90 protein-coding genes and 1 pseudogene (2 of these 91 running past the window's edge) are annotated in these 115343 nt (G+C 60.0%); 35 read left to right on the top strand and 56 right to left on the bottom strand.

All coding sequences use genetic code 11. The annotated features are described in order from the left end of the window. On the top strand, window positions 1–624 hold the 3' portion of the coding sequence (locus JFT66_RS04700) for an aldose 1-epimerase family protein (RefSeq protein ID WP_034119582.1). 423 nt of this gene lie to the left of the window's left edge; only the last 624 of its 1047 coding nucleotides appear in the window; its start codon lies beyond the left edge, outside the window; it ends in the stop codon at window positions 622–624. Here JFT66_RS04700 and deoR read toward each other — a convergent pair. Next, complete coding sequence (gene deoR / locus JFT66_RS04705) at window positions 621–1379, bottom strand: DNA-binding transcriptional repressor DeoR (RefSeq protein ID WP_034119581.1); 759 nt, start codon at window positions 1377–1379, stop codon at window positions 621–623. The two genes, JFT66_RS04700 and deoR, sit on opposite strands and share 4 nt — an antisense overlap. Window positions 1380–1508: 129 nt before the next feature. Between deoR and deoC the strand changes: the two genes are divergently transcribed. The 5 genes from deoC (at window position 1509) to JFT66_RS04730 (ending at window position 7478) form a co-directional block, all read left to right on the top strand. Next, window positions 1509–2192: a deoxyribose-phosphate aldolase gene (deoC, locus tag JFT66_RS04710; RefSeq protein ID WP_153871973.1), complete on the top strand. Its 684-nt coding sequence runs from the start codon at window positions 1509–1511 to the stop codon at window positions 2190–2192. Window positions 2193–2380: 188 nt separating this feature from the next. Continuing rightward, the gene (locus JFT66_RS04715; RefSeq protein ID WP_198858867.1) at window positions 2381–2809 is read left to right on the top strand and encodes a hypothetical protein; all 429 of its coding nucleotides are present in this window, start codon (window positions 2381–2383) and stop codon (window positions 2807–2809) included. Window positions 2810–3471: 662 nt separating this feature from the next. After that, window positions 3472–3993: a sigma-70 family RNA polymerase sigma factor gene (locus JFT66_RS04720; RefSeq protein WP_034119577.1), complete on the top strand. Its 522-nt coding sequence runs from the start codon at window positions 3472–3474 to the stop codon at window positions 3991–3993. Further along, entirely contained in the window at window positions 3990–4964 is a 975-nt protein-coding gene (locus JFT66_RS04725) for a FecR domain-containing protein (RefSeq protein ID WP_332875112.1), read from the top strand. Before JFT66_RS04720 ends, JFT66_RS04725 begins: the two co-directional genes overlap by 4 nt. A gap of 174 nt (window positions 4965–5138) precedes the next feature. Beyond that, window positions 5139–7478 (top strand): TonB-dependent receptor, encoded by a 2340-nt coding sequence (locus tag JFT66_RS04730; protein WP_198858944.1) that lies wholly within the window; start codon window positions 5139–5141, stop codon window positions 7476–7478. A gap of 180 nt (window positions 7479–7658) precedes the next feature. Here JFT66_RS04730 and JFT66_RS04735 read toward each other — a convergent pair whose 3' ends face one another. Beyond that, complete coding sequence (locus JFT66_RS04735; protein WP_153839717.1) at window positions 7659–8759, bottom strand: polyamine ABC transporter substrate-binding protein; 1101 nt, start codon at window positions 8757–8759, stop codon at window positions 7659–7661. A 39-nt stretch (window positions 8760–8798) separates the two neighbouring features. After that, on the bottom strand, window positions 8799–9614 hold the full coding sequence (locus JFT66_RS04740) for a carbon-nitrogen hydrolase family protein (RefSeq protein WP_034119575.1): 816 nt from the start codon (window positions 9612–9614) through the stop codon (window positions 8799–8801). A gap of 124 nt (window positions 9615–9738) precedes the next feature. Here JFT66_RS04740 and JFT66_RS04745 point away from each other — a divergent pair, with 124 nt between their 5' ends. Further along, the gene (locus JFT66_RS04745; protein WP_153839718.1) at window positions 9739–10521 is read left to right on the top strand and encodes a helix-turn-helix transcriptional regulator; all 783 of its coding nucleotides are present in this window, start codon (window positions 9739–9741) and stop codon (window positions 10519–10521) included. Between the two features lie 4 nt (window positions 10522–10525). Here JFT66_RS04745 and JFT66_RS04750 read toward each other — a convergent pair whose 3' ends face one another. Continuing rightward, window positions 10526–11629, bottom strand: coding sequence for a DmpA family aminopeptidase (locus JFT66_RS04750; RefSeq protein ID WP_198858868.1), 1104 nt, complete (start codon window positions 11627–11629; stop codon window positions 10526–10528). Between the two features lie 239 nt (window positions 11630–11868). Between JFT66_RS04750 and JFT66_RS04755 the strand changes: the two genes are divergently transcribed. Beyond that, window positions 11869–12789 carry an AraC family transcriptional regulator gene (locus JFT66_RS04755; protein ID WP_034119572.1) on the top strand — a complete coding sequence of 307 codons (921 nt, stop codon included), beginning with the start codon at window positions 11869–11871 and terminating at the stop codon, window positions 12787–12789. Here the strand turns inward: JFT66_RS04755 and JFT66_RS04760 are convergent. Further along, window positions 12786–13535, bottom strand: coding sequence for an SDR family NAD(P)-dependent oxidoreductase (locus JFT66_RS04760; RefSeq protein WP_034119571.1), 750 nt, complete (start codon window positions 13533–13535; stop codon window positions 12786–12788). The genes JFT66_RS04755 and JFT66_RS04760 overlap by 4 nt on opposite strands. Before the next feature lie 320 nt (window positions 13536–13855). On the opposite strand from JFT66_RS04760, the gene JFT66_RS04765 reads away from it, so the two are divergent. From JFT66_RS04765 to JFT66_RS04780, 4 genes are all read left to right on the top strand, one after another. Then, a complete protein-coding gene (locus JFT66_RS04765) occupies window positions 13856–15064 on the top strand; it encodes an MFS transporter (protein WP_198858869.1) in 1209 nt (402 codons plus the stop codon). Between the two features lie 71 nt (window positions 15065–15135). Further along, the gene (locus JFT66_RS04770) at window positions 15136–16251 is read left to right on the top strand and encodes an efflux RND transporter periplasmic adaptor subunit (protein WP_153839720.1); all 1116 of its coding nucleotides are present in this window, start codon (window positions 15136–15138) and stop codon (window positions 16249–16251) included. An 18-nt stretch (window positions 16252–16269) separates the two neighbouring features. Next, on the top strand, window positions 16270–19371 hold the full coding sequence (locus tag JFT66_RS04775; RefSeq protein WP_198858870.1) for a MexW/MexI family multidrug efflux RND transporter permease subunit: 3102 nt from the start codon (window positions 16270–16272) through the stop codon (window positions 19369–19371). A gap of 10 nt (window positions 19372–19381) precedes the next feature. After that, entirely contained in the window at window positions 19382–20821 is a 1440-nt protein-coding gene (locus JFT66_RS04780; protein ID WP_198858871.1) for an efflux transporter outer membrane subunit, read from the top strand. 52 nt (window positions 20822–20873) lie between these two features. Here JFT66_RS04780 and JFT66_RS04785 read toward each other — a convergent pair whose 3' ends face one another. Further along, a complete protein-coding gene (locus tag JFT66_RS04785; RefSeq protein ID WP_198858872.1) occupies window positions 20874–21122 on the bottom strand; it encodes a CsbD family protein in 249 nt (82 codons plus the stop codon). A gap of 137 nt (window positions 21123–21259) precedes the next feature. Further along, window positions 21260–22996 carry a hydrogenase maturation protein gene (locus JFT66_RS04790; RefSeq protein WP_198858873.1) on the bottom strand — a complete coding sequence of 579 codons (1737 nt, stop codon included), beginning with the start codon at window positions 22994–22996 and terminating at the stop codon, window positions 21260–21262. Window positions 22997–23188: 192 nt separating this feature from the next. Between JFT66_RS04790 and JFT66_RS04795 the strand changes: the two genes are divergently transcribed. Further along, window positions 23189–24094: a LysR family transcriptional regulator gene (locus tag JFT66_RS04795; RefSeq protein WP_034119565.1), complete on the top strand. Its 906-nt coding sequence runs from the start codon at window positions 23189–23191 to the stop codon at window positions 24092–24094. A 1-nt stretch (window position 24095) separates the two neighbouring features. Here the strand turns inward: JFT66_RS04795 and JFT66_RS04800 are convergent, their stop codons facing one another. From JFT66_RS04800 to JFT66_RS04840, 9 genes are all read right to left on the bottom strand, one after another. Continuing rightward, window positions 24096–25028: a cupin gene (locus JFT66_RS04800; RefSeq protein ID WP_034119564.1), complete on the bottom strand. Its 933-nt coding sequence runs from the start codon at window positions 25026–25028 to the stop codon at window positions 24096–24098. Window positions 25029–25157: 129 nt separating this feature from the next. Then, the gene (locus tag JFT66_RS04805; RefSeq protein ID WP_198858874.1) at window positions 25158–26648 is read right to left on the bottom strand and encodes an aldehyde dehydrogenase; all 1491 of its coding nucleotides are present in this window, start codon (window positions 26646–26648) and stop codon (window positions 25158–25160) included. A 55-nt stretch (window positions 26649–26703) separates the two neighbouring features. After that, the gene (locus JFT66_RS04810) at window positions 26704–28083 is read right to left on the bottom strand and encodes an APC family permease (protein ID WP_198858875.1); all 1380 of its coding nucleotides are present in this window, start codon (window positions 28081–28083) and stop codon (window positions 26704–26706) included. A gap of 160 nt (window positions 28084–28243) precedes the next feature. After that, the gene (locus JFT66_RS04815; protein ID WP_153871989.1) at window positions 28244–29626 is read right to left on the bottom strand and encodes an aspartate aminotransferase family protein; all 1383 of its coding nucleotides are present in this window, start codon (window positions 29624–29626) and stop codon (window positions 28244–28246) included. Window positions 29627–29674: 48 nt separating this feature from the next. Next, window positions 29675–30472, bottom strand: coding sequence for a helix-turn-helix transcriptional regulator (locus JFT66_RS04820; protein ID WP_198858945.1), 798 nt, complete (start codon window positions 30470–30472; stop codon window positions 29675–29677). 143 nt (window positions 30473–30615) lie between these two features. Further along, the gene (locus JFT66_RS04825; RefSeq protein WP_198858876.1) at window positions 30616–31947 is read right to left on the bottom strand and encodes an LLM class flavin-dependent oxidoreductase; all 1332 of its coding nucleotides are present in this window, start codon (window positions 31945–31947) and stop codon (window positions 30616–30618) included. Between the two features lie 23 nt (window positions 31948–31970). Further along, a complete protein-coding gene (locus JFT66_RS04830; RefSeq protein WP_198858877.1) occupies window positions 31971–32927 on the bottom strand; it encodes an ABC transporter substrate-binding protein in 957 nt (318 codons plus the stop codon). A gap of 157 nt (window positions 32928–33084) precedes the next feature. After that, the gene (locus JFT66_RS04835; RefSeq protein ID WP_198858878.1) at window positions 33085–34416 is read right to left on the bottom strand and encodes an ATP-binding protein; all 1332 of its coding nucleotides are present in this window, start codon (window positions 34414–34416) and stop codon (window positions 33085–33087) included. Continuing rightward, on the bottom strand, window positions 34413–35156 hold the full coding sequence (locus JFT66_RS04840) for a response regulator (protein WP_198858879.1): 744 nt from the start codon (window positions 35154–35156) through the stop codon (window positions 34413–34415). The genes JFT66_RS04835 and JFT66_RS04840 overlap by 4 nt, the downstream gene beginning before the upstream one ends. A 129-nt stretch (window positions 35157–35285) precedes the next feature. On the opposite strand from JFT66_RS04840, the gene JFT66_RS04845 reads away from it, so the two are divergent. The 3 genes from JFT66_RS04845 to JFT66_RS04855 all read left to right on the top strand — a co-directional run bounded on the left by JFT66_RS04845 (window position 35286) and on the right by JFT66_RS04855 (window position 37265). Further along, on the top strand, window positions 35286–35597 hold the full coding sequence (locus tag JFT66_RS04845; protein ID WP_034119555.1) for a hypothetical protein: 312 nt from the start codon (window positions 35286–35288) through the stop codon (window positions 35595–35597). Beyond that, on the top strand, window positions 35597–36265 hold the full coding sequence (locus tag JFT66_RS04850; RefSeq protein ID WP_034119554.1) for a DUF3313 domain-containing protein: 669 nt from the start codon (window positions 35597–35599) through the stop codon (window positions 36263–36265). The genes JFT66_RS04845 and JFT66_RS04850 overlap by 1 nt, the downstream gene beginning before the upstream one ends. Window positions 36266–36395: 130 nt before the next feature. Then, complete coding sequence (locus JFT66_RS04855) at window positions 36396–37265, top strand: isocitrate lyase/PEP mutase family protein (RefSeq protein ID WP_153839734.1); 870 nt, start codon at window positions 36396–36398, stop codon at window positions 37263–37265. A 100-nt stretch (window positions 37266–37365) separates the two neighbouring features. On the opposite strand, the gene JFT66_RS04860 is transcribed toward JFT66_RS04855, so the two are convergent. Both JFT66_RS04860 and JFT66_RS04865 read right to left on the bottom strand, forming a co-directional pair. Continuing rightward, the gene (locus JFT66_RS04860; RefSeq protein ID WP_080752977.1) at window positions 37366–38055 is read right to left on the bottom strand and encodes an HNH endonuclease; all 690 of its coding nucleotides are present in this window, start codon (window positions 38053–38055) and stop codon (window positions 37366–37368) included. Beyond that, window positions 38045–39148, bottom strand: a complete 1104-nt coding sequence (locus tag JFT66_RS04865; RefSeq protein WP_034119551.1) for an AAA family ATPase — start codon at window positions 39146–39148, stop codon at window positions 38045–38047. Before JFT66_RS04865 ends, JFT66_RS04860 begins: the two co-directional genes overlap by 11 nt. Before the next feature lie 177 nt (window positions 39149–39325). Here JFT66_RS04865 and JFT66_RS04870 point away from each other — a divergent pair, with 177 nt between their 5' ends. Continuing rightward, the gene (locus tag JFT66_RS04870) at window positions 39326–39706 is read left to right on the top strand and encodes a RidA family protein (RefSeq protein ID WP_034119550.1); all 381 of its coding nucleotides are present in this window, start codon (window positions 39326–39328) and stop codon (window positions 39704–39706) included. A gap of 1074 nt (window positions 39707–40780) precedes the next feature. Beyond that, entirely contained in the window at window positions 40781–42760 is a 1980-nt protein-coding gene (locus JFT66_RS04875; protein WP_153839867.1) for a peptidase U32 family protein, read from the top strand. On the opposite strand, the gene JFT66_RS04880 is transcribed toward JFT66_RS04875, so the two are convergent. Continuing rightward, window positions 42738–43640 (bottom strand): DMT family transporter, encoded by a 903-nt coding sequence (locus JFT66_RS04880; protein ID WP_153839866.1) that lies wholly within the window; start codon window positions 43638–43640, stop codon window positions 42738–42740. The two genes, JFT66_RS04875 and JFT66_RS04880, sit on opposite strands and share 23 nt — an antisense overlap. A gap of 108 nt (window positions 43641–43748) precedes the next feature. Here JFT66_RS04880 and JFT66_RS04885 point away from each other — a divergent pair, with 108 nt between their 5' ends. Then, complete coding sequence (locus JFT66_RS04885; RefSeq protein ID WP_034119698.1) at window positions 43749–44189, top strand: Lrp/AsnC family transcriptional regulator; 441 nt, start codon at window positions 43749–43751, stop codon at window positions 44187–44189. Here JFT66_RS04885 and JFT66_RS04890 read toward each other — a convergent pair. Further along, a pseudogene (locus tag JFT66_RS04890) lies at window positions 44161–45348 on the bottom strand (pyridoxal phosphate-dependent aminotransferase); the annotation flags it as partial. The gene JFT66_RS04885 and the pseudogene JFT66_RS04890 sit on opposite strands and share 29 nt — an antisense overlap. Before the next feature lie 195 nt (window positions 45349–45543). Here JFT66_RS04890 and JFT66_RS04895 point away from each other — a divergent pair. Next, window positions 45544–46896, top strand: coding sequence for a cation:proton antiporter (locus JFT66_RS04895; RefSeq protein WP_198858881.1), 1353 nt, complete (start codon window positions 45544–45546; stop codon window positions 46894–46896). Here the strand turns inward: JFT66_RS04895 and JFT66_RS30010 are convergent. The 5 genes from JFT66_RS30010 to JFT66_RS04915 all read right to left on the bottom strand — a co-directional run bounded on the left by JFT66_RS30010 (window position 46887) and on the right by JFT66_RS04915 (window position 51887). After that, on the bottom strand, window positions 46887–47021 hold the full coding sequence (locus JFT66_RS30010; RefSeq protein ID WP_269836372.1) for a hypothetical protein: 135 nt from the start codon (window positions 47019–47021) through the stop codon (window positions 46887–46889). The genes JFT66_RS04895 and JFT66_RS30010 overlap by 10 nt on opposite strands. Before the next feature lie 11 nt (window positions 47022–47032). After that, on the bottom strand, window positions 47033–47245 hold the full coding sequence (locus JFT66_RS04900; RefSeq protein WP_034119694.1) for a hypothetical protein: 213 nt from the start codon (window positions 47243–47245) through the stop codon (window positions 47033–47035). Window positions 47246–47329: 84 nt separating this feature from the next. Continuing rightward, window positions 47330–47875, bottom strand: a complete 546-nt coding sequence (locus JFT66_RS04905) for a hypothetical protein (protein ID WP_034119693.1) — start codon at window positions 47873–47875, stop codon at window positions 47330–47332. A 110-nt stretch (window positions 47876–47985) separates the two neighbouring features. Further along, the gene (locus tag JFT66_RS04910; RefSeq protein WP_198858882.1) at window positions 47986–50244 is read right to left on the bottom strand and encodes an ATP-dependent DNA helicase; all 2259 of its coding nucleotides are present in this window, start codon (window positions 50242–50244) and stop codon (window positions 47986–47988) included. Beyond that, window positions 50241–51887, bottom strand: a complete 1647-nt coding sequence (locus tag JFT66_RS04915) for a VRR-NUC domain-containing protein (RefSeq protein ID WP_034119691.1) — start codon at window positions 51885–51887, stop codon at window positions 50241–50243. Before JFT66_RS04915 ends, JFT66_RS04910 begins: the two co-directional genes overlap by 4 nt. A gap of 188 nt (window positions 51888–52075) precedes the next feature. Here JFT66_RS04915 and JFT66_RS04920 point away from each other — a divergent pair, with 188 nt between their 5' ends. After that, entirely contained in the window at window positions 52076–52300 is a 225-nt protein-coding gene (locus JFT66_RS04920; protein WP_034119690.1) for a YgdI/YgdR family lipoprotein, read from the top strand. Between the two features lie 74 nt (window positions 52301–52374). On the opposite strand, the gene JFT66_RS04925 is transcribed toward JFT66_RS04920, so the two are convergent. From JFT66_RS04925 to JFT66_RS04970, 10 genes are all read right to left on the bottom strand, one after another. Further along, window positions 52375–53799, bottom strand: coding sequence for a polyurethane esterase (locus tag JFT66_RS04925; protein WP_034119688.1), 1425 nt, complete (start codon window positions 53797–53799; stop codon window positions 52375–52377). A gap of 104 nt (window positions 53800–53903) precedes the next feature. Next, entirely contained in the window at window positions 53904–57011 is a 3108-nt protein-coding gene (locus tag JFT66_RS04930) for an autotransporter outer membrane beta-barrel domain-containing protein (RefSeq protein WP_198858883.1), read from the bottom strand. Window positions 57012–57184: 173 nt separating this feature from the next. Continuing rightward, entirely contained in the window at window positions 57185–60142 is a 2958-nt protein-coding gene (gene eprS / locus JFT66_RS04935; protein WP_034119684.1) for an autotransporter serine peptidase EprS, read from the bottom strand. Between the two features lie 31 nt (window positions 60143–60173). Further along, on the bottom strand, window positions 60174–61508 hold the full coding sequence (locus tag JFT66_RS04940; RefSeq protein WP_034119683.1) for a TolC family outer membrane protein: 1335 nt from the start codon (window positions 61506–61508) through the stop codon (window positions 60174–60176). Window positions 61509–61510: 2 nt separating this feature from the next. Beyond that, window positions 61511–62824, bottom strand: coding sequence for an HlyD family type I secretion periplasmic adaptor subunit (locus JFT66_RS04945; protein ID WP_198858884.1), 1314 nt, complete (start codon window positions 62822–62824; stop codon window positions 61511–61513). Continuing rightward, window positions 62821–64572, bottom strand: a complete 1752-nt coding sequence (locus JFT66_RS04950) for a type I secretion system permease/ATPase (protein WP_198858885.1) — start codon at window positions 64570–64572, stop codon at window positions 62821–62823. Before JFT66_RS04950 ends, JFT66_RS04945 begins: the two co-directional genes overlap by 4 nt. A 103-nt stretch (window positions 64573–64675) precedes the next feature. Next, window positions 64676–65044 (bottom strand): protease inhibitor Inh/omp19 family protein, encoded by a 369-nt coding sequence (locus tag JFT66_RS04955; protein ID WP_153839855.1) that lies wholly within the window; start codon window positions 65042–65044, stop codon window positions 64676–64678. Window positions 65045–65090: 46 nt separating this feature from the next. Beyond that, complete coding sequence (locus tag JFT66_RS04960; protein WP_153839854.1) at window positions 65091–66539, bottom strand: serralysin family metalloprotease; 1449 nt, start codon at window positions 66537–66539, stop codon at window positions 65091–65093. A 367-nt stretch (window positions 66540–66906) separates the two neighbouring features. After that, window positions 66907–68010: a DmpA family aminopeptidase gene (locus JFT66_RS04965; RefSeq protein ID WP_034119536.1), complete on the bottom strand. Its 1104-nt coding sequence runs from the start codon at window positions 68008–68010 to the stop codon at window positions 66907–66909. A 9-nt stretch (window positions 68011–68019) separates the two neighbouring features. Further along, window positions 68020–69384, bottom strand: coding sequence for an APC family permease (locus tag JFT66_RS04970; RefSeq protein WP_034119535.1), 1365 nt, complete (start codon window positions 69382–69384; stop codon window positions 68020–68022). A 199-nt stretch (window positions 69385–69583) separates the two neighbouring features. Here JFT66_RS04970 and JFT66_RS04975 point away from each other — a divergent pair, with 199 nt between their 5' ends. Then, window positions 69584–70369, top strand: coding sequence for a helix-turn-helix transcriptional regulator (locus JFT66_RS04975; protein ID WP_153839851.1), 786 nt, complete (start codon window positions 69584–69586; stop codon window positions 70367–70369). Window positions 70370–70371: 2 nt separating this feature from the next. On the opposite strand, the gene JFT66_RS04980 is transcribed toward JFT66_RS04975, so the two are convergent. The 5 genes from JFT66_RS04980 to JFT66_RS05000 all read right to left on the bottom strand — a co-directional run bounded on the left by JFT66_RS04980 (window position 70372) and on the right by JFT66_RS05000 (window position 74837). After that, window positions 70372–70839 carry a M10 family metallopeptidase C-terminal domain-containing protein gene (locus JFT66_RS04980; RefSeq protein ID WP_153872006.1) on the bottom strand — a complete coding sequence of 156 codons (468 nt, stop codon included), beginning with the start codon at window positions 70837–70839 and terminating at the stop codon, window positions 70372–70374. A 224-nt stretch (window positions 70840–71063) separates the two neighbouring features. Then, window positions 71064–72143, bottom strand: a complete 1080-nt coding sequence (locus JFT66_RS04985; protein WP_198858886.1) for a polyamine ABC transporter substrate-binding protein — start codon at window positions 72141–72143, stop codon at window positions 71064–71066. Between the two features lie 60 nt (window positions 72144–72203). After that, on the bottom strand, window positions 72204–72545 hold the full coding sequence (locus JFT66_RS04990; protein WP_198858887.1) for a cupin domain-containing protein: 342 nt from the start codon (window positions 72543–72545) through the stop codon (window positions 72204–72206). A 26-nt stretch (window positions 72546–72571) separates the two neighbouring features. Beyond that, entirely contained in the window at window positions 72572–73978 is a 1407-nt protein-coding gene (locus JFT66_RS04995; RefSeq protein ID WP_198858888.1) for an NAD(P)/FAD-dependent oxidoreductase, read from the bottom strand. A 49-nt stretch (window positions 73979–74027) separates the two neighbouring features. Continuing rightward, on the bottom strand, window positions 74028–74837 hold the full coding sequence (locus tag JFT66_RS05000) for a helix-turn-helix transcriptional regulator (RefSeq protein WP_198858889.1): 810 nt from the start codon (window positions 74835–74837) through the stop codon (window positions 74028–74030). A 257-nt stretch (window positions 74838–75094) separates the two neighbouring features. Between JFT66_RS05000 and JFT66_RS05005 the strand changes: the two genes are divergently transcribed. Continuing rightward, entirely contained in the window at window positions 75095–75367 is a 273-nt protein-coding gene (locus tag JFT66_RS05005) for a DUF1652 domain-containing protein (RefSeq protein ID WP_198858890.1), read from the top strand. Window positions 75368–75436: 69 nt separating this feature from the next. On the opposite strand, the gene JFT66_RS05010 is transcribed toward JFT66_RS05005, so the two are convergent. Then, window positions 75437–77893, bottom strand: coding sequence for a UvrD-helicase domain-containing protein (locus JFT66_RS05010; RefSeq protein ID WP_198858891.1), 2457 nt, complete (start codon window positions 77891–77893; stop codon window positions 75437–75439). A gap of 218 nt (window positions 77894–78111) precedes the next feature. Between JFT66_RS05010 and JFT66_RS05015 the strand changes: the two genes are divergently transcribed. After that, entirely contained in the window at window positions 78112–78807 is a 696-nt protein-coding gene (locus JFT66_RS05015; RefSeq protein ID WP_198858892.1) for a pirin family protein, read from the top strand. A gap of 66 nt (window positions 78808–78873) precedes the next feature. Here JFT66_RS05015 and pgm read toward each other — a convergent pair whose 3' ends face one another. From pgm to JFT66_RS05035, 4 genes are all read right to left on the bottom strand, one after another. Next, window positions 78874–80517: a phosphoglucomutase (alpha-D-glucose-1,6-bisphosphate-dependent) gene (pgm, locus tag JFT66_RS05020; protein ID WP_034119525.1), complete on the bottom strand. Its 1644-nt coding sequence runs from the start codon at window positions 80515–80517 to the stop codon at window positions 78874–78876. Between the two features lie 104 nt (window positions 80518–80621). Then, window positions 80622–82028: an aminotransferase-like domain-containing protein gene (locus JFT66_RS05025; RefSeq protein WP_198858893.1), complete on the bottom strand. Its 1407-nt coding sequence runs from the start codon at window positions 82026–82028 to the stop codon at window positions 80622–80624. Window positions 82029–82064: 36 nt separating this feature from the next. Further along, entirely contained in the window at window positions 82065–83489 is a 1425-nt protein-coding gene (locus JFT66_RS05030) for a hypothetical protein (protein WP_198858894.1), read from the bottom strand. Window positions 83490–84196: 707 nt separating this feature from the next. Then, on the bottom strand, window positions 84197–85219 hold the full coding sequence (locus tag JFT66_RS05035; RefSeq protein WP_153872010.1) for a zinc-dependent alcohol dehydrogenase family protein: 1023 nt from the start codon (window positions 85217–85219) through the stop codon (window positions 84197–84199). Between the two features lie 268 nt (window positions 85220–85487). Between JFT66_RS05035 and JFT66_RS05040 the strand changes: the two genes are divergently transcribed. From JFT66_RS05040 to hxsA, 5 genes are all read left to right on the top strand, one after another. Beyond that, window positions 85488–86402: a LysR family transcriptional regulator gene (locus JFT66_RS05040; RefSeq protein ID WP_034119522.1), complete on the top strand. Its 915-nt coding sequence runs from the start codon at window positions 85488–85490 to the stop codon at window positions 86400–86402. A 345-nt stretch (window positions 86403–86747) separates the two neighbouring features. Beyond that, on the top strand, window positions 86748–87047 hold the full coding sequence (hxsD, locus tag JFT66_RS05045) for a His-Xaa-Ser system protein HxsD (protein ID WP_034119521.1): 300 nt from the start codon (window positions 86748–86750) through the stop codon (window positions 87045–87047). Beyond that, window positions 87044–88531 carry a His-Xaa-Ser system radical SAM maturase HxsB gene (hxsB, locus tag JFT66_RS05050; protein ID WP_162524993.1) on the top strand — a complete coding sequence of 496 codons (1488 nt, stop codon included), beginning with the start codon at window positions 87044–87046 and terminating at the stop codon, window positions 88529–88531. Before hxsD ends, hxsB begins: the two co-directional genes overlap by 4 nt. Next, window positions 88531–89766: a His-Xaa-Ser system radical SAM maturase HxsC gene (gene hxsC, locus JFT66_RS05055; protein WP_034119519.1), complete on the top strand. Its 1236-nt coding sequence runs from the start codon at window positions 88531–88533 to the stop codon at window positions 89764–89766. Before hxsB ends, hxsC begins: the two co-directional genes overlap by 1 nt. Beyond that, a complete protein-coding gene (hxsA, locus tag JFT66_RS05060) occupies window positions 89763–90371 on the top strand; it encodes a His-Xaa-Ser repeat protein HxsA (protein WP_198858895.1) in 609 nt (202 codons plus the stop codon). Before hxsC ends, hxsA begins: the two co-directional genes overlap by 4 nt. Window positions 90372–90518: 147 nt before the next feature. On the opposite strand, the gene JFT66_RS05065 is transcribed toward hxsA, so the two are convergent. Further along, window positions 90519–91502 (bottom strand): 5'-nucleotidase, encoded by a 984-nt coding sequence (locus JFT66_RS05065; protein WP_034119517.1) that lies wholly within the window; start codon window positions 91500–91502, stop codon window positions 90519–90521. Between the two features lie 301 nt (window positions 91503–91803). On the opposite strand from JFT66_RS05065, the gene JFT66_RS05070 reads away from it, so the two are divergent. From JFT66_RS05070 to JFT66_RS05080, 3 genes are all read left to right on the top strand, one after another. After that, window positions 91804–92094, top strand: a complete 291-nt coding sequence (locus tag JFT66_RS05070; protein WP_034119516.1) for a type II toxin-antitoxin system ParD family antitoxin — start codon at window positions 91804–91806, stop codon at window positions 92092–92094. A gap of 2 nt (window positions 92095–92096) precedes the next feature. Next, entirely contained in the window at window positions 92097–92453 is a 357-nt protein-coding gene (locus tag JFT66_RS05075) for a type II toxin-antitoxin system RelE/ParE family toxin (RefSeq protein ID WP_153839843.1), read from the top strand. 346 nt (window positions 92454–92799) lie between these two features. Next, entirely contained in the window at window positions 92800–95217 is a 2418-nt protein-coding gene (locus JFT66_RS05080; RefSeq protein WP_198858896.1) for a DUF3772 domain-containing protein, read from the top strand. A gap of 67 nt (window positions 95218–95284) precedes the next feature. On the opposite strand, the gene JFT66_RS05085 is transcribed toward JFT66_RS05080, so the two are convergent. The 8 genes from JFT66_RS05085 to JFT66_RS05120 all read right to left on the bottom strand — a co-directional run bounded on the left by JFT66_RS05085 (window position 95285) and on the right by JFT66_RS05120 (window position 105549). Continuing rightward, on the bottom strand, window positions 95285–97528 hold the full coding sequence (locus JFT66_RS05085) for a TonB-dependent receptor (RefSeq protein ID WP_198858897.1): 2244 nt from the start codon (window positions 97526–97528) through the stop codon (window positions 95285–95287). 150 nt (window positions 97529–97678) lie between these two features. Beyond that, window positions 97679–98662, bottom strand: a complete 984-nt coding sequence (locus JFT66_RS05090; protein WP_153872022.1) for a siderophore ABC transporter substrate-binding protein — start codon at window positions 98660–98662, stop codon at window positions 97679–97681. Continuing rightward, window positions 98659–99441, bottom strand: a complete 783-nt coding sequence (locus JFT66_RS05095; RefSeq protein WP_153872023.1) for an iron ABC transporter ATP-binding protein — start codon at window positions 99439–99441, stop codon at window positions 98659–98661. Before JFT66_RS05095 ends, JFT66_RS05090 begins: the two co-directional genes overlap by 4 nt. Then, on the bottom strand, window positions 99438–100388 hold the full coding sequence (locus JFT66_RS05100) for an iron chelate uptake ABC transporter family permease subunit (RefSeq protein WP_198858898.1): 951 nt from the start codon (window positions 100386–100388) through the stop codon (window positions 99438–99440). The genes JFT66_RS05095 and JFT66_RS05100 overlap by 4 nt, the downstream gene beginning before the upstream one ends. Beyond that, the gene (locus JFT66_RS05105) at window positions 100385–101329 is read right to left on the bottom strand and encodes an ABC transporter permease (protein WP_153839838.1); all 945 of its coding nucleotides are present in this window, start codon (window positions 101327–101329) and stop codon (window positions 100385–100387) included. The genes JFT66_RS05100 and JFT66_RS05105 overlap by 4 nt, the downstream gene beginning before the upstream one ends. Further along, the gene (locus JFT66_RS05110; protein ID WP_198858899.1) at window positions 101326–103095 is read right to left on the bottom strand and encodes an ABC transporter ATP-binding protein; all 1770 of its coding nucleotides are present in this window, start codon (window positions 103093–103095) and stop codon (window positions 101326–101328) included. Before JFT66_RS05110 ends, JFT66_RS05105 begins: the two co-directional genes overlap by 4 nt. Beyond that, window positions 103089–104894 (bottom strand): ABC transporter ATP-binding protein, encoded by a 1806-nt coding sequence (locus JFT66_RS05115; protein WP_198858900.1) that lies wholly within the window; start codon window positions 104892–104894, stop codon window positions 103089–103091. Before JFT66_RS05115 ends, JFT66_RS05110 begins: the two co-directional genes overlap by 7 nt. 142 nt (window positions 104895–105036) lie before the next feature. After that, complete coding sequence (locus JFT66_RS05120; RefSeq protein ID WP_034119507.1) at window positions 105037–105549, bottom strand: sigma-70 family RNA polymerase sigma factor; 513 nt, start codon at window positions 105547–105549, stop codon at window positions 105037–105039. 228 nt (window positions 105550–105777) lie between these two features. On the opposite strand from JFT66_RS05120, the gene JFT66_RS05125 reads away from it, so the two are divergent. Next, window positions 105778–107934: a condensation domain-containing protein gene (locus tag JFT66_RS05125; protein WP_198858901.1), complete on the top strand. Its 2157-nt coding sequence runs from the start codon at window positions 105778–105780 to the stop codon at window positions 107932–107934. Window positions 107935–107977: 43 nt separating this feature from the next. On the opposite strand, the gene basC is transcribed toward JFT66_RS05125, so the two are convergent. Then, entirely contained in the window at window positions 107978–109294 is a 1317-nt protein-coding gene (gene basC / locus JFT66_RS05130; RefSeq protein ID WP_034119546.1) for a putative histamine N-monooxygenase, read from the bottom strand. A gap of 85 nt (window positions 109295–109379) precedes the next feature. Then, window positions 109380–113726: an amino acid adenylation domain-containing protein gene (locus tag JFT66_RS05135; protein WP_198858902.1), complete on the bottom strand. Its 4347-nt coding sequence runs from the start codon at window positions 113724–113726 to the stop codon at window positions 109380–109382. 115 nt (window positions 113727–113841) lie between these two features. Here JFT66_RS05135 and JFT66_RS05140 point away from each other — a divergent pair, with 115 nt between their 5' ends. After that, window positions 113842–115017 (top strand): isochorismate synthase, encoded by a 1176-nt coding sequence (locus JFT66_RS05140; RefSeq protein ID WP_198858903.1) that lies wholly within the window; start codon window positions 113842–113844, stop codon window positions 115015–115017. 26 nt (window positions 115018–115043) lie between these two features. Further along, window positions 115044–115343, top strand: the start of a protein-coding gene (locus tag JFT66_RS05145; RefSeq protein WP_153839833.1) for a (2,3-dihydroxybenzoyl)adenylate synthase. The gene runs 1536 nt beyond the window's last position; the window shows 300 of its 1836 coding nt (coding positions 1–300); it begins with the start codon at window positions 115044–115046; the stop codon falls past the right edge of the window.

A 115343-nucleotide genomic window follows, 5' to 3' on the forward strand; every position in this document is an offset into this window, starting at 1 on the left:
GGCTTTGGCGATCGCTACCGGGCATGCCCCAGCGTGACGCTGCGCGCCGATTCGGGGTTGTTCGATATTGACATGGACGTCACGAACCTCGCCGGCAAGCCCATGGAGCTGATGTACATGGCCCACATGAACTACGCCTATGTGGCGGGTGCGCGGTTTGTCGAGCCGCTGGGCATGCAGCGCCTGCGGCTGCGCACCAGCGTGCCAGATCATGTGAAACCGACACCTGACTGGCGCGCCTACATGGCGCAACTGGCCGAGCATCCCGCCCAGTTGGCCAGCCTCGACACGCCGACATTGTACGACCCCGAAATTGTGTTTTTCTTCGACAACGTGGCCACAGACGCGACAGGCCACGCACACTTTCTGCTGGATCATCCGGAGGGCGCGGCGTTCTACACCCGTTATCGCCCGGAACAGTTCGAGCATGCCGTGCGTTGGATCCTGCATACGCCGGACCAGCAGGTCGCGGCGTTCGTGCTGCCGTCGACGTGCGAGCCCGAAGGCTATCTCGCCGAAAAAGCCAAAGGCCACGTGCGGGTACTGGCGGCCGGGGCCAGTGCTGCCTTCAGCGTGACCACCGGCTACTTGAATGCGCGGGAACGGCAGCGGTTGCTGGGTTAAACCAGCAATTGCGCGCCGCTGGCCTGGATGGCCTCTTTGTAGGCCCGGGGGATTTTCTTGTCGCTGACCACGTACTGAAAATCTTCCAGGCTGGCGAAGTGCGCGGTGCGCACCGTATCGAACTTGCTGAAGTCGGCCAGCAATACGCGCTGCTGTGCCTGGCGCAGGACCTTTTGCTTGACCTCGACTTCATTGAAGTTAAAGCAGGTCACACCGAACGCCTGACTGACGCCGGCAGCCGTCACGAAGGCCCACGTCAGACGCACGCTGTCGAGAATGCCGCTTTCAGCGCTGCTTTCGAACACCTGGTTCTTGCGGTGAAAGGTGCCGCCACACAACACGATATGGCAGTTGGGCTTGTTCTGCAGCTTGAGCAGCACGTTCAACGAGCTGCACACGGCAGTGAACTCCAACTCGTCGGGGATGAAGTCGATGACAAACGGCGAGGTGGTGCCGCAGTCGAAAAAGACGGTGTCGCCGGGCTGTATCAACCGGGCGGCGAGTTTGCCGATGCGGCGTTTCTCTTCGACGTGACGCGTGCCCTGGTCGGCAACCCGGTAATCACCGGCCTCACTGCCGACCCGGGTGATATAGCCACCCAACAGGCGCAAGTGCTCGGTGAAGTGGTTGAGATCGCGGCGCAGGGTCATCTCGGAAACGTCCAGCAGCGCAGCCATTTCCCGCAGGTGAATGGCGCTCTGGTCCTGCAAGGCTTGCTGGATAAGCTTGAGTCGCTCGGTTTTTCTACTGTCCACGGGTATTCCAGGGCTTGATTGTTTGTGTTAATTAAGTAACATTAAATGTGAGTATTGCAACATCTTAATGTGTGCGCCGTGGCAAGTGGCCACACGATCATTGGCAACATACAGGCAAGGGCACGTTAAATGAATACGCTTCAACCCGCAGCATTGGCCAAGTACATCGATCACACCTTGCTGGCGCCTGACGCCTCCCGTGAACAGATTCGCACGTTGTGCGAAGAAGCCCAGGAACACGGCTTTTATTCGGTGTGCCTGAACTCGGCGCAGGTGCCTTACGCCGCCTCATGCCTGACTGACGATAGCGTGGTGATTTGTGCCGTGGTGGGCTTCCCATTGGGCGCCGGCCTGAGCGAGACCAAGGCGTTTGAAGCCGAACGAGCGATTGCCGCCGGGGCAGGGGAGATCGACATGGTGCTCAATATCGGCTGGTTGAAAGAGGGCCTGCTCGAGGCGGTACGCGACGACATCGCCATGGTGCACACAGCCTGCGGCCCTGTACCGCTGAAGGTCATCCTGGAAACCTGCCTGCTCAACGACGAACAAAAAGTCCAGGCGTGCGAAATCTGCCGAGACTTGGGCGTGGCATTCGTCAAGACATCCACAGGGTTCAGCCGAAGTGGCGCCACGCTGGAAGACGTTGCACTGATGCGCAAAACCGTGGGCAACGGCGTTGGGGTCAAAGCCTCAGGTGGCGTGCGTGATTATCCAACGGCGGTGAAGATGATTGAGGCAGGGGCTACACGCTTGGGCAGCAGTTCGGGGGTCGCGATCGTGGGTGGAGCGGTGACAGCGGCGAGTGGTTACTGAGGCTCCTTGATATAACTCAACTAAATAGTCATTTAGTTTAGTTATATCAATAGGTTATACCGCAAGAGCAGAGCTGACTCATCCTTTACGCTAGTGTGAGTGCATGCGCGATACTCCACATTTGGCATCATAAAGGGACGGTCTATATGCAGGGAAGGCTTGCGTCAGGTCTGTGGGTGGCATGTTTGGTGACCAGTGCTACGGCGCTGGCGGATGAACTACCGCGTAGCGAGCAGTTAAAAGCATTCCGCGCTGCTGGATTTAACCAACAGACGTCGGAGTGCGAAATCGAGACAACAGGTAGCTACACGCCGGCAACCATGGAGCTGGTTGAGGACCTGAACGGTGACGGCCGGCCGGATGCGTTGATTACCGAAGGCAGCACTGACTGTTATGGGCAAGCGGGCACTGGATTTTATCTAGTCAGTCAGCAGTCTGACGGTCACTGGAAACTCATGCTCGAAGAAAGCGGTGTCGCTGAGTTTCTCGCTAGCAAAGGCAGTAATGGTTGGCCTGATGTCGAGGTCGGCGGCCCGGGCATTTGTTTCCCAGTACTTCGTTACGACGGGCAGCGTTATCGATTTCACCACAGTGTTGGTGAACGGTGTGCTGACTAGCGGTAAACGTCCGATGGCCCAAAGCTCAAACGAATGGCTGCTTTTGAATCTGGCGCGCGGTGGTTCTAGGGTGCTTAGTGAAAAGCAGCCTCCAGAGCCCCTCAGGCCCGTATAGGACTGTTCGCATAATGTATATTATGTTAAACGACAGGTCATGTCATAGATGTTCATGAGCTGCCCAAGCCACTGATTCGACAAACCCGCTTCTGGCGTCCACTCTCTCAACGGGCCATGTACTTCGTGTTCATGGCAAGTCATTGGATGAGGTGGCTGCCGATGAAGCTGTTTCAGTGCCGTTTCTCTTCAGGTCAGCGTGTACCGCTGCTCGTGCAAGCTGGTAATGCAGCGCCGTTGCCCATACTCGTTCCGTTCATCTACGTCCAACTCAAACTCAGGCACCGCGCTTACAACACAGCTACGGCGCATCTGAGCGCGATCGACCGACTCTGTTAAACCAGGTGCTATGGAAGCCGATTTTGCGGCCGATCATTTGCCCTGAGCGCATCGAGTAACGCTGCCTCTCGCCACTGCCAACCTCATCTGTCGGCAGTGGCAACGCCGAGTTCGAAAATCCCCTTACACACTTCTTGCAGCCTAGCCCCGCCGATATATATGATAAGTATTATCATTTGTGATAATTACTCATCCGGCGCCTGCACACCATGCTCTCAAATTCCGAACCGCGCTCCTGCGATGTGGCCGTGCTTTACCGTCAACAGCACAGCTGGCTGCAGAACTGGCTAAGGCGCCGGCTGAACTGCTCGCAAAGCGCGGCAGACCTGGCGCAGGACACATTCATGCGCCTGCTGGCCAAGGAGCAGGTTCCGCAATTGCACGCCCCACGTACCTTCCTGGCGAAAGTGGCGCAGAGCGTTCTGTCCAATCATTACCGTCGGCAAAAACTCGAACGCGCCTACGTTGAGGCGCTCGCTGCGATGCCAGAGCAGGTGGCACCGAGCCTAGAAACCCAGGCGATTTTGCTGGAAACCCTGATTGCCCTGGATGCCGCCCTGGAAGGTCTGGAGCGTCCGGTGCGCGAAGCGTTTCTCTGGTCGCAGGTTGACGGTTTGAGCCACGGCGAAATTGCCGAGCGACTCGACGTGTCGATCACCACGGTCAAGCGTTACATCGTCAAAGCCGGGGCGATGTGCATCATGCTCGATGACAGCCTGGACCTGCTGTGAACGACAACGACAGGCCTTCGATTTCCGGGGACATGGCCGAGCAGGCCATGCATTGGTACCTGGAGCTGCAGGAGCACGACGTCAGCGAAGCGACTCGAGCTGCCTGGATGAACTGGCGTCAGGCGCATCCTTTGCACGAACGCGCCTGGCAGCGGGCCGAGGTTTTCACCCAACGCATGAGTGAGGTCCGCAGCCCGGGCCAACGTGCGCTTGCCCAGGCAACGCTGCGGCCGACGCTGTCACGGCGCGCGGCCATGAAGCAACTCAGCGTATTACTGGCTGCTGGCGCAGGTGCCTGGAGTTTGAAAGACACCACTCTCCTGCAAGACATGACCGCCGATTACCACACTCGGATCGGCGAGCAACGCCGCATCCTGCTCCCCGACAACACACAGGTGCAACTCAACACCGACAGCGCCATCAACGTGGTGTTCGAGCGCGAGAGCCATCGTGTCAAACTGCTGCGTGGCGAGATGCTGATCACCCGCGACAACATTGCCGATGGCCGACTGCTGTCGATCGAGACCGCTGACGGACGACTCGAAGCGACGTTGGCGCGGTTCAGCGTCCGGCAGCGTGCGGGGTTCACTCAGGTGAGCGTTTATCAGGGCACGCTGGTGATCAGCCCTCCCCTGCAACGCCGAGCGCCGGTTGCGCTGAAAGCTGGCGAGCAGGTCAGCTTCAATGATCAGGGCTTGATGTTCCGGCAAACCGTCGCGCTGACTGCCCCTGCGTGGACCCAAGGCATGCTGGTTGCCCAAGGCCTGCGTCTGGCAGATTTCCTCGAGGACGTGAGCCGCTACCGACGCGGGCATCTGGCTTGCGATCCGGCGATTGCGGATATCCGGGTTTCCGGGACATTCCCCTTGGCCAATACCGAGCGAATCATCCTTGCCGTTGCCGACACCCTGCAACTCGACGTCCAGCAATTCACCCGCTACTGGGTCACGCTCAAACCCCGAATGGCCTGACGCTCACATTATTTTGCGCTTGGGTGGTCCGTTTTCGATTCTCGCGAGACTTAAACCCCAGACACTCAATTGAATGGGGAACAACTCGTGGACTTCACCGCACGCAAACGCCAGGGCTGGCACTTTTCACTCAAGCAAAACCTGGCTGGCGCAGTGGTGCAAGGCATCGCCTGCATGACTGCAACCACTCCGATGCTGATGTTGCCGAATTGGGCTGCCGCCGCCGAGCAGACGCAGCAGGACTTCGACATCCCCGCCGGGCCGCTCGCATCGGCATTGAGCCGCTTTGGCCAGACTGCGCACATCCTGCTGTCCTATCCCGCCTCATTGACCGAAGGGCGAACCACGTCTGGACTCAAGGGGCGTTACGATGCGGACCAGGGTTTGGCGATCCTGCTCGCAGGAACCGGCATTGAGAGCAGTCGCGGCAGCAATGACAACTACTCACTGCAAGCCAGTACGGGCGATGCCTTGCAACTGGGTGCGGTGTCGATTTCCGGCAAGGCACCGGGTTCGACCACCGAAGGCACCGGACTCTACACCACCTACTCGTCCAGTAGCTCGACACGCCTGAACCTCACCCCGCGGGAAACCCCGCAATCGCTGACGGTCATGACTCGCCAACGTCTGGACGACCAGCGCCTGACCAACCTTACCGATGCCATGGAAGCCACGCCCGGCATCACGGTCGTGCGCGATGGCCTGGGGTCGGAGACTGACGCCTACTGGTCGCGCGGCTTTGCGATTCAGAACTATGAGATCGATGGCGTTCCCACCAACACCCGCCTCGATAACTATGCGCAAAGCATGGCGATGTACGACCGTATCGAAATCGTGCGTGGCGCCACCGGTTTGATCAGCGGCATGGGCAACCCCAGCGCGACCATCAACCTGATCCGCAAACGCCCCACCGCCGAAGCCCAGGCCAGCGTGACCGGTGAGGCCGGCAACTGGGATCGCTATGGCACCGGTTTCGACGTATCCGGGCCGCTGACCGAAACGGGCAATGTTCGTGGGCGATTCGTCGCCGACTACAAAACCGAAAAAGCCTGGATCGACCGCTATAACCTGCAATCGCAACTGATCTACGGCATCACCGAGTTCGACCTGACCGAAGACACGTTGCTGACCATGGGCTTCAGCTATCAGCGCACCGACGTCAACTCGCCGCTGCGCTCCGGCCTGCCGACCCGCTTCAGCACCGGTGAGCGCACCAGCCTCAAACGCTCGATCAACGCCGCACCGGACTGGTCGTATAACGATCACGAGCAGACCAGTTTCTTCACCTCCATTGAGCAGCAAATGGGCAATGGCTGGAGCGGCAAGATCGAACTCACCCACGCCGAAAACCAATTCGACGAGCTGTTCAACTTCGCCATGGGCGATCTCAACAAAGATGGCAGCGGTCTTTCGCAGTTGCCGGTGCGCTTCTCCGGCACACCGCGCCAGGACAACCTCGACCTCTACGTCACCGGCCCGTTCGGCCTGTTCGGGCGAGATCACGAACTGATCACCGGCATGACTTTGTCCAAGTACAAAGAGAACGTACCGGGCTGGGGTGGCTGGCGTCACGACTACGCCGGGTCACCGGCGGGCGCCATCGACAACCTGTACAACTGGGAGGGTAACTCTGCCAAACCGGAGTTCACCGAGAGCGGCAAGTCGTCGATCGACGAACACCAATACGCCGCTTACCTGACCTCGCGATTCAGCGTCATGGATGATCTGAGCCTGATCCTCGGCAGCCGCGTGATCAACTGGAAGCGCGACACCTCGGACCGACCTTACGGTGGTGAAGAAACTGAGGTCAACCGGGAAGAAAACGGAGTGTTTATTCCCTACGCTGGCGTGGTCTATGACCTCAACGACACTTGGTCGGTGTACGCCAGCTACACCAAGATTTTCAACCCGCAAGCGTCATGGGTGACCGACGAACGCAACAAGCCTCTGGACCCAATGGAAGGCAAAGGCTATGAGATCGGCATCAAGGGCACGCATCTGGACGGCAAGCTCAATTCCAGTCTGGCGCTGTTCAAACTGGAGCAGGACAACCTGGCGATCTGGCAACACGATAACGTCTACAGCGCCGAGCAGGACACTACTTCCAAAGGTATCGAACTGGAGCTGAACGGCGAGCTGGCCGAGGGCTGGCAAGCATCTGCCGGGTATGCCTACTCGGTGACCACCGATGCCGACGACCAGCGCATCAGCACCAACCTGCCACGCAATAGCCTCAAGACGTTCACCACCTACCGCTTGCAAGGGCCACTGGACAAAATCACGGTGGGCGGCGGCGTGAACTGGCAGAGCAAAGTGGGCGCCGACCTGCACACCTTCAGCCAGGGCAGCTATGCAGTCACCAACCTGTTGGCGCGGTACGACATCAGCCACAACCTAAGTGCGTCGGTGAACCTGAACAACCTGTTCGACCGCGAGTACTACAGCCAGTCCGGCCTGTACGGTGTCTACGGTGCCCCGCGCAACGTCATGACCAGTTTCAAGTACACCTTCTGACATCGGGTGGATTTCAATGGGTGGATGCAGCGCTGCATGCCTGCATCACCCATCCGCCGACAATCGCTGTCCGCGGCTACGCCTGTCTATCACTGGAGCGATCATAAGGATGTAGCTGCCGAAGGTCGGATCGACCAGACGAGCGGAAAACCTAGTCCCTGAACATTACTTGCCGTTGACTCAAGTACCACTTTTGACCTTACTCCAAACCCGCGTACGCACCCGCTCCAACTTCAGCGGCAACGGCTCTAAAGGAAACAGCGTATCCAGCACCGCTTTCGAAGGATAGACACCGGGATTCTCCCTGACCTTCTCATCCACCAAACTGCGGGCATCCTTATTGGCGTTGGCGTAACTGAGGTAGTTGGAAGACTGCGCGATCACTTCCGGGCGTAGCATATAGTCGATGAATGCAAGCCCTTGCTGAGGGTTCGGCGCGTCGCTGAGCAGTACCAGGCTTTCGACCCAGACCGGCGCGCCTTCTTTGGGGATGCTGTACTGAATCTTCCGGCCACTGCCGGCGGCGTCGGCAGCTTTCCTGGCGTCCATCACCCCGCCGGCCCAGCCCACTACGGCGCAGATGTTGCCGTTGGCCAGATCGGTAATAAACCGTGAAGAATCGAAATAGCGAATGTGCGGGCGCAGCTTGAGCAGCAACGCCTGGGCTTTCACATAGTCATCGGGGTTTTGGCTGTTGTAAGGCAAGCCCAGGTAATGCAAGGCGATGGGGATGATCTCGCCTGGCGCATCGAGCATGGCCACGCCGCATTCGCTTAATTTGGCGAGGTTCTCTTCCTTGAAAATCAAATCCCAGGAGTTGACCGGTGCCTCGGCGCCCAGGATCGCCCGGACTTTATCCACGTCATAACCGATTCCCGTGGTGCCCCACAGGTAAGGCACGGCGTAGCGATTGCCAGGGTCGTTGGTTTGCACCTTCGCCAGAATATCCGGATCAAGGTGAGACAGGTTGGCCAGCTGCGTGCGGTCCAGCTCCTTGAGCACACCGGCTTTGATCAGGTTCGGCAACAGGTCGCCGGTGGCCACTACCACGTCATAGCCGCTGCGCCCAGCCATGAGTTTGCTCTGCATGACCTCGCTGTTATCGAACACGTCATACGCGGCCTGGGTGCCAGTCTGCGCCTGGAAGTTCTTCAGCGTGTCCGGGGCAATAAAGTCGTACCAGTTGTAAATATTGACCTTCGGTTCGGCGGCCTGAGTACACAGCACCACGCTGCTGAAAAACACAGCCAGACTCCATTGCATGCATCGAATGACGATCATGAGAACTCCCGATTATTGTTATGAGGGGGTAAAGCGCGATCAGCGAATCAGCCATTCACGGCGGCCGTCGGCATGTTCCACGGTCTCACCGGGGAGCGTCAGGCGGCGGTCATTGAGGTAGTGATAATCCACGCGGGCGGCGTGGACGTGCGTCAAGTCCAGGCTGATGGTTTGCCGTGTTTCCTCGCGCCCGGCCTCGAACAGCACACGGCCGAACGGGTCGATCACGGCGCTGCCGCCGGCAAACACCAAGCCGTCATCGCCCTGCCCCACGCGATTGACCATCACCGCAAACACCTGGTTTTCCTGGGCCCGCGCCATGATCGCAGTGCGGTGCACCGAGCCGTAAGGGTCCATGTTGCCGTTGGTGACGATGATCAACTCGGCGCCCAGTTGGGCGAGTGCGCGTGCGGTTTCCGGCAGTTCGATGTCGTAGCAGATCAGAATGCCGATACGCACACCTTTGAAAACGACAGTGCCGAAACGGTCGCCGGGCGTGATGTCGCCCCGCTCTGAAGGCCACAGGTGGGTCTTGCGGTAAGCCAATGAAAGCCCATCAGGTGTGATCAATACTGAAGTGTTGTAGAAGACGCCTGCGTCGTTCTCCACCAGGCCGATGACCACCGCAACATTCCGTTCGCGTACGGCCTGTTGCACAGCTTGCAGCGACGGGCCTTCAAGGGTTTCTGCAACCTGCGCCAACTGCTCGCCGGCGACGAAGCCCATCAAGTGGGTTTCAGGGAACACCAGCAGGTCGGTATCTGCGTCGCAATGGGCGATGGCTTCTAAGGCGCGCCTCAAGTTATAAGCGGTATCGCCATCGCGACCGGCTAACTGCATGAGTTCAATCTTCATGGCTGATCCTTGCGTATAGTTGAGGCCGTGCTGACACCGTGTGTACGCAGGCCTGAAACGAGTATGGGCTGTACCCAGGTGGCAAAAAATCACTTCGATGGGGTACCCCCGAATGGGTAGTGAGATGAATCTGACGCTGCAGGATGTGGCTTGGCATGACGCGGTCGGCCGGTTGATCGAGACCCTGGACCGCCCGCATTTCTGGCGATCAATGGCCCGCCTGCTCGGCAGATATGTGCCGATGGACAACTGGGTGGTGCTGATCTTCGGCGCTGGCAGGCCCCAGGTGCTGGCTGAATCCCAAGATGAGGATGGCGGCAGCGATTCGCTGTTCCAGGACTACCTCAAGGGGCTCTACCTGCTTGATCCCTTTTACCTGGCCAATCGGGAGTCGCCCAAAAGTGGACTGTTCCAGCTCGATGATGTCGCTCCCGAATGTTTTGAGCAGACCGATTATTACCAACGCTACTTTCGCCTGAACGTGGTAGCCGACGAGATCCATATAAACGTACAACTGGACCTTGATCGGACCCTGAGCCTTTCACTGGGCAGCCACTGCCGATTCAGCCAGGAGCAAGTCGCCTTACTGCGGCTGATCCAACCATGGGTGGCCGGGTTGATGCGCCAGCGTTGTGTGTTTGAACAGGAAATCAAGCGCATACCGGAGCCGGCACCGGACTGGCAGGAGCGCCTGCAGTCACCCGCGCTGCAAATCAGCGCCGCGTTGTCGACCCGCGAAGCAGAGGTCGCTCAGTTAATGCTCAGTGGCTGCTCGAATAAAGAGATCGCGCGCAAGTTGGCGATCTCGGCCGAGACCGTGAAGGTGCATCGCCGGCATATGTACAACAAGCTGGGGATCAAGTCCCAGTCTGAGCTGTTCCTGTTGTTTCTTCAGGCTCAGGACTAGGCCCTCAAGGCTGCGGTGCCCAACCGACTTTCGCCATCGCCGCCAACAACTGGTCGGGCTTGAGTGCCAGGGCTTTTCTGCCGCGACCTTGCACGTCGTTGGCGGCCAACATCGCGTTGAGGATCGCTTCTTCGACAGCATCTGCGGCGGCCACGAACAAGGCCGTCATGTAGTCGTTGTTGACCATTTTCAATGGTGTCGTCGCGGGGCCCGGATGTCCCAGGTTGGCAACCGGCAGGCCGCTATTGCCGACCGAGAACGCAATGAAAATATCCCCACTGTCGTCTTCCGTGCCGCCGCCGACCCGCGCCAATCCGATACTCGCTCGCTGGGCCAGGCGCGTGCACTGGTGAGGCAGTAACGGTGCATCAGTAGCAATGGTGATCACGATGGAACCCATGCCGGGCACACCGACGTTCACCGGGCCGTCGTAAGGCGAAGGAATGTCTTTCAACACACTGCCCACGGGGTAACCCGCAACGCGTAATGTAGCGCGTACACCATAGTTGGCCTGCACCAGTGCGCCGACGGTCCAACCGCCCTCCTCGCTGCTCAGTACCCGCGATGAGGTGCCAATGCCGCCTTTGAACTCATGGCAGATCATGCCAGTGCCACCGCCGACGCAACCTTCCTGCACCGGACCGCTGCGGGCATCTTCCAGGGCGGCCTGAACATGTTCGGTAATGACGTGTTGGTCCCAGATATCGCTGAGGATGCCGTCGTAGGTTTCGAGCACCACCGGCATGCACCAGTAGGTGTGCTGCTTGCCCATCTCACGCTCGGCGGCCACCAACGCATCACGCACCACGCCGACGCTGTGAGTGTTGGTGTAGGCGATCGGCGTGGTCAGCAGCCCTGCCTCGCGAATCCATTCCAGGCCGGTGGCGTCACCGTTGCCGTTCAATACGTGAACGCCCGCAAAACACGGAGCCAGATGCGCCGCAACCGGACGCGGCTCGATAATGGTCACACCGGTATGCATCGAGCCATCAGCGCTTTCAGCATTGAGGGTGTGGTGGCCGACGCGTACGCCAGGCACGTCGGTGATGGCGTTGAACGCCCCAGGTGTGCCTGAACCGATTGTGATGCCAAGGTCTCGTAAGCGCATGTTTTAACTCTCATTAGTCGAGTGAAGAACGTGCAGGGAGTCTAGGTTGGAGGCTGGCCATTGGCGATAACCCCCTGTTGTTACCCCTGGGGTGTTAGCCAGCCATCGCTGCGGCAATGGCGCGTGGATCTTGGTGCCTAATGCCGCTGATAGGGTGAACCGCCTATTCAAGCGTGAAACCTGGATTAGCTATGGTATAAACTGCTGATTACTTTATTTTCCGTCCAGCCAGGTGATGCATGGATCCTCTGTCCGACGTCCTCTCATTGTTGAGAGTCCGTAATTACCACTCCGCCACACTCTCCTTGGGCGGCGATTGGGCCTTCACCTTTCCCGAGCGCGAAGGCATCAAGTTCACGGCGGTGGTCAAGGGCAACTGCTGGCTGCAAGTGGAGGGCGAACAGCAGCCGCAGCGCCTGCAACAGGGCGATTGTTTTCTCATGACCCGCGGCATGCCTTTTTCTCTGTACAGCGATATGTCCCAACCGGTGATGGACTCCGACGGTCACTTTCAAACCCTGGCGGCGGACGAATTGGCCCTGCATTACGGCGGCGACGACATCCAGTTGGTCGGTGGCCGCTTTGACTTCAGCGGTGTCCCCACCCAGTTGTTGCTCAGCAGCCTGCCCTCACTGGTTCACGTGCAGGCCAATGATCCGCAGGCATCGCTCCTGCGCTGGGCGCTGGAGCGGTTCACTTCGGAGCTACAACAGAAGCGCCCGGGCCGGTCGCTGATGAATGAACACTTGGCGCACCTGATGCTGGTCGAAGTCCTGCGGACCCACCTGGCGACCCTGGACAGCACTGGCATCGGTTGGTTTTACGGCTTGGCCGACCGCAACCTCAGCGTCGCCCTGAGCGCAATCCATGCTGACCCGGCCCATCGCTGGAGCGTCCAGGAACTGGCGCAGTTGGCAACCATGTCGCGCTCGGCATTCGCGTTGCGCTTCAAGCAGGTGGTCGGCGCAGCACCGATGGAGTACCTGACGCACTGGCGCATGTTGCTGGCCAGCGACCGATTGAAAAACTCCGATGACGCCGTTTCTACCATCGCGTTTTCATTGGGCTATGAGTCCGAGAGCGCATTCAGCACGGCGTTCAAACGCGTTATGTCGCAGTCGCCCCGCCACTATGTGCGCGAGCACACCGCCCAGGCTTAATGCAGGCCGCCGCCGATTATCAGGGTTTCACCGGTAATCCAGCTTGCATCCGACGACGCCAGGAACGCGACGGCGGGTGCAATATCCTCGGGCTGTCCGATGCGACCCAGCGGCGTAATGGCTTCGATCTTCTGGCGGAATGCGTCTTCGAAGAAACCGCTGGCATGCACGCCCTCGGTGACCACCAACCCTGGGTTGACCGAGTTGACCCGGATATTCCTGGGCCCCAACTCATTGGCCAGGGTGCGGGTAATGGCGTCGACCGCCGCCTTGGAGGCGGTGTACACCGTCGAGTTGGCCGGTGTAAACGAGGTAACGCTAGAGCTGATGTTGACGATGCTGCCGCCTTCCACATTGAAGACCTCGACCGCGGCCTGAGTACATTGGATCAGCCCCAGGACATTGAGGTTGAATTGGCGGTGGAACTCCTCCTGCGTAATGTCAGCCAACGGGTTGGTCGAATAGACGCCCGCATTGTTGACCAGGATGTCGAGGTGGCCATGCTCATGCACAATGGTTTTGAACAGCGCCTTAAGGTCGGCACTGTTAGAGACATCGGCCTGCACTGCGTAGGCCCTGGCGCCGGTCTGCAGAATCTGTTCGACGACGCGGTCGGCATCCTCACGACTGCTGGCGTAGTTAACAATCACAGTGGCGCCATCCTGGGCCAATTGCTTGGCAATGGCCGCGCCAATGCCCTTGGACGCGCCGGTCACCAGCGCGACTTTCTTGTGTAGCTTTTTCATGTTCACACCCTTCTGTTGCTGGCTGAAAATCAGTGAAACCAGCTTAGGAGCAACTCCCAGGCGGGTTAATAGCCAGTCCTCCAAAAAAGCTTCGTGATCGTCCAGCCGACAACGTCCAGATTGCTTCCCCCCGTTCATTTCGCTTGAGCCGCTTATCCCCATCCCTGGACGATGACGAATAAAGCCTGGGGTTTCGGGCATGGGTGCCAATCGCCCTGGCCCGTATCATTTGCCAATGGGCCAAGCCCACGAAAACCCATCTACATCCCTCTTGCAAACATTCACTCGGCAAAAGCCCTGAGCGCTGGGCTGGGAGACTCATGTCCGTCGATATCACGCAACACAGCTCAAAAGGCCTGTTGTTTTTTCTTGCGCTGTCGCTGACCGCAGCGCTCATGAACAGCAGCGCACCGACGCCGCTGTACCCGTTTTACCAAGACCATCTGCGGCTCAATGCCGTGGACTTGACGTTTATATTCGGTGCCTATGGCGTCGGTGTTTTGCTGGCTTTGATGACCCTGGCGCGCATCGCCGGCCATGTCAAAGACCAGCGTTTTCTGCTGCTTGCGGCCATTGTGCTGGTACTGATCGGCGCTTGGCTGTGCGCTGCATGTGATTCGCTGTGGGCCCTGTGTGCAGCCCGTGCTATTTCCGGGCTCGGTGCGGGGATCATGACCACCGCGGTGAACGTGACGCTGGTCAGGTTCGGCCCACTCGACAACGGCAAGCTGGCGGCGACGCTGGCCACATTGGCAATGATCATCGGACTGGCTCTCGGCCCGGTGCTCAGCGGCGCCGCGTTGCAACTGAACCTGTACCCGGCCAGCCTGCCCTTCTGGTTGATCATGGCCCTGGTGACTGTCGCCGCCCTCGGCGTATTAATGCTCTGGCCGCGCAACGCGACCCAGGCGGACACCCTCGTGCGCCACGAACAGTCGTCGGTACGTGAAGGCTTGCGCGGTATCGGTCGGCCTTTCCACTTGTGTGCGTGGTCGGTGTTTTTCAGCTGGTCGTTCACGGCCTGCATCTTCGTGATCGGCCCCAGCGCTGCCGAACAGCAACTGGGCCTGAGTGATCGCGGAATCTTTGGCTACAGCATGGCCGTTTACCTACTGATTGCTGGCACCAGCCAGTTGTATTGCAAACGTCTGGATGCTGCCCGGGCGCTGCGTTCAGGACTGCTCGCCCAGTGTGCAGCCTTCCTGCTGTTGCTGGCTGCCTTGTCGATCCATTCGCTGACGCTCGCCGCGCTGGCCCTGGTGATCGGCGGCTATGCCTATGGCGCCATCTTTGTCGGCAGTGCGCGGCTGATCAATCAGCTGGCACCTGCCCACTGCCACGCCAAGTTGGTGGCGTATTTCTATATGACGATCTACCTGTTCAACGCGGTGCCCATTCCGCTTGGGCTGCTGGTGGACGCGATCGGGCTTGCCCCGAGCGTCCTCGCCGCCTTGATCTTTTTTCTGGGGCTCGGTGCCGTGTTGGCGGTTCTTGCCACACGGGTCCGACTGCCTCACGCGCATCAATAACCTCGTTGAATGCTCGCCACCGTTGAGCCCTTCGGGCTCTTAATTTGTTGTCTTACGTCAGTACCGGAATCATGAATAAAAAACTCACAGTGTGCGTCACGATTGCCGCAGTGTTCGTCATTGGCGGCGCCGTCGGCCTGTACCGGCAGTCCACCTCCGCTCGACCTACCGAAGTGGCGCCGGCCGCAGCGGTACCGGCCATCCAGGTGGCCGTCGCCACCGCGACCCAGGCCGATATGCCCTACCTGTTGGCAGGCATCGGCGAACTGGAAGCCACCCGGCAAGTGATGGTCACCGCCGAAACCGGAGGCCTGGTGCGTGCCATTCACTTTCAACCCGGCGAGCGGGTAAACGCCGGGCAAACCCTGGTACAGCTTAACGACGCGCCGGAACAAGGCGAGTTGATCCGGCTGCAGGCCCAGGCCACCAACGCCAAGACCCAACTGCAACGCACGCAGCGCTTGCTGCCGCAGCAGGCCGCCACGCAGGAGGAACTGGACCAGGTGCAGTCCACCTATTCCCAGGCGCTGGGCGAAATAATGCGGGTCAAGGCGCTGATCGATCAGAAACGCATCAAGGCCCCCTTCACTGGCGTGCTGGGCGTGCGCAAGGTCAACCTGGGCCAGTTTGTGCAGGCCGGCGATGCGATGGTGTCGCTGACCGACGCGCAGACGCTGTACGCCAATATCACCTTGCCCGAACGTGCATTAGCGCAGCTTAAACCCGGCCAGGAAATGAACGTGAGTGTCGATGCACACCCGCAACGCGTGTTCAAAGGCCGGGTCAGCACCCTTGAGCCGCGCATCGACCCGGGAACCCGCACGGTGCTGGTCCAGGCCACGGTTCCAAACCCAGACAACCTGTTGACACCGGGCATGTACGCCCGTGGTGACGTCCGCCTGCCGGACAAACACGACGTTATCAGCGTGCCTGAAACGGCCGTGAGCTACAGCGCCTACGGTGACTTCGTTTACGCGCTCGAGGGCGCCGACACCCAACTGACCAGCACGGTGCGCCAGGTCTACGTGAAGACCGGTGAACGCTGGGCGGGTCGAGTCGTATTGCTCGACGGCGTGAAAGCCGGTGAGCGCGTGGTCACCTCCGGGCAACTGCGCCTGCGCAGCGGTGCATCGGTACAGGTCGCGTCCCAGGACACCCTCGCGCTCGATCAGGCACCGAACCGCTGATACACCAAGGAACTCAACATGAAATTCACTGACTTGTTCGTACGGCGCCCGGTGTTGGCGCTGGTGGTCAGCACCCTGATTTTACTGATGGGGCTGCTGGCCATAAACAACCTGCCGATTCGTCAGTACCCCCTGACGCAAAGCTCGACGCTGACCATCACCACGCAATACCCCGGTGCTTCACCGCAACTGATGCAAGGCTTCGTCACCCAGGCCATCGCGCAATCTGTTGCCACCGTGGAAGACGTCGACTACATGAGCTCCACGTCGACCCAGGGCAAAAGCGTAATCACCGTGCGCATGAAGCTCAACGCCGACTCCAACAAGGCCATGACCCAGGTGATGGCCAAGGTCAACGAGGTCAAATACCGCTTGCCGGAGCAGGCCTACGACCCCGTCATCGTGAAATCCTCCGGCGAAGCCACGGCGGTGGCCTACGTCGGTTTTTCCAGCCCTACCCTGTCAACCGCGGCCCTCTCGGACTACTTGCAGCGCGTGGTGCAACCGCAGTTGTCGTCCATTGAGGGGGTTGGCAGCATTGACCTCAACGGCGGGCAGAAAATGGCTATGCGCATCTGGCTGGATGCCAATCGCATGGCCGCCCATGGCATTTCCGGCAGCGACGTGGCCCAGGCACTGTTGAACAACAACGTGCAGGCCGCGCCGGGCCAGGCCAAGGGTTTGTATGTGGTATCGGATATCCAGATCAACACCGATCTGGTGGATGTCGCCGAGTTTCGCCAGTTGGTGGTCAAGTCCACTGCTGCCGGTGTGGTGCACCTGAGCGATATCGCCACCGTGGAACTGGGCGCGGCGTCCACCGACACCAGCGCCACCATGGACGGCGTGCAGGCAGTGTTTTTCGGCTTGAATGCTGCGCCCAATGCCAACCCACTGGTGATCGTCAAGAAGCTCAACGAACTGCTGCCGGGGATCCGCGCTAACCTGCCGCCGGACGTAAAAGTCGCCGTGCCGTTTGAGCTGGCGCGCTTTATCAGCGCATCGATCGATGAAGTGGTTGGCACGTTGGGCGAAGCCATCGCCATTGTGGTGCTGGTGATTTTCTTGAGCCTGGGTTCGGCGCGGGCGGTGATTATTCCGGTGGTGACCATTCCCCTGTCGATGCTGGGCGCGGCCGCGTTCATGTCGATGTTCGGGTTCAGCATCAACTTGCTGACCCTGTTGGCCATGGTATTGGCCATCGGCTTGGTGGTGGATGACGCGATCATTGTGGTGGAGAACGTCCACCGTCATATCGAAGAAGGCAAGTCACCCACCCACGCTGCGCTATTGGGTGCGCGCGAAGTGGCGGCGCCCGTGATTGCGATGACCCTGACACTGGCTGCGGTGTATGCGCCCATCGGCCTGATGGGCGGGCTGACCGGGTCGCTGTTCAAGGAGTTCGCCTTTACCCTGGCCGGCTCGGTGGTGGTCTCCGGCATTATCGCGCTGACGCTGTCGCCGGTCATGAGCTCGCTGCTGCTCAACAGCCAGATGAACGAAGGCTGGATGGCGCGTAAGGCCGAGGGCTTCTTCCATCGCCTCGGCAGCGCTTATGGCCGCGTGTTGGATCTGTCGCTGCATCACCGTTGGGTCACGTTCACGATTGCGATCATCGTGCTGATCAGCGTGCCGTGGCTGTACAGCCGCGCCCAGACCGAACTGGCGCCGACCGAAGACCAGTCCACCGTCCTGACGGCCATCAAGTCACCACAGAACGCCAACATCGACTACGTCGAGAAGTTCGGCAAGCAGTGGAACGACGTCATGGTGACCTTGCCGGAACAGAGCAACCTGTGGCTGATCAATGGCAGCAATGGCGTATCCAACAGCATTGGCGGGGTGAATTTCGTCGACTGGGAACAGCGCAAGCGCAATGCCGACCAGATCCAGGGCGACATGCAAAACCGCGCCAACACCATCGAGGGCAGCAACGTCTTTGCCTTCCAGCTGCCGTCTTTGCCCGGATCTACCGGTGGCTTGCCGGTGCAGATGGTGATCAAAAGTGCCGGCGACTACAGCGTGGTCTATGAAGCGATGGAAGCACTCAAGCACGCCGCACGCGAAAGCGGCCTGTTCATGGTGGTGGACAGCGACCTGGACTACAACAACTCGGTGATCAAGATCAAAGTCGATCGCACCAAGGCTAACAGCCTGGGCGTGACCATGAAGGACCTGGGTGACACCCTGGCGGTGCTGGTGGGCGAAAACTACGTCAACCGCTTTGCCATGGACGGCCGGTCCTACGATGTGATCCCGCAGAGTTTGCGCGGCGAGCGGCTGACGCCCGAAGCGCTGTCACGTTTTTATGTGACCAGCGCCACGGGCGGGCAAGTACCGCTTTCCAACCTGGTCAGCGTCTCGACAGGCGTCGAGCCCAATCAACTGACCCAGTTCGACCAGCTCAATTCGGCGATCTTCCAGGCGATTCCTGCCCCGGGCGTTGCCATGGGCGACGCGGTGACGTTCCTCGAAGCGCGAGCCAAACTCCTCCCTCCCGGTTTCACCTACGACTGGCTTTCGGATGCGCGCCAGTATCATCAGGAAAGCGGCGCGCTGGTCATGGCGTTCCTGTTCGCGATCATCGTGATCTACCTGGTACTCGCCGCGCAGTATGAAAGCCTGCGCGACCCGTTGATCATCCTGATCAGCGTGCCGATGTCGATTTGCGGTGCCCTGATTCCGTTAGCCCTGGGCATGGCGACCATCAATATCTACACGCAGATCGGCCTGGTCACGCTGATCGGCCTGATCAGCAAGCACGGCATCCTGATGGTGGAGTTCGCCAATGAAATGCAGGTCAAGCAAGGCCTGGATCGTCGCGAGGCGATTTTGCATTCGGCGAAGATGCGCCTGCGGCCGATCCTGATGACCACGGCGGCGATGGTGGCGGGCTTGATTCCCCTACTGTTTGCGTCCGGTGCTGGCGCCCATAGCCGTTATGACCTGGGCCTGGTGATCGTCGTGGGCATGTTGGTGGGCACGCTGTTTACCTTGCTGGTTTTACCGACCATGTATTCGTTCATTGCCGTCGACCATCGTATGGCGGCCACCACACCCCGCGCCCGTGCGCTGGCCGCTGCCGATGCAGCCGACGCCGCCACGGCCCACCCGGTGTAAGGAGACACACATGCATCCCTTCAATACCTTCGTGCTTCGCCCGCTGGCGCTGCTGGCCTGCTTGGCCTGGATAAGCGGCTGCACCGTCGGCCCGGACTACCGGGCCAGCAACGAGCCTGCGGTACAACTGACTCAAAGCCCCGACGCGGCGTTGTATAGCAACACACGCCTGCAACAGGACTGGTGGCGACAATTCCAGGACCCGCAACTGGATGCGTTGATCGATCAAGCGCTGGCGCGCAACCACGAGCTGCGCATCGCCCAGGCCCGGTTGCTGGAGGCGCGTGCGGTGCTAAACCAGCGTCAGCTGGACCAACTGCCCACGGTGACCGCGAGCGGGGCTTATTCCCGTAGACTGTCCCAGGCCAACCCCGGCCCGAGCGGTGAACGCAACCTTGCCAAGACCTATCAAGCCGGACTGGATGCCCAGTGGGAACTGGACTTGTTCGGCAGGCTGCAGCGCCTGTCGCAAGCGTCTTCGGCACGCGCCGAGGCCGTCGCGGCTGACTTGGCACAAACCCGCATCGTAGTGACCGCCGACATCGCCCGTCACTACTTCGAACTGCGCGGCGCGCAACGCCAACTGGCGGTGGCCCGCGCCAACCTGCACAACCAGGAGCGGACAGTCGAACTGGTCCAGGGCCGAGTAGATGCCGGACGCGGCACGGCCGACGAGCTGGCCAGCGCCATGGCCGAGCGCGCACGGGTGCAGGCCACATTGCCGGGCCTGGAAACCCGTCAAGCACTCAGCCGTTATCGACTCGCCGTATTGACCGGATCGCGGCCCAGCGACCTGCAAGCGTTGACCAAACTGGAAACCTTGCCGGCTCTGGTCACACGCTTGCCGATCGGCCAGGTCAGCGACTTACTGCGCCAGCGTCCCGATGTTGCCAGCGCCGAACGCGCGTTGGCGGCCTCGAACGCGGACATTGGTGCAGTGACTGCCGAGCTATACCCACGGATCGACCTGGGTGGTTTCCTCGGTTTTGTGGCCTTGCGCGGTGGGGATCTGGGTGACAGCGGCAGCCGCGCGTTCAGCGTGATGCCCTCGGTCAGTTGGCCGGCCTTGCACCTGGCCAGCGTCAAGGCCCGGCAGCGCGAAGCCCAGGCGCGAGAAGTGGGCAGTCGGGCGCGTTATGAGCAAGTGGTGCTGAATGCGATTGAGGAAGTCGAGGGCGCGCTGACGACCTATAGCTTGTCGCAGCAACGGGTTCGTAGCCTGGCTGAAGCAGCCGCGCAGAGTGAACGCGCAGCGCGCTTAGCACATGCGCGATATGAGGCCGGCGGCGCGACGTATCTGGTAGAGCTGGACGCACAGCGCACGCAGTTGAACGCGCAGGATGCGCTGGCACAGGCTGAAACTGCGTCGTATCTCAATGTAGTGCTGGTTTATAAGGCACTGGGTGGCGGCTGGCGTGCGCCCTCGTACTCTCTAGATAAACAACCCTAGGGAGCACGAGGGAAAGTTACGGGAGAACCCATTCAAGGTTTTCCCTCCCGGCTCAGCGGCGCAGGAGACGGTCCAGCACCAGCAAAGCCACTGCACCGATCGCGATCGCGGCAACTGGCTTCTCTTTAACGAACGTAGATACGCTGTCCAGTGCGTCGCCGTAAGCTTGGGTCAGTTGACCAGCAGCTTGGCGACCGGCGCCTTCAGCTTCCAGCTTCGAATCGCCAAACAGTTTCCCAACGGCGCTCTGCGCCTTGCCGGCGACCTTTTCTGCAACACCTTCCACTTGTTCACTCTTCATAATTCACCAGACCTTAGCGTGTGATTGGATAGCTCAGGTTCGACCTGAGATTGGGCTATCTGCGCAGCGTTAGGGGGTTGGGCATTATGATTAGTTCAAACTTGTTTAGGCGCAGCAGCTGTCTGCATGACGACTGATCACAGGTTCAGCACCCGGCTTTGCGACAGGACAGTCTCGTGCATCAATGCCCACGGCGCCATCAATCGCTGCGGACTTTGGCAGGTTTTGCGCTTGAACACGAAGTTGCTGCACTTCTCGGCAAACTGTTGGCGGTTGTGCACCATGTCCAGCTGCATCTGCGCCAGTTCGTGTTCGCGGCAGCGTTCAATCTCTTGAATATCCAGCGTGGCTTTACGTGTGCGTGCTGCACGGTATTTGTCATCGGTCAGCGCACATTCGGCCTGCTGTAAGAGCCACAGGCTGAACGTGTGTGGACAGCGTGGGCCGATGGCCTGAACCATCCCGTATTGCTCGGCTTGAATGGCACTGATCGGCAGGCACTCTTCGGTGAGTTTATGCGCGATTTCACTGCCAACGGCCCGTGGCAGGCTGTAGGTCCAGTATTCTGAGCCATAGAGCCCCATGGTTTTGTAATGCGGGTTGAGCACGACACCCTCCCGGGCCAATACAATGTCGGCAGCCAGCGCCAGCATCACGCCGCCTGCGCCCGCGCTGCCGGTCAGGCCGCTGACCACCAACTGCGTGGCGGTGAGCAGCTCCTGGCACACGTCGTCGATGGCCTGGATGTTGGCCCAGGCTTCCAGCCCTGGCTCTTTGGCGGCCTGGATGACGTTGAGATGCACGCCATTGGAAAAGCTGCCGCGCCCGCCCTTGATCAATAACACTTGGGTGTCTTGGGCCTTGGCCCAGCGTAATGCCGCCACAAGCCGTCGGCATTGTTCGGTGCTCATGGCGCCGTTGTAGAACTCGAAGGTCAGTTCGCCGACGTGACCGCTTTCCCGGTAGCGAATCGGTTGATAGGCGAATTCGTTGAACGTTTGCCGAGCGATCGAGCTATCCAGCACCGGCACGCCGGCCAGACTTTCAGCCAAGACATGCCGTGCCGGCAGCTTGAAGGTGCCCTCCCCTGGCTGGGCTTTGCGCTTGAGCGAGCCGATCCACAGGCTGCAATCGCCGGCCGCAACCAGCACGGCGTCGTCCTGTACCGCGAGGATTTCTCCCGGCGTGCCCTGGCGTGAATCCAGGTGTGCGTCATACAGGTAATACTGCCCGCCCTGCAGGCTTGCCAATACACCGGGCTGGCCATCGGCGGCGTCGATACTGCGTTTGATGAAGCTTGCGCAATCGAACCAACTGAAGGTGCGGTCGGCCTGGGTCATGTTCGGCTGCAAACGCCCGATAACACTGGGTTGTGTGTAGTCGAGCGGTACAGGGACGAAACCCTGGGTGAATTTTTCCACCACGTCGCGGATGCAAACGAGCGCGGCGTCACTCACCGGCCCGTTATACAACTCGGATTTACGCACATCGGCGGGCATGTCGAATTCACAGGTGGACCAGATCGGCCCGGCATCCATTTCCTCCACCGCCTGCAGGGCCGTGACACCCCAGCGGCGGGCCTGCTGGGTGATGGCCCAGTCCAGAGCACTGGCGCCACGGTCGCCGACGATGCCCGGATGGATGATCACCACCGGGCGCAGCGGGTTGCTCCACAGCTGCTGTGGCACACGGTCCTTCAGAAAGGGGCAGATCACCAGGTCGGCGCCGGAGTCCTCGATCTGCCGGCACACCGTGGCTTCATCCGTGAACACCACCACGCTGGGTTCGTGACCCGCCTGGCGCAAATCCAGCCAGGCGCGCTGGGTCAAACCGTTGAATGCCGAGGATAACAATAGGATCTTCAATGACCGCATGGTTGACTCTTCCTTGAGAATGCGCGGCCGGAGGCGCTCCTTGAGCCGTCCCTGGCCTTTGATGGAAGCTCAAGGTTATAGGGCCTGGCAACAAGGTCACCTGATCAGGATCAATCCCGCGCAAGTTGACAGTCCCAAGCAAATAACAACAACCTGCAGGCGATTTCGCCATGCCCCCTGATGAGGCTGCCCTTGGACTACTTCACCGCCCTCACCGCCTTCGTCGAAGCCGCCGAAGGCAATAACTTCTCCCGCGCCGCCGAGCGCCTGGGGATCAAGGCGTCCACGGTTTCGCGCTACGTGAAGGACCTTGAACAGGACCTGGGCATCGCATTGTTCAACCGCTCCACACGCACGCTGCACCTGACTGAAGGCGGCCAGACGTTCCTGATGCACGCGCGCAGGGTGTTGGACGAACTGGAATACGCCAAGGCGGCCACCTCTGCACTGAACCAGCAGCCTCGGGGCGTATTGAAACTCAACCTGCCGCCGGCATTTGCCCGTCATCACATCCTCCCGGCCTTGAACGATTTCCGCGTGCAGTACCCGCAAATCAGCGTGGAACTGGTGCTGGATAACGCCCAGGTCAACCTGATTCATGCCGGCGTCGACCTAGCCATTCGTATTGGCGCACTGGCCGATTCCACGCTCAAGGCACGCAAAATCAGTGACGGCCAGTACCGTGTGGTGGTCAGCCCGGCGTTCGCGATGCAGCACCCGCCGCCGTCAACGCCCACCGATCTGGGCGGTATACCTGCGGTAGTGGGTACGACGACTCCGAGTGCTATCACCTTCGTGAACGGTGACCGGGCATTACCTTTGATGCACGATGGCTGTATCCGCATAAACGATCTCGACGCGCAGCTGATTGCTGCGCACCAAGGCTTGGGCTTTGCGCTGTTGCCGGATTGGCTGGTGGCCCGCAGTATCGAGGCCGGCGAGTTAGTGGTGTGGTTGCCAGAGTGGCGCATCCGCGATGTCGAGCGGGCATTTGCCGTGTGGTTTGTCTACCCGCCCAAGCGCATCGTGTCGTCCAAGGTCAGGTGTTTTATCGACTTTATCGTCGAGCGACTGGGCGAAACACCTGACTGGAAATGACTCAACTGAAGCGAATATCCAAGGCGCGCAGATAGGTTTGCAGCCCGGCATCCTGAATCGGGATCAGGAACGCCTCGGTGTCTGACTCATTGAAGTGCGCATGCCAATACCCCGGCGGCGTGACAAAAGCCAGGCCGGGCGACCAGTCCACCCGCTGCGCATTGCGGATCTGCCCGTCCGCGTCCAACTCGGTGCCCACCAGGGAATAACACCCCACCGGGCAATCAATGATGAAATCCAGCGCAATCGACTGATGCCGGTGGGGTTTCTGCACCGATCCCGCCGGCAAAATCCCGTACATCGCCCACAGCACATGGGTCACCGTACGGGTCTGTGGAAAGTTGCGATTGCCCAGCAGGATACTAATGCGGCTGCGGTCCTGCGCACGGGGATCATCCGCGGCTTCACGCAGCTTCGCGTTGGCCAGTGCTGCGGGGTACAGCGTCGGTGCAAAGCGATCTGTGCTGCGTGTCACGCCCAGGTAACGCAACAGCGGTTCATCGTGCACATAGTAAAGACGCGCATCCTGGCTGGCGCTGAAGTGCGCCGCCTGCAAGCCTGGCAAGGCGATAAAGCAGCCCTTGGACCATTGAAGCTCATACGCTCCCTGAACCACGCTGCCCTCCCCGGCAATCACATAAAACACCTGGGACGTCGCGTTAGGTTGCAGGCTGAGGGTGTCGCCACGGTTAAGGCGCATGAAGTTCGCACACAACCCAGGCCCGGTCGCCGGGCCTTCACAGCCCAAGGCTTCGCTGAGGTCCAGCGGTACCACGCGCGAGGGGCCGCTGGCACACAGCGAGGCGGGAAAGCTGTGGTAGGGAATGCGCGAGATGAGATTGGCACTGATGGGGTTGGCCGCCTTGCTGTACTCAAAATACTCGGCGTCCAGTTGGTTGATGTCGGCCAGTGCAGGGTTGAATTCACGGTTCATCAGGCTCACCTCAGTCTTGGGCTGGATACCGCAGCGCTTTTTCGCGCTGCGCAGGTGAATGAACTATAGGCAGTGAGCGCCAGGGGATTAATCCCTGGCGCTGCACAGCAGTTGTGCGCAATGGGGCAGTTAACGCAACTGAAACCAGGTGCTTTTCAACTGCGTGTACTTATCAAACGAATGCAGCGACAGATCACGCCCAAAACCCGACTGTTTGCCGCCACCGAACGGCACCGTCACATCCAGCGCATCAATGGTGTTGACCGACACGGTACCGGCATTCAAGGCGCGAGCCACGCGGTGCGCCCGGTTCAGGTCGTCGCTCCAGACCGAGGCCGCCAGGCCGTAGACGCTGGCGTTGGCTTGCTGCACAGCCTGCTCTTCGGTGTCGAAAGCGCTCACCGCCAGTACAGGGCCAAACACTTCATCACGGGCAAGGCTCATGTCGTGGGTGACGTTGCAGAATATCGTCGGCTGGATGAAGTTTGAAGAGCCATTGATGGTCAGCTGTTCACCACCGACCAACAGCGTAGCGCCGTCGGCGCGCGCCTGGCCGATGGCTTTCATGATGTGCGCGGTTTGCCCGCTGTCGACAATCGCACCGGCGGCGCTGCCGGGGTTCAGCGGATTACCCGGCATCCAGGCATGGGATTTGTCGATCAGACGCTCGATGAACTCGTCATGGATCGAGCGTTGCACATATAGGCGCGAGTTGGCCGAGCACACTTCGCCCTGGTTGAAGAAAATCCCGAAGGCGGCCTTCTCGGCTGCCAGGTCTAGGTCCTGGCAGTCCGCAAACACCAGGTTCGGGCTCTTGCCCCCACATTCCAGCCAGACCTGCTTGAGGTTGGACTGGGCGGAATACTGCATGAAGTACTTGCCCACTTGCGTGGAGCCGGTAAACACCAGGCAATCGACATCCGGGTGCAACCCCAGGGCTTTGCCAGCGCTCTCGCCCAAGCCCGGCACCACGTTCAATACGCCCTGCGGGACACCGGCCTCAAGGGCCAGTTGCGCCAGGCGCAGTGCGGAAAATGGCGATTGTTCGGCAGGCTTGAGCACTACGCTATTGCCCGCCGCCAATGCGGGGGCCAGCTTCCAGGCGGCCATGTCCAGCGGAAAGTTCCACGGCACCACCGCCGCAATCACCCCCAATGCTTCGCGGGTAATAGTCGCCAATGCATTGGCCGCAGTCGGTGCGACTTGATCGTAGATTTTGTCCAGGGCTTCGCCGTACCACGCAAAGACGTGCGCAGCACCAGGGACGTCGACGTTATAAGCGTCCATTACCGGCTTGCCCATGTTCAGTGAGTCCAGCAGCGCCAGCTCTTCGCGGTGGGACATCAACAGTTCGGAGAGCTTGAGCAGGATTTTCTTGCGCTCGCCCGGTGGCATGCGCCGCCAAGGGCCGTGGTCGAAGGCGCGGCGCGCGGAACACACCGCCAGGTCGACCTCGGCCTCACCGCAGGCGGCGACATGCGCCAGCAGTTGGTTGGTCGCCGGATTAATCGCATCGAAGGTCGCCCCGGACAACGCACTGACCGGCTGGCCGTCAATCAAAGCCGTGTTGATGAAGGTTTGGCCGGCAGCGCGTTGCTGCCAGTAGTCGAGGTTGAACATGCTGTACTCCTGATTGAACCGAGGTGTGTCAGTTGCCAAATTGGGTAGAATTTTCTTATTCGGCGATCTGCAACTCCGGCATCCCCACCCGAAACCCACGCGTGACGCAGAACAAACAAACCAGCCCCAGCCCCATCCAGCACAAGCCAATGGCGAACGACATGCCAGACAAACTCGTCCACAACCACAGAGTGCTGAGAAACCCCAGGCCCGGCAGTACGGCGTAAAGCAGATAGTTGCGAGTACCGCGCAGCTTCTGGTCACCCAGGTAATGCTTGATCACCGCCAGATTCACCGCCGAAAACGCAAACAGCGCGCCAAAGCTGATCATGTTGGCCACCGTGTCCAACGTGATAAACAGGGCAATCAGCGAGAACAGGCTGACCAGCAGGATCGCGTTGGCCGGCACACGTTTGTTTGTCACCAGCTTGCCGAGCCTCCTGGGCAGTGCGCCGTCGCGCCCCATCGCAAACAGCACGCGGGAAACACTGGCCTGGGAGACCATCGCCGACGCGAAACACCCGGCCACGTAAGTCGCGGTAAATGCACTCACCAGCAGTTCACCACCGACGCGCCGCATCACATCTACCGACGCCGAGTCAGGGTCAGCGAAGCTGTTCCATTCCGGAAACACCATCTGGGCGCAATACGAAACCACCAGGAACAACAGCCCGCCGATCAACGACACCGCCATGATCGCCAACGGGATAGTGCGTCGCGGGTTGGGCGTCTCTTCGGCCATGGTCGACACCGCATCAAAGCCCAGGAACGACAGGCACAGCACCGCCGCGCCGGTCATGATCAGCGGCATGCTGAAGCCTTCATGGTGGAACGGTTTGAGCAACGAGACCGGCTCGGCCTGCCCGCTCAGGTTGTGGATCGATAACGCCACGAACACCACGATGAACACCAGTTGCGCGACGATAAGCACCCAATTGACCCGAGTGATGGACTCGATGCCCACCAGGTTGAGGGCCGTCACCAGGGCAATCGAGCCCAGCACCCACACGGCGGTCGGCACGCCGGGAAAGTATTCGGACAGGTAGATGCCAATCAGCAAGTAGCTGAGCAGCGGCAAGAAGATGTAGTCCAGCAGCAAGGTCCAGCCGGCGATAAAGCCAAAACAGGCACCAAACGCTTTGCGCGTATAGGTGTAGACCGAGCCTGAATAAGGGTGCGCCTGGACCATGCGCCCATAGCTGTAGGCGGTCAGCAGCATGGCCGCCAGGGTCAACAGGTAAGCGGTGGGCAGGTGCCCCTTGGTCATCTGGGTCACCAGCCCGTAGGTGGTGAACACCGCCAGCGGCACCATGTAGGCCAGGCCGAACAGCACCAGCCCGACCAGGCCCAGGGGTTGTCGAAAGCGGCGCGGTGAAGAGCCTTGGGGTGGGACTTGAGGGGCGGGAGTATCGGCTGCGTTTGTTATTGTATTCATTGCTGACTCCTGGGAATTGGAATGCAGGGCGCCGCGGCGTTCGATGAAATCGACACCGTTAATGAGTCATCCATTGGGAGCGGTGGGCCGTCCGTTATCCGGCGCCCACCCTGTTCAATCGACCGGCATGCAGGGCGATAGAGCGATGTCGCTCAGCCCTTCACAGCTTTCCCGCGATCCGTGCGGTGTGGTCCACCGCGATGCGGGTCTTGTCGACCAACTCGTCAAGCTCCGCGCGGCTGGCTACCAGGGCCGGCGCCATGATCATGCGGCCCAGGGTCGAGCGAATGATCACGCCTTGCTCAAAACCAAAGGTGCGGCATTGCCAGGCCAGGTCATTTTCATTGGCAAAGCGTTTGCGCGTGCCCTTGTCCTCGGCGAACTGCAAGGCCGCCAGCATGCCGGTGCCTTGGATCTCGCCAATCAACGGGTGGTTGCCGAAGGCTTCGTGCAGGATCTTCTGCAAGTACGGCCCGGTGTCTTCCTTCACCTGGCGCACGATCCCTTCATCCCGCAGGGCCTTGAGGTTGGCCAAGGCCACCGCCGCCGCGACCGGGTGCCCGGAATACGTCAGGCCATGGGCGAAGACCCCGCCCCGCTCCACCAGCGCCTCGGCCATGCGCTTGCTCAAAACCAGGCCGCCCATGGGCAGGTAACCAGAGGTCAAGCCCTTGGCGATCGACAGGGTGTCGGGTTCAAAACCAAAATACTGGTGGGCAAACCACTCGCCGGTGCGGCCAAAGCCACCAATCACTTCATCGGCGCACAGCAGCACATCGTATTGACGGCAGATGCGCTGAATTTCCGGCCAGTAGCTTTCGGGCGGGAAAATCATGCCGCCGGCGCCCTGGAAGGGTTCGGCGATAAAGCCGGCGACGTTTTCCGCGCCCAGTTCCAGGATCTTCTCTTCCAGTTGCAAGGCGCAGCGGCGACCGAATTCGGCCGGCGTCAACTCACCGCCCTGGGCGTACCAATAGGGCTCATCAATGTGCGCGACGTCCGGGATCAAGCCGCCCATCTCATGCATGAACTTCATGCCGCCCAAGGCTGACGCCGCCAGGGTGGAGCCGTGATAGCCGTTCCAGCGGCCGATCATGATTTTCTTCTGCGGCTTGCCGAGCACTTGCCAGTAGCGGCGCACGGTACGGATCAACACCTCGTTGGCTTCGGAGCCTGAGTTGGTGTAGATCACGTGGCTGTAGTGCCCTGGCAAGAGGCTGAACAGCAACTCGGACAGCTCGATCACCGCCGGATGGGTGGTGTGAAAGAACATGTTGTAGTACGCCAACTGATCCATCTGCGCTGCCGCGGCAGCGGTCAAGTCCTTGCGACCGTAACCGAGCTGGGTGCACCACAGGCCCGACATGCCGTCCAGGTAGCGCTTGCCTTCGCTGTCCCACAGGTACAGCCCCTCACCGCGGACCATCACGCGCGGGCCTTCGGCGTTAAGCGCCTTTTGATCCACAAAGGCGTGGATGTGGTGGGCCGCGTCAGACTTCTGATAGTCCTGCGTCTGCCGTTTCGGTTCGAAGGGTAAGTTCATGGCGTGTTCTCTTGTTGTGGGTAGTCATGCAGGGGCCAGCAGCCCGGCTCAGCGGTTCTTGCTCATGTAGCTTTCAAGCGGGTCTTTGCTCAGCCCGCCCTGGGCTTCGGCCAACGAATCGATGAACAGCGAAAACAGTTCCGATTGCGTGCCGATGTCGAGCTTGCTGTAGATGTGCTTACGGTGGGATTTGATGGTGTCTTCGGAGACCCCCAGGCGCTCGGCCAGTGAGCGCGTAGAGTGGCCCCGCAGGATCAACTGGGCGATCCGGCATTCGCGCTCGGTCAGCAGCGACGAGCCAAAATTGTTGAGCGCCGAATGAATACGCTGCTCCAGCAGGCTTTCAAAGCGTGCGCCCTGTGCGTCCAGGCCGACAAAGTGCTTGGCCAGCACCGCCAGCACCCAGGGTGCTATGCGCTTGAACTGTTGGCTGGTGGCCGCGTCGAGCTTTTGCGTGAAGGCCAGCGACACCGCCAGGATCAGGCCCTTGCTCGCCTGCAGGATGTAGTTGAGCTCATCCTCCAGGTGCGAATGCCGGTAGAACGACTGGTAGTACTCGCTGTGCTCAAAGTGATCGGGGGCTACGTCAGCGAGGTCGTAGCAGCCGGAAACAGCGCCTTCTACACAGGCACCGTAGAACGGATCGAGTAAGTAGAACCCCGACAGGTACTGGCGCACATTGCCTTGTGGCAGCCATGGTCCGTCGAGTTCGAACAAGGCGCTGGGCATGCCGTCGTGGGGGTACAGGTACAGGGTGGTGGCCTGGATGGGCCAGATACACCCCAGGGCCTCGAACAACGTGGCGGCAAACCCCGCGTGCCCGATACTCTCGGTGACCCGGGCCATCTGTTCGAACCACTGGGCTGAAGAAAGCCGATCATTTTCCACTTCGAAGACTCGCCGTCAGAACGGTTGGGTGCGGCACCCTGTCACTGGCGCCCGGGACTGAAGTGATAGTCCCACACCTGCAGAGTCATCGAAATCACCCGTTAGGGTGACGGCGCGCGCCTGAACCTGGGAACCGCCAACCCCAAACTTTCGCGCAGGGTCGAGCCTTCATACGCCGTGCGGTAAACGCCGCGCTCTTGCAGCAACGGAATGACTTCCCGGGTGAATCGATCAAATTGCCCAGGGTGCCCGATGTAGATATTGAACCCATCCACGGCCCGCGCCTCGAGCCAGTCGGCCATTTTCTGCGCGATGGTGGCGGCGCTGCCAACGAAGGCACCTGGGCGCAGTTGCCGGCCAAACTCGACGGCCTCGCGCAGGGTGAAGCCTTTGTCCCGCGCCTGGTCGGCGATACGTTTGGCGGCGGTGAAAAAGCTGCTGCGCGCCGCCTCCAGGCTCTCTTGAGGGAATGGCGCATCGAGGTCGTATTGGCTGAAATCATGCCAGCCAAAATTACGCCCAAACTCCTTCAATGCCAGGTCAAAACTATGGTCAATTTGATGGTAGTGCTGCTCGATGTCCCGGGCGTGTGCATCGGTGTCGCCGACGTAGATTTCCGCACCGGGCATGATCAATAGCTGCTCTGGATCGCGCCCCTGTTGCAGCGCCCTGCCCTTGATATCCCGGTAAAACGCCTGGCCCTGATCGATGCTCGCCGCATGGGTGAAGATGACGTCCGCCGTGGCAGCACCCAGGTCGCGGCCCTGCTCCGAGTCACCAGCCTGGAAGATCACCGGTTGGCCCTGGGGTGAGCGCTGGATATTCAGCGGGCCGACCACGGAAAAATGCTCGCCCTGGTGATTCAGGCTGTGCAGCTTGCTCGGGTCAAGAAACTGGCCGGTGGCACGGTCGCGCACAAAGGCCTCTTCTTCGTAGGAGTTCCACAAGCCCTGCACCACCTGCACGTGTTCGGCGGCGCGGCCATAGCGGGTGGCATAGTCATAGTGTTCGTCACGGCTGTAATTGCCCGCAGTGCCGGCATCGCCGCTGGTGACCACGTTCCAGCCGGCGCGGCCTTTGCTGATCAGGTCCAGGGACGCCAGGCGCCGTGCGACGTTATAAGGCGAGTTGTAGGAGGTGGTCAGCGTACCGACCAGGCCGATATGCCGGGTGCTCATAGCCAGCGCCGATAACAGCGTCAGCGGCTCCAGGCGGTTGAGGTAATGGGACGGCGAGCCTTCGGTGATGAATTGGCTGTCGACGATAAACATCAGGTCGAACAGCGCGGCCTCGGCCTGGCGTGCAATGTCGATGTACCAGTCGACGTTGACACTGGCATCGGCCGGCAATTGCGGGTCGAGCCACAGGTTATGCCGGCCCGGCCCGCCGCAGCCCATGGTCAGGGCGCCCAGTTTGAGCTGTCTTTTAGTCATTGCGCAGGCATTCCTTGAAGCGTTCAGGGCTGGGTCTTGGCGACGGTAGGCTGCAAGGACGCCGCGAATGAAGGGTCGAACAACGTGGCGGCCGAGTAGGACTTGACCAGGCCCTGGCTGGCGAAAAACTCCACGGTCTTTTGCGCCTCCACCGGCGACTGGGCCGTCAGTGGCTCGACGGTGGTGCGCGCGCGGGCAAACCAGGCGCGGGCGATGTCGGCATCGGCACGGGTGCGCTTGGCCCAGGCGTCGGCATATGCATTGGCGTTGTCCGGGTTTTGACGGGCCCAGTCACGGGCCTTTTTCAGGCGCTGGAGAAAGTCGCTGATAGGCCCGCGCTTGGCCTCGACGGCACTGGCGTTGGCGGCAATGAAACTCTGGGCCGGGATCAACCCCTCAGCGGTTGCCAGCACCCGTGCACCTTGGCGTTCCTGTTGTGTGACGTAGGGTTCCCAGGTGGCGATGACGTCCACCGAACCGCCTTCCAGCGCATGGGAGGCGTCCAGCGCGCTGAGATAACGCCACTCCAGCGAATCCCGAGCAACCCCGGCTTTATCCAGTGCGGTCAGCAACAGCTGCTGGCTCCAGGAGCCTTTCCAGATCGCGGCGCGCTTGCCCGTCAGATCGGCCAGGCTGTGGATCGGCGAATCCTTTTTCACCAGGATGGCCACGCCTTCGAGATTTTGCCGGCTGACCGCGATCACCTTGATCGGCGCGCCCAATGCGCCCAGAAACAACACCGGAGCATCACCGAGCAGGCCAATATCCAGGCTGCCGACGTTGAGCGCTTCGGCGACGGGTGAACCGGCGGTGAATTGCTTCCACTCCAGTGTGTAGGGCAGATCATCCAGCACCCCCGCCGCTTCCATCACGGCTTGGGCGTTGTAGCTCTGGTCGCCGACCACCAGGGTTTGCGCCTGCGCCGTCAGGCACAGCAAGGCGGCGGCCAACCCGGCCGCCAGTGTTGTCAGGTAACGCACGTTCGTCTCCAGATGCCTTGAGAGGCACTTCAAGTCGATCCGCGCGTGCGGTCTCGGCAATGTTCGTAAGGATCGATACGATAAGGTTCTAAGGGCAACCTTCAAAATACCAATAATGCATAACGTAATGCATTAATAATGCGCGCCCTGCATCACGCTATCGAGGCAACTCGACCCGTGCCACCAGCCCCGAGCTACCCACGCGGTTGCTCAAGGTCAGCTCGCCACCCTGCTCTCGCACAATGGCCCGCGCCGCTGAGAGCCCCAGCCCCACGCCGCCGGTAGCGCGGTTGCGCGAGGTTTCGAGGCGAAAGAAGGGATCGAAAACGCGCTCAAGGTCAGCTTCAGGAATCCCCGGGCCTTCATCGCTGACTTCGATGCAGATTCGGTGGTCGTCACCGTTGAGCCTGATGCTGGGGTGGCGAGCATACTTGGCGGCGTTTTCCAGCAGGTTGACGATCACCCGTTTAAGCCCCAGTGGGCGGCCGTGATAGACCAGGTGGGATGGGCCGCTGAAATCGACTGCAAGGTGCTGGTCACGGTAGTCATCGATGATGGTTTGCAGCAATTCAGACAGATCGAATGCGGTGCTCTGCTCCAGCACGGTATCGTCGCGAAAGAACGCCAGTGCGGCGTTGATCATCGCCTGCATTTCCTCGACATCGCGAATCAGCTTGTGCTGATGGTCCAGGTCTTCCATGAACTCGCAGCGCAGGCGTATCCGCGTTAACGGCGCGCGCAGGTCGTGAGAAATCGCCGCGAGCATATGGGTGCGTTCGCCGATAAAGTGCTGGATCTGCGCCTGCATGGTGTTGAAGGCGATGATGGCCTGGCGTATTTCGTCAGGGCCTTCAATGCCGATGGGCGGTGCGCGCAGATCGCCGCCGAAGCGCCGGGCGGCGCTGGCGAAACGCTGCAACGGCTGGGCCAACTGCCGGGTAGCGAACCAGGCGACCAGCAAGGTCGCGATCAGCCCCAAGGTGATGATCACCGCGATCCGCGTGGGTGCGTTCAGGCCCCAACTGCGTTCCGGGGGGATGAATGACAACCAGCTGCCATCCAGCAGTTGGACCAGGGCAACATAGTGCGCTTCGGCGCTGCCAGGGGGCCAATCGCCTGGGTTGTACACCTGGATATTTCGCTGCGCCCCAAACAATGCCTGCAACTGCGGCACGTTGCGGGTTTGGAAAAAGCTGCCGCCGGCGGGCAGGTCGAAATCCGCCGGCTCGGCACTCCACGCCACATGCAGCCCGGCATCGCTGGCCGCTGCGGCCAGGTGCGGGCGCAACGCCGCAGGCGCGGCCTCGATCACTTTCGACGTCGCGGCCATCTGCTCCAGCAACCCCGTGCGGTCGATGGGCGGGCGCGCCCATACCCCGGCGACCTGCACGAACAAGGCATTGAGGGCCAGTGAAGCGAGCATTGCGGCGAGGATGGTCAGGGCGATTCGCCGGTTCAAGGTGTCGCGGCGCAACAGGCTGCGGATCATGAACGGCTGACCTGGGCGGTGAACATATAGCCTCCATTGCGTACGGTGCGGATCAGGTCCGGGCGCTTGCAATCGGGCTCGATCTTGCGCCGCAGCCTACTGACCTGCACATCGATGCTGCGGTCGAACGCGTCGTGGCCCTCGCCGCGGGTCAGGTCGATCAATTGGTCGCGGGTGAGGATGCGCTGGGGGTGTTCAAGAAACACCACCAGCAAGTCGAACTCGCCACCTGACAGCGGAATCATCACGCCTTCAGGAGAGCGCAGCTCGCGGCAGGTGATATCCAGATGCCAACCGGCGAAGGCCATCACCGGCCGTGAGCGTTCGCTGGCGGCGCTGACCAACTGCCCCGCACGTCGCTGCACGGCGCGCAGGCGGGCCAGCAACTCACGTGGGGCGAACGGCTTGGTCAGGTAGTCGTCAGCGCCCAGTTCCAGGCCGACAATGCGATCACTCAACTCGCCCATGGCCGTGAGCATGATGATGGGAATGCCTATCTGCGCCCGTACTTTCTGGCACAGGCTGAGGCCACCTTCGCCGGGCAGCATGAGGTCAAGGATGATGGTGTCCGGCCGCTGCTGTGCGATAGCCGCCCACATGGCCGTACCGTCCACAGCCACATCGACTTCATAGGCGTGCTGGACGAAGAACTTCTTCAGCAATGCCAGAATTTCCACATCGTCATCGACGATCAGCAGTCTGCTCACGTTGACAGGTCCCCAAGCCAAAAAGGCAGCCATCTAAAACCATTCCGGCGCCCAGGTCATTTATTTCAATCGAGCAACATTCCTGCGCCAGCGACACAACCCGGACATCTTCGGGAAAACCCGCTCGGGCATCCTGCACGCCTTCCATCCAAGGAGACGTCCATGAAGGTTTCGAGCAGCAGGTACACCGAGCAGGCCCACGAGGCCACGCGGCCATTGGTGCTGAGCCAGCGCACGTCATCACCCGCGCAAGACAGCCCTGTGTTGTTTCAGGAGTCGTGCCTGGGCCTGACCGCGGATCAGGACCGCATTGTGCTGCGCCGCTACTTCGAACATTACAGCCCCGATGCCGGGCGCTGGGTCGAGTACGCCCATTCCATTTCCACCGCTGAGCTTGTGCACTGGATCATGACCCATGGCCAGTTGCACATCGAATGCTCCCACGACACCCCGGACGAAAAGGTAGCCCATTGATGACCCGCAAACGCTCACTGCCACTATTGATAGCGGCCACCCTGAGCCTGTCGGCCTGCAGCAGTAACACCGTCGAGCCCGAACGATATACCGGGTTTCTTCACGATTACAGCTTGCTCAAGGAGCAACAGAGCCCTTCGGGCGAGACTGTACTGAGTTGGGTCAGCCCGGCCTTGAAGCGCGGCCGCTACAAGCAGGTCTACCTGGCGCCCAGCCAGTTCTACCCTGCCGTTGAGCCGAGCGCCCGGATTCCACAAAGCACACTCTCCCACGTCACCGGGTACTACGACCTGGTACTGAGGTCGGAACTGGGCAAAGTCGTGTATCTGGCCGCAAAGCCGGGGCCCGACATCCTGACGGTGCGGCCTGCAATCACCCGCATCGCCACCAGCACCCAGGGGCTGCGCCTCTATGAGTGGCTGCCGATCACCTTGGTTGCCGCAGGCGTGAGCACCGCCACCGGCATCCGCGACCAGGACAGTGAAATCGCTACGGAGCTGTCCCTGGAAGATGGTTCGACCGGCGATGTCGTGGCCGCCATGGTGCGCAAGGGCACTGGCATTCCCCTGGACAACGACAAGCAAGTCATGGCCGCCGACAACGTCAAGGAAGTGCTCGACGGCTGGGCCCGCGACCTCGGCACGTCTTACCGTGCGATCGCTCAGTAGCGATGATCCATGGGCTGACGCACACGCCCTGCTCAAACGTCATAATCACCTGGACCTCTGCGTGGTAATCTCACGGCACCACGAATAGACATTGATCGTCACTTGACGATGACCAAAGCCAGGAAAGAACATGCCCAAGATTTCTCACTCAGCGCTACGCCGCAACTTCCGTGACCTGCTTGCAACGCCCATCTGCGTTGAAACCGCTTCCGTGTTCGACCCCATGTCTGCCCGCATCGCGGCCGACCTGGGTTTTGAAGTCGGGATCTTGGGCGGTTCAGTCGCTTCCCTGCAGGTACTGGCAGCCCCTGATTTTGCGTTGATTACCCTGAGTGAGTTCGTTGAGCAGGCTACCCGCATCGGCCGTGTTGCCCAGTTGCCGTTCATTGCCGACGCCGACCACGGCTACGGCAACGCCCTGAACGTGATGCGTACCGTCGAAGAACTGGAGCGTGCCGGCGTCGCCGCGCTGACCATTGAAGACACGCTCCTGCCCGCGCAATTCGGGCGTAAATCCACTGACCTGATTTCCGTCGAAGAAGGCATCGGCAAGGTCAAGGCTGCCCTCGAGGCGCGGGTCGACCCTGAGCTGTCGATCATTGCCCGCACCAATGCGGGGGTGCTGCCCACCGCCGACGTGATTGCGCGCACCAAGGCCTATGAAAAGGCTGGCGCCGATGGGATCTGCATGGTCGGCGTCAAAGACTTCGACCACCTGGAACAGATCGCGGAAAACCTCACGGTGCCGCTGATGCTGGTGACCTATGGCAACCCGCAACTGCACGACAGCGAGCGTCTGGCCAGCCTGGGCGTGCGCATTGTGGTAGCCGGGCATGGCGCCTACTTCGCCGCGATCAAGGCCACTTACGACAGCCTGCGTGCCCAACGCCAGCTCACCCATAGCACTTCGAACCTCAGTGCGACGGAGTTGACCCACACCTACACATTGCCTGAGAGCTATGTGGCGTGGGCGGAAGAGTTCATGGATGTAAAAGAGTAATGGCGCACAGGTGCTGATGCGCGTCATCAGCATCTGGCACACTCCGTCTATGCGTGAGCTAAGTGGCTTCTGAAAGAGGTCGTCCACCTGAGCAAAAAATTTATATATTATCAGCCAGCCGCTTCAACGCTGAAAATGCGTTTTCATAACCCGGTTTCCCATTCAGAAATTCACCCAGCTTTTTCACGGCTCCGGCGACAACAGGGTTTACTTGCTCTTTTACGCCATAAATCGATACATCTTTTAAGTGCTCAACGCACAATCTGTCGCCGATGACACTACGAGACTTGAATACACGCACATAAATATGATTTGTTTGAAATAGGATAAAGTCAATGTGATCATTATAATCATGTACTGACGGATGAAAACAATCAAACACATTAGCAGTGTAATCTGCACTTAAGGCAGCCACCCTAAAATAATCCTTGTCACTTTTCAAGGCGTTGCACGTAACACATGCAAGAGCCAGGTTGCTGTACTCAAATGCAAACATGGGGTAACGTGCGATAGGTAAAATATGCTCAATATTTGAATTTTTTCGATGATAAATTTTATCCCGGCAATAGCAGCAAAGAGACATTTGCTTAGCTTGTAAATGCTCGGACAAAGCCTTATGTATGTACGCCCCTTTTGGCTCGTTATAAAACTTTCCCCATACCGCCTTTCTGGGTGGAAATACCTTTCGGCATGCAGCGTGATACCTTAGTATCAACCGCCAGGCCGCAAACCTATTGCTTCTCTGCGTTTTGTATAACCCCCCCAAAAAAGCAGACACATCATGCGTCATAAGATAGACTCACCTTTGAATGTCTATTCAAGATTTCCGCAATGGCTCCTTCAAACTCTAGCGCAGCATTATCAACTTCTAATCGGCTCGCATCTGTTGCGGAAACTTTGCGCATGTGTTGACTCAAACGTGCAGCCTGATCTTTTATATCGGCCTTTGAATAAGCTCGATCGTTGACGTGATCAATAGCCATGCCCAGAATACGCGCAAACGACTCAAATAAAGCTTTATTTTTTGGCGTGTAAGTATGAAATTCTTTCAGCATAAGCGCTTCAACGTTAATCTCATCTTTAGTGATAACTCTTAGCGCCTTGTACTTCTCCATATTAAAACATGCCCCTCCTTCCAATATCGCACTTGAAATTAATACTGGAGAGTGCGTGGCGACGATCAAGCGGCAATTATTCGCGCAGGCGATTACGTCATGTATAAGTGCTGGCCATGCAAGCTGCCATTCCACATGAAGACTTATTTCAGGCTCATCCAAAATGAATACAACATCATTCTTTATTTGTGAAGTAATCTTCAGAACAGTGGAAATTATATTTTGCTCTCCGGAGCTTAGGCCTGAGAAAGCAATGGTGCCGCCATCCTTGCCAATTACGAGTTCAAAAGGTCGCGCCGGATCGTCAAAAATAGACGAGAACTTTTCAACAAACTCATGATTAAGAACTGAGGATGAAAAGCCTGCCGCTTTGAAACTCTTGCGTTTGGTTGCACGAGGCTCTATATAGAGAACAGGGTCGAATCCCAGTCGCTCTAGAAACTCAAGAAGAACAACTGAACCGCCATTAGCCAAGGATTTTACGTAATGCAAAACTGCATTCGCCGACAGTGCGGTTAAATGGCTTGCGTTTCCAACGGTACGACTTCCTAGATAGGTATAGCTCCCTTGCTTTTCACGCCGGGTAGTTTTCCCGAACCGAAACCTATCAGTGAGCCCGTAGGAAATAACTACCACATCATGGCTAGCGGACAGATACTTTGCGTTGAATTCAAGCATTCTACTTTTACCCACACCGTTATTGCCGATAACGTAGGTAAACTTATTTGTTACATCTACAAGAGGGAATGTAGCGTCTGAGATGTCCATATCCAAGGAGTCCGATCATGAGCGGAGAAAAAGTGGCATTATGCCACGCTTTAATAGCGCTGATATCTCAAATTTTCCTAAACTTCAGACCATAGCAATTTTCTGACTCAGGAGATTTAATATCGTCCTACGCTGGCCGTTGGCCGGCCTGTTCCACTTTCAGATATGAGGTCCCTCATGGCCAACCACGACCTGTCCTACACCCCCGACCCGGATGCCGACTCCATCTCCTCCGATGTGATCGGCTTCAACGGCATCCTGGTCTCCACCCAAGTGCCAACCCGCGCCGACGGCAGCCTGGAGCTGGGGGATATCACCCTGCAAAGCGAGTGCACCCTGCAAGCGCTGAAAGTCGCGCTGGAGAAAGCCGGCAGCTCCATGGACCGGGTCATGCACCTGACCATTTACCTCACCGACATGGCTGATCGTGCGGTGTTCAACGAGGTCTATAAGCGCTTCTTCGCCAAGCCATGGCCGGTGCGGGCTGCGGTGGGGGTTGCGGCGTTGGCGGTGGAAGGTATGCGGGTTGAAGTGACGGCTATGGCTGCCAAGGCTTGAATCTGTGGTGGCCTCAGGGCTGACGAGGATGTTGGTTTTCAGACCGGGTACATATCCATTGCTGCGGTAACGGCCGCTTAGGGTTCCGCTCTTAAAGCGGCTCACTTTTGAACAGCGCAAAAGTAAGCAAAACGCTCTTGCCCCACCACTCGGCACCTCGCCTAGGCTCGGTGTGCCCGTAATCCGACATTGATTTGGGGGGCCGCCGCCACGCGCCATCCATGGCGCGGGGCGGCTAAACCGGCATCCCTGCCGGTTTACCCCCCAAATCAATATCGAATTGCGGCCAGCGTGGTTTAACGGGGCGCCTAAGATCAAAATCAAGATCAAGATCAAGATCAAAAGCAAAAGCGAGGCGGCCTTATAGCCGACCTGATCGATGCTGCGTGCGCGTACCCCTGTGGGAGCGGGCTTGCTCGCGAAAGCGGTGGGTCAGGCAACATCAATGTTTGCTGGGCCGACGCCTTCGCGAGCAAGCCCGCTCCCACATTTGATCTTCGCTGCCTTGAGCATTTCGTTCGCTTAACTGACCCGCCCCCACAGAAAAGCAGCAGCGCCGCCAGCGTATCCACGGTGCGAAGCGAGCCGCTCTTGATCTGGCTTTTGATCTCAGGCGCCCCGTTAAACCACGCTGGCCGAACGCAGGCTTGAATCCGTGGGTAACCCGGCAGGACGCCGGGTTAGCCGCACTGGGCCATGGATGGCCCATTGCGGCGGCCCACGGATTCAAGCCTGCGTTCGGGCACACCGAGCCTAAGCGAGGTGCCGAGTGGTGGGGCGAGGACCTTTTGCTTACTTTTGGCTGGGCCGGCATTCCGGTCCTTCCAAAAGTGAGCCGCTGTAAGAGCGGAACCCTAAGTAGCCGTTACCGCAGCAACGGATATGTACTCGCCCCCCCAACATCCCGGTCGGCTATCAGGCCGCCATCGCAGGCAAGCCAGCTCCCACATTTAGCTCGGTGATGCTCATGCTGCAAGGCGCCCCATGACCCCGACAGCCCTGCGGTAGATGCCGCCCAGGCATTTCACAGCTACAATGCGCGCCTCAACCGTGACAAGCCTGACTAAAAAAACTATGTCCTTGCCCAAGCATCACCTGGAATTGCTCAGCCCTGCCCGCGATGTCGCCATTGCCCGCGAGGCTATCTTGCATGGCGCCGACGCCATCTACATCGGCGGGCCGAGCTTCGGCGCGCGCCATAATGCCTGTAACGAGGTGAGCGATATCGCTCAACTGGTGGAATTCGCCCGGCGCTACCACGCCCGCGTCTTCACCACTATCAACACCATCTTGCATGACAACGAGCTGGAGCCGGCGCGCAAGCTGATCCACCAGCTCTACGATGCCGGTGTCGACGCGCTGATCGTGCAGGACCTGGGCGTCATGGAGCTGGATATTCCGCCCATCGAGCTGCATGCCAGCACCCAGACCGACATCCGCACCCTGGGCCGCGCCAGGTTTCTCGACCAGGCCGGTTTCTCGCAGTTGGTCTTGGCCCGCGAGCTGAACCTGCAAGAGATCCGCGCCATCGCCGATGAGACCGATGCCGCCATCGAGTTCTTTATCCACGGTGCCCTGTGCGTGGCGTTCTCGGGGCAATGCAATATCTCCCACGCGCAGAATGGCCGCAGCGCCAACCGTGGCGACTGCTCCCAGGCCTGCCGCCTGCCGTACACCTTGAAAGATGACCAGGGCCGCGTGGTCGCCTTTGAAAAGCACCTGCTGTCGATGAAAGACAACAACCAGAGCGCCAACCTGCGTGCCCTGGTCGAGGCCGGTGTGCGCTCGTTCAAGATCGAAGGCCGCTACAAGGACATGGGCTATGTGAAGAACATCACCGCCTACTACCGACAGCGCCTCGACGAGATCCTCGAAGACCGCCCGGACCTGGCCCGCGCGTCCAGTGGCCGTACCGCGCATTTCTTCCTGCCCGATCCGGAAAAGACCTTCCACCGTGGCAGCACCGACTACTTTGTCAGCGATCGCAAGATCGACATTGGTGCGTTCGACACCCCAACCTTCACCGGCCTGCCGGTGGGTGTGGTGGAGAAAGCTGGCAAGCGTGACTTGCAGGTGGTCACCCATGAGCCGTTGTCCAACGGCGATGGCCTGAATGTGCTGGTTAAGCGTGAAGTGGTGGGTTTCCGCGCCAATATCGCCGAGCCCAAGGGCGAGTTCGAAGAAGACGGCGAAAAGCGCTACCGCTACCGCGTCGAGCCGAATGAAATGCCGGCCGGCCTGCATCAGTTGCGCCCGAACCACCCGCTGAACCGCAACCTGGACCATAACTGGCAACAGGCGCTGCTGAAAACGTCCGCCGAGCGCCGTATTGGCCTGTCGTGGGTGGCGCGCCTGCGTGAAGACCAGCTGGACGTCACCGCCACCAGCGAAGAAGGCATCAGCGCCAGCGTCACCCTGCCCGGCCCATTTGGCGTGGCGAACAAGCCGGAACAGGCGCTGGACACCCTGCGTGACCTGCTCGGTCAGCTCGGCACTACCGAGTACCACGCAACTCGCATCGAGCTGGATGCACCGCAAGCGTTCTTCATCCCCAACTCCCAGCTCAAGGCCTTGCGCCGTGAAGTGATCGAGGCGCTGACCGCAGCACGCGTCGCGGCTCACCCACGTGGAGGGCGCAAGGCCGAAACCTCGCCGCCGCCGGTGTACCCGGAAGCGCACCTGTCGTTCCTGGCCAACGTCTACAACCAGAAGGCCCGGGACTTCTACCACCGTCACGGCGTGAAGCTGATCGACGCGGCCTTCGAAGCCCACGAAGAAACCGGCGAAGTGCCGGTGATGATCACCAAGCACTGCCTGCGTTTCTCGTTCAACCTGTGCCCTAAACAGGCCAAGGGTGTGACCGGGGTGAAAACCAAGGTGGCGCCGATGCAATTGATCCACGGTGACGAAGTGCTGACCTTGAAGTTCGACTGCAAACCCTGCGAGATGCATGTGGTGGGCAAGATCAAGGGGCATATCCTCGGGCTGCCGCAACCGGGCAGCACCGTGGAGCATTTCAACCCGGAAAACCTCATCTTTCAGGGCACGCACTGACCCTGCGGGAGCGGGGCCACCACCAGCCCCGCTGCAACCCTGCCGCCGCCAGCAAAATGGCCGCCACACCCAGCCATTGCAACCACCCCAGGCGATGCCCGAAGGCAATCCAGTCGACGAAAATCGCCGCAATCGGGTAGATGAACGACAGTGCCCCAGTGATCGCGGTCGGCAGTTTCTGGATCGCGCCATACAGCAGCACGTACATCAAACCAGTGTGCACCACCCCTAAAGTCACCAGCGCAGCCCAGGCGTTTGCGGATGCCGGCAAGCCATTCCAGGGCACCAGCGGCGCCAGGAGTATCGCGCCAGTGGTCACCTGGATCAGCGCCATCAAATGCGGCGGCACCTCCTTGAGGCGCTTGATGATCAACGCGGCTATCGCGTACAAGAATGCCGCGCCCAGCGCCAGCGCAATGCCCACCAGGTAATCGCCGCCACCCGTCTGCTCGCCATGGGCGGTGACAATCGCCAACATGCCCAGGAATGCCACGCTCAACCACGCCAGTTTCTGCACGGTGATTTTTTCACCGAGAAACAGCGCCGCCAGCATCACCAATATGAACGGTTGCACGTTGTACACCGCCGTACTGATGGCAATCGAAGCGCGGGAATAGGATTCGAACAGCAGCAGCCAGTTGCCGACGATGGCCACGCCGCTGAGTACCGCCAACCCGAGTTTCGCCCAGTTGAGCAGGTCCAGGCGCAGATAACCCAGCCATGCGCAAACCAGCAGCAGCGTCAGCGCGCCGATCACGCAGCGCCAGAACACTACTTCGATCACCGACACGCCAGACACCAGCACAAACCAGCCAATGCTGCCCGAGATCAGCATGGCGGCGACCATTTCCCACGACCCGCGACGGATGGATGAATCCATGATTGAGGCTCCTCAAGTGAGGCTCAATTATGGCAATCTGCTCGATACAGCTACAGAGCCTAAAAAAGGCAAAACCCGACAATCACCTTTTCTTATTAGGCGGATCGCATGATCGACACCATCGACCAGCAACTGATCGCCGCCTTGATGGACGACTCTCGACTGTCCCTCAAGGCCCTGGCGGGCATTACCGGGCTGTCCTCGCCGAGCGTCAGCGAACGCCTGCGGCGTTTGGAAGAGCGCGGTGTGCTGACCCACTACACCGTTGACATCGACCCCAAACACTTCGGCTACCTGCTGCAAGCCATCGTGCGCATCCGCCCCCTGCCCGGCAAACTGCAGGAAGTGGAACGGCAAATCCAGGCGATCCCCGAGTTCACCGAGTGCGACAAAGTCACCGGCGATGACTGCTTTATTGCACGCCTGCATGTGCGCACCATGGAGCATCTCGACACGCTGCTCGACCGGCTTAATACCTACGCCGAAACCAACACCGCTATCGTCAAGAAAACGCCGGTGAAGCGGCGTTTACCACCCTTGGCTGATTAGCTACAAACTGCACAATCCGCCGGCAGGCTTCGGCCAGGCGTTCTTCGCCCAAGGTAAACGATAGCCGGACGAACCCCTGTGCCGGCTCGCCAAAGGCCGCCGCATCCAGCACCGACACGCCGGCTTCACGAAAAAGGCGCCAGGCGAAATCCAGGGAGCTGAGGCCTGTGCCACGCACATCCACCAGCACAAACATACCCGCTTGTGGCGCCTGCACCCGGATGCCCGGGCAGTCACTCAGGCCAGCCACTACCAAGTCGCGTCGGCGCCGGTAGACCTCGCGCATGCCCTCAGTCACCTGGTCATGGGCCAACACCGCAGCCGTCGCCGCCTCCATCACAAAGCCAGGCAAGCCATACAGCATGCTCAACACCAGGGTTTCGGCGTGCGTCACCATCTGCGGTGCAGCGATGAGCCAGCCGATACGCCAGCCAGTCATGGCGTGGGACTTGGACAAGCTGCCGATCACGATGCAGCGCTGTGCCATACCCGGCAACGCCGCGAGGCTGTGGTACTCGCCGTCAAACACCAGGCTTTCGTAGACCTCATCCACCACCACCCACAGATCATGGGCGATGGCGAGGTCGGCGATGGCTTGCAGTTCCTGCGGGTTAAGCACCACGCCAGTGGGGTTGTTCGGGTTGGAAAAGAATATCGCCCGGGTGCGCGGGGTAATCGCGGCGGCGAGCAATTGTGGGTCCAGGCGAAAGCCGGATTGCGCGCTGCACGGCACCCGCACCAAGGTCGCGCCGCTGGCCTTGAGTGTGGCTTCGTAGGTGACGTACATCGGGTCGAGCACCAGCACCTCGTCGCCAGCCTGCAACAGGCACAACGAGCTGATGAACAGTGCGTTCTGTGCGCCGGGCACGATGATCACGTTGTCAGCAGTCAGCGGGCGGTCGAGGGTTTGGCTGTAGCGCGCAGCGACCGCTTCGCGCAGGGCCGGGCGACCGGCGATCTCGGTGTAATGGGTATCTCCCGCCTGCAGGGCGTCGACGGCGGCGTCGGTGATGAAGGACGGCGTGGCGAAGTCCGGGTCGCCGACGCTGAGGATGATGATGTCTTCACCCTGGCTGGCAGCGTTGAACGCAGCGTGGTGGATGTCCCAGGCGGCGACGCCCTGCCCTGCAATACGCTCAACAAAGGGGGAAAACCGCATGCCAGAGCCTCTGGTTCAAGATGGAAAAGCGTGAACCCGTTATTGTGCGACGGGAAGGATGGGCTTCAACATAGTGCAAACCTGACCATGGTTCAACGGCTGACTTGAGCCTGCGCCAGTGGATGCAATCACATTGAACCTGCGTCCAGCGCCCGTCCTCAAACCTGTACAGACCACGGCCCTGGAACACGCTCGATGACTTTTATTCTATGGATGGCCGTGCTCGGCGCCGTATTGCTCACCCTCGCCCTCACGTCCTCCTACCTGCGCTGGATGCCAGTCACCACTTCGGCAGTCTGTTTGCTGCTGGGCATCGCCATCGGCCCATTGGGCGCGGACTTGTTGTACTTGGATATCAAGGACTCGTCACGCTGGATGGAGCACTTGACCGAAGTCGCGGTGCTGTTTTCGCTGTTTGTCAGCGGCTTGAAATTGCGCCTGCCACTGCGCCATCGCACCTGGCGGATCGCCTTTGGCATGGCTGGGCCTGTGATGTTGCTGACGATCCTTGGCACCTGCCTGGTGCTGCATTACCTGTTGCAGTTGTCGTGGGGCGTCTCGCTGCTGGTGGGCGCAATGCTTGCGCCGACCGACCCGGTGCTGGCCGGCCTGGTGCAGGTCAACAATGCCCAGGACTATGACCCCCTGCGCTTCGGCCTGTCCGGCGAGGCCGGCTTGAACGATGGCACGGCGTTTCCCTTTGTGATTTTCGGCCTGCTGTTTATGCAGCACGGCGGGTTTGACGGCGACTGGCTGGGCGGTTGGGTGCTGAAAAACCTCCTGTGGGCGGTACCGGCGGGGCTATTGATTGGCTACTGGATGGGCCGCGGCATCGGCCGGGTCACGTTGCGCATGCGCATCACCAATGCCGACAGCACCTTGTCGCCCAATGATTACCTGACCCTGGCGTTGATCGCCCTGGCGTACGTGACGGCTGAAGCCGTCGGCGGCTACGGTTTCCTCGCCGTGTTTGCCGCGGGTTTGGGCCTGCGCAAGGCCGAGGTCAAATCCACCGGCAATTCCGATACGCCCGCCGAACACCTGGCGCAGCCGGTGGTGGGCCACCTTGAAGTGGAGCCGGAACGGGCCCTGCACGGCGACGTCAGCCAGTTGCAGGACACACAAATCGCCGCCGGGGTGATGATGAACGACATGCTGTCGTTCGGCAGCCTGGTCGAGCGCTCGATGGAAGTGTTCCTGGTGACGCTGTTGGGCATCGTGCTGGTCAGCCACTGGGATTGGCGTGCACTGGCGGTGGCGGCGTTGTTGTTCGGGGTGATCCGCCCGGTGAGTGTGTTTGCCATGCCATGGGGCAGCCTGCTGGACCGCCGGCAACGGGGGCTGATGAGTTGGTTCGGGATTCGCGGGATCGGCAGCATCTACTACCTGTTTTACGCGCTCAACCACGGGCTGATCGGCACCAGCAGCGCGGTGGCGGTGAACCTCACCCTGTCGGTGATCGCCCTGAGCATCGTCGTTCACGGCCTGAGTACCCAACCGATGCTGGGCTGGTATGAACGACGTGCCGGGGCGAAGGTTCAGTCCTGATTTTCGGTATTGGCGACGTCCGCCGCTTCATCCAGATCGTTAAGCGGTACTTCGGCATCATCCATCAATGAGCCCGGGTCTTCGTTGCCCGGGTCGTTGAGTTCTTCGTCGAGTTCTTTTGACATGAGCATCTCCACTAACCGCCTTGGGTATCGATATCCGCATCGGTTTCAGGCTTGGGCTCGCGCTCAGGCTTGAAGTCTGGACTGTAGTCGTTTTCCTTGGCCTTGGGGTCGCTGTCGGCCTTGGGGTCCTTGGGCGCATCAGCAGCGGTACCGGGGGCCGGCTCGCCACCGTCGATGGCTGGATCGTTGCGGTTCTCTGTCTGGGGATCATTGCTTATGGTCATGGCGCACCTCTTTGCAGCGCTAGGGGAATCTGTACGGCATAGAGGTAGGGCGCCACCGCACGCAGTGAAGTTCCTTTCAATTTTTCAACGCAGCGGGTTGTCGACCTGGATGTAAAACGCATAGATCCCCAACACCAGCCAAAACACCATGAACAACCACGGCGCACGCATGGAAAACAACAGCGATTTGCGATAGCCCTTGTGAGACGACTCCATTTCGGAAAACAGCGGTGACTCATCGTAGGCCATGCCCATCACCGGCTCACTGCGCAGCAGCTCGCTTTGCTTGTAGTGCCAGTGGTCGATGATTTCATAGGCGGCACGTATGCCGGGCCAGGCGTTGAGCGAGCTGAGGATACCCAGTGCGACCAGGAAGACCGGCACCACCAGGGTGAACAGCTTGCCCCACTCCGGGTTGAGGTTGCCCATGCCGGAGACAAAGGCGATGACCAGGAATGACTGCGCCGTGAGGTAGGCGTCAGTGCGGTTGGCCAGGATGGAGGTTTCGTACTGGATTTCGCGGCGGTAGAAGTCGAGGCGGTCCTTGGGCGAGCCGAAGATCTTCGCGTTGTGTTCACTGTGGTCGTTCAGGGCCGCTTCCGGCGTGTTTGGAGAGATGATTCTGGGCACGACGGTGCTCCACACGATGACTAATCTGGTTAGAAGAAGCGCGTCGCAATGAAGTTCAAGTTTGTTCACGCCTAGGTTGGAACGAACACATTTTGACCGCCGTACGTCTGTCAGATATCGATCGCCCACCAACGCGGCAACAACTGCCGCACACGTGTCTCGCCAAAGCGGTCATCGATCAACATCACCACCCCATGGTCTTGCTGGCTGCGAATCACCCTCCCCGCCGCCTGCACGACTTTCTGCAAGCCGGGATACAGATAGGTGTAGTCATAACCTGCACCAAAGATCGCGCCCATGCGCGCCTTCATTTGCTCGTTGACCGGGTTCAATTGCGGCAAGCCCAGGGTGGCGATAAAGGCGCCAATCAGGCGGGCACCGGGCAAGTCGATACCTTCGCCAAACGCGCCACCCAGTACAGCAAAGCCGATGCCCTGGCTGTGTTGGGTGAATTGGTCCAGGAAGGCCTGGCGCTCGGCCTCGGCCATGCCCCGTGATTGCAACCACAGCGCAATCTGCGGGTGCCGCTCGGCCAGTAACTGCGCCACTTGTTGCAGGTAATCGAAGCTGGAGAAAAACGCCAGGTAGTTGCCCGGCTGCTCGATGAATTGCCGCGCAATCAGTTCGACAATCGGCTCCAGCGATGCCTGGCGATGCACGAACCGGGTGGAGATAGCATCGACGATACGCACCTGCAATTGCTCGGCCTTGAACGGCGACTCCACATCGACCCAGGCGGTATCCGCCGGCATGCCGAGCAGGTCGGCGTAATAGCGGCGCGGGCTCAAGGTCGCGGAGAACAGCACGCTACTGCGGGCTGCGCTCAATCGCGGCCGGATGAATTCGGCCGGCACCACATTGCGCAGGCACAGGGTCGAGCTGCTGCGTTTGCCACTGAACTGGCGCTTGCTGATATCGAAAATGAAGTGCTCGTTGAACAGCTCCGCCACCTTGGCCCATTGCAGCGCCTCGAAGTAGAAGGTTTGCAGGTCGCCGCTGAGGGATTCGGGGTGATCGTTGAAGTAGTCGCCCATGGCGCTGGTGCACAGGCTCAGGGCCTGGAGCAGTTTTTCGGGCCGGGCGGCATAGGCCTGGTACGGCGCGACTTGGTCCTTATGCAAGGCGTTCCACTCGCGGTTCAGGCGCTGCAAGGGTTTGTTCAGCGGCTCGGGCGCAGTGTCGCGCAGAGTCTTGAGGCTGTATTGGTCGAGGCTGGCGCTGTACATCGAACGGGCGCGCTCCACCAGGTTGTGCGCCTCGTCCACCAGCACCGCGACGCGCCATTGGTTCAGCTGGGCCAGGCCGAACAGCATGGCGCCAAAATCGAAATAGTAGTTGTAGTCGGCGACCACCAGGTCGCTCCAGCGTGCCATTTCCTGGCTCAGGTAATACGGGCACACCTCATGGGCCAGCGCCACACTGCGCAGGCTGCTTTGATCGAGCAGGCGCACCTGGGACGCGGCCTGGCGGGCAGCGGGCAGGCGGTCGTAAAAGCCCTTGGCCAGTGGGCAGGACTCGCCATGGCAGGCTTTGTCCAGGTGTTCACACGCCTTGTCCCGGGCCACCAGTTCAAGTACGCGCAGCGGCAGGTCGGGGCTGCTGGCGTACAGCACCTGGGCGGCATCCAGGGCGAGCTTGCGCCCGGGCGTCTTGGCGGTGAGGAAGAACAGCTTGTCCAGTTGCTGCGGCGCCAGGGCCTTGAGCATCGGGAAGATCGTACCGACGGTCTTGCCGATGCCGGTGGGCGCCTGGGCCATCAGGCAACGGCCAGTGCTGACCGCCTTGTAGACCGATTCCGCCAAGGTGCGCTGCCCGGGACGAAAGTCGGCATGGGGGAACGCCAGGCTGTGTGCTGCGTTGTTACGTGCCGTGCGGTGTTGCATTTCCTGGCGGGCCCAGTCCAGGAACAGCGCGCACTGCTGTTTGAAGAAGTGCTCAAGGTCTGGCGCGCTGAAGCGCTGGTTCAGCAGGGTCTCGCCTTCGCCGACGATATCGAAGTACACCAGCGCCAGGTCGATTTCGCCCAAGCCGAGTTTCTGGCACATCAGCCAGCCATACACCTTGACCTGAGCCCAATGCAGTTGCCGATGGTTGGCAGGCTGGGCAGCGAGTTCGCCGCGGTAGGTTTTGACTTCTTCCAGACGGTTGGCGTCCGGGTCATAACCGTCTGCCCTGCCCCGCACTTTGAGCTGCTGGTACTCACCCTCGAGGGCGACTTCATGCTGATAGTGCGCGCTGCGCCGGGAAGCCACCGTGCGGTGACCAACGATCCCTTCCTGGGCGCTGGGCGATGGGGTAAAGCGCAGATCGAGGTCACCGACCTTGGCCGTGAACTCACAAAGCGCCCGCACGGCCACGCTGTAACTCAAGCGGGTTGCTCCGCCCAGCGCACGTAGCAGACGGTGACCGGCATCTGGTATTCGGCGCAGAACTCCAGCCAACGCAATTGGTTGTCTTGCAGGCGGTCGCCGGGGCCCTTGACCTCGATCATGCGGTAGGTCTTTTGTGCGGGCCAGAACTGGATCAGGTCCGGCATCCCGGCGCGGTTGGCGCGGATATCCAGCAGCAGGCGTGCAAACCAATGGCGCAGGTGTTCGGCGGGCAAGCAGGCCAGGGCTTGCTCCAGCAACGCTTCGCTGAGCAGGTTCCAGAACACGAAAGGTGACTGGATGCCCCATTTGTCCACATAACGTTGGCGAATGGTGACCTTGTAGCGCTCATCCTCCAGTTGCTCGAAGCACGCGGCAAACAAGGCTTCTCGGCGTTGATGGAAGTCCTCGCTGTGCAGGTCTGCCGGCCCACGCTGGAACGGGTGAAAGAACGCCCCCGGCAGCGGTGCGAAAATCGCCTCCCAACAGAGCAGGCCGAACAGCGAATTGATCAGTCCATTCTCGACATAATGCACCGGTGCGTCCGGCTCACTCAGATGCGCCTGGACGCAGAACTCCACCGACATCAGCGGCTCCGGGACCAGTGCCAGGTCCAGGCGCGCAACGGCCTGCGGCTTGGCCTTGGGCAGCGCCGGCTCGCCCAGCTTACGGCGTAGACGGGGCAATACTCGCAGCAAGTGCTGTTGTTCGGCGGCACTTTCCGGGGCCTGTTGGGCCATGGTCGCCAGGGCCATGGCTTGCGCGTAATCCTCCTGGCGCTCCAACACGCGGATCAAGCGCGCCCGGGCGCCGGGATAAGTGCAACTGCGGTAAATCTGTTCTGCCAGCGCCAGCTCGGCGCAACGCTCGCAATACTGGCCGATCTGGAACAGCAGCTTGGCACGGCGTTTTTCCAACCAGGGGTTATCGGTGCACAGCGCAGCGATCTGCGCCAACACGGTATCCAGCCCCTCACCGGCTTCAAAGGCTTGCTGGCACTGGTGCAGGAACAGAAACCCGTGCACGTCGTCACGGCTGCGTAAACCGCGGGACTCGGCGCAGAACTCGACTTTTTCGTAGGTGTAGATGCCCAGGTCTGCGAGCACGAACTCCGACCAGTCCTGGTACAGGTTGCCGAAGAACATCAGGCGCAGGCGATCACACAGTTCCATCACCGTGAGGCTATAGAGCACATCGTCCACATCGGGGCACCACTGGGCAAAACTACGCTGTTCGTTGAACTGCGCGGCCAGTGGCGCAAGCCAGGCGGCCTTGTTGCCCTTGGGCTGGTCGATCCAGGGCCTGAACGTGCCGAGGATTTCGCCTTTTTGCAGCAAGGTGAACAAGGTTGCAAACGACAGCGGGCTTTGATCCTCCACCCAGCCCAGTTCGCGCAATGGGCCGGCGGCTGCATGGGGGCAACCGATTTCCAGGTAGTTGAGCTTGGCGCCGCGAAAATGCACACCCTTGCGCATCACCATGCGCACCAATAACGCCTGGGAGGCCTGGGGCAAGCTGTCAAATTGCTGAATGAAATGCGCTTCGTCCGGATCAAGCAAATCGGCATAGCGCTGCCCCAACCAAACCAACACTTGGCGGAAGTTATGCAGGTAGTACAAGGGGTCTTCGAGGGGGTTGGCCATAGCGCAATGCAATCAAATACTGGTTATGCATACAGAGTGCCGACGCAAACAGCTTGTTGCAATCGGTAATAGATAAATGGTGCCTGCAACTTTTTGCAAAAAAACGATCAGATGAGTGGGTTGATCGCGTAAGATTTATCGCCTCCAGCCATGGTTGGCGGGACTTTTCAGGGTTAAAGGTAAGGGTTATGAACATGAAGAATTTGGGGCTGCCACTGGTTGCGCTCACTGTTCTGGTATTGGCCGGTTGCTCCACGCAAACGGTAGTGACATTGCAAAATGGCACGCAGTATTTGACTAAGGACACACCCAACGCCAAGACAGCCGACGGCTTCTATGAGTTCACCGACATCGCGGGCAAGCGCATTCGCATCAAGGCGGATGACGTGGCCACGGTGCGCAAGGAAAACTAATCTTTCCGGGCCAACTGGGATCAAATGTGGGAGGGAGCAAGCCCCCTCCCACCGTTTTGACCGCGTTGCATCTGTTAGCTGATCACTATCCCCTCCCCTGACAAACTGCTCACACCCACCAGCGTCACCGAATCGGCGCCAAAGCTGATTACCGTATCCCCGCCCACCACCTTGGCATGATCGCGATAATCCGCACTGCCCTGCACATCGGTGAACACCAGCTTGTCCGTCGCTTGATAGCCAATCACCCGGTCATTACCAAACTGCCCGCTGAACAAAAACGTGTTATGCCCGCTGCTGTCGCGGATCGTGTCATTGCCTTTGCCGCCTTCGATAAAGTCCGCGCCCCTGCCGCCCTTGATCAGGTCGTTGCCGTCGCTGCCAATGATAAAGGTGTTGCCCTTGTGCGCCTCGGCGTTGCGGTTGAGGTCCTGCACCCAGGTGTTAGCCCGTGCCGGATCGGACAGGTTGGCGACGATCACCGTGGAGTCGCGGGTCATCTGGTCGTAGAAGCCGGAGTCGAGGATGCGCGTCATGCCGTCGCCATATCCGGTGGGCAAGTGCGAGACCCAGGTCGGCAGGTTGAGGATGGAGAAAGGCAGGACGTTCCACAGTGTCGAGGCGTAGTGGTCGTTGAAGCTGACGATATTGTCGGTGCTCGATTCGTGGGGCTTGTCGTGCACGCCCAGGGACGACAGGGTGAATGACGAGCCATCCAGCGCACGGAATACCGGGTCGTTTTCGTAGCCGACGTTCAGCACCTTGTCGCCGGCGCTTTGGGTGGGCGAAGCGTAGGCCACGTAGTTGGAATCCTTATAGAACCCCGACCATTTGCTGTCGCTCAAGTCAGCCATGCTGTTGACCGCCAGGCCGCCCAGGCTGTGGCCGCTGACCACTACGTCCTTGCCGCTCAGGCCTTGGGCACTGGCGTAGTCAGCGATGTTCTTGAGCAAGTTGCCAAACGCTTCGCCTGCGTAGTTTTGCGCATAATGTTTGGGGCCAAACGCGGCGAGCAGGTCGCTGATCACGTCACCAATGGAGTCTGTGATCAAGCTTTCCCGAGGCCCCGACGTACCGCGGAAACCGATGCCGATTTCCAGCAACTTGCCGGCGTCATCGTATTTGCCCAGCACTTCCACCTGGGCCGTACCGTAGGCGATCTTTTCGCCAAAGAAGGTGCCGCGTGCATCGACCTTGCCGTTGTAGCCCAGGGTGCTGGCGCTGATGGGCGTCCAGCCGGCGGCTTGCACCGCGTCGAGGGCGGCTTTTTCCGAGTCGGGGTTCCACGGGATACCGGGGATCACCCCTTGGGAATTGCCGCTGCCAATCAGTGCGCCGACCAGTGTGGCTGGCAGCCCTAGGCCGAGGCCGTGGTTCTGGTAGCCGACGGCAAAGCCGTTGTCCAGGTTGTGGTAGGAATACATCGTGATCGCCATGGCATCGGCGAATAACGCCTTGGAGCCCTCAGTGCCGAGGTTTTTGTAGTCAAAGATACCCATTGGTAGTGCCTCTCTGTTGTTGGATTTGTAGAGAAAGCCAAAACACCAGTACCCCCTGATGGGCACCCTGCCTATGCGGGCGCTCCATCAGGGGCGTGAAACCTTTAGAACGCCCAGTCCAGGCTCAAGCCGACGCCATGCACCTTCTCTTTGCTGGCCAGCAGGCCGTTGTAGTCGAAGTTCACCCGCGCATCCTTGCTCAATGCCAGGCTGACCCGCGCCCCGACCAACGCGGCATCGCGCACCATCGGCGCACTTTCCACCGTGAACGAAGGGCCACCCGAGGCAAATGCCAGGTGCTGCTCGGAATCGGTGCTGCTCAGGTTGTGCTGCCAGCCCAGGGTGCCGGACACCTCCAGTTGCTGGTGGTCGTTGACGTTGAAGGTCTTCAAGGCGCGCATACCCAGGGTGCTCAGCACCAGGTCGCGGCTGTCGCTGCCACTTTTCAGCGCCGCGGCATCGCCCTTCTCTTTGAAGCTGTCAGTGTCCAGATGCACGTAGGCCAGGTTGGCGAACGGCTCCAGCGCCAGCGGTTGCAGGTTGATGCGGTATGCCGCTTCGGTGAACACCTGGGTGCTGTGGGCATCGACCTTGGCCTTTTGCTTGCCGCTGACATCGCCGTATTGCAGGTCGCGCTTCACATCGGCGCGGTGCCAGCTGTAGGTCGCGCCACCGCTCAGGCGCCAGGCGCCGATTTGATGCCCGGCATAGGCACCGAAGTGGTAGCTGTCGACCGAGGCGCGGCTGTGGGTGTCGCTGCCCATGTTCAGCGAGGTATCGCTGTAGCCTGCCACCAGGCCGATGCGCGTCGAGTCGTCGAGGGCACCGTCCACACCGGCGAGCATGCCGCCGATGGAGGTGTTATAGCCCGCCGTGTCGCTGCGGCTGTCGGTCTTGCCCCAGGCGCCCAGGGCCTTGACCCACACGTTGCCACGGCTGTCGATGGCCTGGCTGGTAGCGCCCATCTCACCATTGCGCAGGCGCTCGCCCACCGCTTCGCGAACGTAGCGGCTGTCATTGACCAGTGCGGTTTGCAGCGCCGGGTAGACTTCCCCGCTCAGTTGCTGGAACGCGCCCTGGGCCGAAGCTGCCGTCGGAGCCAGCAGCAAGCTTTCATACACGCCGTTGCCCGCGCCCAATTGCTCGGCGGCTGCGGCCACTGCGCGTTGGTTCGGCGTCGCGGCCACACTGGCGAAGCTGTTGGTGCGCGCTACGTCCAACTGCACACCGTTGGCCGCGTAGTTCAAGGTGCCGCCGACAAACAGGTAGTTGGGCAGTACCGCGCCAAAGCTGCCGGTGACACCGCCCGCCGCTTGCAGGATGTTGTATTGGCGGCCAATCAGGCTTTGGGCCTGGGTCGCGCTCAGCAATGTCGGGCTGTTTTCCAGGGCCAGGGTCACGGTGCCGCCGTTGAGCGTGGCGGTGCCGCCGGCGACGATGCGGTCGCTGCTGGTGGGCGACAGCTCTACCGCGTAGGTCGAGCCCGCATCAAAGGTGACATTGCCCGCCACGTTCAAAGTGCCGATGGAATTGCCCGGCGCCACGGTACCGCCGCTTTTTGCCGTCAACGAACCGATACGCCCCGAACCGCCGACAACACCGGCCTGGCTGACGGTGACATCGGAGGTGACCGAGCCATTGATCGCCAGCAAGCCTTGGTTGACCAGGGTCGGGCCGCTGTAGGTGCTGGTGCCGGTCAGCAACAGAGTGCCGATACCCTGCTTGGTCAGGCCGCCATGGCCTGAGATGTTGTTACTCCACACATCCAGCCCACAGTGCACATCGTTGCAAATCCGCTGGGTCGGTTTACCCGCGTCCACCACTGCGCCGATGCCCGGCAGGTCGGCGACAAACTGGCCGCTGCCATAGGCGCCATCGATGCGAAACTCAGCGGGAATGTCCTCGGCGGTGATAAACATACCCGGCCCGTTGACGGCCTTGCCCAGGTTGATCATGCCCCAGCCATACAGTGAATCGATGCCCGGCGCACCAAGGTCGGTGGCGGTGGTCTTGAGCAGCGTGGAGATCTGGTCGCCGCTCATGTACGGGAAGCGCTCCATCAGCACCGCGGCTGCGCCCGCCACATGGGGCGCGGCCATGGAGGTACCGTTTTTGTTGGCCCAGTCGACGGTGAGGTTGCCCAGGTCGGTGCCGTTGATGATCGAGCTGTAGATCTTGGTGCCGGGCGCCGACACGCAAAAACTCGCCGCATAGCCGCAGCGCGAGGAGAAGGTACTGATTACATACGGATTGGGGCTGGCGGTATCCGGGTTCTGCTGCAACGCCGCTACCGACAGCCAGTTCGGTGCGATCTCTGGCACAAAATAGGCCAGGCCGGATATGGCATCCGGGTTGTTGCGGTTGTAGTCGTTACCGGCAGCAAAGATGGTCAGCACACCGCTGCGGGCCGCGTCGATGGCGCCTTGGTAAGCACCGCCGGCGATGGTGCCGAGGATCGGCCGGATGTTATTGAACTGCGCCTGGGCTTCATTGACGGTGAAATTGGGGAACGCCGGATCGCGGCCGCCCTTGGCGTACTGATCGCCGATGCCGATGCCCCAACTGTTGTTGATGATGCGTGCGCCGCTGGCGACCAGCCCATCCCAGCCCGCTTTGTATACGGCGCCGTCGTTGCCGAGGATGATCCCGTCTTCCGGGCCTGGGTCACCGTTTTCGGCAGTGAGGATTTGCGCATTGAACGCCACGCCATGCATCGGCCCGCCATCGCGGTTACCTGCTGCAATGCCACCGACGTGGGTGCCGTGGTTACCCAGCTTGCCGTTGGAGTCCTTGGACGGCGTGCCGTCGTAACGGAACGCATCGCCGGCCTTCACGGGAATATACGGGTCGGTGTATTGGCGGATGCCCTCGGTGACAATCGTCACCACCTTGTTGGGGCTGGCGAATTCCGGGTGCTGGGCGTACACCGGCTGGTCGAAGATCCCCAGCTTGACGCCCTTGCCGGTGTAGCCGGCGGCATACGCAGTGTCGGCGTGCACGGCGCCCAGGCCCCAGTCGGCCTTGAACTCATTGCTGCGCCAGCTGGCGGCGTCGCCCAGCTTGCCGGTTTCCACATAGGGTGCAGCCTGGGCGGTCCCCAGGCTTGCCAGGCAACACAGCAGCGCGCCGTATGGCACGCAGCTCAGCGCCTTGAGCGGGTAGCCCGGGCCGGTGTGGATGGCGGTTGTTAACCCTGACTTGCGTTTTTTCACGGTGACCTTCCTTAGTTTTCTTATTGCCGGTAGGTGAATCACTTTTTTTGAACGTCGCCGATCCAGTGTGGGAGCGGGCTTGCTCGCGAAAGCGGTGGGCCAGACACCCCTGTATTGCCTGACGTACCGCTTTCGCGAGCAAGCCCGCTCCCACAGGTAGATCTATGGTGTCTTCAGAACTGCCAGTTCAGGCTCAAGCCCACGCCTTGGGTTTTCTCGTGCCCACCCAACTGGCCGTTGTAATCCAGGTTGACCCGCGTCGATGCGTTCAGCGCCAGGCTTGCCTGCACGCCTACCAACGCGGCGTCACGCAGCAACGGTGCACTGCGCACGGCAAATGAAGGCCCGCCTGCGACAAACGCCAAATGCTCTTCGGACTCCACCGCGGTCAGACTGTGTTGCCAGCCCAACGAGCCAGACAGTTCCAATTGCTGGTGGTCATTGAGGGCCAGGGTTTTCAGCGCGCGTACGCCAAGGGTGCTGAGCACCGCGTCACGCCGGTCACTGCCGCGTTCCAGGGCGGCGGCATCGCCTTTTTCGTGGAAGGACTCACTGTTCAGGTGCACGTAGGCCAGGTTGGCGAACGGCTCCAACGCCAGCGGTTGCAAGTGAATGCGGTACGCGGCTTCGGTGAACAGCTGCGCCGTGGTCGCATCCAGCTTGGTTTTTTGCTTGCCGCTGATGTCACCCCATTGCAGGTCGCGCTTAACATCACCGCGATGCCAGCTGTAGGCACCGCCGACACTCAGGCGCCAGTCGCCCAGCTCGCGCCCGGCGTACGCGCCAAAGTGGTAGCTGTCGATGGACGCCGATGAATGCGTGCCGCTGCCCATATTCAACGAGCTGTCGCTGTAGCCGGCGACCACACCCACGCGGGTCTGCTCATCCAATGCGCCATCCACCCCCGCCAGCAGGCCACCGATAGAGGTGGTGGAGCCCGCCGTTTCACTGCGGCTATCGCTTTTGCCCCAGGCGCCAAGGGCCTTGAACCACAGGTTGCTTTCGCCGCTCACCGGCACATGGCGCAGGCGCTCGCCCACGGCGTTGCGCAGTTGCAGGCTGTCGTTGATCAGCATTGCGCCCACGGCGGGGTAGATCTCACCGGACAGTTGCTGCAAGCCCTGTTGGGCGGTGGCGACCGACTGCGACTGCAGCAGGCTTTCATACACCGGGTTGCCACTGCCCAGTTGCTCGGCGGCCGCCGCTACGTTGCGCTGGTTGCGGGTGGCGGCGACGCTGGCAAAGCTTGCGTCGTTGCGCCCCACGTTCAGTTGCACGGCGTTGGCGGCGTAGTCGAGGGTGCCTCCGAGGAACAGATAGTTGGGCAGCACTTGCCCGAACTGGCCCTGGATACCGCCTGCCGCTTCCAGGATCGAGTACTGCCGGCCAATCAGGCCTTGCACTTGGCTTTGGCTAAGCAAGGTTGGGCTGTTTTCCAGCGCCAACGTGACCGTGCCGCCGCCCAGTACGGCCTTGCCACCCGCGACAATACGGTCGCTGCTGGCGGGCGTCAGTTCCACCGCATAGGTGGAGCCCGCGCCGAGGTTCACATCCCCCGCCACCTGCAAGGTGCCCACGGAATTGCCCGGCGCCACGCGGCCGCCGCTGTTCACCGACAATGCGGCGATACGCCCGGAACCACCCAGGGTAGCGCTGTTGTTCACCGTCACCGCCGAGGTCAGCGAACCATTCACCGCCAACAAGCCCCCGTTGACGGTGGTTGCGCCGCGATAGGTGCTGTCGCCGTTGAGCGCCAAGCTACCGGCGCCGGATTTGATCAGGCTGCCCTCGTACACACGGTTGGCGGCAGCCTGGTCGCGGGCGCTGCCGATGGCGTAGTCGGTCTGGTCCTGCTGGCTGGCATTGGCGCCCACGCCGTTTTGCCAGCCCTTGTCGATCAGGGTCTGCTGCCAGGCGGTATGCTCGGCACGGTCTTCGGCCTGGCGCTGGAGCAAGGCCTGGTCAGAGATGCCATTGCTCCACACATCGCCCTGCCCGGCTGCCAGACTCACGTCCATCGCCCCGAGCAATTGCCCCGGACCATGCATCGCCCGGCCCAGGTCCGGCACACCCCAACCGACAATGGCGTTAGGCGCCTGGGTGATCGAACCATCGAGTTGCGTGGCGGTGGTCAACAGCACCTGCAACGCCTGCTCGTTGGTCATATAGGGATAGCGTTCCATCACCAGTGCCAACGCGCCGGTGGCATGGGGCGCTGACATCGAGGTACCGGACTTGACCCCATAACCGCCGTCGGGAATGGTGCTGTTGATCAGCGCGCCCGGGGTGGAAATGCACCAGTACTTGGCGATGCCGCACTTGTTGTATTTCTGGTTATTGGCTTTATCCAGCCCCGACACCGCGAGCCAGTGGCCTTCCAGTTCCGGCTGGAAATACGGCAAGGCCGAACGCACGCTGGCATTTGCATAGCCACTGTTGCCGGCGCTGAACACGTTGATCACGCCCGCCTTGGCCACATCTGCCGCGGCGTCCAGCCAGGTGCTCTGGTTGTAATGCTGGGCGTAGGCTTTGTGCAGGTCGCCCAGGGTCTGGTAGCTGACGTCCTTGGGCTGGCTGCCCCAGCTGTTGTTGATGGCGCGCACGCCGGAATCCACCAGGGCGGTGTACACCGCCTTGAAATACTTGGGATCGGGGGTCGGGCCGAACAGGAAGCTGTCGTTGGCGTTGGTGTTGCCCACATAGACTTGCGCGTTATACGCCACGCCATGCATGCCCACGCCGTCGCGGGCGGCGCCCATGGTGCCGGTGACGTGGGTACCGTGGGAGTCGTTGTTGGGGTTGAGCGCGCCGGTGGTGCTGAACGCGCTGCCATCCACATAACTGCCGGTGGCGGTGACCGCATGGAAGCGGTCTTTGGAGGCTTCTGGGTGATTGGGGTCGAACCCCGAGTCCAGCGCGCCGATTTTCACGCCTTTGCCGCTGATTCCGGCAGCGTAGGCTTCATCGGCCTTCATACGCCCCAGGCCCCAGTCGCTCTGGTACTCGGCCGAACGCCAACTGGCCGGGTTGCCCGGCTGGCCGGTCTCGGCGTATTGCGCCTGCGCCGCAACGGACAGCAGTAGCAAGGAACCTGCGGTGAAGGGTTTGAAACGCGATGAATCAGTGATCATTTAAACCATCCTTATTTGTTGTTATGGATGCTCATTTCACGGGGCCGAACGCCTCGTCCACCTTCGCCAGGTCGGTGTCACGCAAGTTGCCCGCGTAGTAGTGCAATTTGGTCCAGGCCATCAGGTAGTCATACCGCGCCTGGGCCAGATCGCGACGGGTGCTGTACAGCTGCTGCTCGGCGTTCAACGCGTCGAGGTTGACCCGCTCGCCGCCGAGGATGCTTTGCTTGGTCGACACCACCAACGCTTCAGCGGAGACCAGGGCTTTCTGGTAGGCGCGCAGCTTGCTCACGCCGGACAGGCAGGCACTGAACTGGCGCCGCAACTCGATCAGGGTTTCGCGGGTCTTGCCTTCCAGCTCGTACTCGGCCTGCTCCATGGCGCGGCTGGCCTGGCGGGTGGAGGCCGAGATGCCGCCACCGGCATACAGCGGCATGCTCACTTCGACGCCGATGGTGTTGGTGTCGTAGCGCTGGTTGTAGGTGTTGCCGCTGTCGGATTCCTGCTTGCGCGAACTGGCATAGGCGGTGATTTTCGGCAAATGCCCGGCGCGGTTGCGTTCCACTTCATAGCGCGCCACTTCCAGGGCCTGGCGCTGTGAGGCGAGCGTCGGGTTATTGCTGATCGCCAGTTCATGCCAGGTGTCGTAGTTGGCCGGGCTCAGGGTGAACGCGGCAAAGCTCTGGTTCAGCGGTGCCAGGTCGTTGATGTTGACGCTTTGCACGCCGATCAACGCGCCCAACTCCCGCAGCGAGGCGTCTTGCTCATCCAGGGCCTGGATCTCTTCGGCGGTGGCCAGTTCATAGCGCGATTCAGCTTCAAGGATATCGGTACGGGTGCCCTCGCCTTGCTGGAACAAATGCTGGTTCTGCTGGAACTGTTGCTCGAACGCCTTCTTCTTGGCCCTGGCGATGTCGATCTGGTCCTGGGCAAACAACGCCTGGGTGTAGTAGCTCAACACCCGCACCAGCAACGCCTGGCTCTTGTCGCGAAAGCTTTCATCGGCGAACAGCGCCTGGGCCACGCCCTTGCGGTAGTTGGCATAGGCTTCGTAGTCGAACAGCGGCTGTTGCAGGCTGAAGGTCGAGCCGTAGCTGTTGTAGTTGCGGTCGTCGCGATAGCTGCCACCGCGCCCATCAGGCAAGTGCGCCTCGGAATTGTTGCGCCCCTTGTTGTAGTTATAGGACAGCCTCGGCAACAGCCCGGCGCGGCCGATGGTGCGGTTTTCCAGGCCGGCGTCGCGCTCCTTGATGGCGCCGAGGAATACCGGGTCGTTGCGCAGGGCCTGCTCATACACATCGAACGGGCCCATGGCGGCCTGGGCACTGCCGCACACCAGCAACAGCGAAATGAACACTGACTTCATGCTCATTCCTCAGTCAACGCGGAGCCGGCGCGATCCAGCAGCGGCTTGAACAGGTAATTGAGCAATGACCGCTCGCCCGTGCGCACGAACATCTCGGCGGGCATGCCGGGCTTGATCACCAAGCCGTGGAGTTTTTCCAGCGCCGCCTCGCTGACCGTGGTGCGCAGCACGTAATACGGCTGGCCGGTTTTTTCATCGAGCATCTGGTCAGCGGAAATCAGACTGACCTCGCCCGGCACCCGCGGCGTACGGCTCTGGTTGAAGGCGGTGAACAGGATGTCGACCGGCAAGTGCGTGCCGACCTTGTCCACCAGATGCACCGGCAGATGCCCTTCCACTTCCAGGCGTGTGCCCTGGGGCACGATCTCCAGCAGGGTTTCACCGGCGCGTACCACGGCGCCTTCGGTGTGCACGCTGAGGTTGACCGCGATGCCTTCGGCCGGCGCATTGATTTCGCTGTGTTGCAGGTTGAAACCGGCGGAAGTCAGTTGCTGCTCCAGGGTCAGGCTGCGCAGTTGCGCGTCGGCCAATTGGCTGCGTACTTCCTTTTGGTATTCCTCGCTGTGCTGCTGCAACTTGAGGCGCGATTCGAGGATGCTCTGCTCGATGCGCCCGCTTTCCCCGGCGTTCTGCGCCAGGTCCTGTTGCACCTGGGACAACTGACGCTGGTATTCCATCAGGCGGTTGCGCGGGATATAGCCGTTGTCGGCCAACGGTTGCAGGTTGCCGAGCTGATCGCGCAGCGATTGCGCCTGGGCGGTCAGGTCGCTGCGGGCACGGCGCATGCCGCCCAACTGTGAGGTGGCACCCTCGATGCTGGCACGAATACCGGCTTGTTCACGGGCGAAGGCGTCGCGGCGGCTGCTGAACAATTGGCGCTGGCCTTCCAGCACCAGCATCAGGGCAGGATCGGGATTGGCGCTCAGTTCAGCGGGAAAAGTGATGCTGGACAGGTTGTCACGCTCGCTCTGCCAGCGCGCCACGCTGGCCCAGGCCATGCGGTACTGGGCTTGCAGGGATTGCACATCGGCCTGGTTCTGGGTCTGGTCGAGACGGAACAGCGGCTGGCCTTGTTTGACCAACTCGCCCTCCTTCACCAGGATCCGACTGACCACGCCGGGGCTGAAGGTTTGCACGGCCTTGCGCTTGCCGGACACCACTACGGTGCCTTGTACCGGAATGCCTTGGTCCAACGGTGCGAGACTGGCCCAGAGGAAAAAACTGCCGGCACCGACAATGGTCAGCAGCCAGCCCATTTTTACGAAGAAGCCGGCGTTGCGCTCTTTAAAACGAGGTTCAACAGTAATGCTGCTCATGCGCCTGGATTCCTTCCGGCCTGGTACTGACGACTGAAGCTGACACCGGTTTTTTCTTTCGGCGCTTCCTGCTGCCCGGACAACGCCCGCAGCACTTCCTGGCTCGGCCCGAACGCCTGTAGATGGCCTTCACCGAGCACCAGCAACTTGTCGGCCTGGGCCAGCGCCGAGGATCGGTGGGTGACCAGCACCACGCTGCTGCCCTGGGCTTTCATCTGCATGATGGCGCTGGCCAGCGCGGCTTCGCCGACGGTGTCGAGGTTGGAGTTGGGTTCATCCAGCACGATCAGCCGCGGCCCGCCGTACAGGGCGCGAGCCAGGGCTACGCGTTGCTTCTGGCCGCCGGACAGGCCGCCGCCGCTGTCGCCCAACACGGTGTCGTAGCCTTGAGGCAGGCGCAGGATCAATTCATGTACCCCGGCCTGCTGCGCGGCCTTGACCACCAGCTCCGGGTCGGCCTCGCGAAAACGCGCGATGTTGTCGGCGATGCTGCCGCTGAACAGCTCGATATCCTGGGGCAAGTAGCCGATATGCGGGCCGAGGTCGTCGCGGTCCCAGCGGTGAATATCGGCGCCGTCCAGGCGCACGGTGCCGGCCAGGGTCGGCCAGACACCCACCAGCACGCGGGCCAGGGTGGACTTGCCCGAGCCCGACGCGCCCAGCACGCCGAGCACTTCGCCGGCTGCCAGGGTGAAGCTGACTTGATGCAAGGTCGCCATGCGCCGCCCTGGCGGGCCAGCGCTGATCTGCTCGAAACTGACCTGGCCCTTGGGGGCCGGCAACGCCATCTGCTCGACTTCCGGCGGGAACTCGCGCAGCAGTTCATCCAGGCGCTGGTAGGCCAGTTTGGCCGAGCTCCATTGCTTCCACACCGCGATCAACTGGTCGATGGGGCTGAGCACGCGGCCCATCAGGATGGAGCCGGCGATCATCATCCCGGCGGTCATCTGGCCCTTGATCACCAGGTAGGCGCCAAGGCCCAGCACCAGGGATTGCAGGCACAGGCGCAGGGATTTGCTCAGGGAGCTGATCACCGAACCGGTGTCGCTGGCCTTGTTCTGGAAGCCCAGGAATTGCGAATGCACCGCGAACCAGCGTTTGCGCAGCGCGCCGAGCATGCCCATGGCCTGGATCGTCTCGGCGTTGTGCAAGTGGCTGGTGGCCAACTGGGTCGACTGCTGGGAGAAGATACTCGCCTCGCCCAATGGCTTTTTAGTCAGGTATTCATTCAGGCAGGCCAGCGCAATCAACAGCACCGCGCCGACAGTGGCCAGCACGCCAAGCCACACGTTGAAGAGGAAAATCACGAACAGGTAGATCGGGAACCACGGCGCATCGAAAAACGCGAACAGCGCAGGCCCGGTGATGAATTGGCGGATAGCGGTCAGGTCGCCCAGGGATTGCCCGGCATGCCCCTGGCCGCGCTGCAGGTTGCGTTCAAATGCGGCCTTGTACACGCGCAAGTTGAAACGCCGCTCCAATTGGCTGCCGATGCGGATCACGACAAAACTGCGCACCACTTCCAGCAGCCCGATAAACGCAAAAAAGCCCACGACCATCAGCGTCAACATCACCAGGGTGGTTTCATTCTGGGAGGACAATACGCGGTCATATACTTGCAGCATGTAAATCGACGGCACCAGCATCAACAGATTAATCAATGCCGTGAAGCAGCCGACGCTGATCAAAATACTCTTGTATTCACCCAACGCCCTGAATAAGGGCGCAACCCCATGGGACTTCGCCATATTATTTAATCTTCCTTGCAGCGAATTGCGCGCAATAGTCACCCTTGCCCAAAAACAGGGCACGGCCAACTATTAAATCGAGTTATATGCTTATAACTTTTAACTAAGGTATTCGTTGCAGTACAACCACTTCACCGGTCTTAGTGCGAGCTTCATATTCACCTTCTTTCTGGCGATTCAGATGAGTAATACCGCTGCCTTCGGCATTCATCAGCCAGATACCGTCGGGGGTCGGTGACCAGGTCAACGGCTTTTCCCCCAGCCACTGCGCCACACACGCGATATCGCCTTCCAAGGCGTTGGCTTGCTCCAATAACTCCAGCGCGCACACCTTGCCCTGCTGCTTCAACTCCCAATGCCCGGCCAACTGGGCGGGGGTCGGTAATACCAGACTGCTAGCCATTGCGTGGGCTCCTGCCGACACGAACAACACCTGCGAAGCACAGGCGATCAAATGAGAAAAACGCGGCATTTTCTGCTCCATCCTGGAGCGCGGCGCCGGGGCGCCGCGCTTTACATCACGCCACGATGTCGCTGGCGACTGCCTGGCCAACGGTGGTGACGAGGAAATCCGCCCCGCCGTGCCCGGAGAAGTCGACGGCCAAGGTGCCCAGGTTGGTACCCGAGACATAGCTCAGCACAGCCTCGCCGGCATGCCCGGTGAATGCATTGACAAAGCTCAAGCCTGCACCTTTGGTAATGCCCGACAGGTCAATCTTGTCGGAACCCGAGGTGAAGTCAAAGATCTTGTCCGCAGCCGATCGCGTGGAGTCGGAAATGGCACCGTACACGAACGTGTCGTTGCCGGCGCCGCCCCACAGTTGGTCCGCACCGCCACCGCCGTAGATGAGGTCGTTACCGGCCCCGCCCTTGATGAGGTTGGCGACCTGGTTACCAATGATCAGATCGTTGCCCGCGCCACCAAAGGCGTTTTCGACGGTCACGCCCTTGGCGATGGACACGTTGCCCACCAGGCCGCCAACGTCGGAGAACGAGGTCTCATTGAGGTTGATCTTCTGGTTCTGGGTGAAGCCTGAGAAGTCCAGGGTGTCGTTGCCGCCACCGTCCCATACCGAGAACACCAGCTTGTCGGCATTGGATGTGGCGCTGAGGAAATCACGCCCGGTGTTGGAGTTGAACCCGTAGGTGGTGTCACCGGCGCGGGTGCTGTAGTTGGCACCATAGAGCTTCTGAATCGCGGCGATGTCGTCGATCAGTGGGCCTGAGGAGTAAGCCTCGACGCCACCTTTGCTGAAGTTCTGGTTGGTATTGCTCTCGCTCCAGTAACTCATGACGCTGTAGCCACGCGTGTCCTGTCCATAGTCCGCGTCTTTGTAGGAAGGGTTGCCGGTCCCGGCGTTGTAGTCGCCAGGGTGGTCCAGGCCCAGGGTGTGGCCGATTTCGTGGGTCAGGGTCTGACGGCCATAGTTGTTCAGGTCTGGCGTCTTGTTCGGCGTATAGCTGCTGTTGGTCAGGTACCAGGAGGTGCCATCAAGTCCGCTTTGATGGTACTTGTCGTTGGTGCCCGGCAGGTAGGCAAACGCCGCTGCGCCGTCCTGGCCGCCGCTGTAGTTGCCGAACGTCATGTGGAAGTCACCGCCCGAGGCTTTCTCGGTGAAGGTCACGTTGGCCACATCAGCCCAGGATTGCATGGCCAATACGGCCTGTGCTTTCTGCTGGGTGTTGAACTGGCTGAACCCGGTGATGCCATGTTTGTTCATGGTTGCCTGGGAAGCCGAGGTGAGAAACGTATAGGTCAGATCAATCTTGCCGTTGCCATCTACGTCCCGGTACGCGGCATTCTCGCGCAGCAGGTGGTCAGCCGCCTGGTCCACAGTGAACGACGGTTTACCGTTGACCGTCAGGTTGCCGCCGCGGTCATAAAGATGGCTGAAGCTATCGATTTGCGAGTAAGCAGTGCTGGCTTGCGCGGCAGATACAATAGCCTTGTCTTTTACTTTTGACATAAACGTACTTCCTTGTTTGCAAGTGCATCAGTCTTTGTTCGATAGGAACCTCGCGGGCGAGGATAGTCCTATCACTCACCTCTTTTGAAGGCGTAAGAAAACTGACACAACTTGAAATCTTTCGTCTACAACTATTTCCACAGGAAAAATGTGACGCAGGTTCAACTTGATGAAGTCGTACGCAGTGTTTACTGGGAACGCTTGCTTTTTGCCTGACCGGTTTGGCGCCGTCATATTTAAATATTAAATAGCAGTAAAGCCGCTCTAGTTGAGCGGCCACTTGAATAATGGATCCAATATATTGTCACGGTGTCATTAGCAACATTAAAGAGCCACTACTCGGACTATTAAAAGTACGTGCCCCCTATTACCGGGACATACTCCAGCCACACCTGTGCAGCGCGTGCAAAAGGCTCTCGCCGGCAAGGCCCGGGACCTTGACGCCCTCCTCCGTGCTCATGTCTTCACCGGCCAGGATAGCGTTGATGATCGCTTCTTCCACGGCCTCCGCGGCGGCGCTGAACAGCGGCGAGATATGATCGTTATTGACCATCCGCAACGGTGTGCTGAGTGGCAGATCCTTGCGCCCATAGTCTGCCGGCGGTAAATCGTGGTTACCGGTGGCAAAGGCCAGGAACAGGTCACCGCTGGAGTCCTCAGTGCCGCCACCGGTGCGCCCGATGCCGATGGATGCGCGCTGCGCCAGACGCTTGCATTGATGGGGCAGCAACGGTGCGTCCGTGGCAATAATCACCACGATGGAACCCATGCCGGGGGTACCACGCTCGGCGAAAGGCGAAGGGATGTCCATCAAGTGGCGCCCCACCGGGTAGCCATCGACCCGCAGTTCCTGGCGCTTGCCATGGTTGGCCTGCACCAGTACGCCAACGGTCCAGCCGCCCTGCTCCGCCGATAAACGTCGCGACGCGGTGCCGATACCGCCCTTGAATTCGTGGCAGATCATGCCGGTGCCGCCGCCCACGGCACCTTCCTGCACCGGCCCGGTTTCAGCCTGGTCCAAGGCCTGGCGCACATGCTCAGGTTGCACATGCTGGCCCCAGATATCGTTGAGCAGGCCGTCATAGGTCTCCATGACCACCGGCATGCACCAGTACACCGCAGGGTCCGCCAGGCGCTCACGCTCCAGGGCGATCAAGGTGTCACGCACGATCCCGATGCTGTGGGTGTTGGTTATGGCCATCGGCGTGGTCAACAGCCCTGCCTCGCTGATCCACTCGAGGCCGGTAGCGTCGCCGTTGCCATTGAGCACGTGGTAACCGGCGAAACACGGTTGATGCCGTGCCTCCCCGGCACGCGGCTGGATCAGCGTGACACCGGTACGCACCTGCTTGCCGTCGACACGGGTCTTGAGCGTGCTGTGACCCACGCGTACCCCGGGAACATCGGTGATGGCATTCAATTCGCCGGGCGTGCCCAGCCCCAACGTGATACCCAATTGACGTGCACGCATACCCACTCCTTACAATTTCTGGAACGCCGGACTCAGCCGGCCACTGATGCAATACAAAATCACCGACAGGGCCAGCAAGCCGATGATAATCATGATGTCGCGCACCGACGCCTCGAGGATCAAGGTCACCAGCAGATAACCCGCGCCGAGCACCGCCAGCAAGGCCGGCAGCGGCCACAACGGCATGCGATAGGGATGCTCGCGATCACGCAGCAGCACCCGGCTCATCAGCGCGCTCAACGCCACCACCAGGTACACCAGCATGATCAGCAAAACGCTGAACGAAGTCAGGTCGGCCAGGTTCGAGCTAAAGCTCAACAGCGCCGAAGGAATCGCCAGGAACAGCGTCGCCAGCCAAGGCGAATCCCAGCGTGGGTGAATACGCGTGAACAGCTTGTTGATGCTCGGCGTCCACAGCGCATCGCGACCACTGCTGAACACCACCCGGCCAATCTGGATGACGATGGCGACAATGGCGTTGAACACCGACAGGAAGATCCCGGCGCTGACCAGGCGCGACAGGGTTTCATTGCCGTGACTGGTCAGCAGGTAGCCGATGGGATCAGGGCTGCTGATCATCGCACTGAGGGACGGCGCGCCAATCAACAAGGCCGTGATCGGCACCAGCTCGATCACCACCACCAAACCCAGGGACCACAACACCGCCTTGTGCACGCCCTTGCCGCCGCACTTCATGTCTTCGGCCAGCAACACCGCCGGGCCGTAGCCATTGAACGAGAACAGCCCGATGCCGACAGCGCCGATCACCAGGGCCCAGGGTGCCAGGTGCAACACGCCGTTTTCGACGATCTGCGGTTGGAACAATACGCTGGCCGGCTGCACAGGATTACCGAAGCCGATAAACACAATCACCAGCAACGCCGCTACTTCCAACAGCAGGCAGGTACCGGTGATCCAGGCATTGAGCTTGATATTGAGGATGCCTAGAGCATAGCTGCATACCACAATGACCAGGGCCACGGTCTGGGAGTCGAACTTCGTGCCCAGTGCGTTATTCAGGTATGTCGCTGCACCGGTGGCCAATACCGGCGGGATAAACAGCAACATCACCAGCACGGTCAAGAACGTGGCGTAGCCGGCCATGCCGCCAAACACGCGCTTGGCATACACGTACTCGCCACCGGCACTGTTATGGGCGCGGCCGAGTTCGGCGTAACAAAAGGCGAACATCAACGCGAGCAACGCGGCCATCACAAACGCCAGGAACACACCGCTGCCCGCCTGCTGAATGGCAAACGGGGCGATCACGAATACGGAACTGGCCGGCGTCACCGCGGAAACGGTAATGGCCACTACATCAAAGACGCTCAGGGTGGGCTTGAGCACGCCATCGGGCGCGGGGGTAGCGCTCATATCGTTATCCTCTGTCGTTGTTTTTGGTGTGAGGCAGAAACGAAAAATGATGATTTTCCGGGATATGCTTCCCGGTGAATAATCGCGACGTTATCGGCTGGAAGCCTATCGGCCAATTCCCCTATTGGCGTACTCCCCTTGACGGTGCCCGCTAAAAGCCGAACCCTTGGCCGATCTTTTGAGGGTAGGAGGCAGTGACATGAGCCTGTTCAGGGAAATCGGCATGCATGCGGGGTTGGGCCGCACCCTGTCACAGATCGGCACCGAGCGTTTCTGGAAACAGTTGGTGTTGTTGCTACATCAATGCCTGCCCTTCGATAACGCCCTGGCGATTTTCTACCCGCTGGACGGCCCACCCCAGGCCCTGGAAGAGTACGACGCCCAGCCGAGCAGCAAACCGGCGTCGATGCTGGTGTACCTCAACGGCTTGTACCTGCTCGACCCGTTCTACCAGGCGTGCCGCGAGAACTACGCCAGCGGCGTGTATCGCCTGGAGGAAGTGGCGCCGGACCATTTCCGCCAGAGTGAATACTTCCTCAATTACTTCCATGACAACGTGCTGGAAGACGAGGTGCAATTGATCCTGCAATTGCCCGGCGCGGGGACGCTGTCACTGTCACTGGGCATGCAGCGGCGCTTCAGCTTTGAGGAAGCCGGGTTGCTGACCACGCTGGCCGCCTGGGTGCTCCCGCTGATGCAACAGCATTGGCAGCAAAGCAACCAGCGCGCACCGGCGATGGACAGCCAGATCAGAGACGCATTGAGCCATTTCGGTTGTGGCGTGCTGTCGGAACGCGAACTGGAAATCGCCCGCCTGGTACTGCGGGGGTTCTCCTCCAAGGCCATGGCCGAACGCCTGAAGATCTCGCCAGACACCGTAAAAGTGCACCGCAGGCACTTGTACGCCAAGCTGGATATTTCGTCACAGCCCGAGCTGTTTTCATTGTTTATCCAGTCGTTGGGGCATGATCTGGAGAACCCGTAGGTTTAATCCGAATGAAAGAAGTTAATATGCTCCGGCAATAGATTTACACCATCAACGCGCACGGAAAAGTTCGGCCCTTGCGAACTGACCTTGATGTTCAAGGTGCTGACACCAAACTCGTGGGTCAATTGCACGTCACCCACGTCCACCGGTGGGCCTGGCTGTATATTGATGGCCGCTATGTTGCTATCTTTCAATACTGACGACACATCAATTTCATCTTCCTTCGGATTGAAATTCAAGATGATGTCCGGGTCATCGCTGAGAGAGTCGGTGCTTTTTTCATATTTGAATTTATTTTCACCTTGGCGGCCCACCAGTTGGTCAGCGCCACCGCCGCCGATAAGCACCGAGGGCTCGCCGCGGTTGGCTTCCAGGCGCTCGCGCTGGTCTGTGCCGCGTAAAGTGGGAGGGCTGTTTTCTGGGTAGGTCCAGGTACCGCCAGTTGGAAGGGTTTGTATAGAGGACATATAAGTCACCTTTCAGGAAGTAAGTTGAAAGTGTTACGTATTGGAGATCGGAATCTCTCACACGGCGAATAACACTTTCCACCCTGAATAGTTGACATTAAATGTACAAAATATGACGCCATTATCAACTCAAGCTAATCCGCCAGTCACTGATAGGCACCCGAACGTCAGGAAAGCTGGCTCAGCTTGTAACCAGCCACCTTGCAACTGCAGTCATCGGTTAACTAGTGCCCCGTGCGAATGGTGTTCCACACCCGCGTGCGAATCCGGTCGATATTCAAGGGCATGGCTTGCAGCGCAAACAACTTCCCCATCATTTCCGGGCTCGGATACACCTTGGTATCGGCCTTGATCGCCGGGTCCACCAGGCTATCGGCAGCGGCGTTGCCATTGGCGTAATGCACGTGGTTGGTGATGCTGGCCATGATTTGCGGGCGCAACAGGTAATTCATGAAGGCATAACCGGCGTGTTCATTCGGCGCGTCGGCAGGCATGGCAACCATGTCGAACCAGATCGCCGCGCCCTCCTTGGGAATGTTGTAGCCAATGTTTATGCCGTTATTGGCTTCCTTGGCGCGGCTTTCGGCCTGCAGGATGTCGCCTGAAAAACCGACGGCCACGCAGATATCACCATTGGCCAAGTCGGCGGTGTATTTCGAGGAGTGGAAGTACGCAACGTAAGGCCGCACGCTCATCAACAGGTCTTCGGCTTTCTTGTAGTCCTCGGCCTTTCTGCTGTGGTGCGGCAAGCCCAGGTAATTCAGCGCTGCCGGCAGCAGTTCCGGGCCGTTGTCGAGAATCGCCACCCCGCACTTCTTCAGCTTGGCCATGTTTTCCGGCTTGAAGATCAAGTCCCATGAGTCTACCGGCGCGTTGTCGCCTAATACCGCCTTGACCTTGTCAATGTTGTAGCCAATGCCGGTGCTGCCCCATAGGTACGGGAACCCGTGCTCGTTGCCCGGGTCGTTGTTTTCCACAGCCTTGAGCAGCACCGGGTTGAGGTTCTTCCAGTTCGGCAACTGGCTCTTGTCGAGCTTCTTCAGGGCGCCGCCCTGGATCTGCCGAGCCATGAAATGGTTGGAGGGGAAGACCACGTCGTAGCCGGATTTACCGGTCATCAACTTGCCGTCGAGGGTTTCGTTGCTGTCGAACACGTCGTAGGTGAAACCGATGCCGGTTTCTTTCTGGAAATTCCTGGTGGTATCCGGCGCAATATAGTCCGACCAGTTGTAGATCTTCACGGTCTCGGCAGCCTGGCTGATAGAGGCGACCAACATCAGGGGCAACAGGGCAATAGCTTTCATGGTTCGATTTCCTGGCGGTTTTTGGGCTGTTTTTATGGCAGGCGATCAAGGATCAAAGCGTTACAGAATCAATACGTAGGTCTTGCGCACGGTTTCCTGGATATTCCAGATACCGGTGCTGTTGGCCGGCAACATCAGCGCATCACCGGCTTGTATGTGAACGATTTCTCCGTTGTCAGGCGTAAAAGTGCAGCGCCCCTGGATGAAATGGCAGAACTCCTGGGATTTGATCTGCCGCCGCCAGCGCCCCGGGGTGCATTCCCAGATGCCGGTCTCGACGCCATCATTGCGCTCCACGCTCAAGGTCGAGGCCACGGCGATGGGCTCGCCCAATGGCACGGCCACCGGTGATGAGTCCGGCAAATGGGTGTGAAGCGTGTCTTTGAATTGAGTGATGCTCATGGGTTTTCCCGTGTGAATGGAGCGACTTAGTGCATGAACCCTTCCATGATCCCGGCGATACTGGTCGCCAACCGGCGGCGCCAGGGCGCGGTGTTGGGGTTGGCCAATACCTGGTCCTCATGGACAAAACTGCGGATGATCGCGTTGTAGCCCAGCCAGCGGCACGGCTCCGGTTCCCAGGCCTTCAGCGCGCGCAGGCTGCGCTCGCGTATCACCCAGGGTTGGTGGACCCGTGGCGTGTCCAGGCCCAGGATCAGGTCGGCCAGGGTGCGGCCGCCGAGGTTGGTGGCACCTACGCCCTCCCCGCCATACCCGCCAGAAAGCGCGATACCGGTTTTGTGGTCGCAGAGCATATGAGGTCTGAAATTGCGCGACATACCGAGATTGCCGCCCCATGAATGGGTAATTCTTGTGTTCTTCAACTGTGGGAAGAGCTCACCGAACAGGTAGCGACGCAGCTCCACTTCGTTGTCGGTCAAATCAAAGTTATGACGCAGCTTGCCGGCGAATTGGTAGCCACCACGGGCACCGAACACCAAACGATTGTCCGCCGTGCGCTGGCCATAGGTAACTTGCCGACTGCTCTCGCCAAAGGCCTGGCCGTGATCGAGACCGATTTCATCCCATGTGCTGGCAGGCAATGGTTCGGTGGCGACAATCAAGCTCTGCACTGGCAACTGGTAGCGGCCCAGGGGCGGCAACGTATTGGCGTAGCCTTCGACAGCGGGCACTACCCAGGCAGTGCGTACGCTGGCCTTGGCGGTACGCAGGCTGCCGGACTGCCAATGGGTCACAGGGCTGTTTTCGTAAATGGTCACGCCCAGGTTTTCAACGGCCCGTGCCAGACCGCGCACCAGTTTGGCCGGGTTGATGGTTGCAACGTGGGGCGTGTAGATACCGCCATACGGCTTGGCGATACGGATTTGTTCGGCCAATTGCTGCGGGCTGAGCCAGCGATAGTCGTCTTCAGTCAGACCCTGAGCGTACAACTTGGCCAGGTACTGCCGCAGGCTCACCTCCTGCTCCGGGTAGCGTGCGGCGCAATACAGGGCACCGCCTTTGCGGTAGTCGCAGTCCATGCCTTCACGGGCCAGTACCTGCGCCACTTCATCAGGAATGCCGTGCAGCAGGTCAAACGAGGCGCGCCGCTGTTGCGGTGAAAGGCCGGCCAGCAGGCGGTCTTCCCCCAGCAAATTGCCCATCAGCCAGCCACCGTTGCGACCGGAGGCGCCAAATCCGGCAGTTTGCGCTTCGATGATCGCGATTTTCAGCTCGGGGGCCTGGCGTTTCAGGTAATAGGCGGTCCACAGCCCGGTGTAGCCGGCGCCGATAATGGCCACGTTGACGTCCAGGTCATGCTCCAGGGCCGGCCGCGCTTGCAGCGGGTCGTCCAACTGGTCCATCCATAAACTGATAGTGCGCCATGCCGGCATGCCCGTTTCCCCTACTCCGTTTCGATAGGGTCGATCCTAGAGCGCGGCGTCAGGGGCTGTCTTGCGCGCGTGCACGCAGGGAAATTTGTTTGAGGTAGGCCTTGGGCGACTGGCCGGTGTGCTGGCGGAACGCGCTGTAGAACGCCGACAGTGAATTGAAGCCAGCGGCAAACGCCAGGTCATCGACTTTGATGGGCGGTGTGGCGCTGTCCAGCGCGGCCAATAGATGCTGGAGCCGCGCCTGGTTGACGTAGCGGTAGAAGCTCTGCCCCAGCACCTGGTTCAGCAGGTAGGACATCTGATTGCGGCTGTAGCCGCATTCCTTGGCCACTCGTTGCAAGTCCAGTTCCGGGTCAAGATAGGGTTGCCGTGATTCGAAGTATTGCTGCAGGTCCTTGGCCATATGCCCCAGTTGCTGGGGCGACAAGCCCAGGCGACTGACGGTAGGACGCGTCGATTGGGCAGGCTGCTCATGCACCAGGGACGCGTACTCGTTTACCCGCCAGATTAGCCCGTCGCGCACCGTAATGGCCTCACTGGTTCGAAACGACACAAGGCCCTGGCCGCCGCGCAAGGTGATGCGGTACTGGATAAACGCCGTATCGCCATCGGCGCGGATGCGGTCGGTGTGTTCAATCGCCTCGTCCGCCTCGCGGGGCATGCTGGCTTGCAAGTACTCGCGCAGCTCGGCGTAACCCACCACACGGTTCTGGAAGAAGTCGTGGTACTGGATCTCGGGATGGTAGTAGGCCATGACGCCGTCCAGATCGCGATGGCGCCAGCACAGGTGATGGTGCAAGACCAATTCGCCGGTGGCTTGAGTGTTCTGACAGTCATCGTCTGGGGCGATGTCGGGCATATAGGGCTCTGCGGCGAGGAAAACGCTTGAGAGTGCCGAATTTCACCCGGCCCTTCAATAGGCAGTTTGATCGTCTGACTAATGGCCTTTTGCCTAATTTTCCGTAGGACATGACCCACATCAAAATTAGCGAAAAGAACCGCCGAACGGGGCCAAAAAATTCACCTTGTGCTTGCGAACGAATGCTACTTTGAAGTTCTTCGACGTCATGACCAACGACGGTCGTGACCCCTGCCGCGAGCTAAAGGAAGCGCTCAATGACCAAGGTGGGCAACATGAACAAAGTGACTTTTCCCAACGCCTGCCAGCTGATGCGCTGGCATTTTCATCCAATCGGCTTCGAGGGGAGTATGGACGCCCCCGGCAGCATGGTCGCCCGCCTGTTCGACCGAGCCAGCGGCGAGACATTGATCGCCATCGCTGGCATCCCTTGCTCCACGGTGATGAACGCCGCCGATGTGGAGCGCATCATCGAGGCGGTAGAGGATGAGCTGGAGAGTTTTGTGCCGCCGTTGTCGTTGCGGGCCTGAACTTTCCCACCTGCAATGAAGATCCAGAAATATGAGAGGGGCTTGCCCCCTCCCACATTCAGCCCTGTGTCAGGTTGAGACTCGGCGCTGGTCATCGAAGAACGCTTTCTTGCCGTCTACCCGTTCAGATGCCCTCGGCACATTCACGCCCTGGCCCTCCGGCTTTTCCACGTACCAGTAGCAGTGGCTGACCGCCCGGGTTATGCCGACGTAGGCAAGGCGCAGTACTTCGTCCTTTTGCGCGTTGTCGTACGGCTCGCTGTCACCCTCCTTGCCCAGGCCGGCCATGCGGTAAATCTGGTTCTTATAGGGCGAGCTGGTGAGATGCTGGCAGTCCCCTAGCAAAAATACTGCATCCGCCTGCAAGCCCTTGGCGCTGTGGTAGGTCAGTTGTTTGAGCCTGCGCTCATGCTCCGGCAAGCTAGAATCCACATTAACAACAGACTGAATATGCTCTTGAATCAATAACTTATCGCTACTTTTTCGATAGAGCATCAACACTGTCTCGCCCCTTTGATAGTGCTCCGACAACCGCAGCCCAAGCGCCGCGTCGTCGCGCTCCAGCACTGTGACAGGCAGCAACGTCTTTGGCGCGCCACTGGCCTTGGCCTTCTTGCCGGGGATCGCCGGCGCGCTACGCACGATATGTTCGGCCGCATCGATGATGTGCTGATGGCTGCGGTAGTTCTCGCCGAGCATTACGCGAGTGGTGCTCGGCGATACAAATTCCTTGTTGAACTCCATAAAGTACTTGGGCGAGCTGCCGCGCCAGCCATAGATCGATTGCCAGTCGTCTCCCACGCACAACAAGGATGAGCGTTGCGCACCGCGCCCGACGTGCATCGCCGGGCCGCGACTACGGATTTCCCGCAGGCTGGCGCGGATCCACGACACGATCTGCGGCGATACATCCTGGAATTCGTCAATCATCAGGTGCGACATCGGCCGTAGCAGCGGATCGCTGAGCAGCTTGAGGTTTTCCGGGGTGTTTTCACCAAACAGGGAGAACATCCGGTTGTAGGTCATGATCGGCGGTGATTGATCCAGCAGGTGGTCTTCCAGGGCCTTCCAGAAAATGCTCAGGGCTTCAAAGAAAAACCGATCCGGGTCGTCCTTGGCGAAGCGCATTTGGCTGACCGCCGTGGGTACGTCCAACCCAAGGTTTTCGATAAACCCGGCAGCCATGACGAAACTGTCCAACAGCGGCGCCGAGGCCAGTTCGCCCTTGACCTTGTAATCAAAGCCCGGCCCGGCCGTAGCATCACCGGCCAGGCTGCTGAGGAGGCGCTTTGAAGACTCATAACTATCTAACCATATCAAAGGCTTATGACAGAAAGCTTGAAACAGGGTGCGCTTTACCGCCCATTCTGCACGCACTGAAAGCTTCGAGTTCGGCCGACTGATCTGGGCGTTTTCCCGCGCATCAAAACCCAGTACCACCCAGGCACCCAGCTCCGGGATATAGCCATGGCAATGAAATTGCGCGCCATTGATTTCAAACGTCTGGCGCCCAGGCTCTATGCCCTTGATCGGCCAGGCACCGGCGCGAAACCACAGGTCTTCGATCACATCGCACAACTCGTCATCGCGTTTGGCCGCTAACTCAGTCACGGCCATGCGTTTTTGCACGTCCGGATGATCGCGCTCCAGTTCCTTTAGCTGCAAGCCATGGCGGGCCAACGGCGCAATCAACTCGCGGAACCGCTCATGGCGACCATGCAGGCGGTGGTAACAGGCATTCATCTGTTGACGCTGGGCATCGCTGATACGCAGGTCGAAGGGGTTGCTGTCGGCGTCTTCAAAGCCTGCGCTGAGATTTTCAAAGGCTTGCAGCCGCTCGAAGCCCGGCAAGCTGCGCACCATCGGCAGAATGCGCGAGTGAAAGGTACGGACCACGGCCTGGGCTTCTTTCATACCAAGGGGTTGGCCCCACAGACTTAGAATTTCCATGAGTTTGTGAATGAAGTCTTTGCGCGACTCGCGGGTGAACGTCACCACCGTCATCGAACTCAGCTCAAAGCCCAGGTAATGCGTGAGCAAGAGGATGCGCAGTACCAGCGAGGTGGATTTACCGGCGCCAGCACCGGCGATCACCGAGGTCGAGGGCGTGTCGCTGAAGATCATCTTCCACTGCGCGGCACTCGGCTGCGCATGCGCCGGCAGCAAGTGCGCGACATCCGCCTTCATGCGTTTCTTCACCTCAGGCGTGAGTGGCAACCGCCAATCGTCAAACAGGCTGTCATCCACACCCGGCGCACGGTGTTCATCCGGGCGGAAGTCGCGAATCAACAGGACCTGCCGACCCTCTTCGAGACCATCGGCCTTGCCCTCGCGGTAGCCATATTCCACACCCGCCTCATGCCCACTGCGGAAACCATCAGCTTGGCCATGCAACCAGGAAAACCGGTGCTGCGCACGCAAGCGGGTAAGGCCGTGGCCGAACAGGCGAGCAGCAAGCCGCTTCAACAGGGGCATTTCAGTCAAGGGACGCAGTTCAGGGGGCAGATCAGGCTTTTGTTGCGGCACGCGGACTCCTGCGATGAGCTTGGCTTTGACAAGGGCGCCATGGTCGCCGGAATTGGCGCTCAGTTCCAGCCAAATGCTTTGCTGTCATGCAGTTAGGCGATGAAGTGAAAGTCAGTACAGGATTAAACAATCGAATTAATGGATAGGAATCCAGCAGTTTTTACGCTTTTTATCGATCATGCGCTGTTGGATGATAGCTCCATCAACAGGAGACGATCATGCTTGAACTTCGACCTTTCAACACCTTGGGCGGCGCCCATCATGGCTGGCTTGACGCCCATCACCACTTTTCATTCGCCGAATACCACGACCCCGAGCGTATGCACTGGGGCAACCTGCGGGTATGGAACGACGATATCATCGGGCCGGGCACCGGCTTCCCTCAGCACCCGCACCGTGACATGGAGATCATCACCTACGTGCGTGAAGGGGCTATCAGCCATGCCGACAACCTGGGCAACAAAGGTCGCACCGAGGCCGGCGACGTACAAGTGATGAGCGCGGGCACCGGGATTGCCCACAGCGAATACAACCTGGAGGCCACACCAACCAAGATCTTCCAGATCTGGATCATCCCAAATGAAGCTGGCTTGCCGCCGTCCTGGGGTGCCAAACCGTTTCCACAAGGCAATCGCGAGGGTTTTGTGACATTGGCCAGCGGAAAGGCCGGCGACAGTGAAAGCCTGCGCATTCGTGCCGATGCGCGCTTGGTGGCAGCCAATCTGAAAGCAGGGGAAAGCGCCGAGTACCGGCTGGACAGTGGGCGTCGGGCGTACCTGGTGCCGGCCACGGGCGTGATTGAAGTCAATGGGGTGCGGGCACAGGCTCGAGATGGCGTGGCGGTTGAGGATGAGCAGGTGTTGCGGGTGACGGCGATTGAGGACAGTGAGATCGTATTGGTCGACCTGGCCTGATCTCAAGCCCTCCAGGCCTCTAATGTGGAAGGGGACTTGCCCCCTCCCACAGTGTGTACGGCCTGGTTACTGGCTGATTGCACCGTCTACCAACACCTGCGCCTCTTCCACCAGTTGCTTGAGGTGATCTTCGCCGATAAAGCTCTCGGCGTAGATCTTGTAGATGTCTTCAGTGCCCGATGGCCGTGCGGCAAACCAGCCGTTTTCGGTCATGACTTTCAAACCGCCAATTGCCTGGTTGTTGCCAGGTGCATGGCTGAGTATTTGCTGGATGCTCTCCCCGGCCAATTGCGTGGACGTCACCTGCTCCGGCGAGAGTTTACCCAACAGGGCTTTTTGCGCCGGGGTCGCCTTGGCATCGACGCGGATGGCAAACGGCTCACCCAACGCGTCGGTCAGGCCGCGATAGATCTGGCTTGGGTCCTGGCCTTTGCGCGAGGTCATTTCCGCCGCCAGCAAGGCTGGGATCAGGCCGTCTTTGTCGGTGCTCCATACCGTGCCGTCCTTGCGCAGGAACGAGGCACCGGCGCTTTCTTCGCCGCCGAAACCCAACGAGCCTTCGAACAAGCCATCGGCAAACCATTTGAAGCCCACCGGCACTTCGTACAAACGACGGCCGATACGCGCCGCGACGCGATCTATCAGGCCGCTGCTGACCACGGTCTTGCCCACGGCAGCATCGGCGCGCCACTCAGGACGGTTCTGGAACAGATAGTCGATGGACACCGCCAGGTAGTTATTCGGCGCCAACAGGCCACCGGACGGCGTAACGATACCGTGACGGTCGTGGTCCGGGTCGCAGGCAAACGCGACGTCGAAGCGTTCCTTGAGGCCGATCAGGCCCTGCATGGCGTAGCTGGAGGACGGATCCATGCGAATCTGGCCGTCCCAGTCGACGCTCATGAAACGGAAGGTGGAGTCGACTTCAGTGTTTACCACCTCAAGGTTCAGACGGTAGTGCTCGGCAATCGCCGACCAATAGCGCACCCCTGCTCCGCCCAATGGGTCGACGCCCAGGCGCAAGCCGGCGCTGCGGATTGCGTCCATGTCGATCACATTGATCAGGTCAGCCACATAGCTGTTGAGGTAGTCATGGCGGTGAGTGGTGTCCGCCTTGAGCGCCTGGGCGTGGGTGACGCGCTTGACCCCGGCCAGCTTGTTGGCGAGCAACTCGTTGGCCTTGGCTTCGATCCACTTGGTGACGTGGGTATCGGCCGGACCACCGTTAGGCGGGTTGTACTTGTAGCCGCCACTTTGCGGTGGGTTGTGGGACGGCGTAATCACAATGCCGTCCGCCAGGCCGCTCGTACGGCCACGGTTGTAGCAGATGATGGCGTGGGAAATCGCTGGGGTCGGCGTGTACTCATCGCCTTCAGCCAACATGACGTGTACGCCATTGGCGGCCAGTACTTCCAAGGCACTCGCGCCGGCAGGTGTCGACAGTGCGTGGGTGTCCAGGCCTACGAACAGCGGACCATCGATACCTTGGGCTTCTCGGTACAGGCAGATGGCCTGGCTGATCGCAAGCACATGCCATTCGTTGAAGCTCAGCTCAAACGAGCTGCCACGGTGCCCGGAGGTACCAAAGGCCACACGCTGGGTGGAGATCGCTGCATCAGGCTGGCCGGTGTAATAGGCCGTGACCAGTCGCGGGATGTCCACCAGCAACTGGGCTGGCGCCGGTTTGCCCGCAAAAGGACTGATAGTCATGCATAAACCTCGTAAAGAAGGATTCGGAAAAAATGACAGTTTACTGGGACTTGGACTACTTCGCGACGGTATCGATCCTACAGGCGAGAGACAAATTTCAAACACTAGCCAGTTTGCGACTGGAGCAGTGCATGAGCCAACGTATCCAGGGTGATATCCAGGTTGGGATGGCCCGTGAACGTATGACTCACACGCATATGCTGGTGGTGCAAGCCACTGAGGCTGAACAACTCGCCCGGGGCGATAATCACCTGTTGCGTGAGCATGCTCTGGAAGACCAGGCGCATATCCACTGGCGCCACCGACTCTAACCAGAAACTCGCCCCCGCGACGGGCATTCGGTAGCTCACGCGGCCAGCCATGCGCGCCTCCAGCCACAGGCTCATGGCTTGCGCTTGTTCTTGCAGGTGCTGGCGCAATGTCTGCAAGTGCTGGTCAAAGCGCCCGCTCTGGTAGAGCCGGGCAATGGCGCGCTGGCGGATTGACGATAAACGAAACGAGCGCAGTAGAAACTGACGTTGCAATTCACTGCCTATCTGATGTGACAGCAGATAACCAAAGGGCGCCTCCGGGCCCAATACCTTCTCGAACGAGGAGAACACGATCAGGCGCTCTGGGTTGACGAGGTTACGCAGGGCCGCCTGGGACGGGGTGTAGCTCAGTTCGCCAAAGGTGTCGTCCTCCAGCAGCCAACAACCGTATTGGTCGAGCAGATGCGCCACCTGCAGGCGCTCCGGAACCGATAAAGCCGCGCCCGACGGCATACTGATCACTGATGACAACAGCACCAGATGCACGGATTCGTGATGCAACAGGTGCTCGAATGTGGTCAGGTCGAAACTGCCGTCGGCGAACCACGGCAACTCGATCACCCGGACACCAGCGGTCTGCAACAAGCGCAAGACCAGGTAGTCACAGGGTGATTCAGTCACCACCACGGTGCCCTTGAGACCCAGGGCATCAATCAGTATTTCCAGTACGCCCCGCAAATCGGCGCCGATATATACCTCATCGGCCTGCCAACAGCGCGTGGGCGACGATGTATAACGCGCAGCCAACGCCGCACGAAGCTCCCAGACGCCGCAGGGTTGCGTCCAGGGTTGCAACTGGTGCGGATACTTGCGCACCAGTTGACGTTCCAGCGTCAGCAAGTCGCCATCGAGCGAGCCCAGCAACGCCGGTTCATCGCCACTGAGTACGACCATGCCCGGACGTCGCGCCGCCGCGTATAGCCGCTCGAGCAAGTCGGCGCCCGCCATGACTTGCGAGTTAGCCGCCACTGGCCAGGCGAAGTAGCCGGACTTGGCGACCGAGTAGATGCGCCCTTCCTTCTCCAGCAGCGAGTAAGCGTACTGGATCGTCGAGATTGACACGTTCAAGCGTGCCGACAACTGCCGCAGGGACGGCAGCTTGACCGGCGTCTGCAGGCTGATTTCGTTGATCAGGCTGATCATGTAGCGATACACCGCCTGGTAGGCAAAATCTGCCTGCCGCTCTCCTCGCAGGTTCATAGCTGTTCACCGGGCGGTTTAGGCCAGCACACGCGACTAGCTCCCCGACAACTGCGCAGTCCGTGCCTGGCAAGGCATGAAGCGCTGCTTGCTTGCCAGGATGCGACGGTCGATCTGAAGAGGCCGCTTGCGGTACACATGCTGCAATAGTGGCAGCGGCAATCCGCTGGTATCCACCAGCCACTGTTGTAACATTTCCGCAGCGGGTTTGCCTTGAAGCGCCTTGTGCAGTTCGGGGAGCGCCACCAGCATGCCAGGGTGACATTGACGCAGGAAACCCTCCAGTCGCTCGCCATGCTGAATGAAGGGCGCAAACAACAGGCAGGTTAATTGACTTTCGTCCAAACCAAAGAACTCTCGGGCATAGGTGGTTGCCAGGACACGCCCATCTTCACCGGACGCCTCAGCGATCAACGCCATGGGGATTTTCCTGCGGTGCATGTAGTCCATTGCCTGGCGAAAAAAGCTTTCGACGCCATGCTCATAGGAAAGCTCACGCAGACATTGGGCCTGCAGCCCGTGCAAGTGCGCCATGAGCAATGGATTGGGGTAGGCAGGATGGCTGAAGTGAAAATCAAACGGGTCCGGCTGGCACGCCAGGAAGTCGGTCAGCAACGTTGCCTGGGGCACATCCACATCGTCGAGCAGGTCAGCAATACCGATATAGGCCAGATGACGGTGCCCACCCCGACCTGGCCCCTCAGTGCCCACATAATGTTCGCCATAAAGGTCACGGTAACAAGCGACACTCCACTCCTCCATACGCGTAAATAACCCATTGAGCGACACCGGCTTGCCGGGTGCGAAGTCGAGAGCGGTTGCCAATGCAGTCTTCTTCAGCCAGGCAAGGTATTGGCTTTGCTGGCGTGGCGAGTCGCCGCTGACCATGGCATGCACGCCGCCGTTCCATGTGGCGGCACGCTGGTAGAACTCGCCGAAGGCCAGGTAGGTATCGTTGCACAACGTTGCGCGGATATCCCCGGAGGTCAGATGCCCCAACATCAACATATTGCGCTGGCTGACCTGCCGCCCGGCAGCAGACGGAGGTCGCTGCGGATTAAAGGGCAGTACCTCCTGATTCTCCACCATCAACAGCTCGACTCTCGGGTCGTCATGGAAAAACAGCCTGCTATAGCCTTGGTTAATGCTGTCGAGGGTGGCCTGGGTCATGCCCGCATAGCGCAGGGTGGCAACCCGTAAGTGAAAAGTCTTAGGGGCCCGGCCCGCAATGGTCAGTTGTGCCGCCCGCAGCATCGCCAAGGTGTAACTGCTGACCTCGCCACCGCCGTGGGCGATCAGCACTTTATAATTACCCACTTGTTCCATGCCACCGGCTGCGACCACAATTCGTTGGACCAACAATTGGAGCACTGTTCGTTCGGTGCGCGTAAAGTGCCCGACCAAACGCTGCAAAACTTGCTGGTAAACATAGTTCATGGCTTGCTCATGAATTGCGCTCATCATTCTACTACCTGAGTTGAAGTATCAGTTTCAAGCAACTATCAACATTAATTGCTCGACCCATTAAATCTGTAGGGAGGGTGTCGTCCGTTGCACAGCGCGCAGTGAGTTCAACATTAGCACCTTGCAACAAAACCACTGGCGATGCGTGGCAGCGCTCTTAGGGCTCCGCCCAAGCAAATCGCGCTGCCGAGCCATATCTAAACGGCGCGGCCAGCAGGCCTAGGAACAGCCCTACAACTTCCTACACTATTCCAACTAACAAACTAAGGACGCATCTGACAAAAGTTAATCGCCCACTTTAGTCGCGTCCGCGCGAAACAATAGGGCGCTTTGCGTGCACTATCCGGGTGGCCGGATACGCCTCGCTTAGTTTCTTCGGAACGTGGCAAAAATCTCAGACATTTAATCATTGCTCAATCCTTGAGATGACAGTGAAGGCACAATTATCGGCACTCAAATAATGATTAACAGATACAGAAGATCGCCTGAAACCCGTTCAGATGCGCCCGATCACAAACATTAATCGCGCCCACACAACAGCGCCGCACTGGATTTCAGGGCGGCTTAAGGAAAAAAGGTATTGTTTGCAGGGGCAGAATGCTCTTGCGGCGGCTCAACCCTGGCGCGGGTTAAGCCCTGTCAAATGGCGCATTTGCCTCATCGGCCCAGGCGCCAGCGTATTCATTTGCGAATACTCCTACAGCTCAAACAGCTTCAACCTGCAATGCGACACGCTCGCGGCACGGGCATTCGTCCATGTAGCGATGCGCTTCGACGAACTGACTGAACGGAAATACCGTGGTTTTCAGTGGGACGAGCACACGATCGGCTGTCAGTTGGTTGATATCACGCAACGCGCGCTGCAATGCTACCTGGTCCTGGATGATGCCCAGTTCCGGCTTGCCGGTGAAGTTGCCGATACAGTGCACAAAGAACTGGATGTTCTTCTGGAACGCCGCACAAGCCGGAAATGGCGTTTGGTTGCCGCCTTGCAGGCCATACAGCACCAGGCTGCCGCGAGGCGCCAAGACATCGCCGAGCAACGACATCTGCGGGCCACCCAGGCCATCGAACACTACGTCGACGCCCCGGTTGTCGGTGAACTTGTTGATCTGCATCAGCAGGTCTTGCTCTTCGGTGACGATAACTTTTTCAGCCCCGAGGGACAGTAGATATTCGCGTTCAGAACTGTCCTTGGTGGCAGCAATCACTCGCACACCCAGGGCCTTGCCCAGTTGTACAAACGAGGGGCCGGCACAGTGGCTGGCATCGGTCACCAGGGCAAACTGCCCGGGCTTGACCCGCGCCAGGTCCATGTAGGCAAAGTACGCAATCAGCAGCGGCGTGTAATGCACACTGGCTTCAATCGGGCTCAGGACATCCGGGTAACGGGTCAAGGCCGAACGTGGCAAGACTATCTGCTCGCCATACACCGGGTAATCATTAGGGCTTTCGGCTGGAAAACTGGCCACCTTATCGCCCACTGCCAAGTCATCCACGCCATCGCCGAGGGCAATAACGACCCCCGCCATCTCATGGCCAAGGCCGGAGGGCAAGCGTGCATGGGAAGACGCCAGGTTCTGGCGCCAGAGAATGTCGTACCAGCTGATGCCAATCGCTTCGACACGCACCTGCACTTCGCCCGGTGCGGGCTGCGCGGCTGCATGCTCTTCGCATTTGAGCACCTCGGCCGGACCAAACTTGTGAAAACGGATCGTGCGGGACATCGCAAACCTCGTCAAAGTAACCTCTAATGCCATGAACTTTATCTGGGCTTTTCAGCTAAGGCCACCGGTCGCCATTAATAGTCGACATGCCTGTCATTGATTCCGCGAAGGGGGAACAGACCTCAACTATCGTAGGAAAAATCAATTAGCCGGTGCAGAGTACCAGCCTTTCCCCGTAAGATTCATGCCGGTCATGCTTCTCAATCGAACCTTGGAGGTTCCTGTGTGACCGCTCACGTCAAGTTTGCTGACTCTTCCAGGACACAAGATGAACCGTAACGACCTGCGTCGTGTCGACCTTAACCTCTTGATCGTATTCGAAACCTTGATGCATGAGCGCAGTGTGACCCGCGCCGCCGAGAAATTGTTCCTCGGCCAGCCTGCCATCAGCGCGGCGTTGTCGCGCCTGCGTGGGTTGTTCGATGACCCGCTGTTTGTGCGCACCGGGCGCAGCATGGAACCCACAGCGCGCGCCGTGGAAATCTTCGCCCTGCTCTCCCCGGCCCTGGACTCGATTTCCACCGCCGTCAGCCGCGCCGCCGAATTCGACCCGGCCACCAGCACTGCCGTGTTTAGGATCGGCCTGTCCGATGACGTGGAATTCGCCCTGCTGCCGCAACTGCTCAAACGCCTGCGCGCAGAAGCCCCGGGCATTGTGCTGGTGGTGCGCCGCGTCAACTACATCCTGATGCCCGGCCTTCTCGCTTCCGGTGAAATCTCTATCGGCGTCAGCTACACCGCCGACCTGCCAGCCAACGCCAAACGCAAGGTGCTGCGCCGCAGCCTGCCTAAATTGCTGCGTGCCGATAGCGTGCCCGGCTCACTGAGCCTGGACGACTTCTGCTCGCGCCCCCATGCATTGGTGTCGTTTGCGGGGGACTTGAGTGGGTTTATTGATGAAGAGCTGGAAAAGCTTGATCGCAAACGTCACGTCGTACTGGCGGTGCCGCAGTTCAACGGGCTGGGCACGCTGTTGGCGGGCACCGACATCCTGGCTACCGTACCGGATTATGCCGCCGAGGCGCTGACTTCGGCCGGAGGCCTGCGCGCCGAAGACCCGCCACTGCCGGTGCGTTCATTTGAACTGCACATGGCGTGGCGTGGGTCACAGGATAATGACCCGGGGGAGCGGTGGTTGAGGTCGCGGATTCAGATGTTTTTTGGCGATCCTGAGAGTCTTTAGGCGTCCTCTGGCAGGCTGTTCATCTGATCTTTTTTGCCTTTTTCACAAACCGTGGAGCTCCATTCACTTCCAGTGGATTGCTACATTGGGGGCACATCTGAGGGCATGCTTTGGATGGTTTGAAAAGAATGCCCCCAGCCTGAGGCCAAGCAGGCTAATGATGAGGATGGCTGGACCGAGGGAGATATGAACTCTCGGCCCTACCCTGTATCAATGGCCGAGCCGTAGTGAGCGCACCACCCACCACGCTGAACAAATGCGTGCAAATGTAAAATTATGATGGCATAACGCCTCGACCACCGGCAAAATCCACACGCTCCCAATGGATTTGAAGGATCGGTTCCGATGACATGGCCAGTCACGCTGAAACTCGGCAGCGCAGCGTACCCGCTCAGCGTGGTGCAACGCGTGGCTTACTCCCTGGCCGACACTGTCGCGATCCAGGTCGGTATTGAAGCCAATCAGATAAGCCTCACGGCCCACCCCGCTGAATCAAGGCTAACGCTTTCCCCGGAGCAGGCTCACTCGCTGATCCTTCAGCATCTGAACGACTTCGCCCTACGCGACCATATCAACCGCGAAACAGTAGGGTTGCGCGAAGTCCTGGCCCGAGCCGCGCTCGCTGGATGTGGGATTTCCCAGTGACACTGATTACGACAGACGCCAAGCACTACCGCTTGCTGCCTTTTCGATTCATGCGCATGAACACGGGAAATGACCGTGACATACTGCTCACCTCCGATACTGGTGAGTACATGCACGTGAACGACGCGCAATTACGAGCCCTCAGTTACTTCGACGTTCAAGCAAGTACGCCTTTTTACAAGGACCTGCTGGCCCGCCACTTCATCTACGAACCAGGCCGCCACGACCCGTTCCCGGAAATGGCCGCGCAGTATCGCAGCCGCAAGGACTTCCTCTTCCAGGGCCCTGCACTGCACTTGTTCGTGGTTACATTGCGCTGCAACCACACTTGCCAGTACTGCCAGGTGTCGCGGGCCCCTCTGGGAGGATCCGGCCACGACCTGTCGGAAGCGAATGCACAGGCGGCGGTTGATCGCCTGTTCGAATCGAACGCTCCGGCCTTGACTGTGGAGTTTCAGGGTGGCGAGCCGCTTCTGGCCTTCGAGCGCGTCCGCCAAATTGTCGAATGGGTCGTTGAACGGAACGTGGTCGAACAACGGGATATCCAGTTCGTCATCACCACCACGCTGCACCACCTGACGGAGGAAATACTCGACTTCGCGGAACAAAATCGCATTCAGTTTTCGACCTCGCTCGATGGGCCGGCGCCCTTGCACAACGCCAACCGCCCTACGCCGTCACGAGACTCCTACGAACGCACTGTAAAAGGCATCCAGCGGGTCCGTGAGCGCCTTGGCCATGATGCAGTTTCCGCGCTGACCACGCTGACTTCAAGAAGCCTCGAACAACCTGAAGCGATCATCGATGAGTATGTAAGCCAGGGCTTCTCCAGCATCTCGCTTCGGCCTCTGAGCCCTTATGGGTTTGCCACCAAGAGTGCCCATCGACTTGATTACCCAATTGAGCGATACCTGACCTTCTACAAGAAGGCACTGGCTTATTTGCTGCAGATAAACCAACAGGGCGTGTATCTCTCAGAGAGTTACACGAGCCTGTTGCTGAAAAATATTCTGACACCCTTCTCCTCCGGCTATGTAGACCTGCGCTCCCCTGCTGGAGCAGGCACTGCAGCGCTGGTTTACAACTATGACGGTTACGTCTATCCCTCGGACGAAGCCCGAATGTTGCTGGAGATGGGTGAAGACGGCTTGAGGCTCGGCACCGTACACCAACCCTTGTCTGAATTACTCGCATCGCCCGTTATGAATGCGTTGCTCGCCAGTGGTGTAGCAGAGGCGCTGCCGGGCTGCTCCGACTGCGCACTTGTCCCGTACTGTGGTGCTGACCCCGTCGAACACTATGCCCGCCAAGCTGACCCGATCGGACACCGAGTATTCAGCAGCTTCTGCAAGAAGAACATGGGGCTGCTGAAGCATCTTTTCGGCCTGCTTTGCGATGGCGACGACAACGTGCAGAGGGTGCTGCTGTCTTGGTTGAACAGGCGCTCTTACCACGATGTTCGATTTCCGGGTTACAGGGGCTGATGGCGATGCTACGCAAGGATACCCACTTCGAAATCCATCACCTGAATGAGCCGAAACTGCTCAAGGTCATCACCCTGGATGAGTTCATCGAACAAGGCCTGGCTGTTTGTGCCGGAAGCGCTGACTTCGGTGAGCTGCTACTTTGGCTACCAAACCAAGAAAGGCTACGAAGCCCCAACCTGCTGTCGTTGCCAGTAGGTGGATTCCTGACCCCAGAGCCATTGATTGGCGACTTCGACAGCACGCAGCTACACCTGCACACACCCAAAGATGCGGATGTCGTGCAACCCGGCGATGTCATTGCCATCACACCAGGCAACGCTTTGGTGCGAGTGCTCTATCGACGAGGCTCGGACAGCAACCTGCTGTTTATGACCGATCGTTGCAATAGCCTCTGTTTAATGTGCTCGCAGCCGCCCAAAGATATTGATGACCGTTGGCATATCGAGGAGAACCTACGGCTAATCGACCTGATGGACCAGGGCGAGGAAAATCTGGGAATCAGCGGCGGAGAACCAACGCTTTATCGCGACGGCCTGCTCGAAATCCTCGCTAAGTGCAAAGCCGTTTTGCCGCACAAATCCATTCATGTGCTCAGCAACGGGCGTCTGTTCCAAGACCCGAGCTGGATCGCTGCGCTCTCTGCCATCGGCCACCCTCAGTTGAGCTGGGGCATCCCGCTGTATGCCGACAATGCCGAAGACCATGACCATGTCGTACAGGCTCCAGGCGCGTTCAGTGAAACTCTGCAAGGTCTTTACAACCTGGCGCGGGCCAACCAGATCATCGAGATACGCGTGGTGCTCAATCGCCTGACCACGCCACGCTTGCCCGAGCTCGCCTACTACGTGTTCAGGAACTTACCCTTCGTGCGGCATGTTGCGCTGATGGGTATCGAAAGTACCGGCCTGGCCAGGAAGAACTACGAAGAACTGTGGATTGACCCGTTGGACTATCAGGAGTCGTTGAGCCAGGCCGTGTATTTCCTGTTCAACCGCGGAGTGCCAGTTTCGATCTACAACTTGCCTCTATGCCTGATCCCGGCCCACCTCTCGCGTTTCGCCCGCCAGAGCATCTCGGACTGGAAGAACCTGTTCGTCGATACCTGCCAGCAATGCGCTGCCGTCAAACATTGCTCTGGCTTCTTCAAATCCCACACCGACCGCTGGCAGAGCCGCGGCGTACAACGACTATCGACCGAGGCCTTTAGCGCCTATGCAAGGAGTGCACAGTGAAATTGCTCGACCGCTGGAAAGTCCTGATCAGTGGGATCAGCTTGCTGCCAATGGCAGGTACCACCCTGGCACAAACGGGCCATCTGTCGCTCGGCGATGCGAACTGGCAGTCCAACGACAAGCTACAACCCCCGGTGTTTGCCGATACGCTCAATGCGCCAGACACCGTCAACATCTATGCGGCACATCGTTCGCACAGTTCACACCGCTCCCACAGCTCGCACAGTTCTCACTACAGCGGCTCGGGTGGGTATAGCGCGCCTCGCTACTACAGCCCGCCCGCTACCAGCACCCGAAGTTACAGCGCGCCGAGTACTTCGAGCAGCACCCCAAGCAGCAACAGCCTTTATCAGTCGTCTGGCACTACCAGCGGGACACGTTCGAGCATTTCAAAGAGCCGCGCTACCAATGAGCAGAAAAGCAACTTGGTCACCCGTGTGCAGACCGCGCTGATGGTGCGCCAGTATTACCAAGGCTCCATTGATGGGGTGATGGGCAAAGCGACACGTGGTGCGTTAATGGCCTTTCAGATGGACAGTGGGCTGACCGTGAATGGCCGGATGGATACGCCATCGCTGAATGCGTTGGGTATCAAGATTCCATAAGTCGCCTCAGGTTAAAGCTAGCGTCTGTTCAGGAGATTTTTTCGACTGGATGCGGGTTCGCGAGCAATCCTAATTACCCTATCCAATCTCGGACTGCCCGAGGAACCTATACGAAGTCCTATAGCACTACGCGCTCAAGCGTGCGTGTTACACCACCTGCTGGACCTGATCAGTTTCAGGCTCTAGCGCAACTACTGACGCGACATGGTTGGTGATGCCGAAAGGAATGTGCACGGATGGAGCAACTGCGCTAGCCGATTTAAGGTGCCCTGATTGGTCATCGAAGAAGATGTGTGGTTTCAATACACCTAAAATTTTGCCTTTCTCGATGCCACCCAGGAAGAATGCGTCGTTAGCCATGACACCCCAACTCTTGAGCGTATTCATCGCACGCTCATGAGACGGAGCATTGCGGGCTGTGACGATCGAGACGCGTATGCGGTTTTCGTATTTAGGATTGAGCTTCTTGTGCTTCTCCTCAACTGACTGGATTTTGGATATCCGCACCATGAACTCCTTCAGCGGCCCCGGGTTATGGGGCTGCATAACGTTCTTTACTTCGTGCGCATGGAACTCAGACAATCCAGAGGCCTGCATGATTGTTTCGGACTCATCGCCGGCGAGTACGCCGTCAAAGTCGAATGCGATGCGTAGGGTTTTATCAGTTTCGTCGTCTTCAAATTTTGAATCGAGCACCTGGCCAGCCGGGTACCCGGCCTTGATAGCCGCTTCCACGTCTTTTTTGTCACCCGACAAAAATAAAGCGATATTCAGTGCTGGTATGTATTCATAAGGAGATTTTCCTTGCATGAAAATCGCCCTTGTCATCCCAAGCCCGTAGTGCTCTATAGTCTTCAGTACGCGCAGCCCAGTGTCGGGATCATTGCGTGAAAGAAGTATTACCTCGACGAGCGGATCCGTAGCATCGGCGCTCAGATCATTCACTGACAGTAAGCGCTTGATGAAAGGGAACGCTATCCCCTTAGGAAGAGGGACGTGAAGGTTTTTTTGCTGAAACTTGCGGTATTCCTCCTCCCCCTGACTCTGAAACACTGCGTCCGATGCCAGCAAATCAAACACAGCGCTGGAAGCGACGCCGATTACCAGGCGATTTTCTAACTCGTAGGGCATTGGAACCTCTCTTGATGCCTCTAAACGCAACTATTGATGGGCATCGAACATACCGATCGATTTCAGGGCGGATTGAGAAGCACACATCGCGCGCCTCCTGCATGCACAGTCAGGCATATCAATCTTCAAATCAATCTGCAGGTTGCTCTATCACGGGTGGATCACTTTGAACCTTGCTGATTGACGCTGAGTCCCCCATCACCTGATCGCCGGATGTCGGCCTCAAGCTATTCTCCTGAGAGAAAATGGCATAATATGCCAACAATCAAAAGCACCTGTTTACATGATACTGGAGCTAGTTATGGCGACGCGAAACGTTGTGCTCACCCCTCACCAGGATCAGGTTATCCATGACCTGGTGCAGTCCGGCCGTTATCAGAATGCCAGCGAAGTGATGCGAGAGGGTTTGCGTTTATTGGAGCAGCGCGTCGCCGAAGACACCGCCAAAATTGAGGCCCTGCGTCAGGCGACCTCGATCGGCATCATGGATCTTGAGCACGCACGCTTTACTCAGGTGAACGAAGGGGATCTGGAGCACTACCTCGAGGGCTTGAGCCTGGAGGCAACTCTCCCCGCACGCGAGAAACACTGAGCATGGCGCAGTATCGGATTACCAACGCGGCGCGCGCCGACATTGTTGACATCCTCAGGCTCTCCCAGACGCAGTTCGGCGATCAAGCACGCCAGCGCTACCAGGCACTTATCCTCGCGGCGCTGCAAGCGCTTGCCGACACGCCTCATCGCATTGGCAGCCACGACCGCGTTGAGCTTGCACCGGGCCTTCGCAGCTATCACCTCATCTATTCACGCCAGCAGGCCAAACAAACCCATGGAACGGTCAAAAGCCCACGCCATATCGTGTTCTATCGTGTGGCAAACGACGACGTGATCGAGGTCGTCAGACTCCTTCATGACGCCATGGAAGTGCAGTTGCACTTGGCTAACGACTGATCAGCGACCTGGCCCAACGGCGTAACTGGCCAGGAATAGCGAAGTCCGTCGCAGATCGCCATTCGCGATCACTCGCACACTCGGTACGAATGGGGGCAAAAGTGGAGGCAAACAAAAGTGTTATCGACCTAAAAACATTGTCCTAGAGCCCAGTCAAAATGTTTTTTGGCGGCCCCGATAGTCTGTAACAGAACTCCACTTAACTCCAAAAAACCTTTAATTAGCTAGGCGCGCGCAACGGCTGGTACAGCGACGGGAGGCGGCTCAGCAATGGGCGAACTACCTGGACCCGTTGCGGCAAAACGCGGCGCGAGCAATGGCAGGTTGAGATACTGTGAAAATAATCATGCAGAGAGTCATCACCAAGCGTTTTTTTACCGGGCTGTTCGCCCTGCTGATGCTGTGTGTCACCTTGCCGGCCCTCGTGCAGGCAGCGCCCGCCCCGATCAGCGACGTGCGCGCCCTGCCCTCGCTGGACGAAAGTGCGAGCGTTGCGGACCTCAACGATCAACTCGACCTGATCCGCCAGAAAGTTACCGTCAGCGCCAACGATGACTTGCTTTCCAGCCTGCGCCAGGCGGCCTTGCAGGTGCAAAAACAGGCCGACGCCCTGAGCGTCAGGCAAGCCATCGATCTTGAACACCTGGAAGACCAGCTCAACGTGCTCGGCCCGGTGCAGGCGGATGAAACCGCGAGTTTCACTCAGCAACGCACCGCGCTGACCAAACAGAAAAACGCATTGGCCAATGAGCAGCGCCAGGCCAGCACCCTGAGTCAGTCCGCCCGTGACCTGGCGACCCAGATCTTCAACCTGCGCCGCAGCCTGTTTGACTCACAGATCAGCACCCGGTCGGCCAGCCCGATCAGTGTGGTGTTCTGGTCCAACATCATTCGCCCGACGGATGACGACCTCTCACGTTTACGTGGCCTGTACGCCGATGTCAGCAGCGTTGTGACGACCGCTGTGGCGCCAGGCAACCGATTTTTTTTCGCGATCATGGTGTTGAGTGCATTGCTGGTCTGGGTCGCGGGCCGACGCGTGCTTGAACGCTTCCTGCTGGTGCGACTGATGGTGCGCTGGATGCCGGAGGGCCGCCTGCGCCGCAGTGCGCTGGCACTGGCGTTCGGGCTGTCGACCGTACTGACCATCAGCGTGGCCACCTCGCTGCTGCGCTGGGGCGTGATCAGCGACAGCACGCCCAGCGCAGACGTACTCAACCTGCTCGATCAGTTGCAGACTCTGGTGGTGTTCTGCGCCTTTATCGTCGGCCTCGGCCGTGCCCTGCTGATGCTGCCCCGCCCTTCCTGGCGCTTGCCGCCGATACCCGATCAGATCGCGACGGCCATGGGGCCCTTCCCCGTATTACTGGCGCTGGCACTGCTACTTATCGGCACCCAGGAACGCATCAACAGCGTGATCGCCAGTAGCCTGGCATTGACGGTGGCGGTGAACGGCCTGACGGCGCTGGCCGTCGCGCTGGTATTCTTCTTTGCCCTGCTGCGCTACCGGCGCACGCGCCGCCAGTACCAGCTGGAGCGCATGAACGGTATCGCTGGGCTAGTGCCCTTTGTGGTGGCCGTGTGGGTCGGAATCAGTCTGCTGGCGCTGTTGAGCGGCTACCTGACCCTCGCCTATTTCCTCACCGTCAAGCTGCTCTGGATGAGCGTCGTCGCCGCGACGGCTTACCTGCTGATTGCATGCTTTGGCGATGTCTGTGAAACCCTGCTTTCGCCCAAACAACCGGGCGGCCTGGCACTGGGTTCGGCCCTTGGCTTGTCCGAGCGTCACCAGGCACAGGCGAGCACCATACTCGCGGGCGTTGGCCGCACGCTGCTGCTGTTCACCGCAGTACTGCTGGCATTCCTGCCGTCTGGCTCCAGCCCGGGCGAGTTGCTGGCCGGCTTGACGCAACTCGACCTCACCAACAAACCCCTGGGCAACCTGAACATCGTACCGGGCGACATTCTGCTCGCCCTGATTATGCTGGTGGTGGGGGTATTCGGCGTTCGCGTGCTTAAAGAGTGGCTGGGCGAACGGCTGCTGCCGGAAACCAACATGGATGCCGGCATGCGCGCTTCGCTGGTGACTCTGGTGGGCTACATCGGCTTCGTACTGGTGGTTGTGGTGGTGATGTCGACGCTGCACATCAGCCTGACCAACCTGACCTGGGTAGTCAGCGCCCTGTCGGTGGGGATTGGTTTCGGCCTGCAAGCGATTGTGCAGAACTTCATCTCCGGCCTGATTTTGCTCACCGAACGCCCGGTCAAAGTCGGCGATTGGGTGAGCCTGGCGGGTGTCGAAGGCGATATCCGCCGGATCAATGTGCGCGCCACCGAGATCCAGATGTCCGATCGCTCGACGGTGATCGTGCCCAATTCGCAGTTCATCACCCAGAACGTACGCAACGTGACCATGGGCAACGCACTGGGCGTGGTCGGCATTACGCTCACCCTGCCGCTGGAAACCGACGTGCTGCAAATCCGCGAGCTGTTGCTGCAGGCCTTTACCGAACACGAAGCCATATTGGATGCGCCGGCGCCTTCGGTGACGTTCAAGGACCTGACCACCACAGGGGTGATCATCAGCGTCAGCGGTTACGTCAACAGCCCGCGTTCTGTAGGCGGAGCCCGCAGCGACTTGCTGTTCACCGTCCTCGGTCGGCTGCGTGAGCTGGGCATTGCGCTGTCTTCGCCGCAGAGCATGGTGCTGATCAATGAAGAGGTGGAAAAGGTACGCGCTGCGAATCAGGAAAAACTAGACTGACGCGCCCCCAGGCAAAAAGACGCCTGCATCGCTGCAGGCGTCTTTTTATGCGTTACGCAAGGCCCCGTCAGAAATCAACGGTACCCGAGACCAGCAAGGTACGCGGTGCGCCCAAACCACCGGAAAGGCCGCTGCCATCACCGCCGTTCCATGAACCCAGCCAGTACGCCTTGTTGGTGACGTTCTGCACGGTGGCGCGCAGGGTCACCGGCTTGGTCTCGACCTTGAACGCATAACGCGCGCCCACATCGTAGGTGGTGTAAGCGTCCAGCGAGACCCGATGGTCGTTGGTCGCGTATTGCTTACCGGTGTGGTTGACGTTACCGGTCAAGGTCAGCCCAGGCACGTCAAGAAGGTCGTATTCGGTGCCCAGCTTGGCGATCACCTTAGGTACGCCGGTGACTTGCTCGCCCTTGACGCCGCCGGCGACCACCTTGGTCATTTCAGCCTGGGTATAGGTCGCGCCCCCCATCAGGCGCAGGCGCGGTTGCAGTTCACCGAAGAACGACCACTCCACACCACGGTTACGTTGCTCGCCGTAGACGCCGAAGATATTGGTGGCCGGATTGGTGTAGGCACTCGGTTTCTCGATCTGGAACAGGCTGACGGTGTGGGCGAACGTGCCCAGGTCGACCTTGGCCCCCACCTCGTATTGCTTGGTCTGGTAAGGCTGCATGACCGCACCGGCATTCGCTGCCGTATCAGGTGCCGTAGCGCCCTGGCTCAGGCCTTCGATGTAGTTGCCATAGAGCGACACCTTGTCCGTCACTTTGACCAACAGCGCAGTGGCCGGCGAGACGCGGCTTTCGTCGTAGCTGACTTTCGACGCCCGGTCACCGAAGTTCTCGGTGGTGTTTTCCACGCGCTGGCGGCGGGCGCCCACGGTCCATTGCACGCGGTCATCGGCGAAGGACAGGGTATCGGCGAGCGCATAGCTGCCCAGGGTCGCGCGGGTTTGCGAGGTGGTCACGCCATAGCCCGGGAAGGTCGGTGTGTTGCCAAAGTCCAGATTGTCGAAATGGGTGGTACCGGGGATGCCGGCCCTGGCGTCCTTGAAGCTGTTGTCGGAGGTGAAACGGGTGGTGGCGAGAGTCCAGGCGTGGCCCACTGGCCCGGTCTGGAATTTGCCCTTCAGGCCGACTTCACCGGATTGCTGGGTGCCGCTGCGGATCGAGCGAATCGCCGATGAACTGATGTCACCCGCATTGTTGATCAGGGTGCTGGAGTTGATCAGCGCGTTGTAACCCCCATCGCGCTGCCCCCATGCCGCGTAGGCCGTGACGGAATCTGACAGGTCATATTCGCCGCGTGCCAGGGTGGTAGTGGTGTTGTTGATCGTGTAGGCCCACTCCGGCGCCAGTGCATAATCGCCCTTCTTCGGGCTTGGCAGGTGGGTCACGTTGGTGCCGATTGTGCTGATACCGAAGTAGTTGAGGCCGTCGATACGTTCGCGTTGCTTGTAGAAGTCGAGCGAGATGCGCGCACGCTCGCCGCGCCAATCCAGGCCCAGGGACGACAGCGCCATTTTGTGCTGCTGGTGATCCACGGGCGTGTCGCCGTCACGGTAGACACCGTTGAAACGGATACCGAACTGTTTCTTGTCGCCGAAACGTTGCCCCAGGTCCGCATGCACGCCGCCCAAGCCACGGGATTCGTACGTGGTAGTCAAGCGTGCAAGAGGCTCATCGCCCGCGCGCTTAGGCACCAGGTTGATGCTGCCGCCGACGCTGCCGCTGGGTGGCATGCCGTTGAGCAACGCCGATGGCCCCTTGAGCACCTCGATACGCTCGGCCAGTTCAGTGGAACCGCGCATGTTCGGCGCCATGCCGACCAGGCCGTTGTAGGTGATGTCATCGGCGTTACTGTAGAAGCCGCGAATGAAGAAGGTTTCAAAGTTGCTGCGCTTGGTCGGCACGTACACCGAAGGGTCGGTGGCGCCAATCAACGAACCGATGTCCTGAGCCTGGCGGTTCTGAATGTACTCATCGGTGTAGCTGATGATGTTGAACGGCGTCTCCATGAAGTCCTTGTTGCCCAGCAGTCCGACACGGCTGCCGGAGGCGACCTGCCCACCCGCATACACCGGCGGCAAGTCGTCGGCGGTGTCCATGCGGCCTTCCACCAGCGTTTCGGTCAGCTCCAGGGTTTGTTGTTTGGACGGCTCGGCAGGCGGCGCAGCGGCCGCCCCCATGGAGGTGGTGCCCAACCCCAGCAATAGCGCCATGTGTACGGCAGTGAATGTGCGATTGAAGGTAAAGCGTTGCGCAGCCTGCAGTAAATCAGGGGTGGCGTGGCGACAGCGTTCCGACATGCTGGATTCCTTTCAATTCGGAGGGTTAGTAGGTATTCACTAGATTCTCCGAACCAGAAGGCAAAACCCTCAATAGCAATCATTAGCATTTGTAAGTTTTTCTAAAAAAGGCGGATATCTGAATAACATCCGCCCTTTTTGCCGCAGCGATCAGCCCTTGTAGCCCTGGACCACCTCGTCAGCCATGCGATTGAGGCACGTCACGCTGGCGGTACACAGGTACCAGGTCTGAGCATCGACGAAGATCACATGCCCATTGCTCCAGGCCTTGGTCTTGCGCAGCAGCGGGTTATCCAGGCTATTCAAGTCCAGCGCCGGCCGGCGCTCCATCACCGCCGTGCGGTCGATCACATAGAGGATGTCGGGGTCGGCCTGCTGGATGAATTCATTGGAAATCGGCTGGCCATGCAAACCGGCCTCGATGTCACTGCTGGCCGGTTTCACGCCCAGGGTGTCGAACACGAAGCCGTAGCGCGACTTCACGCCATAGGAGGTGAACGCGCCATTGTTATGCAGCACGATCAGCGCTTTCTCCGGGCGCCCTTCGGTGACGCGGCGAGTCTGCTCGACCTTGGCGTCCATTTGCGCAACCTTTTGGCGAGCCAATTCTTCCTTGCCGAAGATGCGCCCCAGGCTGGTCAAATGGTTTTTCGCTGTGGTGATGAGATTGCCGTGCTGGTTGGTCAGGTCCACGTCGTCATAGACCGTCGGCGCGATCTGGCTCAGCTCCGCGTAGCTTTGTGCCTGGAGCGGCGAGATCAGGATCAGGTCAGGCTTGAGGGCATGCAGGCGTTCGAGGTTGGGCTGGATCGTGGTGCCGACGTCCATGATGTTCGGGTCGTCGCGGTACTTGACCAGGAAACTGGCGACGTAGTCCTTGGCAATGCCCACCACCGGCGCGCCCAACTGGTCGAGGGTGTCCAGTTCACTCATGTCAAAGGCCACCACCCGCTCGGGCAGCTTGGTAATCAGCGTCGTGCCCAACGGGTGCTCGATCTTGATCGGTTGGTAATGCGCCTGGGCAGTCGCAGCCGGTGTGGCTTGTGCCGCCGGCTTATCACAGCCTTGCAGCCCCGCCGCTATCGCGATTGCCAGCAGTGCTCCACAGCATCTTGTTGCGTTTCCGGTACTCATATCAGCTCCCTTGACGGTGTTGGATTGAAGTAGTTGCAAACGAACCCTTGCTCGCTGTGCAGGATCTGGAAATCCAGGTCGAACAGCTCCCGCAGGCGCGCCTCGGTGACGACTTCCGTGACCGGGCCACGGCAATGCACCGAGCCGTTTTTCATGGCCACGATGTGGTCGGAATAGTTGGCGGCGAAGTTGATGTCGTGCACCACCAGAATCACCGTGCGACCCTGCTCGTCACACAAGCGCCGCAGGGCGCGCATGATCTGCACGGCGTGTTTCATGTCGAGGTTGTTGAGCGGCTCGTCCAGCAGCAGGTAATCGGTTTGCTGGGCGATGGTCATCGCCAGAAACGCCATCTGCCGCTGCCCGCCGCTGAGTTCGTCGATGTAAGCCAGGCGCAGTCGCTGCAACGACAGGAACTCGATCGCTTCATCGATAGCCTGGCGGTCCTGAGCGGTGAGCGCGCCACGGCTGTAGGGGAAACGTCCGAAGGCCACCAGTTCCTCGACGGTCAGGCGCAGGTTGAAATCCGGCGATTGGCGCAAGGTGGCCACGCGCTTGGCGTAGTCACGAATCGGCACCTCCAGGAGGTTGCGGCCGCCAATCAACAGTTCGCCGCGCGTTGGCGCCAGCAGGCGTGCGATCAGCATCAGCAGCGTGGTTTTGCCGGCGCCGTTGGGACCGATCAGCGAGGTGACCTGCCCCAGGGGAAACTGCACGCTGACGTCACTCAGGACGTGCTTGTTGCCATAGGCCTTGTAGACGTGACTGAGGGAAATCATGGGGCGCCTCGGGTTCGGACCATCAGCGCGAGAAAATACACGCCACACACCAGGTTGATGAGAATGCTGACGGAGGTGTTGTAGTTGAACAGTTGCTCGACCAGGTACTGGGCGACGATAAAAATGCCGATGGCAATGGCGCAGCTCATAGGCAGCGTGACCCGATGCCGCGCGGTTCGCGCCAGCGCATAGGTGATGTTCGCGACGAACACGCCCATGAACGCGGTCGGCCCGACGAGGCTGGTGGACACCGCCACCAGAATCGCGATCAGCGCCAGTTGCAGGCGCACACTGCGCTGATAGTCGACCCCCAGGGAGATCGCCTGGTCACGCCCCAGGGACAGGACGTCGAGCGTCGGCAGGCTGCGCTGGGTGATCAGGCATACCGCCGCCACCAACAGGCCCGAGTAGATCACTTGCGCCGGTTGCGCCTTGTTGAAAGAGGCATAGTTGAAGCCCTGGAAAATCGAGAACTCGCCGGGGCTGATTTTCAGCTGGATAAATTGGGTAAATGTCGCCATCACCATGCTCAGCACCAGCCCCAGCAGAAGCAGCAGGTAGACGTTGTTGCGCCCGTCGCGAAATAGCCAGCGATGGATCAGCCACGAATAGCCGAGCATCAACAGCACCGACAGCAACACATTGCCGTTACGCCCCAGCAGCACCAGGCTCTGGGTGCCCAGCCACAGGATCAGCAGGGCCTGGAACAACAGGTAGATAGCTTCATAGCCCATGATCGCCGGGGTAAGGATCCGGTTGCCGGCGATGGTCTGGAAAATCACCGAGGAATAGGCAATGCACACCCCGGTAATGCCCATCGCCGCCAGGCGAGTGAGCCGCTTGGGAATGACGTACGCGAAGTCAAACCCCGAGCCCAGCAACAAGAATGCAAGCGCCAGGGCCAAGACCACCAGCCAGACGCCGAAGCGGGTTGCCATGCCGTTCATGTGTACTTCCTGATCAGCAACACAAGGAACAGCACCCCGCCCACGCTGCCCGCAGTCAGGCCGATGGGCACTTCGAAGGGATAGATCAGCAGGCGGCCGAGGATGTCGCAGGCCAATAGCAACGACGCGCCGCACACCGCGACGATGGGCAAGGTTCGCTCCAGGTTTTCGCCGTAATGCAGCGCCACCAGGTTGGGAATTACCAGCCCCACAAAGGGAATGGCGCCCACGGTGATCACCGTGGCGGAGACGGTGACCGCCACCAGTATCAACCCCAGCGCGGCGTTGGCCGCGTAGTTCAAGCCGAGGCTGCTGGCCACGCCCTCGCCCATGCCCATCACAGTAAAGCGATGGGCGAAGAGGTAGGTGAGCACCACGATCGGAAGGATCAGGTAGATGATTTCGTAGTTGCCCTGGACGATCTTCGAGAAGTCGCCGAGCATCCAGCCCTGCATGCCCTGCAGCATGTTGTGCCGGTAGGCATAGAACTCGGCGATGGCGCTCAACACGCTGCCGTACATCAGGCCGATGACGGGCACCATCACGGTGTTCTTGAACTTGATACGGCGGATGATCGCGACATACAGCAGGCTCGCCCCGAAGCAGAACGCCAGGGCAAACAGCATCCTGCCGGCCGCACCCGTGGCAGGCGCCACTGTCAGCGAAATCAGAATGCCCAGCTTCGCTGCATCGAGGCCACCCGAGGTGGCGGGCTCGACGAAGCGATTGCGCACGATTTGTTGCAGGATCACGCCGCAGATGGACAGCCCTACGCCGGTCAGGATCAACGCCGCCAGACGCGGCAAGCGGCTGGCCGTGAGGGTCAGCCAGGCATCATCGGAGAAGGTCAGCAGCGCGGTCCACGAGACCTGCTTGACGCCCACCATCAGCGACAGGCAACACAGCGCGGCAAACAGTAGCAATAAAGCTGCCCGACTCAAGAACCGCCCTCACTGCCCGATGCTCCGGCAATCCGCCAGCCTTTCGCGGCCCGACGCTGCGCGAGGAAATGCGCGTAGAGCCCAGGCTCGGTACTCAGTGCCGAGTGGGCACCGCGCTCGCTGATGCGGCCTTGGTCGAGCACCACGATCTGGTCGGCCATGGCTACCGTGGACAGTTGGTGGGCTATCACGATCAGCGTGCGGGTGCCACGCAGGCGTGCCAACGCATCGGCAATGGCGGCCTGGTTCTCGGCATCGAGCGCTGCGGTGGCTTCGTCGACCAACAGAATCGGCGCGTCCTTGATCAGCGCACGGGCGATGGAAATTCGCTGGCGCTCTCCGCCGGACAGCCGCGCGCCGCCCTCGCCCACCGGTGTCTCCAGGCCCTGTGGCAAGCGTTCGATGATCTCGATGACACCAGCCTGCCGTGCCGCCTCCATTATCTGGGCATCGCTGGCATCGGGTTTGCCGATGCGGATGTTGTCGGCAATGCTGCCCTGGAACAGGTAGGCGTCTTGGAAAATCTGGCTGATCTGGCCGGCCAGTTGCTCACTGGACATCTGCCGCACATCCACACCGCCCAGAATCACGCTGCCCTGCGTCACGTCGAAGAATCGCGCAATCAGCCGCACTAGCGTGGTCTTGCCTGAACCTGAGGCACCCACCAGCGCGGTCATGCTGCCCGGCTCGATACGCAGGCTGATATCGCGCAGAACCTCAGGCTGATCCTCGGCGTAACGAAAGCTCACGTTGCGCAGTTCGACCGAGCCACCCACGGGCGCTTGCGGCGCCGCTGGCTGGGGCAGTGGCTGGACCGCGAAGATCCCGCGCACCGCCTCCAATTGGCCACGCGCGCCACGTAGCACCTCGCTGTAACCGGCGACTTCGAGCAGCGGATCTATGAAGCGGCTGACCAGCAGCAACGACACGATCACGGCAATCACCGAACCCGCTTGCAGGTTGGCGCCCACCTGCTCGCCCAGCGACAGCGTGGCGGCGACCAGCAAGGCGGCGAAACCGGCCTGCACCGCCCAGGCATTGAACACCACTGACATCGCCGAGACATGAATCAGACGCTTGGCCGACTGCTGCTGGCGTGCGATGGCCTGTTCCAGAAACTGAGTGCCGCCGTCCTCGCCGTTGAAAGCGCGCAGTACCGATTGCGCCTGGGCGAACTCGACCATGCGCTGACTGGTGAGGGCCGCATTGTGCTGGAAGCTTTGATCGGCACGCTGACCCAGGTGAGCGGTGAACGCGAAGACACCGAACAGGATCGGCAGCGTCACCAGCGCGATCAGCCCCATCTGCACATTCAATGTAAACAGCGCGACGAGGATCACCACCGGCGTGACCACGCCGGTGATCAGCGGGGTGAACACGTGGGCGGGCAACTGGGCCATTTCCATCATGCCCTGGGACGCCACATGACTCAGCCGCGCAGTGTTTGGTGCACTGAACCAGCCGACCGGCAGGCGCGCCACATGGTCGCCGAGCCGATGACGGCCACCTTGCAGGACGGCGATGCCGACACGGATACCGGCCTTCTCCACCGTGCGCCGCAGTGCCCAGCACAGCGCCACGCCGATCATCAGCACCACCAGCCATTGCGCCGCCGAACGCAGCTCGCTGCCCAGCAGGTGGGTGAGTACCGGCACCAGGGTGACTATCGTCAGCCCGCAAAGCAGGCCATAGGCCAGTGTCATCCAGAGGTAGCGGCGCAGTACCGGGGCCTCTTCGCCCAGCAGTTGAATAAAGGTTTTCAGCATGACGATACCGCCTGTTCACTGCCCTGTTCAGAGCCTTGTTCATAGCCGCCCAGCGCCCACAGTCGGGCGTAGCGGCCGTTGCGCGCGAGCAGTTCGTGATGACGGCCCTGTTCGCAGATCGTGCCGTTGTCGATCAGGATGATCTGATCGGCATGCATCACCGTATCGAGACGGTGAGCGATCACCATCAAGGTGCGGCCCTGGGCGAATCGCGACAGGGCTTGCTGCAGCTTCACCTCGTTTTCGGCATCGGCTGCCGCCGTGGCTTCGTCGAGCACCAGCACGGGCGGGTCGAGCAACACGGCGCGGGCAATGCTCACGCGCTGCAACTCGCCACCGGAGAGCTGCACGTCCTCGCCAATCACCGAGTCGTAGCCCCGTGGCAATGCGAGGATGCGTTCGTGAATGTTGGCGGTGCGCGCGGCGTCTTCGATTTCCTGCTGGCTGGCCGAAGGGCGGCCCAGGGCGATGTTGTCGCGCAGGCTGGCATGGATAAGGCGCACTTCCTGCAACACAAAGCCGATGCGTCGATACAACTGCGCGCTCTCGATCTGCCGCAGGTCGACGCCACCCAGGGTGATACGCCCCTCGCTCGGATCGAAGAAACGCAACAGCAGGCGCGCCAGGGTCGACTTGCCGGAGCCGGACGCGCCGACAATCGCCGTGACCGTGCCGGGCTTGAGCGTGAAGCTGACATCGCTGAGTACCGGGTGCTCTGCGTCGTAGCGGTAGCCGACGTGTTCGACGCGTATTTCAGCCTGCACAGGTAGCGTTGCTGCCTCGCCCGCCAGGGTTTCCAGCACCGGGGTCTGCAGTAACTTGTGCACGCGCTGGGCGGCGCCGGTGGCGTTGTTCAAGTCGTGGGTGATGTAGCTCAGCAGCAACAGCGGCGCACAAATGCCCGGCGCCACCAAGGCGAAGGGCAACACCTCCACTGGCGAGATCCAGCCCAGGCTCACGAACAGCGTGCCAGAGGCCAACACCACGCCGAGCACCGCCACCGGGGCGATCATCGCGTGAGCGTTGGCCATTGCGCTGACCAGCGGCCGAGTGAAGTCGGTGAACGCGTCGGCAAACGCATCCACCGCTTCACGGTAACTGCCGTGGGCCTTGCCCTCGACGCCAAAGGCCTTGACCACGGGAATGCCGTTGACGAACTCGACCACCGCATTGTTGATACGCGCCATGCCGGCGCCAAACGACTGCATGTTCGCCCCGCTGGCTTTGGTGGCCCTGGAGAAAAACAGGAAAAACAGCGGGAACGGCAGCAGCGAGACGATCGCCATGCGCCAGTCCATGGCAAACAGGTAAATCATCGAGATAAGAATCGCGCCGAGGGTGCGGCCCAGGGTGGTGTAGAAGTGTGCCGTCAGGCTGTGCAGCGTACCGATGTCATCCTGCATCGCCTGCTTGACCTCGCCCGATGCCCGGCTGGTAAACCAGCCCAGTGGTACCTTGGCCAACCGACGGGTAATCGCCAGGCGCAAACGCCCGGTGATGTGATTGTCGGCCAGGTGCGCGACCATTTCGCTCATCGAGATCAGCGTCAGCCCCAGGAACAGACACCCCAGGCTGATGATCACCACGCGCCAGACGGGGCCCTGCATCTGCGCCCACGCCGTGGCCATTTCTGCCTGGCCCATCGCGAACTGGGCGATGTACGCGATGCCGGCCAGGGGCACCATCGTCAGCATCGTGCCGATGGCGGCCAGCAGGCCCGCAACGATCAGTCGTCCGCGTATGGGCTTGAGGACCTGGGACACCGAGCCGGTGCCTGCGGATGGTTCGTTAACACTCATGAGCTCTCCTGAATAACCACTGCAGGCAACCTGAGGGCATGCCTGACTTCCTTTACGCTCGAAGGCTTTGCGCACTGCGTACCTTGTCTTCCGGACAGCAACGCAAAATCCTCAATCGAAACGTTCATTTATCGGTGAGGGGTCAGGGCCCGGAGACAAACGGGGAGCAGGCCCGCAGCCCACTGGCGATATACTTTTCGACGGAAGACACCGACACCTTCAACTCGGTGGCAATGTCGCGATGGCCCATGCCATGCAGCTTGCACAGCAGCAGTGCCTGGCGGGTCTTGACGGGTTTGCGGTGCAGCGCGCGATCGATCTGGGTCAGGGTTTCGGTGACCAGGGCGCGCACTTCTTCAGACGGCGCCAACGGCTCGGCCTGCAGCTTGAGCCCTTCGAGGTGGCACGTTTCAAGGCGACGGCGGCGATAGAGGTCGATCACCATGCCCTTGGCGATTTGGGTCAAGTGACAGCGCGAGTCTTCGATCGAGGGCAAGCGGCCTTTTTTGATGAGGTTGAGATAGACGTCGTGGGCGAGGTCCGCAGCATCGACCGGGTTGCCCAGCTTGCGGCGCAACAGCCTGCACAGCCAACTGTGATGGTCGATATACAGCCTTTCAAATTGCTGCTTAAACGCGAACGCTCCGTTGTCCACTTCACCTCTCCTGAGACGCTGATATTCGCGATCAGATTTTGACTAATGCGAATAGGTATGATTATTATTTGAATCATACGGCGTTCATAGAGCCCCTGCAATGCAACGTGCCTGCCCCTCTTTTTGTGCCCGGAATCCCGGGCGTTACCCCAGACTCCGGATGGGTCTGTCGGCACTCGGTGCCATCTCTACTTCTGACTGTTCAGTTTGATAAGGCGGGAAATTTCCATGATGGAACCCAATCCAGATACGTTTTCGAAACTATCTGCCACACGTTACGAAGAGCATATCTGGCTCTTGCAGCAGCAATATCCCGAACGCATGCTCAAACACTTCAGCGCCTGGCAACTCGACGCGGATATCGATGTTCCAAAGCTTGAGCGGGCGATCAAGACTGTTGTCGAATCCTTGCCTGATCTGAACGCGCGCTATCAGTTCAACGACGACGGTGAAGTGGACAAAGTTCACGCCATTGACTGGCAATCCTGCGTTGAACTCATTCGCTCAAACTCCGAGACCGACGCCACCGAGCAATTGCTCGCGCAGCAGGCGGCGCCTTGGGATGCGCAAACTCAGCCACCGCTCAAGGTGCTGATTATTCAAACCGGACAACACGTGATCCTGGCGTTCGTGGTGCACCAGATCCTCGACCAGACTTGCCAGGTCATCGATCTGTATCGCGGGGTGCTGAACGCTTATGTCGGTCACTCGGCCAGCGATACACCGTGGTTGCAGCACCAAGCGGATGGCACTATCAGTGCACCTACCGTCAGCGCCCCGCCGACGACGGCCAACCATGACGTCGAGGCCATTATTCTTGGCGAATTCCGTGGCGCACTGGCCGAGCCCGACATGCAACTGACGGACGACTTTTTTGATTTCGGCGGCCATTCCCTGCTGGCGACCCGCATCATCGGCAAGCTGTTGAGCAACCACGGCATTGAAGTCCAGTTCAATGACTTCTTCAGTGCTCCGACTGCAGCGGCCCTGGCATCACGGGCCAACGTCATCACGCAGAACGATGGGGCAACGGCTGCCCGGAACGTGCCGCAAGACGTGCAAAAAGCACCCTTCGCCCTCGCCCAGGCGTCCCTCGGCCGAGCCTATGTGGCCTATGAGTTCGGGACGATTTTCAACCTGCCGTTTGCCCTGGACTTTCTCGATGGTGTGGACGAGGCGCTGTTCGAGCAGGCCTTCAGCGACCTGCTCAAGCGCCACGCGAGCCTGCGCACCACCTTCCACTTTGAGGGCGATGAGGCTTACCAGCAGATCGTGCCTATCGCACAACTGTCGGACTACAAGTGGTTCTGGTCCAGCCATGAAAGCCTGCGGACGACGCTGGAAAGCGAGGCCACTTATCAATTCGACCTGTCCCGCGAACTGCCCCTGAGGGTTCGCTTCATTTACGACGTACAACGCCAGCGCCAGACCCTGTCACTGCTGGTCCATCACATGGCCATTGATGAGTGGTCGCTCAACGTCATGATGGAAGAGCTGGCACAAGCCTACCTCGCCCGCGCCGCCGACAAGGCACCCACCTGGGCAACACCCGCACGCTCATTCCATGAGTTTGCGTTGCGCGAGCAGGCCACCGGCATCAATCAACACCATCTCGACTATTGGACGAGTATGTTGCGCCATGCCACCCGTGGCTTGACGCTGCCCTCCCCTGGCTCCCAGGCGAGCGCGCCCATTACGGTATCATCGAAAGCCCAGTGGTTTGAGATCAAGCCGGACCAGACGCTCACCGATAACCTCTATACCTTCGCCAGGCAGAACAATTCGTCTTTGTTCGGTGTGGTCTATACCGCCATTGCGTTGTCCCTGCACAAGCTGGCTGACTTGAAAGACCTGGTGATCGGCACCTCGGCCTCCGGCCGTACCGACCCCGGTTTCTACGAGACGGTGGGCTACTTCACCACGATGGTCGCACATCGGGTGCAGTTCGATCCCCGGCAAGCCATTGGCGCCCTGGTGGAAAACGTCACCCACTTGATCAACGACTCCATGGCCTATGCCGACGTGCCACTGGAACTGATTCAACATGCCCTGGGCATGACGCCCGCCGATGGCTTGCTGTTTGACGTGTACATCCAGATCCACGCCAACAATGCCTTGAACGGGGCCCTGCAAACCCCCGACGCCAAGACGATCCGCTACCGCCAGATTGACCCGGACAAGAGCCAGTCGATGTTCGGGATTCAGTTCGAGATCATGGAAAACATGATTGATGGCAAACGCGCGTTGCGCCTGGTGATTACCTACCTGTCAGACCGCTACAGCGCCGAACAGATGGCGCGTCTGAGCGCGACGATTGATCAGGTGTTCACGCTGTTCACCACGCCCGATGCCGCCGGCATCGTGATCGATCACATCCGCGTATAACCCTCCAGCCGGGTCTTGTTAACAAGACCCGGCATTTCAACGTCTACCCTTCATGCATCCCGTAGCGCTGGAACGACGAGCGCTTGGGCAAGCGGTAGTGCGGCTGGCCCAGCAACTGGTTGGCAATCGTCGCATTGCGAATGGCGGAAATTCCCAGGTCCGGTGAACCCACGCCATGCTGGAAGATTTCCGCGTTCTGCACAAAAATGCGGCCCGCGCCTGCATCGCAACGACGCGCCGTAAAATCCTCCTCGACGATGCAGTCACCGTACTCATCGGTCTCCAGCACACTGCCCTTCAGCCGCTCAAACCACTGCGGCCAGACATGCCCGTACCCCGTGGCCGCCACAATCGCATCGGCTTCGAAGGTGCTGACCTGGTCCAGTTCGCGGTGCCGGTAGGCAATGCGCAGCGTGCCGTCGATATCCTCCACGGTTTCCACCTCGCAATTGGAAAGCAGCGTCAGGCCCGGGTCACTGCCGCCAATCGAACGCTCGTAGATCAGGTCGTAGATGTCGGCAATGGTCGAGAAACTGATGCCCTTGTACAGCAAGCCCTGCCCCGCCACGATGTCTCGACGGCGCTCGCGGGGAATGCTGTGGAAGTACTCCATGTAGGACGGCGTAAAGCACTCCTGCCCAAGCTTTGAATACTCCATGGGATGAAAGCCCGGCGAACGGGTAACCCAGCGAATCGAAGCGCCCGCCGCGATGCGTTCCGGGGTCAATTCGTTGAACAGCGCCAGCACGCACTCCGCCGCACTTTGGCCGGACCCGATCACCGTGACCCGCTGACACTGCGCCAGTTGCGCCTGCCGTTTACCGAACTCCGCCGAATGCATCACCGGCGCTGTGCTCTTCACCTGCGCCCACTTCGGCAACAACGGCACGGTGCCTATGCCAATGGCCAAGTCGCGGCTGTAGTAATGACGTTTGAAGCCCGACACCGACTGGCTCTCGATGAGGAACCGGTCGACGCTGGCGTCATAACTCACCTCACAGATGTCTTCACCGAAGTGGCAGTCGGGGAGTTGTTGCGACGCCCAGCGGCAGTAATGGTCATATTCGCGGCGAGGCACCTGGAAGTTTTCGTAGTAATAAAACGGGTAGAGGCGATCCTGCTGATGCAGGTAGTTCAAATAACTCAGTGGGTGTGTGGGGTCGGCCATCGTCACAAGGTCCGCCAGAAACGGAACCTGCAGCGTGGTACCGGGCAACAGAAGCCCTTCGTGCCAGCGAAACTCTGCTTTGCGGTCGAGGAAAATACTTGTCACGCCAGGATGCCTGGACAGTAACGCAGCCAACCCCAGATTGAAGGGCCCGATGCCGACTCCGGCAATATCAACATGTGGTGTATCCATCATCCCATCCATCTCCATAGGTACTGGTTGGCAGTGGCACGGCTTTCGGACGGCCACTGCGCTCATAACAAATTCCGCTACCGGCTCAGGCGCCCTCGGCCATGAGCAGGCGTTCAACGTCTTGTGCGTTGCGGCAACGCAAGAGTTGCCCGGGCGACAGTGCGACCGAAAAGTCTTCGCGCACCCGCGCCGAAATAGCCTTCAAATGCTGGGGACGCAAGCCCAGGCTGATGAAGTCCACCCGGTCATTGGCGCCGTCTTCCAGCGGCCGACCCAGTACGCTCAGGTAAATATCCAGCACCTTGTTGCGCGGGGTCGCGCAAGGTTCGGCGGCGTCATTGGCTGTTGCGCTGAGCAGGTTGCGCGCCCGTTGGCGATCCGGCTTGCCGTTTTGCGACAGCGGCAACGCATCCACTCTCAGGAACCGCGTCGGTACGTGGGACTGCGGCAGATGCTGACGGGCGTAGTTACGCAACGCGGCGGTCGTCAGCTCGGCAGCGTCCGGCTGCGCGACATATAGCGCACCAATACCGACCTCGCCCTGGCGCTGCTCGCCAACATCGACCACCAGCACGTGCCGGACCCCGGAGTGATTGATCAGCTCGATCTCGATATCCGGCAGCGATACGCGCACACCACGCACCTTCACATAGCCGTTGACTCGACTGTCGAAGATCAGGGTGCCGTCGCGGCGGTAGCGCCCGCAGTCGCCGGTGCGGAAGGCACGAACGGGCTGACCGTCCTCATTGAGCACTGTCACGAACTCGCTCTGGGCCAGCGCGCCGTTTTCCAGGTAACCCAGCGCGAGGTTGACGCCGGCGGTGTGGATTCGGCCGACCACGCCCACAGGGCAATGCGCGCCCTGAGGGTCGAGAACGAAGTAGCGGTTACCGGGCAACGGTCTTCCATAAGGGATCAGCGCACGGTCGTGCGCCGAGATGTCGTGCCAGATGCTCCAGATCGTGGTTTCCGTCGGCCCGCCCAGGGAAATCAGACGTGACGACGGCAGCAACTCGCGCAACTCGGCAACCACGCCGGGTTTGATGTAGTCACCGCCCTGGGCAATCAGGCGCAGGCTCTTCAAATCATGTGTCGCGCGACAAGACAGCAGCATCTCCAGGATCGCCGGCACCGAGCACCACAGTGTCACCTGATGCCGGACGATCAACTGGTTCCAGCGCACGGCATCCTTGTCTTCGCCGGGCTCCGGAAGCACCAGTGTCGCCCCTGCCGTCAGGCAGCCCAACACGTCGAACACCGACATGTCATGGTGCAGCGGCGTCACGGACATAAACACATCACGCTCGGTCACGGCCCAGTGTTCGAGGGTGCTGCCGATCACGTTGGCCGTGGCGCGGTTGCTCAGCACCACGCACTTGGGCTTGCCGGTGGTGCCCGAGGTATAGAGGTAATACGCCGGTGCTTCGCTCAACGACAGGTCATCCAGCGCGGGTGCGGGCACTGCCGGCCCTGCCAGAAGTTCGTCCGGTGTGGCGAAGGGATGTTCGACCGGCTCGCCTTGAGTCATCACCACCAGGTCGGGTCGACAGTTTTCCAACAGGTACTGCCGTCGTTCACCAGGTGCCGAGGCATCAATCGGCACCCAGATCAGGCCGGTCAAGGCGCAGGCCAGGGTCACTAGCGTGTGCTGCGGGCTACGCGGCAGGCAGATCGCAACCACCTGGCCGCGAGACAATCCGCGCATTTTCAAGGCCGCAATGACCCTGCCTACAGCGTCGCCGAGTTCGGCATACGTGAGGTACTGGTCCCCGGCGATGAGGGCGGTTCGGGTGTTTGCGGGATCAAAGATGTGGCTCGCGATTCGTTCGAGAAAACCCGTTCGCGACGCATCACTGGCCGGGCTGTTCAACCGGTAGTGGCGGCTGTCGATAATCGTCGAGGTATCCAGAGCGAACACTGCGCTTGCAGTGACAAGGTTGATGGCCTTTTCGAGCGCACTCAAGATATCGCTGACCATCGCAGCGTCCATCACCTCCCGTGCGTAATCGATGTCGAACACCAAAGCCCCTTCGGCGTTGGCCGAGAAGCGGATATCCATCGCCACTTGAGGCGTTTGGGTCAGCCCGCCACACAGGCTCATGGGGCTGTCCAGCGACGTGACCGGCCAGGAAAACCCGTTGGTGATCACCACCGGCAGCACCGGGCCCGGGCCATGGGATTCAAACAGCAACCGCGCAAGGTCCACACCGGAAAATGCCAGATGCTGCAGCCCTTCCAGCACGTCCACTTGCAGCTGGGTGGCCCGCTGCGCAAAACCGCCTGACTCGGTGCTCCAATTGATCGCGATAAAGCTTGAACGGTTGGCGAATGCACCTGTGGTTTGCGGCGCAACAGGTACCGCGACACACAAATCGCCCTCATCGACCCAATGGGACAGCACTTCCAGCACCAGCGCCATCAGGGTGGAGTTCTTGAACAGTCGTTGCCGCGCGCCCAGTTTGCAGAACGCGCTGAACGCTGGCTTTGGCACCAGCAGGCTCTGTCGCTCATAACGCGAAGCACCCACCTGGTCCAGCGGTGTGGTCCATGGCAAGCGTGGCGCACCGCTGACGGCGGCGAGTTTGGCTTTCCAGTAAACGGCGTCCGCCTTGCGTTGGTCAGTGAGCTCTTGCGGCTCGGGCGCACTCTCTGCGACGGGCTCTTCGTCTGTTGCACCGTCGAACAGTTCGACCATCAGCCTGGCGATTGAGCGCCCATCGAGGATCAACGCATCCACGCGTACAAAGACGTGTAACTGGTCTTGCGGCAGCTTGAACAGCGTGACGTTCCAGGGCGAACGGTCGAGCTCGAACAGCCCGTGCGCATATGCCTCGCGCAATGCTGCAATGTGCTCCAGCGCATCTTCCGGCGACCTGTCGGTGAGATCGAGTTCATCCAGGTTCAACTCCCCCACCTCACTGACACGCTGCACGAGCCTCTGCGCATCGATGCGTGTCCGCAGGCTGGGGTGACGCTGCACCCTCTCGGCCAAACGTCCGCGCAGCAGCGCAGGGTCCATGGCGCCGCGGTACTCGCGAAACTCTTGCATGGCCACGCCACCGAGTGGCATCTGCGCGCTGCGTCCCAGCAGATAAGCTTGCTGAAGCGAGGTCAATGGCTGCTCGACAACCTCCTGACGCAAGGGTTGATCCAGCACCGAGGCGCATACCGCGACCTCGCGCACGATGGCCACGAAACGTTCGAACAGGTCCGACACCCAGGCCTGCGGCAGCGCATCCAGACGGATGTCCCAATTGATCAGAATGCCGCCGTCAGCGCAGGCGATCTGCGCATCGAGTGCCACTTGCGGCCCCTGGGAAATAACCCAGTTCATCGGCCCGAACACACGCCGCACGCGCGCTGAAAGAAGATCGCCACCGGGCATGTCCAGCGCCGCCGTAAACACCACCGGTGCCAGTTGCGGCGTGCCATGGTGGCGGGACAGGTCGCGCATCAGGTTCACCCCGGGATAGGCGCAATGTTCGAGCAGTTCGACCATCTTGCCCGCCAGTTGCGTACATAGCATGGCCGGGCTGCGGGCGGCCGCGATATCCACGTCGAGCATCAATACGTTGGCAAAATCGCCGATCACACGCTCCACATCATCAACCAGCGGCGGGCGCCAGAACGTCGGGACGTTGAGGCGAAAGACGCGGTCGCCGGTGTGCGTACCAAGGGTCGTTGCAAACAGCCCCATCATTAAGGTGGACAGGGTGATTCTTCGCTCACGGGCTACCTGCTGCAGCGCGTGGCGCTCGTCGGGACCCAGCCATGTACTGAGACGATGACTTCGCGCTTGATCCGGCTGCACGGCGAGAAACGGCAACGTCGGCGCGGGAGCGACGTCCGCCAGCCGATCACGCCACCAGAGACGGTCGCGCTCGCGGGCCATTTTCAGTGACGGGTCGGTGCGCGCCTTGTCGTACCAATCGAAGAAAGACGGCGTAGGCAGCGCGGCGCCTTCGGGGTCCTCGTAGAACTGTGCGAGGTCCTCTACCAGCGTGCGGAAACTCGATGGGTCGATGGCGATCATGTCGGTATCGACATGCAGGCGGAACGCATCGTCTGCCAACAGGCTCACGGAAAATCGGGCCCCGCCCTCCTGGCTCAGGTCCAACTGCTGGTGGGTCCATTGTTCACGCTTGGACAGCAAATGCTGCGTCACTTCCTGCTCGGTCAGCGCACGCAGGTCTTCGACCTCAAGCGGCGGTGACGCGTCTGGCGCGGCAATGGATTGCAGTCCTTCGGCATTCACTCTGACCCGCAGCATAGGGTGCAGCAGGCAGACCCGTGCTAGTGCTTTGCGCAGCCGCTCAAGATCAATGGCGAGGCCATCGAACTCGGCATACAGATGAGCCGAAACTCTCCCTAAAGACGCATGAGCAGTGCGCCCGATCCAACAGGCGGCTTGCATTGAAGTTAACTCTCTCATGGCTCACTCATATGATTGACAAGTCTAAATGATTAGCGTCCTCTATTAGAAACGATAATGATTATATTTCAACATTTAATTTTTTGACTCACTGGCCACGGAGGCTTTCCCCAAAATGAGAACGGGCACCCTTAGAACGAACGAGATAAATGAGGAGCAAATCTTTGATGAAAAACGAAATTTTTCATTCACTTCCGGCGACCGCGAACTAGCTGTCACCGGGATTCTGCAGAGAATCGAAACACCGGCCATCGGCGGCGATGACGCCAATAGCCTGTTTCAAAAGACCATTGCGCAGGCCTTCAAGCGAGCGCGCAAGGCCGGCCAGAGCAACCCTGTTATCGTCGGTGCAATCCCCTTCGATCCCTGCGAAGCCTCTTGCCTCTACATCCCCGAGCACGCGCACTGGCAACCCCGCAACACCCTCGCCCCCATCAACACGGCCACATTGCCTGAACTCATCGAACAGAAAAATATCCCGGACGAGCACGCCTTCAAGCGCGCGGTGGAACACGCCATCGTCAACTTCCGCCTAAGCGACGTGCGCAAGGCTGTGCTGTCTGTGCAGCGCGAATTGGTCTTCGCCCAGGATGTGGACGTGAATGCCATGCAAACCAACCTGCGGGCGCAGAACCCCAGCGGCTATCACTTCCGTGTGCCGATGCACGATGGTTCTACGCTGATCGGCGTCAGCCCCGAGTTGCTGGTGCGCAAGGAAGGCCTGAGTTTCCTGTCCAACCCGCTGGCAGGATCGGCCAAGCGCATGGCCGACCCGCAAGCCGACCGCCGCAACGCCGACTGGCTGTCAGCCTCGGAAAAGGATCATTACGAACACGGTTTTGTGACGCAGGACATCGTCAGCCAACTCGGCGAGCTGTGCACCCAACTGCACGTGCCACGGCGCCCCTCCCTCATCAGCACGCCTGCACTCTGGCACCTCTCCACACGCATCGAAGGCACGTTGGCCGACCCCAGCGTGTCGGCCTTGCAGCTTGCCTGCCGCCTGCACCCGACGCCCGCCGTCTGCGGTTTTCCCACTGAGCGTGCGCGACGCCTGATCCGCTTCGTCGAGCCCTTCGAGCGCGGCCTGTTCACCGGCACGGTCGGCTGGTGCGATGCCCAGGGCAATGGCGAATGGGTCGTGACGATCCGTTGCGGCACCGTCAAGCGCAACAGCGTTCGCCTGTTCGCCGGCGCCGGCATTGTCGAAGCGTCCAACCCCGACGCCGAATGGACAGAAGTCCAGACCAAACTCGGCACCATGTTGCGCGCCTGTGGATTGGCCCACTAACTCGAATTTTCTGACGTGTGAACACTATGACTATTGAATTTAACCACTGGCCCCTGGACAGAGCGCAACGCTATCGGGACGAGGGCTACTGGATCGACAAACCGCTGACCCACATTCTCCAGACCCGCAGCCAGTCGCAACCCCACGCACTGGCGATCGTTTGCGGCGAGCGCCGCTTCAGCTACGCCGAGCTGGACCAACTCTCCTCCAACCTGGCCACACGGTTGGCTGCCAGCGGGCTGGGCAAAGGCGACACTGCCCTGGTGCAACTGCCCAACATCGCAGAGTTCTACATTGTCCTGTTCGCCCTGCTCAAGGCCGGGATC

This window comes from Pseudomonas sp. MF6755, from assembly GCF_016405635.1.
GTDB classification, from domain to species: domain Bacteria; phylum Pseudomonadota; class Gammaproteobacteria; order Pseudomonadales; family Pseudomonadaceae; genus Aquipseudomonas; species Aquipseudomonas haemolytica.

Bases quoted from the DNA above. Each gene is read 5' to 3' on its own strand.
- deoC (WP_153871973.1), top strand. From the start codon at position 1,509: ATGAATACGCTTCAACCCGCAGCATTGGCCAAGTACATCGATCACACC.
- JFT66_RS04720 (WP_034119577.1), top strand. From the start codon at position 3,472: ATGCTCTCAAATTCCGAACCGCGCTCCTGCGATGTGGCCGTGCTTTAC.
- JFT66_RS04730 (WP_198858944.1), top strand. From the start codon at position 5,139: ATGACTGCAACCACTCCGATGCTGATGTTGCCGAATTGGGCTGCCGCC.
- JFT66_RS04735 (WP_153839717.1), bottom strand. From the start codon at position 8,759: ATGATCGTCATTCGATGCATGCAATGGAGTCTGGCTGTGTTTTTCAGC.
- JFT66_RS04740 (WP_034119575.1), bottom strand. From the start codon at position 9,614: ATGAAGATTGAACTCATGCAGTTAGCCGGTCGCGATGGCGATACCGCT.
- JFT66_RS04745 (WP_153839718.1), top strand. From the start codon at position 9,739: ATGAATCTGACGCTGCAGGATGTGGCTTGGCATGACGCGGTCGGCCGG.
- JFT66_RS04750 (WP_198858868.1), bottom strand. From the start codon at position 11,629: ATGCGCTTACGAGACCTTGGCATCACAATCGGTTCAGGCACACCTGGG.
- JFT66_RS04755 (WP_034119572.1), top strand. From the start codon at position 11,869: ATGGATCCTCTGTCCGACGTCCTCTCATTGTTGAGAGTCCGTAATTAC.
- JFT66_RS04760 (WP_034119571.1), bottom strand. From the start codon at position 13,535: ATGAAAAAGCTACACAAGAAAGTCGCGCTGGTGACCGGCGCGTCCAAG.
- JFT66_RS04765 (WP_198858869.1), top strand. From the start codon at position 13,856: ATGTCCGTCGATATCACGCAACACAGCTCAAAAGGCCTGTTGTTTTTT.
- JFT66_RS04770 (WP_153839720.1), top strand. From the start codon at position 15,136: ATGAATAAAAAACTCACAGTGTGCGTCACGATTGCCGCAGTGTTCGTC.
- JFT66_RS04775 (WP_198858870.1), top strand. From the start codon at position 16,270: ATGAAATTCACTGACTTGTTCGTACGGCGCCCGGTGTTGGCGCTGGTG.
- JFT66_RS04780 (WP_198858871.1), top strand. From the start codon at position 19,382: ATGCATCCCTTCAATACCTTCGTGCTTCGCCCGCTGGCGCTGCTGGCC.
- JFT66_RS04785 (WP_198858872.1), bottom strand. From the start codon at position 21,122: ATGAAGAGTGAACAAGTGGAAGGTGTTGCAGAAAAGGTCGCCGGCAAG.
- JFT66_RS04790 (WP_198858873.1), bottom strand. From the start codon at position 22,996: ATGCGGTCATTGAAGATCCTATTGTTATCCTCGGCATTCAACGGTTTG.
- JFT66_RS04800 (WP_034119564.1), bottom strand. From the start codon at position 25,028: ATGAACCGTGAATTCAACCCTGCACTGGCCGACATCAACCAACTGGAC.
- JFT66_RS04805 (WP_198858874.1), bottom strand. From the start codon at position 26,648: ATGTTCAACCTCGACTACTGGCAGCAACGCGCTGCCGGCCAAACCTTC.
- JFT66_RS04810 (WP_198858875.1), bottom strand. From the start codon at position 28,083: ATGAATACAATAACAAACGCAGCCGATACTCCCGCCCCTCAAGTCCCA.
- JFT66_RS04815 (WP_153871989.1), bottom strand. From the start codon at position 29,626: ATGAACTTACCCTTCGAACCGAAACGGCAGACGCAGGACTATCAGAAG.
- JFT66_RS04820 (WP_198858945.1), bottom strand. From the start codon at position 30,472: ATGGCCCGGGTCACCGAGAGTATCGGGCACGCGGGGTTTGCCGCCACG.
- JFT66_RS04825 (WP_198858876.1), bottom strand. From the start codon at position 31,947: ATGACTAAAAGACAGCTCAAACTGGGCGCCCTGACCATGGGCTGCGGC.
- JFT66_RS04835 (WP_198858878.1), bottom strand. From the start codon at position 34,416: ATGATCCGCAGCCTGTTGCGCCGCGACACCTTGAACCGGCGAATCGCC.
- JFT66_RS04840 (WP_198858879.1), bottom strand. From the start codon at position 35,156: ATGGCTGCCTTTTTGGCTTGGGGACCTGTCAACGTGAGCAGACTGCTG.
- JFT66_RS04845 (WP_034119555.1), top strand. From the start codon at position 35,286: ATGAAGGTTTCGAGCAGCAGGTACACCGAGCAGGCCCACGAGGCCACG.
- JFT66_RS04850 (WP_034119554.1), top strand. From the start codon at position 35,597: ATGACCCGCAAACGCTCACTGCCACTATTGATAGCGGCCACCCTGAGC.
- JFT66_RS04855 (WP_153839734.1), top strand. From the start codon at position 36,396: ATGCCCAAGATTTCTCACTCAGCGCTACGCCGCAACTTCCGTGACCTG.
- JFT66_RS04860 (WP_080752977.1), bottom strand. From the start codon at position 38,055: ATGACGCATGATGTGTCTGCTTTTTTGGGGGGGTTATACAAAACGCAG.
- JFT66_RS04865 (WP_034119551.1), bottom strand. From the start codon at position 39,148: ATGGACATCTCAGACGCTACATTCCCTCTTGTAGATGTAACAAATAAG.
- JFT66_RS04870 (WP_034119550.1), top strand. From the start codon at position 39,326: ATGGCCAACCACGACCTGTCCTACACCCCCGACCCGGATGCCGACTCC.
- JFT66_RS04875 (WP_153839867.1), top strand. From the start codon at position 40,781: ATGTCCTTGCCCAAGCATCACCTGGAATTGCTCAGCCCTGCCCGCGAT.
- JFT66_RS04880 (WP_153839866.1), bottom strand. From the start codon at position 43,640: ATGGATTCATCCATCCGTCGCGGGTCGTGGGAAATGGTCGCCGCCATG.
- JFT66_RS04885 (WP_034119698.1), top strand. From the start codon at position 43,749: ATGATCGACACCATCGACCAGCAACTGATCGCCGCCTTGATGGACGAC.
- JFT66_RS04895 (WP_198858881.1), top strand. From the start codon at position 45,544: ATGACTTTTATTCTATGGATGGCCGTGCTCGGCGCCGTATTGCTCACC.
- JFT66_RS30010 (WP_269836372.1), bottom strand. From the start codon at position 47,021: ATGTCAAAAGAACTCGACGAAGAACTCAACGACCCGGGCAACGAAGAC.
- JFT66_RS04900 (WP_034119694.1), bottom strand. From the start codon at position 47,245: ATGACCATAAGCAATGATCCCCAGACAGAGAACCGCAACGATCCAGCC.
- JFT66_RS04915 (WP_034119691.1), bottom strand. From the start codon at position 51,887: ATGGCCAACCCCCTCGAAGACCCCTTGTACTACCTGCATAACTTCCGC.
- JFT66_RS04920 (WP_034119690.1), top strand. From the start codon at position 52,076: ATGAACATGAAGAATTTGGGGCTGCCACTGGTTGCGCTCACTGTTCTG.
- JFT66_RS04925 (WP_034119688.1), bottom strand. From the start codon at position 53,799: ATGGGTATCTTTGACTACAAAAACCTCGGCACTGAGGGCTCCAAGGCG.
- eprS (WP_034119684.1), bottom strand. From the start codon at position 60,142: ATGATCACTGATTCATCGCGTTTCAAACCCTTCACCGCAGGTTCCTTG.
- JFT66_RS04940 (WP_034119683.1), bottom strand. From the start codon at position 61,508: ATGAAGTCAGTGTTCATTTCGCTGTTGCTGGTGTGCGGCAGTGCCCAG.
- JFT66_RS04945 (WP_198858884.1), bottom strand. From the start codon at position 62,824: ATGAGCAGCATTACTGTTGAACCTCGTTTTAAAGAGCGCAACGCCGGC.
- JFT66_RS04950 (WP_198858885.1), bottom strand. From the start codon at position 64,572: ATGGCGAAGTCCCATGGGGTTGCGCCCTTATTCAGGGCGTTGGGTGAA.
- JFT66_RS04955 (WP_153839855.1), bottom strand. From the start codon at position 65,044: ATGCCGCGTTTTTCTCATTTGATCGCCTGTGCTTCGCAGGTGTTGTTC.
- JFT66_RS04960 (WP_153839854.1), bottom strand. From the start codon at position 66,539: ATGTCAAAAGTAAAAGACAAGGCTATTGTATCTGCCGCGCAAGCCAGC.
- JFT66_RS04965 (WP_034119536.1), bottom strand. From the start codon at position 68,010: ATGCGTGCACGTCAATTGGGTATCACGTTGGGGCTGGGCACGCCCGGC.
- JFT66_RS04970 (WP_034119535.1), bottom strand. From the start codon at position 69,384: ATGAGCGCTACCCCCGCGCCCGATGGCGTGCTCAAGCCCACCCTGAGC.
- JFT66_RS04975 (WP_153839851.1), top strand. From the start codon at position 69,584: ATGAGCCTGTTCAGGGAAATCGGCATGCATGCGGGGTTGGGCCGCACC.
- JFT66_RS04980 (WP_153872006.1), bottom strand. From the start codon at position 70,839: ATGTCCTCTATACAAACCCTTCCAACTGGCGGTACCTGGACCTACCCA.
- JFT66_RS04985 (WP_198858886.1), bottom strand. From the start codon at position 72,143: ATGAAAGCTATTGCCCTGTTGCCCCTGATGTTGGTCGCCTCTATCAGC.
- JFT66_RS04990 (WP_198858887.1), bottom strand. From the start codon at position 72,545: ATGAGCATCACTCAATTCAAAGACACGCTTCACACCCATTTGCCGGAC.
- JFT66_RS04995 (WP_198858888.1), bottom strand. From the start codon at position 73,978: ATGCCGGCATGGCGCACTATCAGTTTATGGATGGACCAGTTGGACGAC.
- JFT66_RS05000 (WP_198858889.1), bottom strand. From the start codon at position 74,837: ATGCCCGACATCGCCCCAGACGATGACTGTCAGAACACTCAAGCCACC.
- JFT66_RS05005 (WP_198858890.1), top strand. From the start codon at position 75,095: ATGACCAAGGTGGGCAACATGAACAAAGTGACTTTTCCCAACGCCTGC.
- JFT66_RS05015 (WP_198858892.1), top strand. From the start codon at position 78,112: ATGCTTGAACTTCGACCTTTCAACACCTTGGGCGGCGCCCATCATGGC.
- pgm (WP_034119525.1), bottom strand. From the start codon at position 80,517: ATGACTATCAGTCCTTTTGCGGGCAAACCGGCGCCAGCCCAGTTGCTG.
- JFT66_RS05025 (WP_198858893.1), bottom strand. From the start codon at position 82,028: ATGAACCTGCGAGGAGAGCGGCAGGCAGATTTTGCCTACCAGGCGGTG.
- JFT66_RS05030 (WP_198858894.1), bottom strand. From the start codon at position 83,489: ATGAGCGCAATTCATGAGCAAGCCATGAACTATGTTTACCAGCAAGTT.
- JFT66_RS05035 (WP_153872010.1), bottom strand. From the start codon at position 85,219: ATGTCCCGCACGATCCGTTTTCACAAGTTTGGTCCGGCCGAGGTGCTC.
- JFT66_RS05040 (WP_034119522.1), top strand. From the start codon at position 85,488: ATGAACCGTAACGACCTGCGTCGTGTCGACCTTAACCTCTTGATCGTA.
- hxsD (WP_034119521.1), top strand. From the start codon at position 86,748: ATGACATGGCCAGTCACGCTGAAACTCGGCAGCGCAGCGTACCCGCTC.
- hxsC (WP_034119519.1), top strand. From the start codon at position 88,531: ATGGCGATGCTACGCAAGGATACCCACTTCGAAATCCATCACCTGAAT.
- JFT66_RS05065 (WP_034119517.1), bottom strand. From the start codon at position 91,502: ATGCCCTACGAGTTAGAAAATCGCCTGGTAATCGGCGTCGCTTCCAGC.
- JFT66_RS05070 (WP_034119516.1), top strand. From the start codon at position 91,804: ATGGCGACGCGAAACGTTGTGCTCACCCCTCACCAGGATCAGGTTATC.
- JFT66_RS05075 (WP_153839843.1), top strand. From the start codon at position 92,097: ATGGCGCAGTATCGGATTACCAACGCGGCGCGCGCCGACATTGTTGAC.
- JFT66_RS05080 (WP_198858896.1), top strand. From the start codon at position 92,800: ATGCAGAGAGTCATCACCAAGCGTTTTTTTACCGGGCTGTTCGCCCTG.
- JFT66_RS05085 (WP_198858897.1), bottom strand. From the start codon at position 97,528: ATGTCGGAACGCTGTCGCCACGCCACCCCTGATTTACTGCAGGCTGCG.
- JFT66_RS05090 (WP_153872022.1), bottom strand. From the start codon at position 98,662: ATGAGTACCGGAAACGCAACAAGATGCTGTGGAGCACTGCTGGCAATC.
- JFT66_RS05095 (WP_153872023.1), bottom strand. From the start codon at position 99,441: ATGATTTCCCTCAGTCACGTCTACAAGGCCTATGGCAACAAGCACGTC.
- JFT66_RS05100 (WP_198858898.1), bottom strand. From the start codon at position 100,388: ATGAACGGCATGGCAACCCGCTTCGGCGTCTGGCTGGTGGTCTTGGCC.
- JFT66_RS05110 (WP_198858899.1), bottom strand. From the start codon at position 103,095: ATGCTGAAAACCTTTATTCAACTGCTGGGCGAAGAGGCCCCGGTACTG.
- JFT66_RS05115 (WP_198858900.1), bottom strand. From the start codon at position 104,894: ATGAGTGTTAACGAACCATCCGCAGGCACCGGCTCGGTGTCCCAGGTC.
- JFT66_RS05125 (WP_198858901.1), top strand. From the start codon at position 105,778: ATGATGGAACCCAATCCAGATACGTTTTCGAAACTATCTGCCACACGT.
- basC (WP_034119546.1), bottom strand. From the start codon at position 109,294: ATGGATACACCACATGTTGATATTGCCGGAGTCGGCATCGGGCCCTTC.
- JFT66_RS05135 (WP_198858902.1), bottom strand. From the start codon at position 113,726: ATGAGAGAGTTAACTTCAATGCAAGCCGCCTGTTGGATCGGGCGCACT.
- JFT66_RS05140 (WP_198858903.1), top strand. From the start codon at position 113,842: ATGAGAACGGGCACCCTTAGAACGAACGAGATAAATGAGGAGCAAATC.